Genomic DNA, 115,343 nt, shown 5'->3' on the forward strand with positions numbered 1-115,343 from the left:
TAAGTCACTAATTCTGCCCCATAAGATTCGGCTAAGCGCATGTAGCTGGTATTCGGTTCACCAGCAGCTTTTTTGCCATCCAAATCTTCTAAAGAAGCAATCCCTGAGTCATCACTTTTACGCACGATCATACTATCGAACGAGTATTTGATAGGCGTTGAGAGACTGAATTTTTCCGCCCGTTCATCCGTCAAACCAAAATCGTTGGCAGCAAAATCGGCTTCTCCACGTGTTAAAGAAGAAACTTGTCCATCGACATTGTACTCTTTAAATGTGATCTCTACGCCTAATCGTTTGGCGACTTCTTTTGCCACATCGACATCATAGCCCACTAATTCATTTTCATCGTTATAGTAAGACGATGGATACAAGGTTCCCGAAGTAGCAACAACCAATGTTTTGGCTTCTTCCACCTTGCTTAGACTGGTGTCTTCTTCCGTTGGTTTGCTGCAGGCACTTAACAAGACTCCCGTAAATAAACCTAAAAAGCCAACCATTGCAACGATTTTCCCTTTTCTAACTTGTTTCATAATATCCTCCTCTTAGTTTCCTTGTTTTGGCAACAGAAATCGTTGCTGTGTTTCAAATAAATAGCCGACTTGGAAAAGCAGATCTTCTCTGCCTTTAGACGCCATAAATTGGATCCCTAGCGGCAACCCTTCCTCGCTAAGAGCAGTTGGCAAGCTGATGGCTGGCTGCCCCGTTAAATTGGCTAATTGAGTGTAAGGTGTCAGAGTATAGCTCTTGGCAAACATTTCTTCGATCAACTCACCCGCAGCACTTTTTCCAAGCGATTCGATCTCATGCAGTCTTTGGCGAATGCTATCGCTTTGTAAGTCTTCCTCGATCAAAGGGGCTGGAAAAGCCGTCGTCGGTGTTAAAAAGAGATCATAGGTCGAAAAGACTTCTTCCATTTTTTCTGCCAGCTGATCCCACCACTGCAAGGCAAGAACGTAATCGGCGGCCGGCAGTTTTTTGCCATATTGGTAAAGTGCCCAGGTCATCAATTCCATCTCTTCCCGTCTGACCGGTTCTTGACGAGCAGCATCGATCTCAGCAAACATCGCAGCTGTTTCACCACCATTCATGGCGTAATAAGTGGTCATCATTTGCTGGCCATCCACTGGATAGCCCACTTCAACGACTTCATGCCCCTGCTCTTCTAAAAATACGGCTGCACTTCGGACTGCTTGGATGGCAGTTTCAGACACTTGGCCACCGGTCGGCGATGCGGTAGTAAAAGCAACCTTCAACCGCGGTTTTTGACTCGCTTGCTGATGATGCCATTCTACTTGCGGTGCCTGATAAGGGGCTGCCGGCTGTGACGTCCGCAACGCATAAAACAACTGTTCCGTATCACGCATAGAAAGCGTCAACGCAAAGTTGATGGAAGCGCCTTGCCAGCTGCGCCATTCACTAGGACCCACTGGCATCGTGCCACGGGTTGGCTTCAAACCGATCAATCCGCTAAAGGAAGCTGGAATGCGGATCGATCCGCCGCCATCACTGGCACCTGCAATCGGAAACATCCCCGAAGCCACTGCCGCTGCCGCACCACCACTGGAACCACCAGCTGAATAGGCAGGATTCCACGGATTACGTGTAGGTCCATACAATGTTGGATCAGTGATATTTTTGAATCCAAATTCTGGTGCATTGGTTTGCCCTAACGGCACAAAGCCCGCCTCTTCTAAACGAGAGACAAAATGAGCCGTGCGGCTGGCTCGTGCTTTTGCAAACAGTTTGGCTCCTGACGTTGCTGGCCACCCTGCTTTGGTTTGGCCGAGTATTTTTAACGGCATGGGTTGTCCACCAAAAACCGTTTTTTGAAGATGCTGCTCGTAATGCTGGATCGCTGCTTGCGGATCAAATGTTACAAGCGCATTCAAAAGCGAATTTTGTTGATTGACTTTTTCTTCGATCATCGCCACCCGCTCGGCAAAGCTGATTTGTCCTTGCCGCAATTGTTCCGCCCAATAGGTCGCATCTTGCATGCTTGTCCCTCCTTTTTCTCAATAACCTCAAACAATTATCTAAACTGTAACACATGGGAAATTCTTCTTTATATAGACTACAATATACCAAACACTAGGAAATCTTTCAACAAAAATAGAACAGTTTTTAAACCTGTATCACATTGTTATCAAACGTTCCAATCTTTTTACTACTGGCTGTCCACCAACGCTTTCTCTTAGCTGCCCGAATCATAACCTAACAAAAACGGCACATCGCCAAACGATGTGCCGTTTTGATTTACTTGTATTTTTCTTCCAGCTTGCTCATCCAAAGACCTAACCAAGCCCCCAAGACAAACAAGATAATTCCGATGACGGCCGTTACCCAAGTAAAGCCGCTATAGTTTGCCACCGGAGGAATCACGATCAAACCCGTTGAGGCAATAACGATCCCTAAAATGAAGTGATAGACTTTTGAATGATAATGCGTCAATAGCCACTCCATCAGTTTCGAAAACAACAGCATCACTGCCAAGCCGCCAATGGCGATCGGTAGAAAAACACCCATGATGTCAAAGCTCTTAAAGCCTTTCAACATCGGATCATAAAGTCCCAGAACGAGCAAAAGGTTTGAAGGACTCAAGCCGGGAACCAAAACACCTAACGCGATCAGACCGCCGGCGATCACAAAACCTATGAAATTAGCAGGGATGGTTCCTAAGATATCGCCCATAAAATAGAGGAACAAGAAGCCGATGACCATACTGCCGAAGAACCAAATCAAATCACCGGTTGTTCGTTTGCTTTTTAAAGTCGATTCTTTGGCAAGTGCCGGTAATGTCCCAATAATTGCCCCCGCAAAGCCCCACAAAACGATGATTTGATAATTTTGCAGCAACCACTCTAATGGCTTCGATAAAAGACCGATCCCTACGATTCCCCCGATCCCTACTGGTAGGAAAAAGAGGAAATTCTCTTTAAAATTCTTCGTCAGATGTGCCATAAAGCGCAGCATCCGCTCATAAATGCCTAAGATGGCTGCCAATACGCCACCTGAAACACCAGGCAAGATAAAGCCCAAGGCAATCACCACGCCTTTAAGAAAACGTGACAAAATACTTTCGTTTCTCTGTTTTTCCATTTACAATTGCTCTCCTTAGCGATGGTTTTCACCAATCGTTCTTTTTTCATCAATCCCTTTAACTATACTTGATTGCCAAAAAAATGGAAAGTAATTTCTAATTCCTCATACAAGGCGGCACTCAAAGCTCTTTCAGCATCAAGAAATCCGTCTGCTCATCATCCCCCATAAAAAAGGAATGACTGCCAACTCTTTCAAAGCCCATCGTATGATAAAAAGCCAACGCATTGTCGTTAAATTCCCAAACGCCTAACCAGATCGACTTTTTCTGCAGCTCTTTGGCGGTCTCTTGGGCAAACAGCAGCAGTGTTTTGCCATAGCCCATCCGCTTATGTTCTTTTTTGATATAGATCCGTTCAATTTCCAACCCCTCTGGGGCGATTGCTTCCGTCTGTGCCTCCCCCCAGTTAAGTTTGATATACCCTACGGTTTGATCATTTTCTTGCAAAAAATAAAACGCCGATTGCGGATTTTCTAACTCTCGGGTCAGTTTCGGCAGATTGTAGGCTTCTTCTAGATAGATACGAGTATTTTCCTCCGTATTGAAAGGAGCAAATGTATCGTAATAGGTGGATACGCTGATTTCTCCCAATTCTTCTAAATCTGCCAAAGTACATCGTTTGATAGCCATCAAAACGCCTCCTTTTTTATCAAGCTATTCTATCACATCTCCATTATCCCTTGCAAAAGCAAAAAGGGCGGACAGCTTTCCCCACTGTCCGTCCTTTCATAGACTTACTCTTTTATAACCAAGAGCCAGAAAACTGATGGATCACCATCGTACTCGGATCTTCCTCGACCTCACCCGTGATATAGCTTTTTGGTGAAAACGTCATTTGCGGGAAGATCTCTACGCCCTTAACGGTTTGTCGTTGATTATTCAATTCTAATCCGTGGTTTTGCAGCAGTTCCGTCACTCGGATCACATTGGTGACGACATCTTCCGTTTTTTCTGCCCGGACAAATTTTCGGTCATCGTAATCGTGGTACCATTCTTCCATAAAGGGATGGTGCGGAACCGCTCCAATGATCCCAGTAGAAATCTTGGTTTCGATCTCAAAGCCCATAAATGCCTCCAGTGTCAAGAGCTCATCTAAAGGTTTGACCACCTCGATATCAGTATCCATATAAATACCGCCTTCTGTCACTAACGCATACAAACGAACCACATCTGACACAAATGCCCATTCTTCTTGGTCATAGGCCTCTTTTAGATAAGGACCGAATTTTGAAAGGTCGATCGTTGATTCATCCCAACGTTTGATCTCATAATCCGGACAATATTTTTTCCAGGTATCCATGTATTTCTTTTCTTGTTCACCTAATGGATTGCCGCCAAACCAGCAATAATGAATAATTTTTGGAATCATCAATCTCTCTCCTTTAGTTTATTGGTCTCTTTTAAGTGTAGCGGATTTTGCAATTGTTTCAAAATCATATACACTTTTTACGGCGAAAAGAACTGTTGGCTCTGCTCTTCAGGATCAGAAAGGATCATTGAAAAAAGCACCTGAGTCAACGACTCGAGTGCTTTTTGAGGGATTGCTTATAAATAATGATTGTCCCGTAAGACGGCTTTTTTGATATCTGCCACCGTTTGCGTCCCCGCAAGCTGCATGACCATCTCCAATTCTTTTTTGAAGAAATCAAAGACTTGTTGAACACCAGTGGCACCACCTAGAGCCAACCCATAGATCACTGGTCGACCGATCGCCACTAGATCTGCTCCGCAAGCAATCGCTTTAAAGACATGCTGTCCTCGCCGTACCCCGCTATCGAAGACGATCGGCGCCCGACCTGCCACTGCTTCAGCCACGATCTGCAAGGAATCAAAGGAAGCTGGACCACCATCCAATTGGCGTCCCCCGTGATTTGAGACCCAAATCCCTTGTGCACCTGCCCCTAAAGCTCGTTCCACATCTTCTTCTGATTGCACCCCTTTGACATAAACTGGCAAGTCAGATTCTTTGGCGATAAAAGCGACGTCCTGGGGACTTAATTTTTGTTTTGAGGAGGCGTAAACGGCATCCATCGTTTGTCCGATCCCTGATTGATAAGCCTGAACGATCGGCATTGCCAACGGAAAGGTGAAGCCATTGCGGCGATCCGTTTCTCGATTGCCCCCCACGGTTGCATCTGCGGTCAAAACGATCGCTTTGGCGCCATTGCGTTTTGCCATCGCCAAGATGTCTTTGTTAATACCATCGTCTTTACTCATATAAAACTGGAACCACTGCGGCGCTTCTTGACCTCCAGCCGCTCGGATTTCTTCCAACGTACAAGAGGCATACGAACTCGCCGTATAGATCGTGCCAAAACGTGACACACCTTTGGCTGACGCTTGTTCTGCCGCAACATTTGCTAAGCCGTGGGCAGCCACAGGTGCCATAATGATTGGCGCTGACAACGTGTCACCGCCAAAGGACAACGTTGTGTCCGGTAATTCAATGTCCTTTAAGACATGAGGAATGATCAATTTGTGATTGAAGGCGCGTTCATTTTCTTGATAGGTAAAAATATCCCCCGCACCACTGCTGATATAGCCATACCCACCTTTAGGAATCACTTCCTCTGCCGCGATCTCCAAATCGCGCATATTGATAAAATCGATTGCTCCTTCTGCGGTACTTGCTTGATAAATTTTTTCCATGCCTTTCCCTACTCTCCAATAAGATAACGTTTACATTTTCATCCTACCCCTGATTGCAGGATCACGCAACTCATTCGCTCACTCCTGTCAAATAGGCTTACTTTACTTTTCCACTCAAGACAGCCCTCCATTTGAACTAGCTGAATTATTGTTTTGTTCGTTTAACATATTCTGCCAATAACAACGGCTGAATCGTTGGATATGTCCAACTGACAGGCGGCTTTACCCTTACATAGATTGCTTCGATCTCTGAGGTCAACTCATCCTCCAACTCCGTGATCTGGGCTTCGAACACCAAGCCGTAATCGGTCTCCCCGTCTTTTTCTACCCCATAGATAAATAACGGCTCTAGAGTAAAGTGCTTGGCGCCTGTTTCTTCTTTTCATTCACGGGCGGCACACGCTGTGATGCTTTCTCCTGATTCTCGCTTACCTCCGGGTATTTCTAATGCGTCTCGTTCTTTGTGTTTGACATAGACGAGCTTTTCTTGATACTTGCTGATGATCACCGCAAAAACTAGCTGCTCTTCTGCGATCTTTTCAAGATCGAATATCGTTACGTTACTCATTTTTCTCATTCCTTTCAAAAAAGCAGACATGTTTCTAAAATAAACAGTCGTTAAATCAAAAAAAGTGCTGATCCCTTATGGAAAGGGTCAGCACTTGCAACTTATTACTCTTCTTCTTCCGCCATGAATGTGTTGAAGACTTCTTCAATCATATCCCATTCTGCTTCTGTTTCGATCTGTTCTAATTCACCTTCAGAACCGTCTTCGTTTTCAATATAAGCGTATGCTTGTAATTCAACGTCTTCTTCTTCTGGTACGCCTGCTGGATAAAGCAAGACGTAGTTGCGGCCGAATTCTTCCGTACCGTCAACCGTTAATAGAATTTCGTATAATGTTTCATTTCCTTGATCATCGATTAAAGTAATGTGTTCATGTCCTTCATGATCGTGATCGTGGTTATGATCGTGTGTATGTTCTGACATTTATTTTCCTCTTTTCTGTAAATTAAAACAGCTGTTTCCCAGCACCATCTAAATAATTCTGCAAAATCATGACTGCTGCTAATTTATCAATCACTTTTTTTCGTTTGGCACGCGATGTATTCGCCTGTTCTACCAGCATTCGTTCTGCTTGAACGGTCGTCAGACGTTCGTCTTGGTAAACGACCGGCAAACCGAATTGCTGTTCGATCGCTGCGCCGTAAGCCATAGAAGCTTCCGCTCTAGGTCCGATCGTATTATTCATATTTTTAGGTAGTCCTACCACAAAACGTGAGACTTCATATTCTTTCAACAATTCAGCAAGTCGATCATAACCGAAATTGCCTTCATCTTCATTGATGCGAATGATCTCGATCCCTTGTGCTGTCCAGCCCATTGGGTCACTGACCGCCACGCCGACTGTCCGCGAACCAACATCCAATCCCATGATTCTCATTATAGGTTGATCCCGTGATTGCCTAAATAATAACGGATCAGAACTTCCATGATCTCATCCCGTTCGTGACGACGAATCAAATTCCGGGCATCCCGATAACGAGGAATGTAAGCCGGGTCGCCAGAAAGGAGATAACCGACGATTTGATTGATCGGATTGTATCCTTTTTCCTCTAATGCTCGGTAGACGATAGCTAATGTTTCGCTGACTTCTTTTTTACGGCTATCATCAAAATCAAAGCGAACTGTTTCATCTGTAAAACCCATTTCACGACACCTCTCTTTTGTATAGATTTTAGCATATGTTCCTACTATATTGTACTAAACGTTTGATAAAACTACAAACATATGCTTAGATTTTCTCCATTATAACAAAGGTTTATGATGTTTTTATGAACTTTCTTAAAAAAAGCTAGAAAGCGCGATAGACATACTGGTTTTCTGGTGCTTCAATCGTCTTCTCTTGGTCTGCTACCACCATCGGCAAGTCCCGTTTGAAGGGTTGATAGTACTTCGATTGGATCGTCCCTTCCACGTGGAGCCACTGGTTATTTTCTGCCGTTGTTTGTTGTGGTAATTCCACTCGCAAGCCAAAAACGCCTGAATCAGCCACACAATGGATAATGCCAAAACGAAACAAAAAGATTTCATTGGCATCATCTTGATCTGCATGGTACACAAATCCATCATAGGTGATTTTCTTGCCAATAAATTCGCTCGGGTACGTATAGATCAACTCCATGACTTCCAAGTAATTTTCTTCCGTTATCGCAATCGTCTCATCTTTGGCGTAACGTGCCAATGCTGCATCCATCTGAGTGTCATAATCTTCTTTGTTAAAATAAAGACTTGTATCGGGTTTCAGATATTGGGTCGTCATTTCTGGATCCCCCACAGATTCTTCACTTAGGGGGAAATTAAACCCTTTTGCTTCAACGATCGTCGTATCCAAGCTAACGGTGGGGAAAAAGAGACCCACGATGATCGGTAAGGCTAATAGAAAATACGCAATCACTCGTTGGTGTTTTTTCTCTAATCCATGCTGGTGCTCATCGTCATGATGATGCTCGGGCTCTTGTTTGACCCAAAAATACAGCTGGACCAAAGCCAATAATAAAGAAATGATCATGGATAAAATAGCGAGATAGCGATAATGAATGTTGATAAACTGATTGAGTTTACCCGTCACTTGCAAATACATCATCAATTCAAAATAGCCTGATAAGATCAAAAAACGAACCATTCTTTACACCACCCATGCATAAATTGAAACGACGATTGCGACTAAACCAACTAAAGAAGCGATAAAACGCCCCGAAAAGTACCGCTTCATCATCAACAGGTTTTTAATATCTACCATTGGACCAAAAACCAGGAAACCGACGACTGGTCCAGTGCCGAATAAACTCAACAACGAAGAGCCGATAAAGGCATCTGCTTCGGAACATAGGGATAACGTTAATGCTAACAGCAGCATGACGAAGACCGCTAACAGCTTCGTGGAGCCTAATGTCAGCATCAAACCAGTTGGCAGATAGGTCTGCATCGCTGAGGCGATCAACGCACCAATGATCAAATAACGCCCAGTATCGAAAAACTCATCCAAACTATGCTGCAGTAAATGACGAATCTGCCGAAGGAACGGATGACTGGTCTTTTCTGTTTGATGGTGGGCGTGATCATGCCCATGATGGTGTGGGTGGGCTGCCTGCTCATTCCCGCCACTTAATTGATTGGCAAGCCGTGTTTTTAAGACCTCTTGTTTGTTAAAATACGCCAGCCAGATCCCCACGACCATTGCGACCAATAAGCTGCCCAGTACACGCAAAAAGGCGAACTTCGCGGAATTTCCAAAGGCAATGAATGTCGAAAAAATCACGATAGGATTGATGATCGGTGCAGTCAGCATAAAGGCAAACGCCGTATACACTGGCACCTCTTTTTTTACGAACTGATTAACGATCGGTACGATCCCACATTCGCAGGAAGGAAAAAAGACCCCCAGACCACAACCAACTGTGATCGATGCCAATTTGTTTTTTGGTAAGAGTCTCGTGACTCTTTCTGGCGTCAAGAAGACTTGTAAGGCACCTGAGATCAAGCAGCCCAATAGGACAAACGGCAAGGCTTCAATGACGATAGATAAAAAAATAACACTCATTTGCAGGACAGAATTCGGTAATGCCTGAAACATAACTTTAACCTTCTTTATCAATAAATTCGAAACGCTGGAATTACTATACGTTTTTTCCTTTTTTTATACAACGTTTTTTTTAAAGCAGCCTATTTTTTTAATCGTTGCTTTAGATTTCCCTTATCTTTGAATCCTTCTTACTCACCTAAGCGATCAGCTGCTAGCAGATATTTTGACTTTTCCTCAAGAACAGCGTACATTTTCCATGGAGGAATGACTTATGCAAAAAAATCAACCGATCCAAGAGCAGCTCGCCCAACAACCGTTGGCACTACTCTATCTCTCTCAACCGAATTGCAGTATTTGTGTTGCAGACAAACCACGCATCCAAAAACTGGCACAAACCCAGCAACTCCCCCTAATTACCATCAACACGCTGGCAGAGCCAGAAGCAGCCAGTTTATTTTCGGTCTTGACGGTTCCCGTCGTCCTCTTGTTCGCGAATGGGAAAGAAGTGCATCGTGAAGCCCGCATCATCGATTTCACACGTTTGACTCAACAAATCTTGCGGTATCAAGAAGCGCTCACAAGCGTTGAAGAGCAAGATTCCTACGAATCACTTTTTGACCAGTTAGACGAGTAAGATCAATGGCGAAAAGCAAAAAACAGCTGTCAGATCGTTGTATATACTACGATCTGGCAGCTGTTTTGTTGGTTCCTATTTATGTGATGCGATTATTCGCTTAGTGATGGTTCTTCTACTGGTTCTTCATGTGACAAGACGTTGCCTGAATGCAAGAAATAAATCAATGTTTGCAATTCATTGGTTAAGTCAACGTTTTGAATCAGCACGCCTTTTGGTGCAGTGATCCGTGCAGGTGTAAAGTTCAAGATTCCTTTAATGCCAGCTTTCACAAGCTCATTCACTAAATCTTGTGAATGTTGTGCGGGAACCGTCAAAATAGCCACATCGATCTGCTGGATCTTCACTTGTTCCTTCATGTCATCCATTGGATAGACCGGCACACCATCTACGATTCGACCAACTAGATCTTCGTTGACATCAAATGCAGCACTGATCCGAATGCTGTTGCTTTGGTGAAATTTGTATTTCAACAAGGCGCTCCCCAAGTTTCCGACACCGACTAAAGCTACATTCGTCATGTGGTCTTCGTTCAATGTCTTCGCAAAGAACTGCATCAAGCTTTCAACGTCATAGCCATAGCCGCGTTTTCCTAATTCACCAAAGTAGGAAAAGTCGCGGCGGATCGTCGCACTATCAACTTGAACAGCTTCACTTAGTTCGGTCGAAGAAACTTTTAATTTGCCAGCTTGGTGCAAAATACGCAAGTAACGATAATATAAAGGCAATCGCTTCGCTGTTGCCTTTGGAATTTGATGATCTTTCAAAGAATACTCCCCCATTGTGAAAAATTCACTTGTGATGAAGCTATCATAACAAATACATTGTTCAAAAATCAATTTGAATGCTCATAATTTGAAATATAAATTTTATAATGGTAAAATCAAACTTTTTCCCAATCGCCGTTTCCCCTAAAATATGATAGACTTGTAGTATTGTAACCTTGATACAGACAAGTTTCTTAACGATAGGAATGACATACACATGATTTTATTACAAGCCAACCAAATCGCCCGTCTTTTCGGAGCCGAGGTTTTATTTGAAAATATCCAATTAGAGATTGCCAGCAATTCCCGAATCGCGCTTGTTGGGCGCAACGGTGCTGGTAAATCAACGCTGCTGAAAATTATTGCTGGACTCGAAAGTCCTGATAAAGGAACGATCGCTAAAAACAAGACCGCTACGATGGGCTACTTAGCTCAAGATACCGGACTTGCTAGTCAGGCCACCGTTTGGGAAGAAATGCTAGGAGCTTTTGCAACGGTTCGACAGATGGAGCAGCGCATGCGTACCTTAGAGATCGCCATCTCCGAAGCAGATCCTGCTGCTGACTCTGGCAATCTTCTGAAAGAATACGATCAATTGCAACATGAATTTGCAGAAAAAAACGGCTATGGCTATGAAAATGAAATTCGCTCCGTCTTGCACGGTTTTCAGTTTGATCCTTCTTTTTACACACAGCCGATCGATACCCTTTCCGGTGGTCAAAAAACCCGCTTGGCATTAGCAAAAATGCTGCTGCAAAAACCTGATATCTTGATCCTCGATGAGCCGACCAACCATTTAGACATCGAAACGTTATCTTGGTTGGAAAACTATCTACAAGGATATGCCGGTGCGTTGCTGATCGTTTCCCATGACCGTTACTTCTTAGACAAAGTTGTCAACGAAGTCTACGAACTGAGTCGGCAAAAAATGCGCCACTACAAAGGCAATTACAGCCGCTATTTGACCTTGAAAGCTGAACAGCTGCAAAGCGAATGGAAAGCCTTTGAAAAGCAGCAAGAAGAAATCAATAAACTGGAAGACTTTGTTGCCCGCAACCTTGTCCGTGCCTCTACCACCAAACGCGCGCAAAGTCGCCGTAAGCAATTAGAGAAAATGGACCGGTTGGATCGCCCGCAAGGAGATGAAAAATCCGCCCACTTCCTTTTTTCCATTGAAAAACCTTCAGGAAATGTTGTGATGCAAGTAGAAAATGCCGCTATCGGTTATTCTGAAGAAGAAGTTTTATCGGCGCCCATCGACTTAGATGTTCGTCGCAAAGATGCGATCGCTTTAGTGGGGCCGAATGGGATCGGCAAGTCAACCTTACTGAAATCGCTGATTCATAAAATCCCCTTTATTCAAGGAAAGGTGCATTTTGGCGCCAATGTTTCAATCGGGTACTATGACCAAACTCAATCCGATCTGCACTCAACAAAAACGATCCTCCATGAGCTTTGGGATGACCACAGTACCACACCTGAAGTCGAGATTCGCAATATATTAGGCAGCTTCTTATTTTCGGGAGAAGATGTTGAAAAGCCGATCACGCTGTTAAGCGGTGGCGAAAAAGCCCGTGTCGCTTTGGCAAAATTAGCCATGGACCATGACAATTTCTTGATTTTGGATGAGCCAACCAACCATTTAGACATCGACAGCAAAGAAGTCTTAGAAAATGCCCTGATCGATTATGAAGGCACGTTGTTCTTCGTATCTCATGACCGCTACTTTATCAATCGAATCGCCACCAAGGTCGTGGAACTGTCTGAAAACGGCAGCAAGCTCTATCTAGGCGATTACGATTATTATTTAGAAAAGAAACAAGAAGAAGCTGAGATCGCAGCAATGTTGGAAGCAAAAACAACCGAAACCACCATCTCAGCGGGCAAGCAAAACTTTGTCCAAAGCAAAGAACAGCAAAAAGCCGTTAGAACCTTACAGCGAAAAGTCGCCCAAATCGAAGAAGAGCTTGCCACGATAGAAGAAACGATCCAGCAACTGGAACAAGACATGACCGCACCAGAAGCGTTGAATGATCATGTAAAATTGACCGCGTTGAATCAAGCGTTAGAACAAGCCCGCACTGAACAAGAAGCCCTATTAGAAGCATGGGAAAATACTAGCTTAGAACTAGAGGCATTTGAAAGTTGATCGTGGAATCGGTCTGTAGGCCGATGACAAGCTCCCCCTCCTTTGTTTTACTTAAAAGAACAGGATGAATACGTACGATTCGTAAAACAAGGAGGGAAAAATGCAAAAACAGACAGATGTTTATCGAAAGCGTCGGCCAATGATTGTTTTAGCAGGATTGGTGTTGATTTGGATAGGGTTCAATCGAATCTCTCATCACGTGTTGTACGGAGAGTTGTCCGAACACGTGCACACCGTCGTTGCCTATGATGAGAGTTATGACGACGAATATATTTACTCTCAAGCTATTTTTAGTGAAGATATCAATGCTTACTTAGGGGAAATGGACATCACAACACCGATTTTCCTGCAGACGAACGAAGAATGGGCCGATAGATCCTATGGCAATGACGGCAGCCAAACCTTAGCAGAAAACGGCTGTGCGATCGCTTCTCTTGCGATGGTTCAATCCTATCTTGAAGGCTATTACATTACGCCACCGGAAGTCCTTGATTGGGCAGGAGATCATTATTACGTTGACGGCCAAGGAACGGACTGGCGGATTTTTTCTGACTTTGCCGATGCAAACGGCTACAACTATTATGATCTTAGTACTGACCTAGCTAGCGTTGAAGCCTACTTGCAACAAAATCATCCCGTCATCGTTTCTATGACCCCAGGGGAATTTACAGATGGCGGCCATATCATGGTCTTAGGTGGAATGATGGGCGATCAAGTGTTTGTCTTAGATCCCAATGATGATCCGGAAAAATCCCACTACGCTACTTACTACACACTAGATGAAATCGCTGATCAAAGCTTACGCTTTTGGACCTTCAGCTGATTGTTCGAAAAAAGTCCCATTGTGGGGCTTTTTTCTTTGTCGTCCCGAAAGCAGCAACTGGATCTTATTTTTTAATAAAAAAACCCTTTTTTCTCCCTTTGGGAATCCGCTTTCTATTATAATGGAAGAAAGAAAGGTGTGAAATCTATGAAAATCGGTATCCCCAAAGAAATTAAGAACAATGAAAATCGTGTGGCATTGCCGCCCTCCGGAGTCTATGAGTTAGTCCAAGACGGACACGAAGTCTTCGTTGAACAAGGCGCTGGTGCAGGATCAACCTTTTCTGATCAAGCGTATCAGGAAGTCGGCGCTACGATTGCTACCGTTGAAGAGGTTTGGGCCTCTGAATTGGTTATGAAAGTCAAAGAACCTTTACCAGAAGAATACCCCTTTTTGCATGAGGGACTGGTTTTATTCACCTATTTCCACGTAGCCGCCAATCAACAGCTTGCTCAAGCGTTGATCGACAGCAAAGTGATCGCTGTTGCTTATGAGAACGTCCAGCTGGCGAACGGCACCCTGCCTTTACTGTCTCCCATGAGTGAGATCGCTGGAAGAATGTCTGTTCAAATTGGCGCGCAATTTCTCGAAAAAATTTATGGCGGAAAAGGGATCCTGCTCTCGGGTGTTCCCGGCGTCCGTCAAGGTCGGGTAACGATCATTGGTGGTGGCGTTGCCGGCGAGAATGCCGCGAGAGTCGCCGTAGGTCTAGGCGCACAAGTGACAATTTTAGACGTTTCAATCCCACGCTTACAAGAGCTGGATCGACAATTTTCTGGTCAAGTCCAAACTTTGTATTCCAATCGTTTGAATATCGAGCGAACGATCCAATCCGCAGACTTGGTGGTAGGAGCAGTTTTATTGCCAGGACAAAAAGCCCCGTGCTTAGTGACCCGCGACATGGTGAAACAGATGCCTGAAAAATCCGTGATCGTCGATATTGCCATTGACCAAGGCGGAATTTTCGAGACTGAAGACAAAGTCACCACCCACGACGAGCCAACCTATATCCGGGAAGAAGTTATTCACTATGCAGTGGCGAATATGCCGGGAGCTGTGCCGCAAACGGCAACCATCGCATTGAGCATTGCCACATTACCGTATGCCCAGCAGCTAGCGAAAAACCCTTTAGCAGCGTTGCGAGAAAACGAGGCCCTTGCCAAAGGGGTCATCGCCTATGAGGGCGCATTTACTTCAAAAGAAGCCGCGCACGATCTGTCATTGCCTTTTACCGATCTATCGGAATTGATTTGAGCCACTCTCCCACAATAAAACCAGCAGCCGCACAAGTAATTCGCGGTTGCTGTTTTGCTTTCTATGAGAATTTCCTTTTTTGGGTAGCATGGGCTTTGGAAGTATGCTATATTCATACTTAAAAAAATTCGACCTAGACAGGAGGAACACTGTGCTTACTCAACAACAAATCCAAGCATTTCCCAAAGTAGAACTTCACTGCCATCTCGACGGTTCCATTCGTCCAGAAACATTGATCGCCATCGCCAATCAGCAAGAACTACCGATCGAGCAAGACATCGAAGCTGTGAAAGCACAGATGCAAGCCCCCAAAGATTGTCATGACCTGAGGGATTATCTTAGCTGCTTTGATTTCGTTCGGCCGTATTTGCAAACACAAGAAGCGTTAGCAGCTGCTGCCTATGACGTGATGGAACAAGCCGCTCAAGATGGGGTCGCTTATATTGAGATCCGCTTTGCCCCCAGCTTATCGATGGACAAAGGACTCACTTGCAGCCAGACCATCCAAGCCGTGATCGAAGGCAGCGCACGAGCAGAAAAACGCTACCCAATAAAAGGCAATGTTTTGGTCATTGGGATGCGTCAAGAAGACCTACCAGCTATTACGGCGATTTTTGATGAAGCGATCGCTCTTACCGATGAAAAAGTAGTCGGTATTGATCTAGCAGGTCCAGAAGAAGACGGGTACGTCCCTGATTTAGCTGCTAGCTATCAAGTGTTCCTCAAGAACCAAAGTGTCCAGCTGACCTTACATGCAGGCGAATGCGGCTGTGTGCAAAACATTTATCAAGCTATCGAAAGCGGTGCTCAGCGGATTGGCCACGGCATCGCCTTAAAAGGAGATCACACTGCCCAAGCGTTTGTTCGAGAACAAAATCGCTGTATCGAAGGCTGTCCTACCAGCAATGTTCATACGCGTGCGATTCCCACATACTCGGCATACCCATTCAGAGAATGGCTGGAAGCCAAGGTCCCTTTTTGTTTGAACACCGATAACCGAACGGTCTCAAATACGACATTGACCAATGAATACCTGCAAATGGCTCATCATTGCGACATGACCGAATCAGAGATGCGCTTCTTAAACGTAACTGCCGCTCAGCATTCCTTTGCGAAAGCTTCCGACAAAGCGGTACTCTTGAAAAAAATTCAAGAATGGCAATTCTAATAAACATGGACGCTAGTGATCCCCACTGGCGTCCATGTTTATTTCCAAAACAATCAACTTTCTTTCCTTCACGCAAAGAAGAGCCGATCGATCCTTGTTAATCCTAAGGCATCGATTTCTAAAAGAGCTCTTTCGTAAATTTCTGTATTTGTGAAAGCCGCACTCTCGTGGGCATCGATCCCAATAATACAAGAGCAGCCGACTTCCTTAGCGATCTTCCAAAATTCAGGATGCGGATAGCCACCATTCGTATAGCCCGCCAAATTATACTCCAATGGCAGCTGATACTCTTTGGCTTTTTCGCATAAACGGTAAGCAACTTCTTCGCAATGGGAATCGAAGGTTTTATAGCCCCGCATAAACACATCTGGGTGTGCCATATAAGCAAAAATTTCTGATTCGATCCCTTGTAAAGAAACACGGAGATAATCTTTGATCGCTTTTACCGAATCCCCGGGTGTATGGTCGTAATAGTGATTGCTTTCGATTTCAGGAAAGTGATTGCCAAAAATCAAATAGTCGATCGACAGCCTTTCTTTCTCTGCAACTAGCCAAGGAATCATTGTTTCAAAATATTCACACTCTAATCCTAATTTCACATCGATTTGTCCTTGATATTTTTCCCGTAAGCTTTTCACCGATGAAACGTAATCTTCCAATTGCGCAACATCCATCCGCATGGGCGAGACATACCCATCCTCAAAGGGCCAGGGACAATGATCAGCGAAGCCGATTTCCTTAAAGCCAGCTTGGATGGCTTTGATCACATAGTCTTCATCAGAATCCCGTGCATGTTTGCATCGAGTTGTGTGGGTATGATAGTTTGCTTTCCACATGGTTATTCACTCCTTCTTATTACATTTAGGTTAATTTGTTTTTGTGATCGCATTTTAGGTACACTCTTCTTGAGGCGTTATCCTTCAAACCGTTCGCTATTTTACAGAATCTTTTGTAAACGGAACCATTTTTTCGAAAAAATAGTACTAGCTATCAACACCTATCACTTAGCAACTTCATCAGTCTGGATTTATTCCAGTCCATTTCATTATAGAATTGCGGCTATCCCAAGACAATCAAAAGAAAGCTGCAAGCGGTTGCTTCTTTTCCCATCACTTCCATTGAGTCGTTTCTCTTGGGACAAATGAATTTTTCAAGAGGACGTGTCTTGGTGCGGTTTTGTCTCCTTGTACCTCTTGAAAAAGTAGCTGGGTCGTCCAATCCACCATCTCCTCTAAAGGTCGTGCGATGGACGAAAGCAAAGGGTTAGTACAAAGACAAACATTGGTGTTTTCATAACCAATCACTTGAATCGCTTCACCAACCTTTTTATCCAGTGAATGAAGGGAACGTAAAGCGCAGGCTGCCAAAAAATCGCTTGCCGCAAAAATGCCATCGATAGAAGGCCATTGACGAAAAAGTTGATCAAAGGAAGTTTGCGTGACATTTACAAAATCGAGTATGACCTCGTGAACATGGATCTCTGGGTATTGGTCCATCACTTGATAAAAACCAGCTGATTTTTCTTGAACGGAATGTAATGTCTTTGGTCCATTAACGAAGAGGATCTCGCGACAACGATTTTGGATTAAGATCTGTGCTGCCAACTGTCCACCTGAGGTATTATCCGCAGAAACGGAGGATACTTCATCGCTAAGGACTCTACCCACACTCACTAGAGGTAATTTGAGAACCTTTTGCAACAATGGACCTTGCGTACAAAGGTTGGTACATAAAATTACCCCATCAATATTATTTGCGAGAAACAAGTTCAAAAAATAGGTTTCTCTTTCAGGATTCCCTTGTGTGGTACCAATCATCAAACTATAGCCTTTCTCAATCAGTTGCGACTCGATTCGGGTGATAAATTGATTATAAAAATCATTTTTCAAATCATAGATCAGCAAGCCGATCATCTTTGAGGAATTGTAATAAAAGGACCGTGCTAATTCATTTGGTACATAATCAAGTGCTTGAATTGCTTCTAGCACAATCTGCTTTGTTTCTTCATTCACGTATTTTTTATTGTTGATCACTCGTGAGACGGTAGTCACGGATACATTGGCAAGTTTTGCTACGTCTTGCATGTTTGCCATTGGTCCCTCCTTTCTCTCTTTTACATGTCTCGTAATTGTTAAATCCTTTTCCATTTGATCTATTATCCGAATGCAACACTCCAAAACGCTTTCTTTTTATTCTATAATAGCAAACCTTACCTTACATTTTCTATTTTTATGAAAATAAAAAAGCTGTTTAGATGAAATCTCACCATAAACAACTTTTCTATGCTAGATAAAAGTTTGCATTAATGTCAGCGTCTTTGAAGAAAACAAGAAAATCACTCCCGTGTTCTCTTAAACAATCATTTACACAAGCACCCAGCTAATTTTTTAAATCTAAGCCTTCAATCAACGCCACCGCACGATCGATCCCAGCGTCTTTTGTTTCTTCTAACACCACGTAACAGTATGGCTTGTGTTTGATCAGAAGCTGTAAAATTTCTGGATACCGTATTTGTCCTTCACCTAACGGGACAGGGATCACTTCTTCTCTCGAGAGTTGAAAATCCTTTAGGTGCAAGCAGACGATTTTCTCGCCAAAAAGAGTAAACGCTTCTTCTACCAATGCAACTTGATCAGCAGCCGTTTTTGCGGTGATCAAATTCGTTGGATCGTAAATGATCCCTAGATAATCAGAAGGAACACGTTCAATCAGCTCGGCGATGCGCTGATTCGAATACAACGGATGATTCATTCCTGCTTCGATCCCTACCATGGTTTTATGTTTTTCTCCTACTCGAACGAGTCGCTGGATCACATGGATCAAGTCTTCAAAAACCTCATCCGAAAAATTCTCTTCGCTATATCCCAGCGCGGCAATGACTGAGCCTGTTTCTGAAGCCACCATGCTGGCACCAAAATAACGGGCATGGAATAAGTAGCGCTCAAATTTCTGTAAGATTTTCTCTCGTTCCTCTGGTTCGGGATGAATCAAGTTACTATAACAACTTAACAAAGCGATTTGAACGCCTTGTTCTTGGAATTCATTCTTGAAGAAGGTCCCCATACCTGGACTCATTTTTTCAGGAGCACTTAGGTCTGGAAAAGACGCATTCAAGGCAAACTGAACGTTTCTTATTTTCTTTGCTCCTACCGCTTGTGCTAGCTGCTTGGGTGTATATTCTCCTGAGAGGTCATGCCCTCGGATGGCTAAATGAATCATCTGACTCCTCGCTTTCTACTGTTTTTTCCCATTCAATAATCAAATTTTCATAAGGTTCTAGCCTATGGTTACCCCGCGCCAGCGCTTCACCTGATAAGCGTTCGAAACCGGGGAGATGTAAGGTAAAGTCAGCTGTCGTCATCCCTAAGTTACTGATCCAGAGTTGGACATGGGTCGCTGACTCTCGGCGATACTTCATCACACCTTCCGAACATTTGATCAACAGGCGCTCTGATTCATAAGGGAAAAGTTCTTTGTGACAAAACGACTGCCATATCAAACTGTCTGGTAAATTGCTAGGTAGCGCACCTAAATAGATGATCTCTCCTTGAGCCAGTTGTTTCTTAGCTAGTAGCGTTTGGTCATTCCCTCGTCCGATCGTTTCCCAATCTTCTGGGCAATGAAAAACTGTGACCAAATGATCCAAAGGTTCTTTTAGGCCGTCATAGGTTAGCTGATAAGTCAGTCCGTTCACCGTAAACTGCTGGATTTGGTCAAACCCGAGCCATTCTCCTAAACGATCTAAGCCATTCGTCGCTGGCCACGCTAGCTCTTTTGTCCGATCCCCCGTCATCGGGCCTAAAATCAGCTTGCCTCCTGCTTCAGTAAAGGCGGCAAATTTTTTCAGCAAGGTAGGACTGATCCAACGAACAAATGGGGCAAGAACAACATCATACTCTTCTAACGGACTATTTTCTTGAATGATTTCTACACGAATCCCTTGGCGAATCAGACTGCCGTAAAATTCGGTAAACAGGCTGCGATAATCATAAATACCCCCATGATCGATCGTGTAAAAGCGTTTCGAGTAGTCCGAGTAGATGATGGCTATTTTTGCAGATACATACTTCGTTTCCGCTAAAAGTGGTGCGATCTGTTGTCTTAGTTCGCCAATCCGAACTACCTCTTCATACCCACGATCTGGCTCTCCCCAAGCAGTTAACACGGCGCTATGGGGTTGCTCCACACCATAGCGATGTCCACGAAAATGCCAAAAACAGAAGGATTTCAAATGACCAGCATAGCCAATGAACGCTTCACTTGTGACAAACCCATGAGGACGAGGTGCCGCATAGTTTTCAATATGACCGGCATTGGCGGTACAAGTTTCTAACAATAACATTTCCTTGTTGCGCGGTTTGACATTCCGCCAACGATCCAAGTTCATCGTATACGCTGGATAGTTGTCTGCCGGTGCATACGTATCAAAACCGGCAATATCTAAATCAGCAAATAGCTCATCATTTTGCAAGTTAAACCCAAAAGCGGAGTTATGGGTAATGGGTAACGCGGTCTCCATTCGGATAAAATGACAAAGATCATGCGCAAACTCATTCAACGTATCGGTGGTAAAGCGGCGAAAGGCATTCATCAGGGAAGAATTATGCAAAAACGGGGTCGTTAGTGGCAAGACGACATCCTCAAATGCGTCATACCACTCACTCCACACCTTCGTGCCCCAACACTCGTTGAGGTTGGTCACGGATTGATAGTTGTCTTTTAAATACGTATGCCAACGCGTTTGGCACGTCGTACAGTAACATAGATCGACATGACATTTAAACTCATTGTCCAATTGCAACATAACGACATTTTCATGTTTTTCGGCAATCTCAGCGATTTTTCTCGTCAAACGATAGGCATAGCGGCGAAAGTCCTCGTTGTTGGTACAGACATGCTGTCTTGAGCCATGATGCATCTTCGTCCCATCTTGATTAGTGATTAAAGCTTCTGGGTACTGTTTTGTAAACCAGCGGGGCGGAGTTGGCGTTGGAATACATAAGCAAACATCGATGCCATTTGCTTGGTACTGTTCTAGCGCACGTTCCAACAACGCAAAATCATATTCTCCAGGTTGAGGCTCCAAGTCACGCCACATGAATTCCCCAATTCTAGCAAAATTCATGCCCAACGTTTTCATCGTTTGACTATCACTTTGCATGATTTCTTCCGACCAGACTTCTGGATACATGCAGGCGCCGTAATAAATATCAGGAAACAGTGGTTGCTCATGGAAAAACGCCTGTAAACGAATCGCTACATAGCGAGCGATCATATGCGCCCCGACCTTTGAAAAGTGGGTATCATCTGCGAGACCTGCAGGATAATTGGGGTGCTCATCCGGTGCTAACCAAACAAAGAGCGCTTTGGAAGCTTCTAGTCCTAATGTGTCATAATAATGATAGGTATAGCGATTTAAATCAAACAAATCCACTTCTTCCGTTCGACTAAGTTCTCTTAAGACAGGTAAAAATGCTGACAACGTATGCGCCAGTCGTCCCTCTTCCCCTACACGTCGTTCAACAGGTGTACACAGGATAGGAATTCCTGCTTTTTCTTTGATTTGACGGATCATGTCTGTCAAATGAGCAATGTACGCCTCCATCGTGACATGATTTTTCTCTTTTTGGTCATTATGTCCAAATTGCAGTAGGACGACTGTATTCGGTTCGACTTCTTGCAGGAGTTGCTTAAACAACCCTTCTTCGATAAACGAACGAGTCGTACTGCCGTTTTTCGCAAAATTGTGTACGTCTACTTCTGGGGACAGATAGCTTGGTAAAGCTTGTCCCCAGCCCATCATTGGCTGTTGATCAAGGGGATAATCCGCCACGGTTGAATCTCCGCCTAGAACGATTTTCATTTCTTTTCTTCCTCCATCTATTTACTATCAGATTTCCAACAACTTCGACAAGTCCACTGGTTTTCTTGCTGAACATAAGCTGCATTAGAAATCGCTTTCTTTTCTATTATACAAAACATTTGCTGACGAAAACATGGAAAAATCAGAGCAAAAGCTGCGAAAATACGAGCTTTTCCGCAGCAACCAACAGTGATCAGCTCTGACCTTTTCGATATTGTCCTGGGGTCATTCCCGTGCACTTTTTAAATAAACGATTGAAGTAACTGGGATTATACCCAAGGTTTTCTGCAATTTCATTGATTTGGTGATCAGTTTCGAGCAACTGCCGTTTTGCTTCTACGATGCGAACATTGGTTAAATAATCAATAAAGTTGACCTGCTTGGCACGCTTGAACTCCTTACTCAAAAAGATTGGGTCTACTTCGAAACGATCCGCAACGTATTCTAACGAAATTTGTTCATTGCGAAAATCAGATTGGATGTACTCCGCTACTTTTTGGATCATTTCACTATAAGAATTAGCGACATTTTCTTGCCAGAGGATGGAGACGGGTTTTAAGAAATGATGGTACAAAAAGGCTTGGATCTGATTGATGTCCAAAAGTCGTTCGATTCGCTCTAACACAACCGTTTTCGATACATAATCCGTTCGTGAGACCCCATTTTCATTTAAAAGGTAATCGACTTGATCGTACAGTCGATTGACCACATAGATCACCGCAGCCTGTTGATTGTTTTCTGCCACGACCTGTTCTAAAAACCGCTGGACACTTCGTTGCAATTCTTCATGATAGCCACTTTTCAGCGCTGTTAAAATCAAATTTTCTTGCGAAAGAGAATACTTCGGCAGCGGGCGCATTTTCTCTCCTTGAAGCACTTGATTTTCGGGAATCAACCGTTGCAGATGGATTTGCTTTTTGAGACGTTGGGCAACTTCAGGCAACTTGCGAATCTCTGTTTCTTGTTGCGAACTAACGATGGTGACATAACGGCAGACGATCAAATTGATTTGCTTGGTGATCATCGTGAAGTAATCTGTCAGTAGCTGCTCTTGATTGACCACAAAAACCAAAATCCGTCCTTCATTTGAAGAAACAATGGTTGATTCAGGGAAAAACATGGCTGTGACATCCGCTATAATGTTTTCTAAGGCAAACAAAATGTGGGTTTCATCTTGTGAATTTGCTTGATTGCTTAATAGATCATTGAGTTGGAAATAAAACAGGCGATACCCTTGGTCACTTAAGCACCAGTTTTTTTGCTGCAGTAATTGTTGCGATTCTTCCTCCGATAAATAGCCATAATACCCTTCCATCAAATGTTGGATCACTTGTCGCTTCAGCGAATCTTGAAAGCGTTCCGCCTGATTTTGCAACAATCCTTTTTCCCGACTTAATTGTTGCCAACGGTCCACCAAAAACTCCAGATCGTTTTCTTTTTTCCATTGGGTATTACCAAAGAGCTGATCCATCGTTTTTTCAAAAGGTTGGTATTGTTTTTTTGCCAAAAAGAGACTCATGACTGCCACACAAGCAATAAAAAGAATGCTTACGACGATCAGCACTCTAGCCAAATGAGTGACTGGCTCGGTAATCAATGCTAAGGGAACGACGGTATAAAACGTCCATATTTGGTTGAGTCGCGTACTGTTTACGGCGATCATGCTATAATCATTGCCATTGATCGATTCTACCCAGGTTCCTTGATGCTCCTCACTCAGCGGTTGGATAACATTCGCTAAGTTCTGATCGCCAATAAAACGAAAACTCTCATGATTAAAGGAAATCGCTGCGAGTCCATTTTCAATTTGAGTATCATAAAAATACTTTAACAATGATTGCTCGTCGATCGTTGCAACTAAAAAAATTTTAGGCTGATCTTCGCCTTGGCTATCAATGTTTTGTACAAAAATCAATTCATCCTCTTCTTCAATGATCTTCCACTGATACTGCCTACCATTATCGATCCGATAGCGTTCAAATGCTGTTTTGGTTTGCTCGAGCGTTAATTCATACGTGCCGCCACTTTCAATCCCAAAGGGCGCCTCTCCGAGCGAATAAATACCGATTCGATTGACATAATTGGAGCTATTGGTTAAGTAAAACAATTCTTCCGACAGCTGGATCAACGTCTGATAATTCGTCGTTTCCAATAAATCTTCTTGGTAGCGCCTTTGAAACGATTGCCCCCAAACGCTTAAAGTCACTTCCAGCTGCGAGAACTGTTGGTTGATGTTACTAACGATTCCTTCGACTTGGCGATTGTTTAGTTCTTGATACGATCGTTGTAATGGTCCGATCAAATAGGCATGCAAAAAGATTGCAACGGCTAATAGCGGCACGACGATCCATAGACTGGCTAGCTGCAGTTTTCGATGAAAACCGCCTGTTTTAAAGTACTTCATTCCCAAACACCCTTGTAATAGATTTTATGTAACAAATTGTCATGCGAAAAAACGCATGACAACCTATCCACAACTATTGAAGTGTATCATCCTTTGACGGATCCAATCAGCATTCCTTTGGCAAAATGTTTTTGCAAAAACGGATAGAAGATCAAAATTGGTAAAGTCGCCACAATGATGACTGCAAATTTGATTCCTTGTTCAGGCGGCACATAGTTTGGGTCCATACTTGCTAACGCATTGGCACCACTGGAGGCCATCGTGATCTGTCTTAACAATAACTGAATCGGCCATTTTGCTGAATCGTTGATATAGAGCAATCCACTCATGAAGTCGTTCCAGATACCAACGGCGTAAAAAAGGGTGAAGGTCGCGATCACTGGTTTTGATAAAGGCAAAATGATTTTCCATAAGATCCCTAGTTCCGTACAGCCGTCCATCTTGGCGGATTCTTCCAACTCGATCGGCATTTCTTGGAAAAAGTTTTTGATGATCATTAAGTTGAAGGGATTGATCGCGATTGGCAAAATCAATGCCCAATAAGAATTGATCAGTCCTAAATTTTTCACCACGATAAACGTTGGGATCATCCCACCTGAAAAGAGCATTGCAAAAATCACGAGATTCAACAAGGTGTTCCGTCCTTTTAGGTGCTTGCGTGATAAAGGATAGGCAAAGGTGAAGGTACAGAAAAGCTGCACCAGCGTGCCAACGATGGTAACGCCGACCGTTACAAGCAAACTACGGATAAAGGTGTTGGTTGAAAAAATAAAGCGATAGGAGTCGAGACTGATCTCATTTGGCCATAAGAAAAACGAACGTGTGGTCAATTCTAACTCCGTAGCAAATGAACCTGCGATCACATAAATAAAAGGAATCACCATGAATAACCCAATCAATGCCAAAAATAGTGCATTAAAAATGTCAAATATTTTCCCTGCCTTCGTATTGTGTAAAGTATCCATCTTTTTCCTCCTTAGTATAAGCCGCTTTCGCCAAAGCGTTTCGCTAATTTATTGGTACAAAGTACGAGGATGATCCCAACGATCGATTTAAATAATCCGACGGCTGTTGAGTAACTGTAAGCGCCATTGGTGATCCCCATCATATACACATACGTATCAAAAACATCTGCTACTGTTCGGTTCAACTGATTGGTCATCAAGAAAATCTGATCAAACCCAGTAGACAAAATCGACCCGATCCGCATGATCAGCATAATGATGATCGTCGAACGAATCGCAGGCAAAGTGATATGCCACACACGACGAAAACGTCCTGCACCATCCATGATCGCGGCTTCGTATTGTTCCTGATCCACACCTGATAAGGCAGCTAAATAAATAATGGTCCCCCAACCGATCTCTTTCCAAATCGATTGCATCACGATCATGGGGCGGAACCATTGCGGGTCTGAGAGAAAATCGATTTCCACGCCTGTCAACGAAGCGATAAATTGAGTGATCGCTCCATGATCGATGTTGAATAAAATATGCCAAAGACTAACGACGATCGTCCATGAAAGAAAATGCGGTACATAGACGAAGGTTTGAATGGTCCGCTGAAACAGCTTGTTGCGTAATTCATTCAGTAACAGTGCCAAAAAGATTGGTGCTGGAAACGAAAAGAAAATGTTTAAAAAGGCAATCATCAACGTGTTCCACAAGATTCGAAAGAAATCAGGATTATTGAAGAAATCCATAAAATTTTGTGTTCCTACCCATGGGCTATCTGCGATTCCTAAAAAGGGCACATAATCTTTGAAAGCAATGATCAACCCATACATCGGCGCATAACGAAATACTGCAAAATAGATGATCCCGGGAATCGTCAAAATATAGAGCCATTTATTTTGTTTAAAATGGTTGAGAAAACTCCCCCATTGCTCTTTCGTTTTCGGCACTTTTTTTATTGTTGTTTCCATTCATTCTCCTCCTCTAATTCCGCTCCAATCAGTGCTAAACAACAAATCGTATTTAGCCCCCACTGTGACAACACATTGGTCGATACCCACGGCATTTCTTTTATTTTTTTCCACGTTGTCGCTGCTTCAATGGTCGCTTCGATCGGCAATGGAACACCCGATTTGTCATTATCAAGCAATAACTGCCAAGCCCTTTGACTGATTGCTCGATCGTTACGCACTCGCCCAGCAAAGGCCATCATCGTCGACGCAAACATTGGCCAGGCAAAATGAGGTTCCGTCAGTACCTCGTTTGACTCTTCTGCTTTTATTTCAGGACTCAAGCTATAAAACCAGCCAAACTCCCCTAACATCTCTGTCCACTCTGGGTCTTCCAGCACTTGAGCAAGTTCTAACCAAACTTGCGGCGCCCCAAAGGAGATGACCATGTGATAGCCGCCAAAATTCCCTGTTCCCATATAAGATAAGGTTTTGTCTTGTGGATCAAATAACACTGTGGGACCAGACAATAGGCGCTGGGGCATGGCTTTGATGCAGGTGATGCCGGTGCGAATTCTTTCAAGGTACACAGGATCATTCGTCCGTTCCCACTGGGTAAACCAGTTCGAGACTAGCGCAGCCCAATCTGGTCCGATGCGAATCGGTATCCGCTTCGTTTCTCGTTCATAAAACTCGCGCATCGGTGGTAACGCATCAAAAGCATAGGTTTCATTGTCTTTGACTTGTTCCATAATCTCTCCAATGCGTTCATCCGCTGTCAAATAGTAGTAGTAGCGATGGAGACCCGCCATTGAAATTCGAACTTCTTTGGCTTGGCAACCCCAATGAACGACATTATGCCGTGACCCTAATCCTTTGTATTCCCCAGCATGATACTGATCGACTTCTGAAGTATGTCTCGTCATGCTTTCAGCCAGATAGTAGACGCTTGGATCACCAGTCCGTAAGAAATCTAGCCAAAGCCACATGTTAGGGACCAATTCAGTGTTTTGCCAAGCGTACCCACCAAGATCGTAGCGCCATTGGTGTCGAAACTGATCATAGGTATGCATGACATCACCATAGTTCCAATAGCCATACCAACTTCTTTGTTGGACTTCTGCTAAATAGAATTGACGCATCTCAGCCAATTGTTGCTCCAGCAACTGTTTCGTTTTCGTTGATTCGTCTGGTAAACTGATCTTGCCAAAAACCCTCGTCTCTTGATAACGCTCTGGCAATGAAACGATCTGGGCAGGTTCTTGGTTTTCTTGAGCTAAGTCCAGCAACACTTCTTCTGACGGGGCTTCCTCATAAAGATCCAACCAACAACGCGTCGTATTTGCTACGCCAACTGCCGTCGAACGAATCTCTTCCATTCCTTCGTATCCGCTAAGCACATGATCCCGTTTGGAATAGTGCTGAAAATCCATTGGCTTGGCATTCGGTGACCACTGCCACATCGTGATTCGGGTTGCTTTTTGGGTGATGCCTGCCACCTCGATCGCAGATGGTGCTTTTTCCCAAAATTTCTCCATACTGCAAGCAACGCCGCCGGTTTCTCCCCCAGCGTAAAAGGTACCTGAATAACGCTCACCATCCCCAATGGGCAACCAACAGTACCCAGGTTCTGTCTGTTTTTCTAATTCAAATGACCGATGATTGATTTGATTGACCCGAAAATTGTCCCAAATAGCATTTTCCACCGCATGAGACAGCATCGGCTCGTCCGCTGGGGTCAATGAAACGAGCTGTCCACTGGCTTGTTCTTGATAGGGAATGTTTTGTTGATAGTGTCGCCGTGAAAGTAACAATTGCGCCGCTTCATGATACACAGCATCTGCAATAAATTTGACTTGTCGATTCCAATTTTCACCTGTCAACGCATAATCAAATGCTACCCCCATGCCTTCATAAGCAAGTGGTTTGATGATAATGACCGTATGAATGATTTCCAATTTGCTGATTTCGCGAAAGATACGGAACCGTAAAATAAACTCTTGCACCACTTCTTGATTGATCTCAATGACGCCCGATACTTTGATAACGGCTTTTTCTGAACCATTTTCTTCCAACATCAAGTCCGTTACTTTGGACTGCACCTTTTTGTTTTGGTATTGCAGGATTGCGTGAAGATCTTGCAATTTTTTCTGCCCATTGACCGCTACCCAGTCCAATACATTTTTCCCTTCCCCATGTTTCGGGAAGAAGCCTTTGATCGTACCGTTGTCAAAATAAATACCGTTGTATGCTTCCCTAGCAATCGCCTGTTTCTTCTGGACACGCTGTTTTCTTTGAAAAAGTAACTGCGTCGTTTCTGCCACCAGACCACTGTGTCCTGTCCATTTCACACTGCCATCTGGCCAGTAAGCCAGTACTTTCGTTTGCAGCGGCTCCTCCCCCAGCAAAAACAGTTCCTCACTTAGAACCTCAGGTTGTAAAGCTCCTTTTTCCCATGGATACCCAAAACTCAGCCCACGTTTTCCCTTAGGTTTATTTTTGAGCCATTTCAATGCCATGCTCGATTTCCTCCTCTTCCCTCTCTGCAGGTTGAACTGCATCGTTTTGTTGCTTTAGCTTTTGTTCATTTTCATCAAATAATTTCAAGTAAATCCCCATTGTGCCAATGATCCACATCCCAATACTTAAAAATGGCAGGAGACCGGGGAGAAAAAAGCTGATCGTACTACAAATCCCAAACCAAAGGACGCCTAAAAAGGTGCCAATAGGTTGAAAGAAAAGAAAGCGTAGTGAAGCGCCTAGGTACTTCTTCGTTGGGAGCACATAATATTCGTACATGCTAAGCAATGTATTAATCACAGCGATCGCGACGCATTGGCTAACGATCAATAGGATCAAGCCTGTTTGAGTCAATGCCGCTAAAAATCCTTGCTGGATCACTACCATGGGGCACAAATAAAAGAGAATGATCGGTAAGCCCAAGCGATTCGATCGCCAAAAGTTCCTGCGGTAATACCGAAAGAACGTTTGAAAAAAAGGCGGCGATTCCTGTTTAAGGGTTTTCTTTGCTACGTGGAATCCTGCTTGTATGCTAGGCGCCAGTCCAAAGATGATCCCACCTACTAGCGCACCTATAATAACGGTTACATTTATCAGCAAACAATAAAAGACAAAATCTGCTGCTTGATATACTTTCTGCCAATTCATCACCGTTCCTCCTCTAAGGAATATACCTTTAAGTCTTTATAGCGGGCCTTCATTGGCGCCATTTGCCGAAATCCGATCGCTCCTTTGGTTAATATGGGACCAAACTGTTCCTCATCAAGGTACCTTAACACCAATAAGTCGTTGATCCAAAAGGAGATCGTTGCACCTACCTTATCGATTCTTAGGTGATAAAACCCTCGGGCATCTGCTACACTCGGAAGTGGATCTGCGCCTTGGGCGACCAGATGAAACCCATGGCTTTTGCGCAAATTACACGTTTCAAACGCCCGTTCCTCCTCATACTTTCTTCGAAAATAAGAAAGGTGGTAAGCATCGATCCCTCCAGAATGATACTCGGGATATGCCCCGGTTCGTTTGGGTACTCCAGAATCGAAGATCGAGCCACCCTTGCGATTGGCTGCTGCAAAAAAGAGCATACATAAGCCTGGTTCAGCCAGTGGTTGAAACTGCCAGGTGATTCGTAGGTCCGCTGGAAATTGTTGAGGCAGCCATAAAACAAAATGTGGTTGTTTGTTTGATTCTTCAGAATACGTATTCGCCAGAATCATCCCGTCTTGGAAAGTAATCTTGGGCTCTCCTTCAGCAATAAAGTGTTGAATATCTGCTGCTTGATTCAGCGGATTTTCATAGATCAATTTCGCTAACATTTCTTCTCCTTTTATGCGTATATGAGCTGCTTTTCTCTTTTCATAGTAAACTTGACCTACATTTCTAACAATTGACTTTTTTTGAATTCTTTGATATCAAGCGTTAGATTAGGGTTTTCATTTGCTTGTTTCCATTTTTTCTTTTCTGATTTCTCACTACCTGTCTCGTCTCACTTGACTATTACTCCATTTTATTAGCTGAAAAAAATTATTGAAAAAGAAAAAGGTTGAGAGCAAGATCCACTCAACCTTCTTCGACTGTCGTTATTGTGCTTGATGAAGGGCATTCGTTTCTTCCATCAGCTGCGTGCCTCCTTGATTCTTCCAAAGTTCGATCGCAGCTTCCCAACCCGCTTCATCGATTTGTCCTGCGATAAATTGAACCCGCGCATCACTAATGATCTGATCAAGCTGTGCCCCTTTTGTTACATACGTATCTGTATTATAGGAGGCTGCTGGGTTAAAGACAGCGTGCTCTAAATCAGCTTCCATCAATGACAATCGTTTTTCATAGCTTTCAGTAGCCGCTTCTGTATCAGGCTTAGCAATATAGTACAGGGTATCTTCCGTTACATTCATCCCAATTTGTGAGTACCCTTTGACCGCATTGGCTAACGCTTCAGCTTCTGATCCTTCTAGTGCGACGGACATTCCATCCACTACTTCAAAATTGATTCCTTCGATTCCGTTGTTCAGCAATACCTGTGCTTCTTTATCATTTAATTTATCAAGGAACGTCAACACCTCTTTTAGATGTTCCTCTGTCTGGACACTCGACTTAGGAATCGCCAAGAAACCAGAATAGCCATCTGTCGGTAACGCATTCATCGTACCGCTATTATCTTTTAAATTCCCTGTAAAGACGACGAGGTCTTCTTCTCCAGCTTGCAATAATTTATTACTGATTTGTGCTGCTCGTGAATACGTATCAATAATGATCCCACCACGTCCATTGATAAACGGCTCATCCCATTTATCTGCTGCCATGGTTGCAAAATCACGATTGACATAGCCTTGTTCCACCATATCTTTAACAAATTGCATTGATTCTAGGTATTCTGGTTGCATAAAGGATGGCTCTAAAGTGCCGTCTATTTCTTTCCAAGCATTTCCTGCCCCAAACCAAGTAGCTAACACATCGTAAGGACTATTTGAATTGATCGAGCCAGGCCATTGGGGAATAATCAAACCAAACGTATCATTTTCACCATTCCCATCGGGATCGTTCTCAGTAAATGCTTTGGCAATCTCATAAAGATCATCGATCGTTTCTGGTACCTCTAAGTTTAAGTTTTCTAACCAATCTTTTCGGATGATCACCGCCGTCCGCATCGCATCACGTTTCCGATAAATTCCGTACACTTTGCCATTCACAGAAGAATTACGCAAAACATCCTCGTTAGACTGAGAGAGATTAGGATAATCAGCTAAATAGTCGGTCAAATCCCAAAAAGCCCCATTTTCTGCTGACTTGATAAATCCTCCTGATTTTCCTTGAATGACCATCACTTCTGGAATATCATCTGAAGCTAACGTAATATTCATTTTATCCTCATAGGATGTATTGGGTGCCCAGGTAATATCAATGTTTTTGCCAGTGTAAGCTTCTAATTGTTTCAAAATCTCGTTGTCACTTGCAGGTGGTTCAGTTTCAATGTACGGCGATAAAATCGAAATCGTATCATAATCTGTTGTGGAACCTGCTTCCTCCTTCCCACATGCCGACAAAAAGGCGACTGATAGTAACCCCAAACCAAGAATCGTACTTAATTTTTTCACTACTTTTCCTCCTTAGATTTTGTTGTTGAGCTCGATTAAATAAACCGCTTTCAATACCAAAAGCATAACGAAAAGCAGGATTTCCAGCAATTGACATTTTTTGTTAATCGTTGATATATGGCTGGGTAGGGAGTTTTGCTCTACATTTGCAGGTATCGTAAATTATAGGAAAAAAGAATAAATAGTTCTTCGTGTTCTTAGTTCGCTCAATTAATTTAATTATCGCAGTTTTTCTGATTCCTATCATTCTTAAATTCTCGTTGTAGAAAAAGTAGCCTAAGTACTGATGTTCTTATTCGTGAGAGATTTGGAAACATCTTATCATGAAAAAAAGACCAACTCATTGGTCTTTTTTGATAATTCATCAGTTTTGTAGTACTAAGCGGATCACCACTCATTCATATCCGACAGAAAGAGTACTACCGCTCATACACATCATTTTGATCCAAGGTTGGCGCTAACGCAGTGACGATCGTTTCCACCATCTTTAAGTTTTCGACCCCTGCAATCTTGCCGAACTCGTCGGCATGGATGGAAAGATTTTTCATTGTTAGATTGCGGATCGGTTCTGCTGGGCTGGCCTCGATGAAGAAAGCACGCACGCTTTGTTGTCCTATTTTGGTAGCTTGCACGTTTTCAATATTAATGTCGCAGACCTTTGCTGGACCTACTGGAATAGCAGGTTGTGCCATCAATTTGTGCCAATAGTCGGGAATCTCTTCCGCATAATCAGCTGGCAGTTCTGGATAACTATAATCTGGGTACCAATTTGTTTGTAAGAGAAAAGGAAAGCCAACATCCTTCATCATTAAATCCGAAGCAGTGACCTTGCGTATAAATCCACCTCGATTGTTAGCGGATTTGATCCGAAACCCTGCGCCAGTTTGCTCAAAGACGACTTTTTGGATTTTGATCTCTTCGATCCCACCTGAAGTTTCACTGCCAATGGCAATTCCTGAACCGTACCCTAACTGACAGTCTTTGATCGTGATTTTCCGACAGCTTCTTTGCTGGGCTAAGGCTTCTGCCCCACGTCCCGCCTTGATCGAGATATTGTCATCGTTGCAGGAAATGTAGGCATTTTGAATGGTGACTTCTTCACAGGAATCAATATCGATGCCATCAGTACTAGGCCCTTTTCCATTGTCTATCGTGATGCCGTCGATCAATATGTGGTGAGAATACGTGATTTGTGTATTCCAAAAACCCGACTGTACCGACGAAATATCTTTGATGGTTACTTGCTGACTTTCATAAACAAGGATATTTCGTGGACGCTTGCAATCATAATCTGCTGCCCAGCGTAAGCCTTTCTTTGCATAATCCGCCATCATCCCGCTGGCTTCATCTGTTCCCCAAAACGTTTGCCACCATGTTTCTCCACGACCATCAAGTTTCCCTTTTCCCGAGATCATGACATTTTCTGCGTGAAAAACATTGATCATCGCTGCAGGCCACTTCATATTGATCCCTGCGACCCGATTATCTACTTCGGGATAATCGGCCAGTTCTTGACTACCATACAGAATCGTATCCTCTGAGACAATCAAGTGCACATTGCTTTTTAAAAACAACGCGCCGATTTGATAGGCGCCGGGTGGTGTAATCACTGTTCCCTGCACAGTTGATGCTTGGTCAATTTCTCGTTGCAATAATTGCGTGATGTCTTCCATTCTTGCTTACCTCCTACGCTTTTGTTTTACGCTACAAATAGGTTTATCGATATCCATGACTTTTAAAAATTTGCGCATCGCCAACCTTTTTTCATCTATCATTTATTTGGATAGAACTAAGTGCTTCTTACTGGCGCTGTCCATCAAGTAAAGCGTTCCTCTTGGCACATCTCGTTGTCTTTTCCCATGTGCTTTCTGGCGTCCTTTTTTCCTACATTCTTTACTATAGTCCCCTTAGTGGCAAAAGAAAGTCCTTTTTGATTTCTGAGGATCGTCTTTTTTTGTAACGTCCTTTCTTGTTAGAAAAATGCGCCTTTTTGTCTACAAAAGCAAAAAGGCGCAACCTGTCAAGGAAGGAAATAAGGTGCTTAACTAACTGTTTCTCATTGGGAAAACCAACGCAGATCATTTCCAAAAGCTTGTTCTACGTGCGTTTCTTTTGCCCCACCATGGATAGTTCGACTGTTTCTTGGCAACTTATTGCGTCACTTATGGCCGCTCGATCAATGATCGCTGCCTCTTTAAAGCTGACCTCCTGACACTGTTCAAAAATCATTTTCTTTTGCCCTTTAGCTGATTCAAAGGCAACTGACTCAAAAGTAACGCGTTGGATCGGTGAAACCTGCTGTGTTTGTTCATCGACAAACCCTTTTAGCTCGACCAAAGGGTTCTGCCCTACGATACGGGTATTCTTGACCAAAATATCCGAAATGATCGGTAACTGTTGTGCTGCCTGACCATCGGCATTGTAAGCAACAGGATGAGCCATGAAACGATCCAACAGGCAATCGGTGATCGTCACTTGACGAATATAGCCACCACGATCATTCTGCGCTTTCAATTCTAGTCCATAAAGCGTATTGGTCAGTTGACAATCTCGAAAAGCGATATTTTCAACACCACCAGATTGCTCACTACCAATCGCGATGCCATGTCCCCCTCGAATAGCCAAATCAAACAGCCGAATATTTTTCGCTGGTCTATTGATCTGATTTCCTTCTGGATTTTTGCCAGATTTGATTGCGATACAATCATCGCCCGTATCAAAAACGGTGTCAAAAATCAGCAAATTTTGCGAAGAATCTGGGTCCCAACCATCGCCATTGTCGATGCCTTTGGACTGAATAGTCACCCCATGGGTCACAACGGTGTCACAGTAAATCATATGAACAGTCCAGCATGGTGGATCACTCAACGTCAGCTCTGTCAAATGGATGTTTTTGGCCTGCATCATACAGATCAAACGTCCCCTTACTCGTCTTCCAGGTTTTCCATCAGAAACATATTCTGGATACTGTTCACGGTCTGCATAAGGGTTTCGCATCGCTAGTCCTAATGGATTCCCGCCACCAATGATCGTTCCTTTGCCACAAAGACGGACATTTTCACAAACGATACGCCCTCGATCGCCCCGATCGATATACCCAATGTTGATCAATGAACGAAAACAAAACAATTCCCAGCCTTCATAACGGCTTAATGGCAACCCCTCTTGATTCACGCTTCCTAAATAATCGTGAGGGGCAACCCGATACGTTTCTATGTCGAGGCTTGCTTGCAATGTGCCATCTACCTGAAAAATCATATTGCTTTTTAGCTCCAACGCACCGGAAAGGATCACCGCCCCTGTTGGGATCCAGACTGTGCCGTTGCTAGGACAATCGTTGATCGCTTGCTGGAGAATGGCGGTACTATCTTCTTTGCCTTCGCTATCAGCATGGTATGGTGCTTGCGTAACATCTAACACAACACTTTTTTTCTTTGTACGAAAGGTCGTCGTGACTGCGGTATTTGTAAGCAGACATCCCTGAAGATCGAGGCAGATGATCGTTACTTGATACGTTTGATCGGCAGATAAGTTTGTCAACGTCCAATGCGTCTTGTTTGTTGGTCTGGTTTGGATCAAATCGTTGTCTAAAAACAATTGATAACCAAAAATAGCTTGAGCGTGCAGCGGCTTCTCCCAAATAAGGGTCGCTTGATGAGCGCCGATCGTGCTTGGTACGACATGAAAATCAATTACTTGAAATGGTTCCATCGGTTTGTCCTTTCTTCAACGAATTCATTCAATAGAAAAAAGATATTCCAAAACAGCGAATATCTTTTTCCATACTTATTTAAGACCAGTCGTGCTGATGCCTTCAACAATGTATTTTTGGAAAATAAAGAAAATGATCAACACAGGCAGCAAGGAGACCACAGACATCGCGAACATGGCTCCCCAATTGGAGGTGCTGCTAGCATCCAGGAACTGCTTCAAGGCAATCGATACCGTGTAGTTTTGCGGACGTGTGAGGTACAGCATCGGTCCGATCAGTTCTTCCCATTTCCAATAGAAAGAGAAGATCGCAGCGTTTGCCAAGGAAGGCTTCATCAACGGTAGAATCACGCGGAAGAAAATACCGACCCGTCCACAGCCGTCCATTTTTGCTGCTTCATCTAAATCTGTCGGGATCGCAGAGACGAATTGGACCATCATGAAAATAAAGAAGGCTTGTCCGAAGTATGAAGGAACGGTCACTGGACGAATCGAGTTAAGCCAGCCTAATTGATTAAACCAAAGATACTGAGGCACCATGATGATCTCTTGCGGTAGCATCATCGTGACCAAGATACAAGCAAACCAAAAGCCTTTTCCTTTGAAAGGAATCCGACCAAATCCATAAGAAATGACAGCCGAAGAACAGACCGCCCCTACCATTGAAATCAACGCGATTTGCAATGAGTTGAAAATATAGCGAATGAAGGGAATCCCTGCGATCCCTTCAAACCCCTTGGTAAAGTTTTCTAACGTCCAGCTGCGGGGGATCAACTCCGTTGCCGTTCGAAAAATGTCACTACTAGGTTTAAAGGCACTAAACAGCAGCCAGAAAATCGGATAAAGCATCAGTAATGCAGCAACTAAGATCACGGCATCAAAGAAATAATTTTGTTTTTGTTCACGCATCAATCAAACCTCCTCGTTTTCTTTAAACACCCAAAATTTCGATGTTGCGAACAACAGAATCGTAATCAACCCAACGATGACCAGTAAAATCCACGCTAAGGCTGAAGCATAGCCCATTTTGAAATCGGTAAAGGCTCGTTGATACATGTACAAGGAATAGACTAACGTGCCGTTACGGGGTGAACCCGTCCCATTCGAAATGATAAACGCAGGTGTAAAGGTCAAAAAGGCCATGATCGTTTGATAGATCAGATTGAAAAAGATGATTGGCGTCAGGACTGGGACCGTGATATTGAAAAACTGTCTGATTTTTCCTGCCCCATCAATTTCCGCCGCTTCGTAATAATCTTTCGGAATATTTTTCAAACCGGATAAGAAAATCAACATCGACGAGCCAAATTGCCACGCTGCTAATAAAATCAAGGTCATCAACGCTAAGCCAGGACTTTTAAAGAAGTAGATCGGGTCTAAGCCGATCGCCGCTAGCACGCCATTGATCAACCCTGAATCGCCAAAAAGATTCCGCCACATGATCGATACCGCCACGCTCCCACCTAAAATCGAAGGGATATAAAATAATACCCGATAAGCGCCGCTTAATTTCGATGGGCGGTTGATCAGCATCGCCACTGCTAATGCGACGATCAGCCGTAAAGGGACTGCCAACACAACATATTTCAGCGTAACAGTCAGTGACTGAACAAACTTGGGATCATTCGTAAAAATCGTTATAAAGTTATTCCAGCCAACAAATTGCGCCTCTGTCAATAGATCATAGTCATGAAAAGACATAAAAAGAGAAATCCCCATCGGGACGATTATAAAAGCAAAAAAGCCAATGATGAAGGGTGAGATAAATAAGTAGCCTGTAACCATATTCTGTTTTGATTCTGGTAATCGATTAAACCAGCTTTTGAGTTTCCCAGGTTCTTTGGCCGTGGGTGATTTTGATTGTAGTTCCATAATTTTCACTTCCTACCTCCTATAGTTGATTACGCTTACAAGTTGATTTTAACGAAGTACTTCTTAAGAATGAATAGAAAAAAAAGCACAGAAATGTGAAAAACTAGAGGACCTATATTTTTTTCCTCCAGTGCTTCTCCTAAAAAAACGCCTTTACTGAAAAAGTCAGTAAAGGCGCCGCATCTATGCTTATTGATAGTTTTCTGCAAAAATTTCTTCGCAGCGTTGCGTAAAGGCATCATAAGTTTCTTCTGGTGTCATCGTGCCATAAGTGATCTCTGCGTACAGCTCTTTAAAGTACGTGTTGATTTCAGCAAACCCAATTGGTGGGATTGGGGATGGATCACCGACGATGTCTGCAATATCATCTAAGAAATCAGAGGACTCTTGTTCTTCTGGTGTCATGTCGGCATAAAGCAATTCTTTGATGGCATCATTGGAAGGAATTCCCCGCTCAGTACCGATGATCTTATTGGCTTCTTCACTATTCACTAAAAAGTCAACAAACTTCGCAGCTGCTTCTTTTGATTCAGAAGCATTCGCGATCGAATAAAAGAACCCTGGTCGATACTCCATCGCCCCGTTTTCTGAGTCAAAAGGACGAGCCAAATTGATTTCGACATCTTCTGCGGCGGAGGCTTTATAGGTCAAGTATTGATTGGACCAAGTCATCATATAAGCTGCTTTTCCTTGTGAAAACGGATATTGATCCATACTGTTGGCATTGCTAGTCACTTCTGCGGTTGGCATTGCTTTGGCTTCCGTAAGATCTGCGATAGCCCCCATAAATTCAACCCAGTTTTCTTTGGTAAAACCGATCTCTGGTTTGCCGTCTGCATCGTATTGGTATAGATCTTCGCCTTTAGTACGTAAAAAGTATTGCAAAATCGTACTGTTGTCATTGTTATCGTTCCAACCGTAATCACCTGTTGCTTCAGCGATCGCTGCCGTACTTTCTACAAGGTCATCGAAGGTATAATTGCTAAAGTCAATCCCAGTGCCCCCTTGTTCTACCAATGATGGATTGTAGAGCATCGCCATAGTATTGACAGAAGTTGGTATGCCGAAAACGTTTCCATCTAACTCGCCTGTTGCTAAAATCGATTCTTTGATATCATCGGTTTGAATCTCATTGCCGATAAATTCCGACATATCTGCTAATTGATTTTTCGTTCCATATTGCGCAATGTACTGCACATCCATCTGGATCACATCAGGTAATTCTCCAGAAGCCGCTTTTGTCGCTAGTTTTTTCCAATGGTCATCCCAAGAACCATATTCATATTCAACTTTGATGTCAGGATTTTGTTTCTCAAATTCTTTGATCGATTCGATATACTTCTCGTGTCTGACTTCTGAGCCCCACCAGGTAAAGGAAATCGTCGTTTTCCCATCTGCATCAGCTTCTGAGCTTCCGCTACTATTGCCGTTATTGCCACAAGCTGCTAAGGTCGCACCAAGAAACAACAAGCTCGCTGCTTTTAAAAAAGTTTTCTTCATTCTTCTACACTCCTTTTTGTTTACGCTTACAAGGTGATTGTAATGGAAATCCTCGTTAATAAAAATGAAAAAACAAGAGCAAATATGTGAAAAACTAGACTGTCGTTTTTGCTGAAGGCTAAGCCTTCACGGGCAATAGCTAGAAAAAAATAGAAAAACAGATGAAAAATGTAAAAAAACAGACATGCTCTATTTTTTCCAATATACTATGCTATACTAGCGTTGAAAAGGCTTACTTTTCAAAAAACAAGGTAGGTGGAAACAATGAAAAAAATACAAACCGGACTGTTTCGTCTTTTTACGGTAACAGCTTATTTTGCTAAATTAAACCTTTTATGGCTTTTCTTTACCCTTTTAGGGTTGGGGATTTTTGGCTTCGGTCCTGCCACCGCTGTCACGATCAAATGTTTACATGATTTTCGTAAAACTGGTCATGACTATTCAGCTGTTGCCTTCTGGCAAGCCTACAAGCAAGCCTTTCGCACCTTTTCCCTTTTTGGCATTGGACTATTAAGTACAGTACTCCTGTTGTTGTTTAACTTACGGATTACTCATTTTTTCCCGACTGAAATGGCTTGGCTGCGTCCTGTCTATTTACTTTTAACGATTCTCCTCCTTTACACTGCATTCATCAGCTTTATGACCTATGCCAAAGCCGAACAACACGCTTGGAAACAGACCTTGTACGTCAGTATCTTTCTAGTCTTTCGCTACCCACTGCAAGGCCTTGCCTTGTTGTTTACCTGGTATTTATTGTTTCTCTTATTGACTGCCAAAACCTCTTTGTTACTCGTCTTTGGACTGGTGATTTTCTTGTTCTTCGCTGAATTTTTTCATGGTCAGATGATTGAAAAAACCAAACAATTGCAAGCAAAGCGAGGCAGTGTCCATGAAGTCCCAGAAGCTGATCAATCACTTTAAAAAGCAGCCTTTTGAGCGACAGTTACATTTTGTCTTTTTTGCGACGGTGGCAATTATCGTCTCATTGGCTGTTCTCCTGACCTTAGTTTGGCGACAAGTCTACATGGCGCAGCTGAAAGAAGCCGCGTATAAAGATGTCTCGATCATTTCAACAAATATCGCCAAGCGTTTAACTGCCGTCGAAACCCTCTCTTTTCGCATTATCGATAGTGCACCGATCCAAAATGGCCTACAAAGGATCTTGGCACAAGATTCCTTGCAATCCTTAGAGGCGATCGACCAAAAGAATGCCTTAAGTGCAGAAATCAACGCCCTCGTACGCAATGAATCAACGATTCAAAACGTCTATCTCTTTACCCCAACGAACGAAAACATGATCAACTTTCTAGCCGAGACCGACCATATCTTTAATGGCCAAACCATCAAAGATATGATCGAGACTTTGCCCGATAAGCCTGCCAAAGGGAGTTGGTTTTTTGCAAAGGACCTTTCTCAAGGTGTCTACCTGCGAAAAATCTATTCAACAGCCGATCTTTCTTTAACCTATATTGGTACGGTGATATTTCTAGTGAATACGTCCTTCTTTCGTAACGAGATCGAAAGTCTTCCCATTGTCTCCGAACAAAACCAATTTTTCATGGCGTATCAGAACCAATTTTATAGTACCGCAAATGACGAGCAAACCCTCGCTGCGGATCAAAATACCTTGCAGCAAAAAATGGAAACCTTCCAGCGATCGATCGGCTCCATGACGTTTGATAATCGCCAGTACTACTACGCAATGGATCGGAAGACGATGCCGAATATGACCTTCATTTATTTACTGCCTGAAAATCAAGTCTTAGCTGATCTTTATAAACTACAAGGCCTTTCCATCGCTGTGAGTTTGCCTTTTTTATGTTTGATTATTGTTGTGATTCGGAAAATAAGCAATCAGCTGACCCGCCCTTTAGCTGACTTGGCTTCGCAAATGGCCGTTCTGCGGAAAACGAAAAAACTGGCCTCTTTAAAGACCCTCGCTGTCCCAGAAAATAGTCAAGAAGAGATCATGGTCCTTTATGAAAGCTACAATACGATGATCGATGAATTAAATGCCTTGATCAAGGACAATTATGAAATGCGTATATTGTCCCAAGAAATCGAATTTAAAGGATTGCAAGCGCAATTAGATCCACATTTTCTATACAATACGTTAGACTCGATCAACTGGATCGCCATTGAAAATCAGCAGTGGCAGATCTCAGAGATGGTCACCTCCCTTGCCTATTTGTTTCGAAAAAAAATCGATACCAAGTCTGACTTCACAACGCTACAAGATGAATTAGATATCGTGCACGCCTATATCAATATTCAAAACGTTCGCTTCGGGAAACGGATCGAGTATATCGAAGTAATTTTGGTGAATGACTTGTCCTTTAAGATTCCTAAGTTACTGATTCAACCATTGATTGAAAATGTCTTTAAATACGCCGTCAATGATATGAAGGAGACGTGTCGCCTCGTCCTTACGATTGAACAACAAGCAACCTTTCTCCAAGTCAGTGTCTCTGACAATGGCCCTGGTTTTAAAGCCAACTTCTCGATTGAAAAAGAAGGCGGCATCGGATTGACCAATATTCAAAAACGATTGCAACTGCATTATGGTGATCAAGCGTCCTTAGCCATCGTCTCCTCGATTCCCTTCAAAAAGACGACGGTGCGCTTTGTGATCCCCTTAAAAGGAGTGAGTGAAACATGAAAAATATCCTCGTTGTTGACGATGAACCCTTGATAGCAAATGGTGTGGCTAACCTCGTTGCTTCTTTTGATTTCCCATTAGTGGTCAAAGGAATTTACACAGACAGTGAAGAAGCCTTGGCATTTTGTCAGCAAAACACCATCGACATCGTGATTACCGACATCAATATGCCTAAAGTCAATGGACTTGCCTTGATCAAAAAATTAAAAGCCATCAATCCTGCGATTCAAATCATTATTTTAACAGGCTTTGGCAGCTTCTCCTTTGCCAAAGAAGCGATGGCTTTAGGGGTCAAATTTTTCCTTGAAAAACCTGTTTTTCCGAGCAAGCTTTCAGAAGCGTTGGCTGAGACGATCGAACGTTCTGAACGTCGTCAAATGGAATCTACCCTCTATTTAAAACAACAAATTGAACAATACATCAATAGCTGCGGAGAAGAACCGCTGCCTGAATCGTTCGTTTTTCCATTTTGTATGTACTTATTTGATTCGAAATTCTATCACGCCATCGCCAAGCGGATCGAAAGCTATGAGAACCATCACGAGTTGGTGATCGGTCATCAAAACAAAGTTGGCTATATCCTGAACTTCAGTACGGAAAATACCTTTAATCTCTTTTTTAAAACGAAGGTACAGGCTGCGCATCTAGGAAAAGGGATCGCCATCAATTGCTGGGTCGAAACCCCCGAAAAATTTTTACTCAGTTATCATTTAGGCAAGCGGAACTTGGATAAGGAGTTTTATTTTGATACCTTTGAAGTCATCCAAGAAGCCCAAATCTCACAAGAAAATGTCTATGAAAATAGTCTCTATATGGAATACCGTGAAAAACTTTTGGCATTGATCGACAAAGGCGAACTGACTTTAGCCCAAGTTCTTACGGAAAACTTTTTTTCTACCTGTCGCATGGAGCTTTACCCTGTCCAACTATTGCGGCTGCAGGTCAACGATTTGTTATCGGCAATTTTTGAAAACCATCGCATCAAAAAAGACATCTACTTTGATGACTATTCCCCAAAGATCATGCTCTTGAATAATTGGCACGAACTCCAGTTTATGCTGCTTCACTGTATCGATTTGATGCGGGGCAGCTTAGACGATAGCGAGAACATGCAGCTGTCCCAAAAAGTCAACCTGATCATCGAAGAATATTATGACCATGAAGCATTGTCATTGAAATGGATCGCCGCCCATCTTTTGTACTTAAATCCTGAATACTTAGGAAAAACCTATTACAAAGAAACCGGGATTCGCTTCAATCAAAAATTAGCCGAATACCGCATCCAAAAAGCACAAGAACTGCTGAAGAAAAACTACAAAGTCTACGAAGTGGCAGCGATGACGGGCTTTAGTAATGCCCCCGAATATTTTGTTCAAACGTTTAAAAAGATTACCGGTATGACACCAAAGAAATTTTTGAAGCAGCAAGAAAAAGCACTTCTCTCTTAACGTTTCTTCTATCCGAAATGACTGTGTTGCTATTTCAACAAAAGAGGTAGTCCGCTCACATTCGTGAGCGAACTACCTCTTTGACTAACCAGTAATTGATGTCAAACAATTGATGCGACCGTGTTCGTTTTAAGAAATAAACATTTTTGTCTAGCTTACAGCGTAAAGACTTCCTTTAACTCCTGTGTCACTGGCGAATCATCCGGATTTGTTTCCATAAGTTCTGCCATGTACTGCCACCATTTTTGGTTGATCTCGGTTGCCGCTAACTGCTGCCAGCGGGTTTCATCTTCAATCTTAAGGTAGCCAAACAACGCAAGGCTTTCTGGATCTAAGAAAATCTGGTAGCTTTTCGCCCCGTGTGCTATGAGCTGCTCTTTTAGTTCTGGCCATAGTTCGCGATGCCGTTTTTCATATTCTGCTTCATAACCAGGATGTAGCTTCATCCGAATCGCTTTTTTGATCATCTTTGTCTGCTCCTCTCTTTATTACGTAAGGTGTTTAACTTAACAAAATGAAACCAATAGTTCAGTAAATGCTAAAACTGTCAGTGATTGCCCGTAAGGCATTGCTGTAATCGCGATGTTTTTGTAGTACTCCAAGTCTTCTCCCATTCCAGTACCGATGGAAACATTTTGGACTTCTCCATCTTCTGCGACTTGTTCGATCAAACAGACTAACGCTTTATAGGCAACATCTTCCCAAGCTTTGTCAATGTAACGCTTATGAACGGCTTTTAAAATCCCATAGGCAAAACCAGCCGTCGCAGAAGCCTCCACATACGAGCTAGGATCATCTAACAAGGTGTGCCACAAACCACTTTCATCTTGCATTTCTTGCAAGGCAGCTAGTTGGTCTAAGAGGGTATTGATCAAGAAGCCTCGTAACGCATCTCCTTCTTGCAAGTCGAGAATGTCAATGATCTCAGGAATCGCAATGGTGATCCAGCAGTTGCCTCTTGCCCAAAGCGCTTGCGCATAATTGTGGCGTTCTTCAAAGGTCCAGCCGTGGAACCAAAGACCAGTTTTTTTATCAACTAAGTATTTGATATGGATCATAAATTGTTGTTTTGCTTCTTCGATATAGGCCGGACGATTCAGCAACATGCCAATTTTCGCCAAAGGCAAAGCGGTCATCATCAAGGTATCGTCCCAAAGCTGGTTGCGATTTTCTGGTCCATAGGTCGCATGCTGCAGACCATTTTCATCGGTTCGCGGCATATCATGCATGACCCATTCCGCCCATTGTTCAAGGTACGGCAAGTAACGAGAATCTTTGGTGTCTTCATAAAGATACGCCATTGCCAAAAGCGGCGCCATCGTGTTGACATTTTTAGGCGGCGCGCCTTCTAACATCCGCTGCTCAAACCATTCTTCCACAACTTGGAGCGCTTTGGGATTTTTGGTGATTTGGTAGTTTTTATAAATGCCGTATAGTCCCACCCCTTGCGGCCAGTTCCAAATCCCCCAGCTTTTATCATCAACGATCAAGCCGTCAAAGTCTAATAGAAATTCGCCATTATCATCCTTGATCGTCGTTAAATTTTCGATCATGCGATCAATTTTTTCTTCTACAACACGTTTTTCCACAAATAACTGTTCTAAAATCACCATTGGGTTCATCCTCTCATTTCTCTTTGATAGATTGATCGTAACACGCTTACATTTACACAAAAATAGCAGTTATTGACACTTTACTATCTATTCTTGTATGATAAAAACAAACGAGTACGAAAGGAGCCAATCATGGAGAAGCAAAGTGCGGATACGATGATCAACGATCGTTTTGAGGCCTTTCATATCAAAGACATCGTAGAAGAAAACAATACCCTTTATCATTACCATAGTTTTTATGAGATTCACTGTACCTTAAAAGGATCAGCGGTCTTCTTTATCGATGGCGGAGAATTCCCTCTAGAACCTGGTACGATCATCTTGATTCCTCCAAACGTCTTGCATCGAATCGTTCATCAAACTTCTGATTTTTTCGAGCGAACCTACCTGTATATCAATCCTAGTTATCTCGCTGCCCTCTCCACTACCCAAACAGATCTCACTGCCTGTTTTCGTAGCAACGGCGGCATCAACAGTCGTATTTTATCGATCGATGCCGACCAACTAGACCAGCTATTGCGTCCTTTACGCAAAAAAACGGATAGCAATTATGGCACCGACTTACTTTATCAAAATCATTTGATTGCGTTTTTGATTTCCATCAATACGATTGCCTATCAGGAAAAAGAACCGCTATTTTTATCCGACTCACTCTATAAAAATAAAGACATTTTGGCTGCTATTACCTATATCAATCAGCATTTGACCGCTGATCTCTCCTTAGAGACCGTCGCCAAAGCCCTTTTCATGAGCCCATACTCGCTTTCAAGGACCTTCAAAAAAGAAACTGGCGTCGCCTTTCATGCCTATGTGGTAAAGAAACGACTCTTAAAGAGCAAAGAAATTTTACGTAAAACCAGAAGCGCCACCGCCACGTTCGAAGCTTGCGGCTTCAACTCCTATACCCATTTTTTACGCTGCTTTAAACAAGAATTTCAGCTGACACCAAAAGAATTTTTACAAGAAGAAGCCCAAAATCAGTTTGTCCGTTTTACGCATTTTGCAGGGAAAAAATAGCAAGCCGTTGCAAAGCGCCAATCATTGGCTCGTGAAAAAAGAGTTGCTGCTTCCCTTTCCTGATGTTAGATGACACAATACAAAAAGAATGACACGAGGAAATGTGTCATTCTTTTTGTATGCTATAAAACTTCCCCATTTGAAGCGATCACTTTTTTATACCACTCAAAGGATTTTTTCTTGGTTCGTTTCAAGGTGCCGTTGCCTTGATCATCTCGATCCACATAGATAAAGCCATAGCGTTTACTCATTTGACCGGTACTGGCTGCTACAAGATCAATACAACCCCAAGTAGTATAACCAAGTAGTTCCACGCCATCGATCATCACCGCATCTTTGAAGGCTTGAATATGTTTTTTTAAATAGTTGATCCGATAATCGTCTGCGACAAACCCGTTCTCATCAGGGGTATCGATCGCCCCTAACCCATTTTCTACGATAAACAACGGTTTTTGATAGCGATCATACAATTGATTCAATGAATTTCTCAGTCCTAACGGATCAATCTGCCACCCCCACTCAGTCGATGGTAGATGTTCATTTTTAATTGATGGAAAGAGATTCCCGGTCGCTTGCGCATAGTCTTCTGGATGGGCACTGACCGTTCGCGAACAGTAATAAGAAAAACTGACAAAATCAACAGGAGAAGCCGCTAAAATCGCCTCGTCTTCAGGTGTCATTTTGATCGTTAAGCCTTCTCGCTCAAATTTTTTCAAGGCATAATTGGGGTATTTGCCTCGGGCTTGCACATCGATAAAGAAATAGCCTTCGCGATCACGATTGATTGCTTCTTGGTAATCTTCAGGTCGGCAAGTATAAGGATAATGACTGCCGCCAGCCAGCATACAGCCGACTTGATTGGTCGGATCGATCTCATGAGCTTTTTTGGTTGCTAAGGCACTGGCGACTAACTGATGATGCGCTGCTTGGTATTTGATTTCTTGACGATTGTCCCCTTCTTTAAAGACGATCCCGCCACCTACAAAAGGCTGATGCAGCAAAATATTGATTTCATTGATCGTCAGCCAATATTTGACCAACCCGCGATAGCGCTGGAAGACGGTTTCCGCATAGGTCACATAGAAATCAATGAGCCGACGATTTTTCCAGCCCCCAAATTCCTTGATCAAATGCAGCGGAACATCGAAGTGGGCAATCGTGACCAATGGCTCGATTTGATGTTTTCTCAATTCTTTGAAGATTTTCTCATAAAAAAGCAGTCCTTCTTCGTTGGGCTCTTCGTCATTGCCATTTGGAAAAATCCTTGACCAAGAAAGTGACATCCGATACACTTTGAAACCCATTTCGGCAAAAAGGGCAATATCTTCCATATAATGGTGATACATATCAATGGCCGTTTGGGCTGGATAAAAAGAATCTTCCTGCCATTCTAACATCTCCAACTTACCAGCAACGACTCTTGCGCGATCAGGACCAGTTGGTAAGAGGTCGACATTTGATAAGCCACGTCCTCCTGCTAATACACCACCTTCTGCTTGATTGGCAGCCGTTGCACCGCCCCATAAAAAATCATCTGATAATCCCATGTTATTTCCTCCTAAACTTTGACCACAAGTACTTCCTCTTCTTTAGCTACCAAACCTTCTTTCACACGTTCGACTGCGGTATATTGTGGTGTATTGGTAACGATGATCGGTACTTGTGTGACATATCCTGCAGCTTTTATCTGCGGTACATCAAACGTCAGCAATCGCTGCCCTTTTGTAACTTTTTGCTCTGATTCTACTAAAGCATCAAAATACTGACCATTTAGTTCCACTGTGTCTAAACCGACATGGATCAACAATTCGATTCCGGTGTCTGAAACCAAGCCAATCGCGTGTTTGGTAGGAAAAACAGCAGCGACTTTTCCATCAAAAGGCGCAATGACTTCACCGATGGGTTCATCGACGGCAAATCCTTTTCCGAGTGCTTCAGAAGCAAATGCGTCATCTTTGACTTGATTCAACGGAATCACGATTCCCGGTACAGGATTGATCAAGCCGGTATCTTCTAGTACTACTGCTTTCATCTCCGGAACATCAATTGTCACTTTTGTTTCATATTTGAAACTTAAGACATAGGTAACGGCCCCACTCACCACAGCTGCAATCACCAATGCGATAATGATGTTCCAAAAATAGCGCATCGTATCATCACCGATATATAGTAAGACTGCTGGGAGACCAGACGAACCGGTCGCAAAGCGATGCGTATTGGTCAAGCCAGCATACAAACCACCAGAAGCCCCACCAATCATTGCCGCAACCAACGGATATTTTTTGGGCAAATTGATGCCATATAAAGCGGGTTCGGTAATCCCCATGTAGGCAGTGATTGCCCCTGATACCGCCAACTGCTTAGTTTTTTTCTCTTTCGTACGCAATGCGACAACTGCTACTGCGGTTGCTTGAGCAATGTTTGAGACCAATGCCCCTGGACCAAAAATACTGTCATACCCAAGTTCTGCCATTTGCATCACCCCTAAAGGAGCAATCCCATTGTGCAATCCAAACATCACCATGATTGGCAAAAAGCCCCCAATCAAAACCGCTGGAACCCAGCTAGCATGGACACTTAAGAAGGTAAAGAATGTTGCCAAATAACCACCCAAGATACTACCGATCGGTCCAAATAGCGAGAAGGCTAATGTACCCATTATCAAGAATGTTAGCATCGGAACAAAAACCAGCTCCACTGATTTTGGAATCACTTTGTTCAAAAACTTTTCGACATACGATTGGAAAAAAATCACGATCAGGATCGGAATGACTGATCCCGTATAATTTGCTAATGTAAAAGGAATAACCCCAAAAAAGTGAACGGGTTCGCCTGCTGTGACCAAGGCACCCCAATTAGGATGCATCATCATAGCAGCCACTGAAGCCGCTAAAATCGGATTGCATCGCAATTTTTGTGCCACAGTGAAGGCCAGGATCATTGGTAAGAAGAAGAAAACACCATCTGCAAAAAGATTCAGCATGTAATAGGTTTGCGAATCAGCCGTGATCACATCAAAAACGATCAATAAAGCCAAAACTGCCTTAACCATTCCGGCACCGGACAGTGCGGGAATAATTGGTTGAAACGTTCCTGCCACAAAATCGATCACTGCAGCTGCTGGTCCTTTTTTCTCCCCAGGTTCCGACGCCCCTGATGATTGAAGCGAAACCAATTTTGTGACTTCTTCATAGACATCTTTGACATGTGTTCCGATCACGACTTGATGTACCCCTGCGTTATTGATGTATTTGGCAACCCCATCGAGCGCCTCTAGTTCTCCTTGATCTATACGCTTTTCTTCATTGACTTTAAAGCGCAATCGGGTTTGACAGTGATAGGCATCCGTGATATTTTCTTGTCCCCCCAGATACTGGACGATTTTTTTTGCTAATGATTGATAATTTTCACTCATACATTCCACCCCTAAATAAATTTCAAAGAAAATCTATGTTGTATGTGCTTACCGGTATAACATACTGTTCTTTCTGCCAGCAATGTACCATTTATAGAGAGCGTTTCCAATATATTTTCCTAAAGACGAAATGGATTTCATCTTTTCATTAAAAACCGCTCTTTTTTCGAAATCCATTCCATTAAAAGACCAAACATCGCCTTGACGAAGCCACTAGAAACAATGATATAATTTACTAGATGATTGTGTTACTTTTGATTTATCGCGATCATAATAGGCTTTTTCAACGTAATGGACCCACCAACCGAAAAAGAGCGCCCCGATGATCCCGCAACAACGGATCAAACCACTGCTTCTTCCCCCAACCATTGAAGCAATCCTTACTGAATCAACGATTTGGTCTAGCCTGTTATGAACGGCTATTCTAGGTTGGATTTATAAAAAACAGGCGAAGGGAACGAAGAAACATGACAAACGCGAAACAAGCAATACCCCCAAAAACGATTTTCTTTCATGAAGAAGCTTTTCAAAAAACAGATCAAACGATCATTCGCTGGTTAGGAAACTCCGGTATTCTTCTAAACAGCCGTGGTACATGTATCATGGTCGATCCGGTCTTAGAAGGATTTGACCTGCCGTTACTGATCGATCTGCCAATCAAACCGGCGGCAGTCCCTCACTTAGATGCGGTATTGATCACCCATTCAGATAATGATCACTACGGCATTCCGACGATTGAAAAATTAGTCCCGGTTACCGATAGCTTCCATGGACCCAAATATGTTGCCGAACTTATGCAAGAGCACTTTCAAGTTGCTGCCCAAGGTCACGAAATCTATGATTCATTCACCGTTAAAAATTTGGAGATTTCTTTAACAAAGGCGTATCACCTTTGGCAAAATGAGACGACAAAATTTGACCGTGTCTTCCAAATTGAGGACTATTGCGGCTTTTGGATCGATACTCCGGATGGTTCCTTGTGGATTCCTGGCGATTCTCGTCTTTTACCAGAACAATTAGAGATGCCTCAACCAGATGCGATCTTATTTGACTTTAACGACAACGCTTGGCATATCGGCTTTGAGAACGCCGTGAAACTGGCAAATACCTATCCTCATGCTGAATTGATCCTCTCCCATTGGGGAACAGTGGATGCTCCGTATATCGATGCTTTTAATGGGGACCCTGAAGCTTTGTACGATCGGATCGTCAATCCGAAACGGATTCGTCTAGTTGCTGCCGGTGAGCCGATCGAATTGAAATCAACCACTTCCAACAATTTAGAATAGGGAAAAAGGACCACACCGTTTTTGGTGTGGTCCTTTTATTCTTCTGCCATCTCTTTAAACGTCGTTCTTCGACTCGTTTCTAAATAACGAGCGTTGCTGATTTTCATTTGGATATTCTCCTGATAATCGAGGGAAAAAATCTGAGCAAACAAAACCGTCAAAAGGAATTGAATCGATTCTTCTGTGGAAAAATTTCCGATTTTAGAATATAGTTTTTCTCGGCTAGCAATCGTCAAGACGATCGTCGAATAGTCCCGCAAATAGTTGTCCCCACCACTCGTAAGACTGATAATTGGCACACCATTTTTCAGCAATGTTTTCACATTTTTCATAGGATAGGTCTCTGAATTATTGCCAGAATAAGAGATAAGAATGGCACAATCCTGCGGGGTCAGCGTTTGGGAAATCAAGCCCGCTTCGTCCGTATCCGCAACAAAGGCTTTTTTATGAATCGTGTTTAAGTTGCGTTTAAACAGCTGCCCGAAATACGAATTTGGACTACGCCCATAGATGACAACGTTTTGAGCGCCATTGATGAGTCGAGCGGCTTGATTCAGGTCTTTTACCGTCATAAGTGCCGCTGTTTCTTTAATCGTCTGCATGCGCAAGTTCGCCAAGTTTTCAATGATTTCTAATGTGTCTGCCGCCTCACCAAAAGGGATATTCACATCGATCGTTGCTGAGCCATCATCAAAGTGTGCCAGTTCATGCACGAAGGCATACACAAATTCTTTCCAACCGGAAAAGCCAAAATATTTTGCAAAACGGACTAACGTCGGCTTTGAGGTATGGGTCAGTTTTGCGATTTCTTCCATAGTATACTCACTGACTTTTTCCCGATTGCCTAGTAAAAAATCACCGATCGTCCTTCTTGCATCATTTTGTTTAAACGCTGCTTCTTCAATTTTTTGAAAAAGATACATCTGGTTCTCCCTTCTGATTGCTGCTGTTAGTTTTACACGTCCCATTCATTCACGTTTCTTTCTATCTAAAAGCACTGAAAGTGATGAATTGAAGACAGAAAAGCGTGGAGCACGCCAGCGTATGCCTACCCTCGTTCAAAATACAAAAAGAATTTATTTCCCAAAAGGGCGATCATACCAATCAGACATAGCATGCCCCCTGATAAGATCATCTGCATCCCTGCTGTTTCATTGCCGCTGACTAGTATCAGCAAGCGTGATGCATAGGGTGCGAGCGTGACCCCTAAATTGTAAGCAACGATCGAGACGATCGTGCCAAACTTAGCTTCTGCTTCACCACCAGTCGTCAGCAAGTGGGTGAAAAAAGGCATGATGCTGCGAAAGGCAAAGCCTAATAATAAAGAACAACCCAAGAGTAGCCCCACTGTCTGCAATGCATAAGTCAAATAGATGCTGCTTCCTGCAAGCAATGCCGCAATGGGCAGCAACCAGCGATGTAGGCGACTGTATATCAAGCCAAAGGCATTGCCGGCGATAAATGCTCCCGTCGCAATGGCGGCAATCATGTTACTGCCTTCAGTGGCGTCCCCGATTCCTTTTTCCAATAACAATGGTGTGATCCGTAAATTGTAATTAATAAATAAGACAACGATTAGAAACAAGAGCACACCCAGAACGAATGATCGCTGTTTCCGTTCTTTTGAAACCGTGACGTTCGCCAATAACGTCTCATTAGTCACAGCCTGTGTTTCGTTTGGAATAAACAGCTGGACAAAGAAGAGACTGATCAGGGCAAAGCCATAAACCAAGAAGGACATTTCCCAACTGATTTTCACTAGCTGCCCAACCAGCAAAGTCATAAAGATACCACCTAAACCACCGACGGCACTTTCTAATCCAAGAGCTTTGGCTTTCTTTTGCGGCTCATTTTGAAACAGCAAACTAATCATTTGAATCGCCAAACGATTGAATAAGCCGATCCCGAAGCCAAGAATCCCTCGAGAAAGAAACAAGACGGGAAAGCTCCCCTGATACCATGCCGGCAGCGTGCCAAAAACCGCCACAATGACCAAGCCGGTGACCATTGTGTATTTTTTGCCGATCCTTTTTTCGATCATGCTGGTAGTAAAAATTCCCAGTAAAAGAAACAATGATGGAATCGTGGTCAGTAACCCAATGTAGACCGCATCAACTTCTGGGAAGCTTGCCGCAATCGCTGGGACATTGGCAGAAATCGCCGGTGCCGAATAGACAACCATTGCCACCGACAGCAGTGCCAACAACTTCATAGAAAAAAATTTCATAATTACCCCTTTCCTTAAAAACACCTTTTCTTCCTTGTCTCTGAAGCCAATAGCCCAAGATGACAAAGTGATCCTTTCACTACCTTATTATTCGCTAGATTGTCCTCGTTGACCAATGCTTAACGCGCTTGGGCTTTATGCTTGAAAAGCATTGGTCTTCTGTATTTTGCTAGGTTTCTATGGCGATTGCTGGAACTCATTTATGTTTGTCTAAAAAAAAGAAACCTTGCAGTATGTTTTCTGCAAGGTTTTCTGCTTTTCATAAATCGACTGTAACTACTCAGAATGCTTTAGTGAATTGATTGCTGTAACTGTTCCATAATGTCTTTCGTAATTGTCTCAACGGTGATACCAAGTTCAGATAAAACGTCCGCTGCCCGGTAATTATCATAAAATTTCTTTTCTAAGCCATAGTTTTTGACGACAATCTCACGATCACCCAGGTAGCTGGCAATCATTTGTCCATAGCCACCCTCTCGTATGCCATCTTCCAACGTGACAACGAGTTTGTGCGATCGTGCCACAGCATCCAACAACTCTTTGTCGACCCCTGAAATAAACTTAGGATTGATCACCGTTGGCGTAATTCCATGTTGCATTTTCAATTGTTCTGCGATCTCTTCCGCTAGCGCATAAAAGTTCCCAACACCGACGATGGCTACCTGCGTGCCAGCTTGAGTCACTTCATTTTTTTGATCACTGTAGTCAGTAGAGACTGTCACTGCCATTTCGTTGACAGGTCCAACCGGTACCCGGATCGCAACTGGTGCGTTGGTTTGTTCCAGCGACCAATCCAACATTGCCAGATATTCTTCTTTAGAGGTTGGCGCAAGATAAATAAGGTTGGGAATATGTGCCAAAAATGGAATATCAAAAATTCCCAAATGGCTCTCGTCATTCATGCCGTGAATCGATGCACCATATACCAGAATCGTTCCAGGCAGATGATTTAAGGCCAAATCATGGGAAATTTGATCAAAACTACGTTGCATAAAGGTAGAAAAAACGGCCCAGACAGGTTTTGCTCCATTTTTTGCTAACCCAGCAACCATCGATACCGCATGTTCTTCTGCAATACCTACATCTACAAATTGTTTGCCTGCTTTTTCTCTTTGTTCCGGAGAAAAAAGCAGCATCGGTGTACCAGCGTTTACTGCCACGACTTTAGGATCTGTCGCCATTTTTTCTAATAAATAATCCGTCGTTAAGCTGTTGTATGTTACTTGATTGCCCCCAGCAGAAATATATTCGCCGGTTTCTAAATGAAAGGGACCGCCTGCATGAAACTTTTCACGATTTTCTTCCGCAAACTTGAAGCCTTTGCCTTTGATCGTATGAATGTGTAATAAAACAGGATGATCAATGTCTTTCACTTTTTCAAATAAAGCGATCATGGCAGCGAGATCATTTCCTTCATCCAAATAGTGGTACTCAAAACCAATCGCTTTGAACAGATTGTCTGCTGCTTGCCCCTTGGTTTCCCGCAATGTCCGCAAATTCTGATACATCCCCCCATGATTTTCTGCAATCGATTGGTCATTGTCGTTGAGGATCACGATGGTATTGGTGCCTAATTCCACGATATTGTTCAAGCCTTCAAACGCTAAACCGCCTGATAGAGAACCATCGCCAATCACAGCAACGACGTTATACGTTTCATTTTTTAGGTCACGGGCTTTCGCCACACCATTTGCCAACGAAACTGAGGTGGAGGTATGACCGACCGTAAAGAGATCGTGCTCGCTTTCTTTCGGATTTGTGTAACCAGAAACCGCATCATACTGCGAAGCATCAAGAAAGGCAGGGGCGCGTCCTGTCAGCATTTTATGGATATAAGTCTGATGAGACACATCAAAAATCAGCTTATCTGTGGGAGAATCAAAGACTTTATGCAACGCGATCGTCATCTCAACCATCCCCAGATTGGGGCCATTATGCCCCCCATGGTGACTGATTTTTTCCAATAAAGCAGTTCGTGCTTCTACTACCAGTTCTTGAAGTTGCCCACTGGTCAATTCTTTTAACTCTTTAGGGCTTTTGATTTTTTCTAATAACATGTACGTACCTCCTGTAGTAATGTTTGAATGATTCGTGTGTTTACTCACAAGGAAAAAGACACGAAGTCGAAATGAGTAGATCGTTCTCTGGAATAAAAAAATGCGGCAATCGGAGCTAGACGCTCTTTTTAGAATTCCTGTTAAACCGAGAAATAGCAAGTTATCCTAAAGGGGAATCGTGATTTTTCTGAGTTTCAACAATCGCTGCTCATTTCTTCTATCTAAAAAGATACCACCTAGAGTTGACTTTAGGTCAAGCACTTTTTGTGAATTTATTCTATTTTGATCCTAACATTACGGCACGCCGCCATAATGATATAAAAAAAGATAAGAAGCGCTTGCTTCTTATCTCGGGTTTTACTTGTTCAATGGTCATTCTTAAGAAACCTAAATTTTTTCATTGACCACTTATTCTTCTTTCTCTAAGCCAACAAGCACTCGCTGTTTACGATTCGATTCTTCTGCAACAAAGTTTAAAACTGTTTTCAGTTCGCTAGGCGTTGCCTTTTTCTGTAAGATCGAGAAGTTTCGATGATATTTTATCATGATTGTTTCTACTTTTTCTTTCTCAGTCATTGAGCTTCTCCTCCAATTCTTCCTTTGTGTATGTTAATGGCAAAGCGAACGATACATTGTCAACTGCCATCAACGTATGAGAATGGCGATTTTGAAAATCTTTTATAAAAATATTAACGGTCACATTTTCTTTATACAATTCCTTCATTTTAATCAAGTTATATCTTGATTGAAAAAAAGCATTTATAAAATGTTCTTTAGGAACAAAGCGTCCTTCTATTTTTTCACGTTGCTTCGTATAATTCCAAGCAATAAAAGGATCTTGATAGATATAATAGATAAGCACATCATAATTCTTTTTTAAGCATCGCGCAATATTTTGATCAGCTTTTTTAGTGGGTGAAACAAGAATCATTTATTGCGAGAAGTAAGATGGCAAAAATTTCTGTTAATGAACTATACGCAAAAAAACAGACTACATTTGTCATGCAGTCTGCTTTTCCAACTTTATCTTAATTTAGTGTTTGTCCCACTGTTTTCCGAAAGATTGTTGTTGTGATTCGACATGTCCTCGATGGCCATATACAGGTATTTGATTCAATTGGTTTTCAATTACTTGAAACTCGGTATCTGTAAGCTGTACATCCCAAGCAGCTAGATTTTCCAAAATCCTGCCTCGATTTTTTGATCCAGGAATCGGCACTGCATTCGGGTACTTGTGAAGCATCCACGCCAATGAAATTTGGGCATTTGTCGCCTGCTTTGCTTGAGCGACTTCTGCTAGCATATTTAAAATCGGTTGATTGGCTACGAGGTTTTCTTTAGCCAGCTGAGGGACGAATTTGCGAACATCATCCCCTTCAAAGGATGTATCTGGTGTGACTTTTCCAGATAAAAACCCACTAGCGATTGGTGAAAAAGGAACGACGGCGATCTCGTTCTCAAGACAATAGGGGAAAATCTCTCGCTCACAATCACGCTCAACCATTGAATAGAGATTTTGCACAGCACCAACGGGGGTAATCCCATGTGCTTTAGCAAGTGTCTCCACGGAAACTTGTGAGAGTCCCCATTCTCTGATCATACCTTCTTTGATCAATCGTCCCATCACCTCAGCTATTTCTTCTATAGAAATCTGTTCATTGATTCGATGAAGATAATAGAGATCAATATAATCGGTGCGCAGTTTTTCCATTGAAGCAACCAAATGGTTACGGATGGCTGTGTAAAGAGTTGTGCTTTCATTCACTTCTTTTTCGTCGAGATGATACTTGGTGGCAAGAACAACTTTGTTTCGAAAAGGCGACAGTGCTTTACCCACCAACTCCTCATTATGTCCAGAATAAAACATTTCTTTTCCATAAGCTTCTGCTGTATCAAAAAATGTACAGCCAAATTCGTAAGCTTTGCGAATAGATGCAATACTCTCTTTTTCTTCTGGCACCTTTCCATATCCGTGAGAAAACCCCATACACCCCATTCCGATTGGCGAAACTGCTAAACTTCTGATTTTTCTATTCTTCATATTATAATTCCCTCCTCCATCGATACTTTGTGTGCTCGCTAAGCTAGCTAAACTTTAGCATCTTCGAGTCACTCGAAGTCAAGGAGTTTCTAACAATCATTTTTCTTCCACCTTTTTTCTTTTTGAGGCTCTCAAATAGGAAGCTACTTTTCTCCACAAAATTATCTGTGCTATAATACGCGATATAAAAAGAAAATGATCTACAACAGTTTTTACTAATACGTTCAAACGACTTGCTTGACTTCAGCAAATTATGAAAGGCGTGACCAACATTTACTCTATCAAAGAAGCAGCCACGATCACTGAATTGTCTGAACACACGATTCGCTATTATACCGATATGGGTTTGGTTCCTAGTTTGATCAGGGACAAAAACAACAGACGGGTTTTTAATCAGACTTCCATCAATTGGTTAACTGGTATCAAGAATTTGCGCGAAACAGGCATGTCTTTAGAAGCCATTAAGCATTATATTTCGCTTTGCCTCCTTGGCGATTCGACGATCAAAGAAAGAGCCGACATCATTCAATCGCAAAAAGAAAAAGCGCTCGTTAAACTTACAGAAGCGCAAAAACGAGTCGCTTATTTAGAAAAGAAAAGCAATACCTATCAAGAGCTCATCAACCAGAAAACAGCTTCTAACGATCCATTGAATCCGGCAACTTGGGAGGAGGAAGCAGTATTGCGGAATAGAACTTGAATGAAGATATTTTACCAATGATTTGGATCAATAGACACTTAATTTTTTGATGATTATATTCGTATAGTGCTGAAATAGACTATTCATTACTAAAAAACTGCCATTAAACAGGATTCATTCCCTGCTTAATGGCAGTTTGCTTATTTCCGATACATCTTCAATTCCAAGAACAAATCATTATAGATGCCAAGATACTCAGCACCTAAGTTTTCATAGACTTCGAGGTGTTCCATCAATTCATCGGATGGATAGAACTGTTCGTCTTCGGTGATCTCGTCAGGCAGTAAGGCCATGGCTTCTTGGTTAGGTGTGGAATAGCCGATGTACTCTGCGTTTTGTGCAGCATTCTCGGGTTCCAGCATAAAGTTCAAGAAGGCGTAAGCACCGGCTTCGTTTTGTGAGGTCTTAGGAATGACCATATTATCAAACCACAAGTTGGAGCCTTCCGAAGGGATCACATAATGAATGTGTTCATTTTCGTACATCATGTCGGCTGCTTCCCCAGAAAATGTGACCGCAACCGATGCTTCTTCATTGGCCATGTACATCTTGATTTCATCTGCGACGATGGCTTTGATGTTTGGGGTCATGGTCCGAAGCTTATTGAATGCCTCTTGCAACTGATCATCGTCTTTGCTGTTTAGAGAATAGCCTAAGCTGTCCAAACCTAATCCCATTACTTCACGCGCGCCATCGATCAGCATGATGCTGTTTGCTAATTCGGGTTTCCAAAGATCGTCCCATTGGGTGATCTCACCTTCATCAAAGAATTTATCGTTATAGACGATCCCTAGTGTTCCCCAGAAATAAGGGATCGAATATTGATTGCCCGGATCAAAACTCAGGTCTAAAAAGCGAGGGTCGATATTGTCTAGCCCTTTGATTTTGCTGTGATCCAATGGTTTTAAAAGATTTTGTTCCATCATTTTCTCAATCATGTATTCACTCGGTATGGCGATGTCATAGGACGTACCGCCTTGTTGGATCTTCGTGAACATCGCTTCATTTGAGTCAAAGGTTTCATAATTGACTTTGTAGCCAGTCTCTTCTTCAAACTTACTGATCAAATCAGGGTCGATGTAGTCGCCCCAGTTGTAGATGTTGACGACCTCAGCACCTGCCATACCAGAGGTGCGTTCCAATTCACGGACACCAAAGAGCAAGATCAGGACGATCGCAACAATACCGATAATCAGAGATTGTAGTCGTTTCATCGCAGATTTGCCACCTCCACACGGCGGTTTTTACGTAATTTCTTCGCGCCGTTTTCTTTACTGATAAAGTAATAGCCTACCACCAGAATCATGGAGAATAAGAAGACAAGTGTGCTTAATGCATTGATTTCTAAACTGATTCCTTGACGTGCTCTAGAATAGATCTCTACTGATAAGGTACTAAAGCCATTGCCCGTCACAAAGAATGTCACGGCAAAATCATCAAGTGAATAAGTAAAGGCCATGAAATAGCCGGCGATGATGCCCGGTGTCAAGAAAGGCAAAATGATATTTTTGATGACTTGAAAATTATTCGCGCCTAAATCACGGGCAGCATCGATCATTGAATCGTTCATCTCTTGCAATTTCGGCAAGACCATCAATACCACGATCGGGATACTAAAGGCGATATGCGAAAGCAACACGCTGAAAAAGCCTAAGCTAAACCCACGGAACAAGTTGCCGATCATCGTAAAGAAAATCAAGAAACTGGCGCCAATGATGACATCTGGTGAAACCAGCAAAATATTATTCAAACTCAACAAGGCCGTTCTCGTTCGGCGCTTGCGGGTATAGTAGATGCCCATCGCACCAAATGTGCCAATGATCGTTGCCAGTAATGCTGATAAAAATGCCAGCATAAAGGTGTTCAACACGATGATCATCAAGCGGGTATCTTGAAAGACGGATTGGTAATGTTCAAAAGTGAAACCCGTAAAAGCATTCATGGTGCCTCCTTCATTGAAGGAATAGAAAATCAAATAAAAGATCGGCACGTACAAAAGAATAAAGACGACGATCAGATAAAGATTCGACCAGCGAAATTTTTTCATTTACGTTGCCCTCCTTTTTTCTTTTCTCCCGTAAACAACATCACGAGGAACATGGCGATGATCAAAATGACGCCGATGGTCGAACCCATGCCCCAATTTTGGGTAACGAGAAAGTGCTGCTCGATCGCCGTACCAAGCGTGATCACGCGATTGCCCCCAATCAAACGGGTCAACATGAAGAGGGAGAGCGATGGAATGAAGACGGCTTGGACGCCGCTTTTTACCCCGTTTAACGAAAGAGGGAAAATCACTCGTCGGAAAGTATCATAGCTGTTTGCCCCTAGATCGCGACTGGCACTGATCAAAGAGGGATTCATTTCTTCTAAGGCATTAAAAATCGGCATGATCATAAAGGGCAGTTCGATATAGACGGCAACCGTCAAAAAGCTGAAGTCAGTAAACAAAATCTGCTTTGGTCCAACCCCCATGATTTCTAGGAAGTTGTTGACACTGCCATGAATGCCGAAAATCCCAATAAACGCATAGGCTTTTAACAATAAGTTGACCCACGTTGGTAAGATGATCAACAGCAGCCACAAATCTTTGTGGCGCAGCTTAGTTAAGAAATACGCTGTCGGGTAGCTGATCACTAAGGTAATCAAGGTGATCAAAAAGGCATACCAAACCGAGTTTAAGGTCATGATCAAATATTTGCCAGAACCTAAGTAGCTTTGATAATTGACCAGCGAAAAGTTGCCGTTCATATCAAAAAAAGATTGGTAGATGATCAATAAGACTGGTGCAATAACAAATAGCAATAACCAAAAGACATAGGGTATCGCATAAAAACGACGCATTTTCGTCATTAGCTTTCCCTCCTAATCTTCGTAGCTCTCTAAACGAGCATCAAAATCTTCTTCGGACTCATTGAAACGCATGACGTGGATGTCTTCTGGTTCAAAGGAAAGACCGATCTTGCTTCCTTCAGTGGCTTTTCTTGTAGAGTGAACCATCCATTCGTTGCCTTGTTCGTCGTAACAAATGATTTCGTAATGCACGCCTCGGAACAATTGCGTATCCACTTCAACGACCAGCTTGCCTTTTTCCGCCGTCGTCAAATTCAAATCTTCCGGACGGATCACGATCTCAACGGCTTCATTCGGCCGCATCCCGCCATCGACACATTCAAATTGCTTGCCGACAAACTCCACTAAGTTGTCTTCGATCATCGTGCCTGTGACGATGTTGCTTTCACCGACAAAATCCGCCACGAAATGGTTGATTGGTTCATCGTAGATATCCACTGGTGTTCCGCTTTGGACGATCTTCCCTTTGTTCATGACGAAAATCTCATCACTCATGGCCAACGCTTCTTCTTGGTCATGGGTGACAAAAATAAAGGTGATGCCTAGTCGCTGCTGCAATTCCCGCAGCTCGTATTGCATGTCGGTTCGCAATTTCAAGTCCAATGCGGACAATGGTTCATCAAGAAGCAATACTTTGGGTTCATTGACGATCGCTCGTGCGATTGCGACCCGTTGGCGTTGACCTCCTGACATTTCGCTGATTTCACGATTCTCATAACCAGGAAGTTGTACTAACCGTAACGCTTCTAAGACTTTTTTATTCACTTCATCTTTTGGTAATTTTTTGATTCGCAGACCAAATGCCACATTTTCAAAAACGTTCATATGTGGGAATAAGGCATAATCTTGAAAGACAGTATTCACTTGCCGTTGATTGGCAGGAACGTCATTAATTCTTTGTCCATCAAAATAAACGTCGCCTTCTGTTGCGTCCGAAAAACCCGCAATGATGCGTAAAATAGTTGTTTTTCCACAACCTGAAGGACCTAACAATGTATAAAAGCGACCTTCTTCAATATCAAAACTCACTTTTTTCAAAACTGTTTCATCATCATCAAATCGCTTCACCACATTGTTGAATGAAATTATTGTTTTTCCCACACTCTTTCCTCCTGTACTATAAATAAGAATCTGTCACGACTACAAGCACACGGCTTTTTTTGCCCGCAATATTTTTTAATTGATGCGGCTCAGTCGCCTGATAATAAATCGATTGGCCTTTACGAGCCTTGTACTGCGTTTCTCCTAGTGTCAACGCCACACTGCCCTCTAAGACATAGATAAATGTTTCTGCTAACGATGGTTCAAAGGTCTTGTATTCGCCCGCTTTATCAAAAGTCAGCAAGACTGGCTCCATTTCTTTTTCATTGGAATCGGGAATCAGCCACTTCAATTCATAGCCATTTTCTTCATCATAATAAAGCGTGCTGTCTTCTTCGCGATAAACCACTTGATGCTGCGCATTTTCTTCTCGGAAAAATTCCTCTGGTGTCACGCCTAAAACTTCTAAGATCGTAAAAAAAGTTTCCATAGAAGGCGAACTCAAATCACGTTCCAACTGTGAGATATAGCCTTTCGTCAAATCGGTCCGCTCGCCTAATTCTTCTTGGGTCAAATTCTTTTGAACGCGCAAATTGCGCAGCTTCTCGCCAATCTCCATGTTCATTCCCCCTTTGATTGACACAACTTCAAATAAAAAAGTTTGCTATAAGTAAACTTCATGTTTAATTTCACTTTTTCTAGTATACAAATAATTGCAAAAAACACAAGCCTTTTTTCTTCATTTCTTTGAATTCTTTTCTCCCTAATCAAAAAAGGAGTGATGCTAAATGCTTGTGCTATAAAGGAAACGATTGGCGGTCCCGTCATTTTCGCTTTTCACAGGTTTAAAAGAACATCTTCTATTTTAACGAAGAAAAGGTAGATTTAATAATGATCTGTTTTTACTGATTTTTTGATAAGAAGCCCTGCCTTTTCTTGCTTCACTGGTTAAAAAAATAAAACTTATGGTATTATGAGTACAAACCATCAAAGGAGTGTCTGAAATGACGAATTTCTCTACCTTTCGTGTCATGAATGAACCAAATTTTACTGCTTCACTCACAACTGCAACCCTTGACGAGCTGCCAGCAGGCGATGTGCTTGTCCGTGTTGATTACTCAGATGTTAATTACAAAGATGCCTTGGCAGCAAATGAAAATGGCGGCGTGATTCGCACGTATCCGATGACGCCGGGAATCGATTTAGCAGGGGAAGTCGTGGACAGTCAGTCTGCTGATTTTGCCCCAGGCGATCAAGTTTTAGTGACTGGCTATGGCTTAGGGGTTTCTCACCCAGGCGGTTACAGTCAATTTCAACAGGTCCCAGCCGAGTGGCTCGTGAAACGTTCTGCTGGTTTTTCAGCGAAAGACAGTATGACCTATGGCACGGCTGGGTTCACAGCAGCTTTAGCGGTGCAAGAATTAGAGCAGCTGCACTTAGCAAAAGACGCTGCGATTTTGGTGACAGGTGCGAGCGGTGGCGTCGGCAGTGTCAGCATTGCCTTTTTGAAAAAACTGGGCTATACAAATATAGTGGCGCTATCTCGTAAAACCGATGCGCAATGGTTGTTAGACCTAGGCGCAGCAAAAATCATCCGTCCGGATGAAGTGGTACCCGAAAAGGTCAAACCATTAGCAAAACAATCGTTTGCAGCGGTCATCGATACGGTTGGTGGTCCATTGCTTGCGGCAGTGCTTCCGCAAATCGCTTATGGGGGCGGTGCCTTCTTATGCGGCAATGCTGGTGGGATCAAAATCGAAACGACTGTCTTACCCTTTATTTTGCGTGGGATTCGCGTAATTGGGATCGATTCAGTCAATGTTTCCCATGAGATCCGCACGGCATTATGGGAGAAATTAGCGGGTGAGTGGAATGTGATCGATCAGCTTTACACGAAAGCCATCACTTTGGAAGACTTACCAGAAACGTTGGCAGCTTTATTAGCTGGCACGCACCAAGGACGGACGATCGTTGAGGTGTCACAAGGGCAATGAGAATTTTGATTACGGCTGGCGGTACTTCCGAAAAAATCGATGATGTCCGTGCAATCACGAATCATTCCACGGGTTCACTTGGTCAAGCGATTGCCAATGAATGGCTGCGGTACCCTGAGGTGACCATCGATTACGTTACGACGAAAACTGCCAAGCAACCGCCTACCGATCCACGAGTTACCTGTCATTTCATTGAAGGGACCACGGACTTGTTGGGGCAATTGACCGATTTATTGACGACCCATTCGTATGCTGCCGTGATCCACAGTATGGCAGTTAGTGATTTTACCCCTGCTGCTCATTTTTCAGAAGCAGCCTTTTATGAAGCAATCAACGATGCCCTACCGACTTATGACAACCAGGTCACTCCGGCATTGATGGCACACGTGCTCGAACAATCTGAAGCAACGGCAGGCAAAGTTTCTTCCAATACGGATCATTTGTTTTTAGTGTTGAAGAAAACCCCGAAAGTGATCCAAACCATCAAAGCATTACAGCCGACAACCTTATTAGTCGGATTCAAATTATTAGTCGCCGTCGCGGAAGCCGAGTTGTTTGCGGTCGCACGAAAAAGTCTGCTGGCTAGCCAAGCGGATTATGTGTTGGCCAACGACTTGACGCAAATTTCTGGAAACCAGCATGTCGGACACCTTTTGACACAAGAAGGACAAATCGGGACTGGCCGCACAAAAGCTGAGATCGCAACCTTGATCGTTGACACATTACGCAATGACCTGCGTGCTTAGCTAGATGTTTTTTAGAAAAGGAGAAAGAAACATGAAACAAAAACACGTTCTGCTTGGCGTCAGCGGCAGTATCTCTGCATACAAAGCAGCCGACCTAACCAATGAATTAACCAAAAAGGGCTATGCAGTGGATGTCTTAATGACTCAAAATAGCACACAATTTATTACGCCTTTGACTCTACAGTCATTATCCAAACGCCCGATCCATGTGGATGTTATGCAAGAACGTCAACCAGATCGGATCAATCATATTGAACTAGCCAAACAAGCCGATCTTTTCTTGCTCGCCCCAGCCAGTGCCAACAGTATTGGCAAGCTGGCGCATGGGATAGCCGATGATTTGATCTCAACAGTTGCCTTAGCGTTGCCGTTATCCGTGCCCCGCTTGATTGCGCCAGCCATGAATACCGTCATGTACGAAAACCCGATTGTTCAAAGAAATTTGGGGATTTTGAAAGAAGTCGGCTTCCAAGAGATTGAACCCCGTGAAGCGTTACTGGCTTGCGGTGATTTCGGCAGAGGCGCATTAGCAGCAACAGAAACGATTCTCGAAAAAGCATTGACTGCTTTGGAAGTACGGAGTGTCTAATAATGAAAAAAATATCAACTTTTGAACTTGTCTTAACAGCTTTCTTTTTAGGAATCTTGATTCTTTTAGCATCGGTACCCTTTCTTGGGTTTATTCCCATAGGACCAATCAATGCGACAACGATGCACATTCCTGTGATCATCGCTTCCATTGTATTGGGCCCTCGGATCGGCGGCTTTTTAGGCGGCGCCTTTGGGATCATCAGTATGGTGCGTTCGACATGGATCATCACCCCGCTTTCTTTTGTCTTCTCTCCTTTCGTACCGATTTATGGGAGTGATCAAGGAAGTTGGAAAGCGATCCTCGTAGCGCTGATTCCCCGTATTTTGATTGGTGTCGTTCCTTACTTTGTTTATAAAGGCTGTCAAAAAATCTGGAAAAACAAACAGCAAAGTCTTTCGCTACTGATTGCTGGTGTTGCCGGAGGTTTGACGAATACGATTCTGGTAATGAACTTGATCTACTTCTTGTTCCAGCAAGAATATGCGGAGGTTGTGGGAAAAGCCGGCAATGCTGTTTACGCAGCGATTTTGGGTGTGATCTTCGCCCAAGGCGTGCCTGAAGCCATTGTAGCGGGAATCGCCACGATGGCAGTTGGAACCGTTCTTTTGCGCTTAGTCATGAACCGCAAAAAAAATCGAATCTAAAAAATAGCGACCGCCTAAAGTTAGCTTTTTGGCTAACTTAGGCGGTCGCTTCCCTTTTGAGTGACTCATAAACTTTGTGTCATCTGGAGTGCTTCGACAAGCTCTTGATACTGCTCTTGGGTCAAATACTCTTCATAAAATGTCAGATAATCATCGATATCTGCTTGGGTCAAATAAGGCAGCTCTTGCTTGATTTGCAGTAGCAGTTCCTCGAACTCCTCATCCGTCAGCATATAAGAAGACCAATCATCGGCTTCATCATAGCTATCCCAGTACTCATCATCATAATCATTCTCATACCCATCGTCATAGCTGTCATCCCAGCCATAATCATAGGGAGAAAACAATTCTTCTGGGTCAATCAATTCTTCCGCTGTGGGGATCGCAACGGCAGTATCACTTTTCTTTCCTGTAAAAGTCACCGTAGCTCCGATAGTCGTTTGCAGCTCATCCGCTTGCACGAAGTGAAAAGCCATTTTCTGCTGATTTGTTTTCGTATTGACGGTCATAGCTAAGTCAAACTGCTCGACTTCTTCCAGCATCGTTTCTAATTCGGCGACTTGCTTTTGATCGGCACCGTGTTCTTGGGCATAGGTTGCATAATCTGCCAATTCTTCTTTGGTAAACGTATGGCTGATCGTATCTCCATCTCTTTTGAAAGCATCCGGTTCGAAGGTTTTCAAATAGTCTGCAAACGTCTCATTATGAAAAAGACTGTTCATGGTAAAGAAGTTTTCAGGCGCTTTTTCTGCTTCGGTTGTCTCCTCGTCGTCCTCTGCAAAAGTTCCTTCGCCAAAGTAAGAATCTAAGGTTTCTTGATCGATGCGCAGGTACTTGCCCTCATATTCCCCAGCGTCTGGTGTTGTTCCATAACTGTCATCACCAAATGCGCTGATATACCCTTGCAGTGTTTCATAGATTTCAGCTGACACATACGCTTCTTGTTTTTCAGGATCGACGATCAGCTTGATCGGCAGCTCCTGCCCCCCATAAGCGACTGCCAGATTGAGTAAAATCGCTTTGGTTTCCTTGTCTTGGACGAAGTCCCCTTTAAATGACGAGCCTACTAACTGTGACATCAACATAGAGGCATACCTATCGGCTTCTTGACCGTATTCGCTGCTGTTGCCTATCTCAAAGGTATCGATCGTCGCTTGGAATTCACCAGCATTCGTTGCTTGCTGATTCGTCAACTGTTCGGCAAACTGTTCTTGCGGTAATTTCGTACAGCCACCGAAAAGAAAGGCGAACCCAACAAACAAAATGATGCGTCCCCACTTTTTCATCCTGCTCACTCCTTTTCGTTTATTGTACCGAAGACTGCGAAAGCTTACAATCCTAAGCTCTTTTTATTAGCTCTCATGAAAAAAAGATTGCCCCGGGGGACAATCTTTTCGCTAATCTATTCTTCACCGATGATTCGGACTTCTGTTTCTAAGGTGACATCAAAAGTTTCTTTGATGACTTGTTGGATATGGGCAATCAGTTCAACGTAATCCGTGGCTGTTGCTTGATCGACATTCACGATAAAGCCCGCATGTTTTTCTGAAATTTGGGCACCGCCCCATTTCAGTCCTTGTAAGCCTGCATCTTGGATCAGCTTGCCGGTAAAATGACCGACTGGACGTTTGAAGACACTCCCACAAGAGGGGTATTCTAGCGGTTGCTTCAATTGCCGCAATTCTGTCAGTTCATCCATTCGCTTTTTGATTTGTTCTTGATCACCTTTTGTTAGATCAAAGCGACTGCTCAAAATGATCATCTTTTGCTCTTGCAACTTGCTATGACGATAAGCAAATTCCATTTCTTCCTTGGTATATGTCACGATTTGACCATCAGCCAGCAAAACGTCGCAGGACGCAAAGACATCTTGGATCTCGCCATCATAGGCGCCTGCATTCATAAAGACGGCACCGCCGACACTGCCGGGAATCCCGCAGGCAAATTCAAAACCAGTCAAGGATTCATGCAAAGCGACATAGGTCGTATCGATCAACTTTGCTCCAGCATCGACGATCAAAGAAGTGCCGTCTACCACGATTTGGTTCATTTCCGACAGCATGATCACCACGCCACGAATACCACCATCACGGACGATCAAGTTGCTGGCGTTTCCTAAGACGATCCAAGGAATCGCTTGTTCTCGGCAATAATCAAGCAGCTGTTTAGCCTCTTCTGCTGTTTTGGGAAAAGCCAAAATGTCTGCCGGTCCACCAGTTTTTGTATACGTATAGTTCAATAAGGGTTCATCTTTTAATAAGGCAATTTCAGGGAATTGCGCAATCATCAAGTCTTTATTCACGAGAAGGTTTCCTTTCACAATAAACATCTCACTTATTTTAGCATGTTCAAGGAAAAGTTGCTACCTCTGGTGAATCAAAGAAAAGCTTAATAATCGAATGACCTGATTAATAAAGAGTAAGCTTCAAAAAAAGTGTTTTGTTATTTCAGATAATCGTTCTTTCATCTCCGTAGTGACTTTATCGACTACTTCTAAGTTGCTGCGATGCAAGAGGTCCACACTGCGAATATGCTGACAAAGAATCGTCCCTTGAACTTTACTCTTTTGTGTTTCGGTAACTGTTTGAAACGCATTCGATCGAGCGAATTTTTCTTCTACATATTTTTTTGAGCTACTGATTGGCATCACTAAGACGGTATTGAAACTCTTGTTATAATAATCATTACTAACCACCACACACGGTCTTTTTTTTGCCATTTCATTTCCTTTGGTGGGATTTAAGTCAATAAAAAGAATATCTCCTTGTCTTACCATTCAATATTCTCCTCACCTAAATCTTCTCCAAAAAACATCTCACCTGTATCAAATTTCCCCGTTTCTTCTACGATCGCTAATTCTTGTTTCCAAAAATCTTCAAAGGAAGGTGCTGCTTTTTCGCCTGTTATCTTGATCTCGCCTTCTGGAGTAAATTCAAAAATTACCCGCTGATTCTCTTTTAAGCCTAACTTTTGCCGCACACTTTTTGGAATAGTTATTTGATTTTTCGAAGTCATTTTCGCTGAAACTTGCGCTTTGATCGTCATGTGAACTGCCCCCTTTTCAAAACGATTGTAACATAAAACGTAAGGAAAAGTAAGGATTTATTAATCCTTTTTCGTACCACAAACGAATTTTCTCTAGCATCCAAATTTAATCCTCATTCTTCCTCCTTGTTTTCCTTATTCCGCTCACTTGCTTTGCGCTTCTGGCTTTTTTAGGTAAAATGGGAGGCGTAGTGGAAAATAAGGAGGAGTCTTAATGAAATTTATTTCTTGGAATGTGAATGGTTTACGGGCCATCGTTAAAAAAAATTTTTCTGAAGTGTTTGAAGCCCTCGATGCTGATTTCTTTTGTTTACAAGAAACAAAGCTGCAAGAAGGTCAGATCGAATTGGATTTACCAGGCTATCATCAATACTGGAATTATGCGGAGAAGAAAGGCTATTCTGGCACGGCGATTTTCGCAAAAGAACCTGCGCTATCCGTCCGTTATGGATTAGGAATCGAAGAACATGATACGGAAGGTCGCGTCATCACGCTGGAGTATCCTGAATTTTTCTTGATTACTTGCTACACACCGAATTCCCAAAATGAATTGCGCCGCTTGGATTATCGCATGACTTGGGAAGATGCCTTTTTGGCTTACTTGACTGAATTGAAACAACAAAAGCCAGTGATTCTCTGTGGTGATTTGAATGTTGCCCATAAAAATATCGATATCAAAAACTGGAAAACCAATCAAAAAAGTGCTGGGTTTACACCTGAAGAACGGGAAAAGTTTTCAACTCTTTTGGCTGCTGGCTTTACCGATACGTTCCGTTATTTCTATCCAGATGCAGAAGGCATTTATTCTTGGTGGAGCTACCGTTTCAACGCTCGCAAAAACAATGCCGGCTGGCGCATCGATTACTTTGTCGTTTCGGATGACTTAAATGAGCGCTTGCTAGACGCCAAGATCCATACAGATATCATCGGCAGTGACCATTGTCCGGTGGAACTGGATCTCAACTAACCGTAGGAAAACTTCAGTTTTTCTTAACGTTTGTTCGCTTTTCATTCTTTGATTTTGTGCTAGAATGGCAATGAGGTGAGTCTGATGAATTTTATCGCAATGGACTTTGAAACAGCAAATTATCAAAAGCATAGTGCCTGTTCCCTTGCACTAGTCATGGTACAAGACAGCAAAATCGTGGGCGAATATTACACATTGATCCAACCGGAAACGGAATTTTTTTGGAAAAACATTCAAATTCATGGCATCCGTCCAGAAGATGTGCAAGAAGCGCCTAAGTTTCCTGACGTATGGAAACAAATCCAACAATATTATCAATTAAACAGTCTGATCGTTGCGCATAATGCTGGTTTTGATACCGGCGTTTTGGCGGGGTGTCTTGACTATTATGGGTTGTCACAACCAAACTATCTTTCCTTGTGCACGGTACGAACAAGCCGCAAACTGTATCCAGAATTTACGAACCACAAATTAAATACGGTTTGTGAGCAATTGCAGATTCCTTTACTAAACCACCATGATGCCTTGGAAGATAGCCGGGCATGTGCCCAAATCTTATTGCGTCAAGAAGAAGAATTTGGCATCGATCCATTAAAAAAATTGGTTTTAGTCAAATAAATAAGAACGTGCGTCCTAAAGTCTAGCGCAATGCTGACTTTAGGACGCACGTTTTCATTTAAGGAAGGATTCATTTTAAGTTAGATCGATCCAATAATGACAGATTACAGCGCCATCTTCAGGATCAATGGCTTTTTCGGTTAGTTTACCGCCGTTATTTTCAATGACTTTGGCGGAGGCACGATTGGCTTCTTCACAGGTTACTAACACGTTTTTCAAGCCAAATTGTTTGGCCTTTACCAATGACTGTGCCAGCATTGCCGAGCCGATGCCTTGCTTTCGATGATCTGGGTGCACCGAATACCCGATGTGTCCGCCAATTTGGCGTAAGTATTCATTAAGCGTCAGACGCAGATTCAAGAGACCGACCACTTTTTGATCTTGGATAGCCAGATAGGTACGGGCGGGAACGAATCCTTCTGGTACCGTTTCTGCTGTTTTAAAATCCGCCAATCCCTTTAGCCAGTCTTTAGCTGTCGGACTTTCTACAAGTCCTGCCCCACCATGGATGACTTCTTGATTCTTCTCGAAGGCTTGCCGATACGCTTCGATTTGATCGCAGTCTGCGATCGTCGGTTCCCGAAACTCCATTTCCTTCACTCCTTTTTTATGATTCAAAAAGACGTGCCATCATCAAGACGTCAACTTTTTGCCCCTCGCGGGTTTGCACTGCTTCTTTCATGCAGCCTTCTGTTAAAAAACCAAATTTTTGATAAAGATGGATCGCTCGTAGATTTCTCGCTTGGACGGTCAACTCGATGCGGGTCAATTCGCCAACTTCTACTACCCAGTCCAGTAATTCTTCAATCAGGAGCGAACCTAAGCCCAAGCCCCAATAGTCTTTTAAAATCGAGATACCGATCTCCCCGACATGGGCTAATTGCCACTCTTCGTTGCCTTTGACTGATGCCATGGCGATCAACTGTTCTTGATCAAATGCCAGCAACAGCAAATAGTCCTCCCGTTCATAGATAGCGTCCAGCTGTTCTGCCAATAGGGCTTCTGGCAACGCCAAGCCGCTTTCGTCCATCAAGAGATAATCCGTTTCTTCTCCTAGCTGTTGACTGACTGCTAACACAGCTTTGGCATCAGCACCCGTGGCTTCTTTGATCTGTATCTGGATCTCACTCATGGGCTGCCTGCCATTTGGTTGTGATCCGTTGCAAAAAGGCGGTTGCTTTGGTGCCATATGCATGACATTTCACAAGACGTTTTTGTTCATCTGTATCATCTTTTTCCAAAATCAGTTCTAAATAATCCTCTGGCAGGGAGGCTTCTAAGAGATTGCCCCACTCGATCACACACAAGCCATCCCCTTCGAAATAATCATCCAGTCCTAAATCTTCTGCACCGTATTCCACCCGATAGACATCCATATGGTACAGGGGCATCCGCCCATTGGTATATTCACGAATGATCGTATAGGTCGGACTTTTGATCAGTTGCTCGATCCCTAACCCCAAGGCGATGCCTTTCGTCAATGTTGTTTTGCCAGCACCCAAGTCGCCCGTCAATACCAGATTATCCCCTGGCTCGGCTACTTCTCCAATGATTTTTGCAAATGCTGCGGTTGCTTCTAAGTCGTTAATGGTAAACATAGTCCCCATCCTTTGATCAATCTAATTTACTAGTTGCTAGTATAGCTTGTTTTTCAAGGAATTGTAAAGAAGGAGCTTAAGGAAAATTTCCCGACGACCACTGGATCGTTGATTCATATGGACGCCCCCTGCTTTGTTGCCCTCAACTTTCCAAAAGCAAAACAAAAAACTGACCCTCAAGGGATCAGTTTTTCATAAGTGCAGCGATTGGCTGCTTATTTTTCCATTAATGTTTGTGCCGCAGTAATGATTGATAATTTGTAGACATCTTCTTCATTTGAACCACGGGACAAATCAGAGATTGGTTTGTTCAACCCTTGTAAGATTGGTCCAATCGCTTCAAAGTTACCGAAACGTTGGGCGATCTTGTAGCCAATGTTTCCTGATTGTAAATCGGGGAAAACAAAGACGGTTGCTTTACCTGCTACTTCAGATTCAGGAGCTTTCAATTGCGCAACTGCTGAGATATACGCAGCATCGAATTGCAATTCTCCATCGATTTGATATTCTGGTGCCAATTCTTTGGCGATTTTTGTTGCTTCAACGACTTTATCTACTTCCGGTGCTTTCGCAGAACCTTTCGTTGAGAAGCTTAACATAGCAACTTTTGGATCGATTTCAAATAATTCAGCGGTTTTCGCTGAGTCAACAGCGATTTCTGCTAGTTCTTGTGCATTTGGGTTTACATTGATGGCACAGTCTGAGAACAAGTATTTTTCTTGGTCACGACCACGAACCATTAAGAAAGCACCACTTGTACGGCTCACACCTGGTTTTGTTTTGATGATTTGTAAAGCGGGTCTTACTGTATCACCCGTAGAATGGATCGCTCCGGAAACCATTCCTTCAGTAATGCCCATGTAAGTCAACATTGTACCGAAATAGTTGACATCTTTTAAGATTTCTTCTGCTTGTTCTTTCGTTGCTTTGCCGTTGCGGCGTTCCACAAAAGCTTCAACCATTTCATCCCAACGATCATAATTTTCAGGATCTAAAATTTCAAAGTTTGATACGTTGATTCCGCGAGCTTCTGCTGCTTTTTCGATTTCAACCGGGTTACCGATCAAAACGGGTTCAATCAATTCTTCTGAACGTAGACGGCTAGCAGCACCTAAGATACGAGGATCTGTTGCTTCTGGAAAAACGATTTTGATATGACGACGCACGATTTTAAATTTTAAACTTTCGAATAATTCCACGGGTAAAGACCTCCAGTTTTTTTATACCCTTCCATTGTACAATAACTGCGAAAAAAAGAACAGATAAAAATCCTGTATTAGTCGATTATTTTAAATATCGTTACCTTTTTCACAAAATCATCAGTTCTAAATAACACAGTTTTACAACTGTGTTATTTTTTCTGGTAACGCCCAAGAAATCGGTTCTTCCCCTAATGCCAGCAACGCTTGATTGATCTTAGAAAAAGGCTTTGAACCAAAGAATCCTCGATGTGCCGACAACGGACTTGGATGAGGCGCTGTTATAATAATATGTTTGCTGGTATCTAGTAAAGCGGCTTTCTTTTGAGCGGGTTTGCCCCAAAGCACAAAAATGACCGGTTCTTCTAGTTGATTCAATTTTTCGATAATCGTATCTGTCAGCTGCTCCCAGCCATGCCCGTGATGTGAATAGGCTTGTCCCTCACGTACCGTCAATACGGTATTCAACAATAAGACCCCTTGCTGCGCCCATGGCACAAGATAGCCATGGGACACAGGTGCAATCCCTAAGTCATCGGCTAATTCCTTGTAAATATTGCGTAAGGAAGGCGGTATTTTGACCCCCGGCTGCACGGAAAACGACAGTCCGTGGGCTTGGTGAGGGCCATGATAAGGATCTTGACCTAAGATGACAACTTTTACGTCATGGTATGGTGTCAGTTTAAGTGCTTCATAAATATGGTCCATCGCTGGATGGATCTTTTGCTGGGCATATTCTTGTTTCAAGAAAGCCCGTAGTTGTTGGTAATAGGGTTGCTCAAATGATTCTTGCAATTGCTCTTGCCAATCATTGTCCAATAGTCGTTTCATGGCGAATCTCCTTTGTTTTCTTCTAGGATAACAAATCCCGCCCATTAGAAACAAGAATTACTCTTCGAAAGAAAAAAAATCCGTGATTTATGGTACACTATTTGTAGAAACGATTAAGAAAGGACGCTGACAATGATCAAATTAATTGCTTCTGATATGGATGGTACGCTTTTAAATGCCAGTATGCAGATTTCAGAAGAAAATATCCAAGCAATCAAATATGCCCAATCCAAAGGAATCGAATTTATGGTCGCAACTGGCCGTAACCGTAAAGAGGCATTGCCACCGCTGCAAGAAGCCGGAATCGACTGTGCAATGATCACTTTGAATGGGGCCCAAGTCTATGACGAAACGGGTAATTCATTATTTACTGTGCCGATCAGCCATGAACAAACTCGTTCGTTGATCGACCTACTAAAAGAAAACGACATCTATTTTGAGATCTCAACGAGCAATGGGATCTATTCGGAAAGTCAGACACGTCGGATCGAAAATTTTGCGATCCATACGGCAGAAGCAATGCCCCATTTAACCCATAAGATGGCGATTGCTATGACAGCAGCCCGTTTAGAATTTTTACCGATCAATTATGTCGATGATTTCAGTGAGTTGTTTTCGATCGAAGAATTAGAATTTTTGAAAGTGATCTGCTTCCACCAAGACGGTGCCCGGGTATTGGGTCCTATCACGAAAATCATCGATGGGTACGGCGATCTAGTGGTGACTTCTTCTGGACAAAACAATATTGAGATCAACCACCGAAACGCGCAAAAAGGAATCGCAGTGGCACATGTCGCCAAAGATCGGATGATCTCACTGGCGGAAGTGATGACGATCGGTGACAACTTAAATGATGTAAGTATGCTGCAACTGGCAGGCGTTAGTTTTGCAATGGGAAATGGCGAGTTAGAGGTAAAAGAAGTCGCGAAGTATTTGACGGACACCAATATTGAGGCTGGTGTCGGCAAAGCAATCGTTCGGGCAATTGATGAAAATCTTTAAACCACGCAGCTTTTTGGGGATACATGAGGAGGCGTAAGTATGTCAGAATTTTTCATCCAAGATAGGCAACTTAGCAGAGTCACACGAACCATTGTCAAAGATGAAACAGGCAAATCACTATTTTTGATGGTGGGACGTTGGGGAACCAAGGGCGATGCCCTCTCCCTTTACCGTTTAAATGGGCAAATGGTCGCTAGTATCAAACAAATCAGCTTTACTTTTGGTACACGCTTTGAGATCTACAAAGACTTTGAGAAAGTCGGTACACTGCAAAAAATCTTTAACTGGCCAGGTGATTTCTACTATATCCAGCAGCTTCACTGGGCGGTCCACGGCGATATCTATAATCATCGCTATGGGATCCATCATTTCAATAAAAAGATTATGGAGATGGACAAAGCGACCTTGTTGACGGGGGATTATTATGTACTGGATGTTGTCGATGACCGGGATGCGCCGGTCTGCATCTGTATTGCGGCCGTCATGGATTACTGGCTGTACAATCGGCACCGCAAAAAAGACCATCCTCTTGAGCTTCGACTAACAAATGGAACCAGCTGAAAAATCAGCTGGTTCTTTTTTGCATATGGTCGTAAAGATGGCCACTGATCTCTCTTTGGGCCACGACTTCAAATCCGTGCTTTTCATAGAGCCGCTTCGCATGGGGATTTGCTCGGTCAACACTCAAGCCGATCACCTCATAACCATCTCTAGAAGCAATTTTCGGCAATGCTTCTAACAAGGCTGAGCCGACGCCTTTGCCCCGAAATTTCTCAGCCACACAGATGGTATCTAAGTACCATTCATTTGGTAAAGTCTCTTCATCGATAAACAGCTTCATGTCTTTACTCAAACCGTACTGTTCCAGCACTTTATCTAGAGGCTGATCGATCGTCGCCTCTTCTTTGTCTGGATATCCAAAGGCGACGCCAGCAACTTCTCCGTCGATCTCATTGACTAGCGCACGGCGAAAGCCGTAACGATAATCGGGTTCTAGCATGGCATCTGCCAAGATCTCTAAGGTCTTGGCTTCTCCGATCTCTTTGACAAACGGCAATTCCATGTCCTTTAAAATGACTAAAACGAGTTCAGCCATGACAAAACGATCTTCTTCTTTTGCAAATCTTATCACGTTTTTTCCTCCTTGCTTCTATACATAGAATAACAATTCTCTCAAGAAAAACCAAGTTGAATCGACAAAGGATCAACACAAAGTCTTCCTTGTTTATTCATGTAATTCCAACGGCAAGCCGTCTGGATCTTGGAAAAAGGTCATCTTCTTATTGGTGAAGGTATCAAAACGAATCGGTTCGCACACAATCCCTTTAGTGGCTAACTCCGCTACGACTGCTTCAATATTTTCCACCGCAAAGGCCAAATGTCGCAAGCCGGCTGCTTCGGGAAAACTTGGTCTTGCTGGTGGGTTTTCCACCACAAACAGTTCTATTTCTGATTCCCCAAAGCGCAAGTCGATTTTTACATCTTTCTTTTCTGGGCGCGCATGTTCACGAATCACTTCAAAGCCTAATTTTTCTACATAAAACTCTTTGGTCTGTTGGTAATTACTAGCGATGATCGCCACATGATGCATTTTTGAAAACATTATTGCCACTCCTTTGTATTGGACTCCTCTCTCAGTTTAAAGCCTTTGGCTGCATTTTACTAGAAAAGACTGCCGAAGTTCTCCTCTTTTCATAAATGGTTTCTGTTATACTAGAAAGCGGAAGGTGATAAAAAAATGAAACTACTTTATATTTCAATCTCTGGAAATACCCGTGCATTCGTCAACCGCTTGTTGGCCTATGCAGATCAGCAAGACACACCGAGCACTTGGGAAGCCAAAGAAATTCATGACAATAGTGTCTTTGAACAAGAAGACGAACCTTATGTGGTTTTTGTCCCTACCTATTTAGAAGGTGGAAATGGCGTCGATAACGGCGATCAGGAGATCCTCACAGAAACCATGCGGGAATACATTGACTATGAAAATAACGCCGCTCTTTGCTTAGGCGTGATCGGCAGCGGCAACAAAAACTTTAATTATCAATATTGCTTGACCGCAAAGCAATATGCGGAACAATTTTCGATTCCGTTCTTAGCGGATTTCGAGCTGCGAGGCACGACCCAAGATATTGAACGGATCTATGCTTGTTTAAAAGAAATCGATCCTGCCCACAGCAACACTTAGCTTTAGCCAGCATTCATTAGCCATTAGGAGGACTTTTGCATATGGAACCACAAACGATGGTCATTTTGATCATACTCGCCAGCATTCTCATCTTGACCGCACTAGATATCTGGAATCGATACAAAGTACGCCGTTACGTTCGGCTTGCTTGGGGAAAACTTCCCCGTCAGCCCCGCTTTGATAAAGAAGCGAGTTTGAAAAAAGCTTGGCTGACTGAGAAGAAGTTTCACGATTTTGATAGCGAGGTCGATGACATCACTTGGTATGACTTGGATGGCTTTTCGTTGTTTGAGTCCATTAATCTGACGTTTTCCAGTGTTGGTTCAGAAGCGTTGTACCAGCAATTACGCAATTTCCACTTCAAGCCGGACAAACAGCTGACCAAATTGATCGACTTTTTTGCTGCTGACAGTGCCGCACGCGAACAATCCCAATATACGTTTGCTCGTTTAGGAAAACAAGATGATAATTTTTCGAAAGCCTACTTGGCCAATGAAGCGGCGCAATCGATCGGTTCTCTGCCGTTCTTTGTCTTTTTAGGTGTGCTGCCATTAGTCGGCATCTTGCTGCTCCTGCTGGGGATTGTCCAAGGCCTCCTGTTGACGTTGATTAGTGTCGTTTTCAATACGATCTATTACTCTATCAAAAAAGCCAAGCTGGAAACAGAACTGAACAGCATGCGCTATTTGGTTCAAACGATTGCCTGTGGCAGTCAGATCGCTAAAATCAACACGCCCCTCCAAGATGAGATCAAACAATCCTTGGCACCATTAAAGAAGATCACTCGTTTCGCTTTCTCGTTTCGTGCCAAAAACGGCAGCGAAGGAGACATGTTGTTTGAATACATCAATATCATTTTTATGCTGCCGTTTATTTCCTATCAAACGGTCACCACTACTCTGGCCAAACACCAACAAGCAGCCATCGATCTGTGGAATTTGCTGGGAAAATTGGAAGTCGCAGCCGCCATTTTAAATTTTCGCACGTATATGCCCATCACTTGCCTACCGACCTTCCAAACAAGCGGAGGTGTAGAAGCAACGGGTACGTATCATCCCCTTCTGAGTGAAGCAGTCATGAATGATGTCACTTGGAACCACAATACCCTTGTAACTGGCTCCAATGCCTCAGGCAAATCGACATATGTCAAAAGTGTCGCCATCAACTGTATTTTGGCACAAACGATCCAGACAGCAGTAGCTGAAACCTTTACGATGGTTCCTGGTCACGTCATTACCTCGATGGCTGTCGAAGATGATCTATTTGAAGGCGACAGCTATTTCGTGGCGGAGATCAAATCCATCAAACGCCTGCTAGATACCGTTGCCACGAAACAGCGCTGCTACTGTTTTGTTGATGAGATTTTAAAAGGAACCAATACGGTGGAACGAATCGCTTCTTCTGCCAGCATCATCCATTGGTTGCGAGCCTACCCATCATTGGCCTTTGTCGCTACCCATGATATTGAGCTGACTGAAATTTTGAAAAATGATTGCCGCAACATTCATTTTTCTGAACAAGTCACGGAAGATGACGGCATCTCCTTTGATTACAAGGTCAAATCCGGTCCTGCCTTGAGCCGCAACGCGATCGCCCTCTTAAAAGTCATGGGCTACCCTGAAACGATCGTTCAAGACGCCTATGCCGCCGCCAATAATTTTGATCAAAACCGCAAATGGCAGGAATTATAACTTCACACACAAAAAAGCGCCTTATCCCAGTGTCAGTCACAGGATAGGGCGCTATTTTATGTTTTATTTAGTCAAACAAACCAGTCGTTAAACTGTATTGCTCTCCTTGTAGCACATCGTATTGGATCAAACTATAGGCATCATAGATTTCTTGGGCTTCTTGATCCAACGCAAGAGTCGTCTGCCATTGTCCCTCTTGATAATATTGACCCAGTTCAAAAGCCGGCAACTCATCTTGCAAGGCCAACAACAACTGGTAAAATCCGCTGGTTGGTTGATCACTGGCTTCTAATAGGTTCGGTGCAAAATAAAAAGGACTTGTTATTGGTACATCTTCTGGTGCAAAATTCCCTTGCGAATCAACCATCAAAAACTCGGTTTCATGCAGGGCAGCCGTTTCATTTTGATCCTTGATTTCATCGGCATAAATGCCTGGTAAATGATCGCCCCAAAAGACGACCAACGTTCGCCGATCCAGCTGCTCTAATTCAGCCACAAAGTTTTTCAACGCTGTACTGCTATAAGAGATATCCTGTAGGTAGTTTTCCAAGGAAGCCATATTGCCCGGACCGCTCGCTTGGTAATTCAGCGTATCGTATTTGCCAGCATAGGGCATATGGGTCTGCATCGTCACTAAATGGACAAATTGCGGTTGCTGATCGTTTTCCAACAATGCCAGCACTTCTTTGTAGGCCGCCTCATCAGAGATGTAAGGATTATTTTCGATTTTGTCGGTATAGGTCATCGTATCTTGATCGATAAACTGTTCAAACCCCATCACCCCATAGACATCCTTGCGTTTGTACATTGATGTATCGTAAGGATGGATCGCCGTTGCCGTATACCCTGATTGTTCCAAGAAAGAAACCAAGGATGGCAGTTGCGTCAATTTCGGCACTAGCATCGTGTAAGGCGTTGTCATTTGCGGATTCAATAGGCCCATGGCAAAACCAGTCAACGCTTCAAATTCGATGTTTGCCGTACCGCCCCCATAATTTTGCGAAAGCATTTTTCCACTGATGGTTTGATCGGCGACGTGGTAATAGTCTTTCAACGGATCGCCGGTGATCGACAAGCCATTTAAATGGCTCGGGTCGGAAAAGCTCTCACTCATCACATAAACGATATTTGGTGCTTCACTTTCACGGTCTTGGTTTTTCTCCGCCGCCTGTGCATTGTAGGTATCCGCAATCGCTTGGATCGCTTCTTTTGAATACCCCTCAGGCTTCGTCATGGCATCTACCCGCAAGTTGTACAAAAACCCACCGATAAATCCCGTATTGTAATAGTTCATTTTTTGTGAATACGGAATCCAGAGCGCCGTCTGATTGTAGGCTTTGCGTAGAAGGTTGTTGCTGTCGTTGAAGTGTGAAACATAGACTAAGCCAAGCGAGCATACGACCAGCACTGCCCCTCGCATTACTTGTAAACGCCGGTTTAATTTGCGGCTGCGATAGATACTCCAGCCGATCGCCCCGATCGCCGCCAGAGCAAAGAGGATGGCTAAGAAAAACGCGCCATTGCCGATCATGGTTCGTAGAAGGTCGAATTGAGTGACCATCTTTAAATCATCAGGATAGATTGGTTCTTGGCGATAGACCATCTTCGTATGGTTGGCGTACCCTAAGATTCCGATGACGACACTATAAAAGATGCCCCCGATCAGTACTGAACCTGCCAAACTGGCAAACACCCCATACACCAGCAGTAGCACCCCACAAGCCAAGAAAAACTTTGCTGTATGCCACGAAAAGGCAAATTTCAAGGCTAATTCAACGGAAAGATTGTTTTGACACCATTGCAAATATAAATTACTGAAAATGATCAACAGGACGATGGCGATGCCTTTTAATGCGATCTTCAGATAAGGATGGCTATTTATTTTCACGAAGGAACATTCCTCCTTTTCTACACGTTCTAGGTACCCTCGTATTTTATGCTTTCAAGACAAGAAAGTAAAGCCAGGGCAAGAAGCTTTTGTTATTTTTAAAGAAAGCAACCCTCATAAAAAAAGAGTCTAAGGTTTCTTGCCCCCTAGACTCTTCTTTCTATCTGAATGGAACGGAATCACTGGTTTCGTTTATTTCCAAAAATCATCAAAAATCGTGACTGGCAAGTGGCGTTTGTGTTGCGTTTTGTTCCACCAGTTTTCAATGGTTTGTTGGGCTTCAGCCGCAATTTCCTTGCCTTCTAAATAGTCATCGATGTCGTTGTAGGTCACTCCTAAAGCTGCTTCATCTGCCACTAAAGGTTTGCCATCTTCCAAGTCCGCAGTTGGGACTTTTGTATACAACGCTTCTGGCGCGCCTAAGTATTGCAAGAGTTGACGACCTTGGCGTTTGTTCAAACGAAACAGTGGTAAGATATCGGCACCGCCATCGCCGTATTTCGTAAAGAAGCCGGTGATATTTTCCGCAGCATGATCTGTTCCCAGAACAGCCCCTGCTTTTTCACCCGCAATGGCATATTGTGTGATCATCCGTTGACGGGCTTTGATATTGCCTTTATTAAAGTCAGAAACCGCTAAGCCTGCTTCTTCCACCGCTTGCACTTGGGCATCGACGGCGGCTTTGATGTTTACCCGCAGCTCAATATCTGGTTTGATAAATTCAATGGCTTTTTTGGCATCTTCTTCATCTGCTTGTTCCCCATAAGGTAAGCGTACCCCTATGAACTGATAGTTGGGATTCCCGGTTTCGCTACGCATTTCCTCCATCGTCAATTGCGCGATCCGGCCAGCTAACGTCGAATCTTGTCCACCACTGATCCCCAAGACAAACGTATGCAAGAACGGATTCTTTTGCAGATACGCCTTTAAAAAATCAATACTCTTACGAACTTCTTCTTTCGGGTCGATGGTCGGTAAGACTCCTAATTCTTTGATAATTTCTTGTTGCATGGTCATAGAAACGCCTCCTCTTATTTTTTGAAGCAGCTGACTGATCTTAGGACCAGCGCAGTTGCGGATTACAAAATCGCGCCATTGGTCTGTTTGCGTACTTTTTCAATCGTGCGCATTTTATGATCCCAGCATTCTTGCGAGAGATCGACTGGGTATTTCTGTGGATTCAAGTCACGTTTGTACTCATCCCAAAGGGAATCCAAGCAATTCGTCGCATAGGCTTTGACGTGTTCTAAGTCAGGTACTTGATACACTTGCTGGCCATCTACAAAGATATCTTGCAACAATGGTCGCGCATCAAAGTTCGTCACTGTTTTGTTGATAAAAGTGTGAACAGGATGGAACATGAACAGTTCGTCTGCTGCTTGCGGATTTTCTTCCCATAGCGTGACATAATCGCCTTCTGACTTGCCGTCCGATTTACGGGTGATCCGCCAGACTTGTTTTTTCCCAGGGGTCGAAACCTTTTCGGCATTGCTGGATAATTTGATGGTGTCGATCATTTCTCCCTGCTCATTTTCGATGGCAACCAGTTTATAAACCGCACCTAATGCCGGTTGATCGTAAGCGGTGATCAGCTTGGTGCCGACACCCCATACATCGATTTTCGCCTTTTGCATTTTCAAGCTTAGAATCGTATTTTCGTCTAGATCATTGGAAGCATAGACTTTGGCTTCCGTGAATCCCGCTTCATCCAACTGTTCACGGACTTTTTTCGAGATATAGGCCATATCGCCGCTGTCGATCCGCACACCTAAGAAATTGATCTTATCCCCCATCTCTTTGGCCACACGAATCGCATTTGGCACACCTAAACGCAAGGTATCATAGGTATCGACTAAGAATACGCAATCTTTGTGGGTTTGGGCATACGCCATAAATGCATCATAGTCATTGCCGTAGGATTGCACGAGGGAATGGGCGTGGGTTCCGCTGGCTGGGATGCCAAAAATCTTCCCTGCCCGCACATTACTCGTCGCATCCGCTCCGCCAATATAAGCCGCTCGGGTCCCCCAAATGGCTGCATCCAATTCTTGTGCCCGACGTGAACCAAATTCCAACAAGGGATCCGTGCCGATCACAGATTTGATGCGGGCAGCTTTCGTGGCGATCAAGGTTTGGAAATTGACCATATTCAGTAACGCCGTTTCGATCAACTGTGCTTGTGCCAACGGCCCTTCTACTTGAATGATCGGTTCATTGTTGAAGACTAAATCGCCTTCTAACGCTGAACGAACGGTACAAGCAAACTTGAACTCCTTTAGATACTCTAAAAAGGCTTCTGGGTAGCCGCCGATTTCTCGCAAGTAGGCAATATCCGTTTCTGAAAAGGATAAATCGTTCAAATAATCGATCAAACGTTCCAGACCGGCAAAGATCGCATAGCCATTTTCAAAAGGCATGTCACGGAAATAGCATTCAAACACCGCATTACGATCGGCTCTGCCTAACTCCCAATAGGTTTGCATCATGTTGATTTGGTAGAGATCGGTGTGCAGCGTCAAGCTGTCATCTTTAAATAATTTCTGCATGTTCTTACTCCCTCTAGCTTACTTCTTCTCATTATAGCAAAAAAAACACAAAAGACAGAAAAACTTGTTTTTTCAAAAAAAGTTGGGCTTTTGCCAGTACAAGGCAATCCATCTGAGAACAAATTGCTCCAAAGCATGGGTCAGCCTCCTACTTATTGCGCATTATTTGCGCGCTCGTATAAGGTCGCCCCTTTGTTCAACGTTTGATTGCTCTTGCAACGTGCATGTCCCAACTTCTTTCAACTAGTGTTCTTTCACAGGCAATTGAACAAGAATGACATCTTTTCTCGGTTTAGAAAAGGTGATGCCTCTTGCTTCCATTTCTTTACGAATATTGATATTGACGGTCACGTCTTTGCGATCGACCTTCAGCAAACGATGAATCGCTGTATCGACTTCTTCCCGACTGATTTTCTTTTTATTGTTGATCAATACTAAAGAAATCGTATCAAAACTATCCACATAGAGAATCTGCGTCCGATCAAGCGAATACAATTTATAGTATTTGATCGCTATTTTGTCGAATAGATACTTGGAGATGTTCGGGTAAAAAGTTTCCATATTTAGATTTTGGTTTACTGGGGTTTCAATCAACTTCATGCACAACATCCTCTCTCGAAACTAATTCTGTTAAAATAAAGCGGCCAACACCGCCGTCTTCCGCGCGCTCAATGGTTCGATCACAAACTGCTTTGATCGCTGGGCTGGCATTTGCTACAGCCAAAGAAACATCCACCGCTTCAAACATCGCAAGGTCATTTTCACCATCACCGATCCCGTAGCTTTTGGCAGCGGGAAAAGCTTCTAAAAAGCTACGGATCGCCGCACCTTTGGTCGCCAATGGATCAACGATTTCCAGTGTTTGGACAAAGGATTGAAAAATCGCTGCCGTTTCTGACTGGATCATCGCCCGCAGCCGTTCTCTTTTTTCGTCTGACGCTTCCATCAGTTCGATTTTGATGACCTTTATCTCTGGATGTTCCTTCATAAACTGCAACACGTCGTCTTTATGAAGGCATTCGTTGTAGAAGAACTCGTATTTGTAGTCAGCGATGATTTGCCCACGCTCCCCTAACTCCGCGAGTAACTGCTTACGGCTTTCTTGAAATTGCGCTTCATACAAATGCGCTTGTGGGGAAATGATGCCATGGTCAGTATGTAAGAAATAAAAAACCGCTTCTGTCTCTAAGATACCAATCACTTGTGCCAATGTCTTATAGGGTAAGGTATGCGTCAAAACAGGCGCTTCTCCTTTTATCATCAGACCGGCGCCGTTTCCGAAAATCACATCGCAGGAAAGGCCTTCTTCCGCCATCATATCTTGAACAAGCTCAAATCCTCGCCCTGTGACAAACACAAAGTGATCCCCTTGGGCTTGCAAACAACGGATGGCTTCTTTATTGATCTCATGAATCGGGTGCCCCATTTCTTGAAACGTCCCATCAATATCAGAAAAAACTATTTGCATCTTATCTTCCTTTCTTTGTTATAATTATAGCACATTTTAAAAAACGCAAAAAAATTTTCTTGACTTTGTCGTTACGTCAACCTTTAGGATACAGGTGTAAGGAGGGAAAAGCCGATGGAATATACGATCAGTGCCTTAGCCAAACTGTCAGGAGTCAGCAGCCGTACCCTGCGGTATTATGATCAGATCAAGTTGTTACAACCGCAACGCACCAACTCAGCTGGTTACCGTATCTACGGGAGACAGGAAGTCGATCGCCTACAGCAGATTTTGTATTTTAAGTCTTTTGGGCTGTCATTAGAAACGATCCGCGGGATCTTGGATGAGCCGCAAGCATCGATCCAAACGGTCTTGTTGCAGCATTACCAACAGCTTTTACAAGAGCGAACAGCCCTGGACAGTCTTTTGACCACCTTAGCGCAAACAATCGATTATTATGAAGGAGAAAAGACGATGACCGATCAAGAGAAATTCAGTTATTTTAAGGAACAAAAAATTCGTGAAAACGAAGCAAACTACGGTGCCGAGTTACGGGAAGCCTACGGTGAGGAGATCATCGAAAAAAGCAACCAAAAGTGGCAGCAGATGACCCAAGTCGATTATCAAGCACTGACCGACAACGAAAACCGCTTGTTGCAGCTGTTAAAAGAGCTATTGATTGAAAAGGAAGGGAAACGAATACCTTCTGACAAAGCCCAAATGGCTTTTGCTGCACATCAAGCATGGCTCAAACAAGCAGCACCCTTTTACTCAGCAAAATATCACCGATCTTTAGGGGAAATGTACGTTCAAGACGAGCGTTTTACCGCCTATTACGATCAAAAAGCGGGCGTCGGCAGCGCCCAGCTGTTGAAACAGATCATTGACCATTACACCGAATCCCATTAAAAAAACGATGCGCAAGCACTGCCCGTTCAGGGGCTTTGTTTGCGCATCGTTTCGTCTATGCTATCGTTTGATGAACTCATAGGGCATGCGATAGTTGCCGCTTTTTTCCATTATCGCCAATTGGACGGCAGTCTCCCCGCAAGCTTGCAAGTGATGATCGATCGTTGAAAGCTGTAGCAGCTCGCTGATGTATAAATTGTCCCGTCCAATCACGAGCCATTCTCCCGGCGCCTGCGACTGGATCCCAGCAGCAACATGATCCCCATTGGTGAAAATCGCTTCGACCCCTTTATCTGCAAAATAAGCAGCTGCTTCTTTGCCATCTTCTTCCGTCAAACAATCCCAAAAGATCAAGTCTTCGGAAAAAGTCGAAAAATAGTCATGAGCCAAGCGGACCGTGATTTTTGAATTGCTGCTGAGCTTGCGGCTACGTCCCAATGTCACGCCGATTTTCTGGATACCTTGTTCCTTAAAATACGTAAAGACTTCTTTGATCGATTCCTCTCGATCAATATAGGTGCAACCGTCAGTCAAATACGAGATATTCTCACAAAAGACGATGCGACCGTAAGAACGATAAGGCAATAAGGTTTCGATCGGATTCGCCCGCGAGGCAATGATCAAGGCATCAAAGCTTTTCGCCGCAAATTCTTGCAAATACGCTTCCTCTACTTGCGGATCATAGTTCGTGGCTAAAAGCGTCACCTTATAACCCCGAGCAAACGCTGCTGTCGTGATGCCGCTCAACAAGCGATCGAAGTACGGATGATTGACAAATGGCAGAATCACACCAATATTTTGGGTTTTGCCAACACTCAATGCCCGCGCGGTGTAATTTGGAATATAGTTGACCTCTTTCATGACAGCCAGGATCTTGCGACGCTTTTCTTCACTGACATACGGATTGTTATTAATGACTCGTGAAACCGTTGAGACCGAATAGCCGGTCAAGCGTGCAATATCCCGAATGTTTGCCATGACTCACTGCTCCTTAAACGAATAATTGTTCTTTCATATAGTCTATCACACTTAGCCCACATGTATAAAATTCATAGTAATCGTTGTGATGAATAAATCCGATCCGCTGAGACCCGAAGTGTTCATCACACGTCAAGTGACTGATCTCATCCACAGGAATTTCTACTAATCGTTCTTGAAAGAACCCTTTTGGCTTCGTCAATACCAGTTGTTGTCCATCAAAAGCCAACGTTACATAACAACATTCCGCACCATTTTTCTTCATGTATGTATTCATTTTTTCATCCCGCCTTCCTTTTTATAAATCAAGCATACTGTATGAAACGCGTCTCAGAGCAAGTCATTTGTTTCACTTTTTAACAAAAACCGTTCGACCTTCATGTGAATTACTTCGCATATTTTGCTTTTGTTGGTACAATAAAAAGAGAACAGTGCGAAAGGAAGCGCAATTTTTTAAGGAGGACCGCAAAGTGACATTAGAAGAAGCTTTTTTATTAGACACCTTGCGTTGCCGCTTCAAGTTTTTAAGAGAAGAACGCGGATTGAGCCCAAAAGAAGTATGCCAGCATCTCGATGTGTCTTACCCCGATTACACCTTATACGAAGCAGGCGATCGCTTACCCGATGTATTGACGCTGCTACACGCAGCTTCCCTCTATAATGTTTCTGTCGATTACTTATTAGGACAGACAGAACGACCAGAACGGTATTTATGCTAACAATCGACTTTATCGAAAAAACGATCAAATGGTCGTTTTTTCTTTTGCCTCTTTCCCACTTTTCATCGATTAGCAACAATTGTTATCTAATCAAATGAAAAAAATCAAATCATGCGGTTCTTCTTGAAAAAAAATGATAGAATAAACCATCATACATAGAAGGAGTTCAAACAAACATGACCAATGCACTAGAACTAACTGATTTACGCAAAGTCTATGCCACCGGCGTTGAAGCGTTGCGGGGCATAAATTTGACGGTGGAAGAAGGCGACTTTTATGCCTTGTTAGGCCCTAACGGCGCTGGAAAGTCCACCACCATCGGCATTATCACCTCTCTTGTCAATAAATCTTCCGGAAGCGTCAAAGTCTTCGGCTACGATTTAGACAAAGAATTGGTCCAAGTCAAACAACAGATTGGTTTGGTTCCCCAAGAATTCAATTTCAATCCCTTTGAAACGGTCCAGCAGATCGTGGTCAATCAAGCTGGGTATTATGGTGTCCCCCGCAACGAAGCCATCAAGCGCAGCGAAAAATACTTGAAGCAGTCGAATTTGTGGGAAAAACGCAATGTTCGTGCGCGGATGCTGTCGGGCGGGATGAAACGCCGTTTGATGATTGCTCGTGCCCTGATGCATGAACCACGGCTATTGATTTTGGATGAACCGACGGCAGGTGTCGATATCGAATTGCGTCGGGAAATGTGGAGCTTTTTGCGGGAGCTGAACCAAAACGGCACAACGATCATTTTGACGACCCATTATTTAGAAGAGGCCGAAATGCTTTGTCGCAACATCGGGATCATCCAATCTGGTGAACTGATCGAAAACACCAGCATGAAGTCCTTGTTGGCAAAACTGCAATTTGAAACCTTTCTTTTTGATATCGCACCGATCAAACAAGCACCAACGATCAATGGGTATCCGATCCAAATGGAAGATGAACAGACCATTGCCGTTGAAGTCGCTCGGGACCAAGGCGTCAACGATCTTTTTGCTCAATTCAGCCAGCAAGGGATCAATGTCCTCTCCATGCGCAACAAATCCAATCGCTTGGAAGAACTATTTTTGAAAATCACCGAAGAAGCACACGAAGCGGAGGAAAACCATGTTTAGTCTTTATTTTACAGCCTTAAAAAGTTTAGCGGTCAAAGAGACCAACCGCTATCTACGGATTTGGGTGCAGACCCTCGTCCCACCCGTCATCACTACTTCCTTATACTTCATTATCTTTGGGAAAATGATTGGCAGCCGCATCGGCGAAATGGGCGGCTTTTCTTATATGGAATTTATTGTTCCTGGGCTGATCATGATGTCGACTATCACCAGCTCTTACTCCAATGTGTCTTCTTCCTTCTTTTCACAGAAGTTTCAAAAAAACATTGAGGAACTCTTAGTGGCGCCGGTTCCTACTCACGTCATCATTTGGGGCTTTGTCTTTGGCGGACTTGGCCGTAGTATCTTGGTGGGCACATTGGTGACCATCATTTCCCTTTTCTTCGTGCCATTACATGTGTATTCTTGGGTCATCGTTGTCTTAACCCTAGTCATGACCGCCATCTTATTTTCATTAGCAGGGTTGCTAAATGGGATCTTCGCCCAATCCTTTGACGATGTTTCCATCGTGCCAACCTTTGTTTTACAACCATTGACCTATCTTGGAGGCGTCTTTTACTCCATCAGCATGCTGCCGCCGATTTGGCAAACGATCTCCAAAGTCAACCCGATCGTGTATATGATCTCTGGTTTCCGCTACGGCTTTTTAGGCACCATCGATGTCCCAATTTTCCTATCCCTCGGTATTTTGGTCTTGTTCATTGTTGTCTTATACAGCGTATGCTGGTACTTGATCCAAAAAGGCCGCGGGCTGCGTAGTTAATTGCAATAAAAAAAAGATGAACTTCGTTAACGAAGCTCATCTTTTTTCTTTTATTAGGCATTCAAAACGACTTTTTCCAGCAATGCACCGGCTTGGTGTCTGCCTTCTAAATCAGTACTTCCAGAAAATTGCTGCACGCGATCCATGTTGGTGATCAAAACGATCACCATGGTTTCTTTGCCTTGCTGCTTGATATAAGGTAGATCCATTTGTGCCAGTTTGGTTTGCGGAGTGACTTGCTCCCCAGCTTTGACAAAGACATCAAAGCCTTGTCCGCCAAGTGAGACTGTATCGATCCCCATATGCACAAGAACTTCAACGCCGTTTTGGGTTTTGATCCCGACGGCATGTTTTGAAGGGAACACAGTGGTGACTTCGCCACTGACCGGTGCAAAGATTTGCCCATCTTGTGACTCGATGGCATAGCCTTCTCCCATCATTTTCGTTGAAAAAACTTCATCTGGTACATCTTCTAATGGGACATATTCTCCATGGGTCACGGCATGCAGATCCACTTCGTTGGTGTAACGATCGCCTTCGGCTGCTTGATTTGGTACCAAGAACCAGCTCATTGCAAAGGATAAGCCGATTGCCAAGATGATCCCCAAAACAGCATAGATAAAGTATTCCCCAATATAGGCTGGCAAACTAAAGATACTTGAAAGAATGTACCCATAAATCCGAACACCGAAGAAACTGATGAAGGCAGACGCCACAGAACTACCAACTGTTGCTGCGATGAAGGCTTTTTTATACTTCGACAAAATCCCGAATAACGCAGGTTCTGTGATCCCTAACAAGCCCGAAACAGCCGAAGATAGAATGATCGATTTTTCTTCTTTGGTTTTGACTTTGAAATAAATAGCTGCTGTTGCGCCGGTGATTGCCATATTTGCCATAAACATCATTGGCATCAACATGTCATACCCTTGATTGGCGAAGTTTTGCAAAGCGATCGGGGTCATGGCATGATGCAATCCCGTGAAGATTGCAATTGGTCGAATCGCCCCTACCACAATTCCTGCTAAGACAGGCGAGATAGTGAATAAACCAGCCACGCCAGCAGCCAGTAAGTTTCCTAGATGGATACTGATTGGGCCAATGACCGTTAATGTCAAGATACCAGCGACAAACAACGAAATCGTCGGTGTAAACACGGTACGCAGCACTTGTGGTAAGAGTTTATCGACCCAACGGTAAATATAACTGAGCGCCAGCACGGCAAAGATAATGGGAATCACTGTTCCTGCATAGTTAAAGACGGGTACTGGCAGTATGCCGAACAAGCGAAAGGCGGAAATACTTCCTTCGGCTACCGCATTGGTCATCGTTGGAAATTGCAGCGTTGCCGCGATTGCGATCGCTAAATATTGATTGGTTTTAAAAATCCGAGCGGCTGAGGCAGCAACAAAAAATGGCAAGAATGTAAATACGCCGCTCGCGATCATGTCGATCACTAAATAGGTGTCTGTTTGATTAGAGATGACATTCAAAGCCACCAATCCAGCCATTAATCCTTTGATCATTCCTGCGCCAGCGATAGCTGGAACGATCGGACCAAAAACGCCAGAAACGGTATCCATAAATAAGGAAACGGCCCCTTTTTTCTCTGATGTTCCCCCTTGGTTCGCTTCATCAAGACCTAATTCTTTGGCTAAAGGTGCATAATAATCAGCAACATCCGTTCCTATCACTACTTGCAGCTGATTGCTTTGATATTTTGTTCCTACGACTTTGGGTGTTTTTTCTAACGCCGCATAGTCGACTTTCTTCTCATCCTTTAAATCAAAACGCAAGCGAGTCATACAGTGCCATGCATTGTTGATATTTTCTGATCCGCCAACATCTTTAATAATCTGTTTTACGATGTCTTCTTTGGTCATCTTTTTTTCCCCCTGTTGTTTGCTAACGGTCCTGATCCTTTTGACGGGCGCCCTTTCAGGTGTTTCCGTTTTCACACACATAGTAGCATGCTCACACATACTTGTAAAACCAGTCCTTTTTTGATAAAAACAGAATAAAAACGCTATATATCAACGTTTCATTATAAAAAAGTGAAAAATTGGACTGGTTTTATGGTGTATATCTAGTTTTTATTAGACCAAATTGACAGCGGTTGCCAAGCATGTTTCAATGGCTATAGCAACTAGAGACAAAAATTGGAGTGAATGAAATGACACCAACGATCATCACCGACGTCAAAGCCTTTGCGATCAAACCTGATCGTCATAACCTTGTTGTCGTTAAAGTAGAAACGAACAAAGGCGTATCTGGGTTAGGTTGCGCAACCTTCCAGTTTCGCCCACTAGCCGTAAAAACCGTCGTTGACGAGTATTTACGCCCCCTCTTACTTGGCCGCGATGCCAATCAAATCGAAGATCTTTGGCAAGTGATGAATGTCAATTCTTACTGGCGGAATGGTCCGATCACCAACAATGCCATCTCAGGAGTCGACATGGCTTTATGGGACATCAAGGGACAATTAGCCGATATGCCATTGTATCAACTGTTAGGTGGAAAAGCGCGTACGGCGATTCCCGCCTATACCCATGCCGTGGCAGATAATCTCGAAGACCTTTATCAAGAAATCGATCGCTTCTTGGCTGAGGGGTATCGCTATATCCGTTGCCAATTAGGCTTTTATGGTGGAAATCCTAGCCAACTGCAAACACCCGATCAGCCCATCGCTGGTTCCTATTTTGATCAAACAGACTACATGGACACAACACTGAAAATGTTTGCTGCGATCCAAGAACGATACGGCAATCAATTTCAAATGCTGCATGACGTGCATGAACGGCTGCATCCAAACCAAGCGATTCAATTTGCAAAAGCCGCTGAGCCTTTCAATCTCTTTTTCCTAGAAGATATTTTGCCGCCGGATCAAAACAAGTGGTTGCAGCAACTCCGCAGCCAGTCGGCGACCCCGATCGCGACCGGCGAATTGTTCAATAATCCGATGGAATGGCAAGAGCTAGTCAAAAATCAACAGATTGACTTTATGCGTGCCCATGTCTCACAAATCGGTGGGATCACGCCAGCATTGAAATTGGCTCACTTCTGCGATGCGATGGGCATTCGGATCGCTTGGCACACGCCGTCTGATATCAGCCCTGTCGGCTTAGCCGTCAACACCCATCTAAATATCCATCTGCACAATGCCGCGATCCAAGAAACGATTGCGATCCCAGCAAATACCCAGTCGGTCTTTGGTGGCAGTCCGCAACCTGAAAACGGCTATTTTTATCCCATCGAGAAAAGTGGGATCGGGATCACGTTTGATGAAGCAGCTGCTGCGGAATTTCCCGTGGTTTACCGTCCTCACGAATGGACCCAGAGCCGTACACCAGACGGCACTTTGATCACTCCTTAAACACAACAAAAGACATCCCCTGTCCAATCGACAGGGGATGTCTTTGTTCTCTCTGGGTAAAGACGACGCAACTGGCACATTTGCTTTCCTAAAAATCAATCGATGCGTGAGCGATGGATCTCACGGTCAAAGGGACGGATGTAGGTCACGGCATAATCAATGGCAACGATATTGCTGAACTCATACACGCGGCCGTCTTCTAAAATCGCCCGATTGCTGATCTGCATTGCCGGTGTTCCCCGCTTGCACAATAAAATACCCGATTGCGCGGTCGATGTGGTAATGGGGGTATAGCTTGTGATGTAGTGGGAAATGCGGTATCCGCAGCTTTCGACATAGCGTTGGATCGAGTGCTCCACGATTTCTTGTGTCAATTCAGGAAATAGGCTGACGGGCAATTTAGAGGTTTCCAGCTGTTCGATTTTATAATTGACGATCCGCACTCGTTCAAAGGTCCAGACTTCCTCGTCTGGGCCTATTTGGAAAATCTGCTGTTCATCCAACGTTGCTGCCGCCTTATTCAAGGAAATCATTTTGGAATGGATGCGGTCATAAGGGGTGCGGGTCAAGGAATTAAAGATCATTGGGTTTTTGACCCATTTTTCATGGATAAAAATCCCTGAACCTTGTACTACTTTGACGATCCCGATCTCTTCAAGGTTTTTGATTGCTTGCTGGATCGTAAACCGCGAAACGCCATAGGTTTGCGCAAGGGTTCTTTGGTTGGGTAATTTGCCGGCAGAAAATTCTTCCTGATAGATTTTACTCAACAGATCTTGCACGATAAATTCACGTTTTTTCATAATGGCTCCTTCATTTGAGCGGGAGCGATCTCGCTCATGGACCAACTGCAAGCCTTCATATCGATACGACCACTGGCTTTGAAGACCACCCCTTCATCGACGAGTGCTGCTTTTCGCACATTGGCGGTGGGACCAACTAAGACGCCATCTGCCCGCACGACTCGATGGGCAGGGACATCCTGAGGGCTCAAGCGCATCGCTCGACCGACTGCTCGCGCGCCGTTGATTTGTCCCAATTTCCACGCAATCTGACTATAGGAGACGACTTTACCAAAAGGGATCTGCCGCGCCAGCGCATAGACTTCTTCATAGAATGGATTCATACTACTCGCTCCTTCTTTGATTCTTTCTATCATAGTACTGGATTCCCTGCCAATAGTAAATGAACAGACGCAACTTTAGCAATAGCCATACAAACACTCGATTCCTTCTCTAGCAAGCCAAGAACGAATCGAGTAGTCATTAGTTTGGAAAATCAAAGTAGGTTTTCGCATTGTGATAAGAGATATCTGCGACGATCTGCCCTAAATATATTTCATCTGCTGGTAGTTGTCCGTTTTCTACCCATTCACTGATCACCTGACACAAAATCCGCCGGAAATACTCGTGGCGTGGATAAGACAAAAAGCTGCGAGAATCCGTCAGCATGCCGACGAAGTTTCCAAGAATCCCGCCTTCTGCTAGGGTCGTCAACTGATATCGCATACCAGAATACGTATCATTGAACCACCAAGCAGAGCCTAATTGCAGCTTGCCTTTGCTCTCTTCTTGGAACGCCCCCATCAGCGCAGTCAACACTGGATAATCTTTGGGGTTCAGTGAATACAAAATCGTCTTCGGCAATCAGCTTTCCGCCTGAAGCTGCGCCAATGTCCGACTCAAGCCGCTCGCTAGACGATCGTCCCCCATCGCATCACCGCCGCTATCAGGTCCTAGTTGTTGGAAAAGTTTTTGATTGTTGTTGCGAGTCGCCATCAGATGCAATTGCGCGGTCCAGCCTTGCTTTGCGTATTGGCGCATCAAGTCAATCAGCAAGCCGGTTTGAAACTGTCTGATTTCTTCATTAGTCAGTGTTCCAGTGGTCAAACGCTTCTGAAAAATCGCTTCAAGTGCAGCGGTATCGTAGGCTTCCTCTCCAAGACGTGATAGACTGTGATCTGCTAAACGACAGCCCCGTTGCTGGAAGTAGGAAATACGCACGGTCAATGCTTCAACCAGCGTTTGATAGCTAGTGATTTCTTTGCTCGCAGCTGCAGCCAATTGCTTAAGGTATGCTGGAAATTCTGAATTCTGCAGATTGATTGCTTTGTCAGGACGAAAGGTAGGATACACAGCAAAGGATTCTTCTGCCAGCTTTTGATGATACGTCAACGAATCAATGGGATCATCCGTCGTACAGATCACCTCAACGGCCATCTTTTTGATCAGCCCTCGTGGTGAAAATTCCTTCGTCTGCAACTGTTGATTGGCTTTTTCCCAAATGCTTGCTGCATTGGCTAGTGTCAACCGCTCATCAATACCAAAGATTCGCTTCAATTCCAAATTGGTCCAGACATATAAGGGATTGCCAATGCAAGCCTCCAAGGTCTGCGCCCAAGCACAGAATTTTTCGTAGTCATCAGCATCGCCAGTGATCAAAGATTCTGCAACACCATTGGCTCGCATTAAGCGCCATTTGTAATGGTCCCCCGCCAGCCACGCTTGGGTCAGATTGGTGAAGTTTTGGTCTTCGAAAATCTCTTTCGGATCTAAATGACAATGGTAATCAATGATCGGCTGCTTTTTTGCATACTCATGGTATAACTGTTTGGCAAAGCTGTTTTTCAAAATAAAATCGTCAGTTAAAAACATTTCTTCGCTTCTTTTCTTAACGCCCCACGCTCTTGTCGATGGCTTCCCACAACCCTAATAAGTAGGAAGCGCCGATCGCCCGATCATATAAGCCATAGCCTGGACGTCCCTTCTCTCCCCAGATCATTCGCCCATGATCTGGTCGAATATAGCCGTCAAAGCCATTTTTGTACATCGCTTCTAGGATCTGATACATGTCTAACGAGCCTTCAGAGGAGAGATGCGGTGCTTCATAAAAGTCTTTGTCATTGCCCAAGTATTGAATGTTACGAACATGAGCAAAAGGAATCCGGTCCCGGCGACAAAACTCAGCCAAAATCTCATAGACATTATTGGCTGGGTCTTCGGCGATACTGCCAGTACAAAGTGTGATACCATTTGACGGACTGTCGACCACGTTGCAGACCCAATCCAAATCATCGCGGTTTTTAACGATACGAGGCAGACCAAAAATCGAATAGGGAGGATCATCTGGATGAACAGCCATCTTGATGCCGACCTCTTCACAGGTGGGAATAATGGCTTTTAGGAAGTAAGCAAAGTTTTCTCTTAATTTGTCATCATCGACATCCTTATACGCAGCAAACAATTCTTTGACATGTGCCAAACGTTCTGGTTCCCAGCCTGGCAAGGTATAGCCAGAGCTTGACTCCTCAACTTCTTTGACGATCTCTTCTGGGTCTTTGTCAATCCCTGCTTTTTCAAATGCCATCGTAGAAGAACCGTCGGCTAAGCGATAATCGAGATCCGTTTTGATCCAATCGAAAATCGGCATAAAATTATAGCAGATCACTTCGATCCCATATGCTGCCAAATTACGAATCGTTTTTTTGTAGTTTTCGATATACAGGTCTCTCGAAGGCAAGCCAATCTTGATGTCATCATGAATATTGACGCTTTCGATCACCTTCAGGGAAAGTCCAGCTGCTTCGACTTCTTCCACGAGCGCCTTGATCCGTTCTTTCGGCCAAACTGCCCCAGCAGGCAAATCAAAGAGTGTGCCGACGATGCCTTTCATTCCAGGAATTTGACGGATATCTGCTAACTTGATTTTATCGTAGTCTTTTCCATACCAACGAAATGTCATTTCCATTTTTTATTCGATCCCTTCTACTGTTTCATGTAATGTTTTACGGACTGCGCCGGTTCCTGCCAGCATCTTAGCGAACAAGTGACCCACCTTTTCAGTGATTCCTGCTTGATAGAGATCCAAACCAAAAATCTGCGGATTTGCTAGGATTGGTCGAATGATCCCTTGAACATCGGCGGCTGTCCCTAACTGACACTCACGTAAAATCTCTTGTAATTCTGCTAAGAGGGGATCAGGACTTGGACCAAATGGATGGCCTTCATCATCGATCGCTAATAGATAACGCAACCAGCCTGCAATCGCTAAGGGAATGAAAGTCAGCTCAGAAGCCGAGCCTTCTTTCTCCACATACTTTTTGATGGTTTCGCCAAAACGGATGGCGATTTTCTGTGAGGTATCTGCGGCGATCCGCTGTGGAGTGTCAGGAATCAGCGGATTGGGTAAACGAAGGCCCACCACCTCATCGATAAATTTCTTTGGCTGAATGATCTCAGGATCTTCCACTACCGGCAAGCCTTCACGATAGCCGATTCCTTTGATCAAAGCAACAATATCTGGATCGGTCATTTCCGCAGCAATGGATGTATAACCGAGTAAACAGCCGAACAAACTCATTGCGGTATGCAGTGGATTCAAACAAGTTGTGACTTTCATACTATCGGTTTTGTCGACGATCTCTCGACTCGTCAAGATCACCCCCGCTTTATCCAAATTCGGGCGACCATTTGGAAAATCATCTTCAATCACCAGGTAATGAGTCGTCTCTGTGTTAGCAAACGGAGCGATATTCGTTCCTTTATCGGTACGGATGACTGGCAACTGCTCGATCCCAGCTGCTGCTAATTCTTCTGCAACTGCTGTTGAAGGATTTGGCGTGATCCGATCGATCATTGACCACGGAAACGTCACCTGCGCGTTGTTTTCTAAGTATCGGACAAACGCTTCTGAAACATGCCCCAGCTTTTGCCATTCTTTTGCAATGGTGACAATCGCCGTTTGGAAACGGAGCCCATTTTGCGAAAAATTATCGGTGGAAACCATAGCGATCGGAAGTGCCCCTGATTGAAAACGATCCCATAAAAAGCTAGCCAAAATGCTCATTGTATGGTTGACCTGATGGGGACCCGCAGCGAGATCCGCTTGTACGACAGGTAAAAATTTCCCCTGACTGTCTTTTAAGCCATAGCCTTTTTCTGTGATCGTTACGGTAACCAACTGTAGTGACGGCTCCTGAAATACTTTGCGTATTTGCTCATAACTCGCAATGCGGGAAGGATGGCAATAATAACTAGCCGCCGTTGACTGGAGCAATTTTTTCTCCAACCGTCCCCCTTCATGCATGACCACTTCTAAAATATCATTCTCGTAAGGGGCATATACTTGATCAATCACCTGTTCATCAAAGGTTTCACAAACTACGATTCCTTTTGTCAGCGCTTGTTGATCGATCAACGTTTGGGCTACTTCTGCGTGAAATGCCCGATACAAATTTCCCCCACCAAAGTGTAACCATTGAAACTGAGTATCTGATTGATCCGTCACTTCTTTGGGAACGATCGGCATCGTAACTCCTGCCTGTTTCAAGGCAGCAAAATCAAACATCCTACTTCCTCCTTTTTCTTAAAACTGATATATTAGTATTCTAGTTCATTCTATACTGAATTGCAAGCCTTTACAAAAGGTTATTCAACTTATATACTAGTTTTATTACTCAAAACTATCCCTAGGCACCTTCCTTCAGAGTTTTTCTTTAGAAGGTAATTGAATGCCTGATACAGAAAGAAGCGTTTATGTTGAACCCTACAAATTTTCAATCACAAGCTTATGAATCAATCAAAGAGTTGATTTTAACCGCCAAACTGATTCCCGGTCAAAAAATATCTGAAAAGGAATTGGAGCAGCGGCTAACCATTGGCAGGACGCCGATCCGTGAAGCAATTATTCGTCTGCGCCGTGAAGCACTGATCCATGTCGTTCCCCAAAGCGGCACCTATATTTCTAAAATCAGTATCAAACAAATTGAAGAAGCTCGTTTTGTCAGAGAGACGCTTGAAAAAGAAGTATTCGTAGCGGCCTGCCAAGCCATTACAGAAGAGCAGCTGAAAGAACTAGAAAAACTCGTTATTTTGCAGCGGACCTATGCCCAATTGAAGGATGAAATCGAGTTTTTCCAACTCGACGAGGCCTTCCATCAGTTGATTTATAAAATCGCCGACAAAGAAAATGTCTGGAATTGGCTACAAACGATCAATCTGCCATTAAATCGCTTCCGCTTCTTACGTTTAGAGGTGGAGGAATTGTCTTGGGAAATTATTTTGCGAGATCATGAAGAAATCTTAGCCACTTTAAAAGAAAAAGACCAAACGAAGATAGCTCCTTTAGTCGGACAACACATTGATGTCATTGATAACGATCTGATTTTTGTGGAAAAAGCCTTTCCCGATTACTTTACGGAGTAAAGCTATTTGAAAATCATGGACCTTAAAAACCACCCTCGTCGAGTAGATAGCCTACTTGACGAGGGTGGTTTCATACGCTGAACAAGCGAGAATACGCTCATTCGATTGGGTGATAACTAAAGCCTTGGCCCAGTACTTCTGAGACATTATTGACGATCACAAACGCTTTTGGGTCAATGGTCTCAATGATTTGTCTGATCTGCATAAACTCTTGGTCGCTGGCCACGATCAGCAACACTTGCTTGTCGGCTTGCTGGTAACCGCCTTGGGCAGCCAATAGAGTGGCACCACGAGCTGTTTTATCAAAGACCGCTTCTCGAATCTCGTTCACGTGGTTCTCACTTAAGATCATGATGGATTTCTTCCGGTTAAAGCCCGTTTCAATGTAGGTCATCACACCAGAGGTGATCACGATCGATAATATCGCAAACAAGAACTCTTCAAACCCGAAAACGAACAAGTTCATGGAAACAACGATCGCATCGGTCGCCAGCAAGCCAATCGCTGGATTCAAATTAAAGTATTTCTTGAAAATCAGCGGTGGAATCGTTGTGCCGCCGCTGGAAGATTGATTTTTGTACAAAATCGCTACACCTAAAGCAAAAATCGCACTGCCAAATATCACGGAAAGCAGCCGGTCTTCAGCAACCATATATTCTGGTACTAAGGCAATTGCTACTGGAAAAGCAAAACTACCATAGAGGACTTTCAAAAAAGGCCCCTTCCCTAAAAAGGCATAGGCAAGAATAAGCATGAGAATATTCAAGACCATGATCACAGCCGCTCGATCCCAACCGAGGGCTGACTCTAATAAAATACCGATTCCGCTGACACCGCCAGCTGCCACATGATGCGGGCCTAAAAATAAATTGATGCTTGCCGCTAACAAGAAAAGTGCTGCGGTGATTTTTCCATAGGTTTTCAGAATTGTCATTTGTTTCCTCTTTTCTCTGTCATTTTCACGGTTTATTCAAGCCGCTTTGCAGCCATTCTTACTCCTCACTATACGCCCATTTGATGTCACCGACAAAATTTATGTTTAGCCAGAGGGAATAACCGGAAATCTGTTGGCTGATTGCTTGATTCAATCGTTCTCGCAAGGGATCTTGCCGCCCAACTGTATCGAGAGGTGTTGCAGGTAAAATCACCACATCTAATTCCACAATGACTTGATTGCCGACTTTGGCGGTACGTAACACAAAGTCCACCAATTCTTCTGCGCGCAGTTCTTTTTCAACGATCGTCATGATGGACTCTCGTAGTTCTTCTTTCGGAGTTGAAGAAGTCAATTCCAGAATGGCCGCTTTCAACTCTTTAATCGAAAGCTGAATAAAGAACAAGGTGATCCCGATGGAGATGATTGGGTCGACATACATCGCGAAATTTCCATAGGGACTGGCTTGAATCAGCCATGACACAAGAAATGAACCGACGACACCCAGACTAAAGAAAAAGCCGAAACGCCATTGTTCTAGTTCTACCCAGTAAAAGGGATGAGTCAGTGGTTTCTTTTTTAAGTACAAGTAAAAAGAGAAACAGTAGATCGTACCAATCAGCGAGAAATACAAACCGATTGGATCAATCATGCCATCCCTGACGTGTAATAAACTAAAAGCAGATTCAATGACTCCATAAATTGAGATCAGCAAGATGATACTATATTGAATAAAAACAACCAACGGCATCAACGCTTCTTTGCCGAATGGGAAACGTTCAAAGTCTTGGGCTTGGATATATTTTGCCACATACAAAGCAATCAGTGACATCACTGCACCAATCAATGTATAAACACCATCTAACAAGAGGACGTTATAACTGACCAGTAACCCAAAAAGCAAGGCACCGCCGCCATAGATACTCCCAGCGACAATCGATGCCAGCAAAAGCTTGCGTATTTTTTTCTTTTCACTCATGATACTCCTCTTTCTTTTTTTCAAAGAAACTATCAATTTGATTGCATTCTTCTATCTATAAGCCTATCTTCCCATATAAATAACATAAAAAACAGTCAATTTTTTCATACAAAGCGGAAAAAAATAGTATTGCTGTCAATCATTCACTCTATTCTCAAGTGATGCATATTCGATCTTTCTATTCCACTCTTTTTACATTCTGGTGTAAATCCCCTTGACTACGCGGATTGATTCCCTTATCATCAAGGGTAACCATATTCAATCAGAATTTTCAGAATATTCCGTTATATTTTTCATAACGGCGATTCATTGGAAGACAGGGAGGATGAAGAGAGTGAATGAAGCAAAACAAGTCCCATGGACAGGAGAACCAAACCAACGAGCGATCAACTATTTGAATGAAGAAGGCAAAGTGATCGTCTGCCCAACCAAAGTCGGCTATATCATTGCCGTCTCTGATAAAAAAGGGCTGGAACGCAAGTTTTCAGCAAAGAATCGCAAGCGTAACAAACCAGGTGTCGTTCTTTGCAGCTCATTGGAGCAGCTACATGAATTAGCCGAATTAAATGCGGAAACCGCCGCCGTTTATGAAACGTGTTGGAACAATGACGTGTTATTCGGTGCGATTTTGCCTTGGAAAGAATCAGGAAAAGCCTATATCCCAAAAGATGGTTCAGAAGAATTGATGACGGACGTTCGGGGAACCAGCTGTTTCGTGATCAAATTCGGTGTCCCTGGTGAGCAGATCTCAAAAGAACTTTGGGATCAAAAAAAGAAATTGCTTTTCGCCAGCTCAGCGAACCCTTCAGGCAAAGGAAACCGCGGACTTGTTGAAGGGATCGGCGAACAAATCGCGCAAGAAGCCGATCTAATCATTGAAGGCAACGACTATGTTGCATCGATCCAACCAGACAAAACGCTGGAAACCCGCTACGAACAAGGAGTCATGGTTTCTTTCGTTGATAAAGACGGTAACTTGATTCCAGAGCAAGGAGACCAACGCTCCATCACTCCCGCACCTGTCTTGATCCGTAAAGGACTCGATGTTGAAAAAATCCAAATGTACCTTTCTGATCACTTCAACTCATGGGACTATCGCCACGGGGAGTATTATTAATCTTTCATCGTCAACAAAGAACCGAAGAACCAGCTAACGGCCCTCCTATTCAAGGAAAAACGCTCAGCTCGTTCTTCGGTTTTTCAATAGAAAAAAATACTTTTCTTCTATCGTGTTTCTTTCAAAAGCTGAATGATCTGTGCCTGTTGTTTGATGATCGTATCTTGTTGCTTGATTTTAATCCAGTTTTGGTCGATTTGGATAGCTGCTCCGAGATTTTTGTAACTAAGGTTGGGGATCTCCATGAAATGTATTCGGTGTGCAGATAAGTCATTAAAGATCTGAACAGACAGTTCCTCACTCAATTCATGAACCTCTTTTTCTACAATATACTGGTTGATCAGGTCTTCTACAGTCAAACGCTTTTTTCGTTTCTTGCCTTGTGTGCCATTCGAATTTTCAGATTTCTTGTTCGTACCAAACATTTTTGTTCTCCTTTCGTTAGGTCATCCTTCCTCCATTTTGTGATTCCGTGTCTCTTCTTCAGTGACCAAAATAAAATTGAGCGAAACCTACATACGAACATTTTGTCATAAAATAGCATTATAATCTACATTTTGTTGTTTTTAAAGATAAAAAAGGAGATAAATTACGATCAGGTTTTCTCTGTCATAGAATTCCAACTCTATTTCTGCTATAATCCCCTCATAAACACATAGGAGGGACTCTATGAAAAAGCATTCCTCAATTGCTTTCTAGGGGACGACGCCAATGACAGTGACTTTGGACTACACTTACTGCTGGGTTGTGGGCTGCCGCAACACAGTGCTTAGCACAAAACGAAAAAACTAAGCGTGGTACGGATTGCGAAATCGCATGAAGCTGGAAGCAGAAGTAATCGTTACGGACGGTGAATGTGTCCCTAGCCAAAGAAGCCTGATGAAGAACGAACGGAACCCTTTTCTCTCAAAAGAAATCATTCTTTTGGAGGAAAGCAAAATGAGAAAAGGTGAAAATACGACCTTTGTTTGTAAAAACTGCAGTACGCCTGTGGCACCCTTGACCAATGGTTCTTACCGCAACCATTGTCCCCAGTGTCTCTACTCGTTACACGTGGATATTCGCCCAGGTGATCGTCAAAATACTTGCCATGGCCTGATGCGACCCATCGATTATCGCCAACATTCCAAAAAAGGCTATCAGCTGCTGCATCAATGCACTCGCTGCAAAAACCAGCAGTGGAATATCGTGGCACAGGATACGCAACAGCCTGACCATTTTATTGAGTGGTTAGCTCAAACCGCTGCGTATCACTAAACAGCCAAAGAAGACCATGCTTCAGGCTGGTCTTTTTTGGTAATCAGAACAACGGCCCCCTTATACCACTAACTGCTCATAGACATTGTCGTCATAAGAAGTGCTTACTTTAACCTAAAAAAAACAGCTCGCTGTCTCGTCGATTGGTTGACGAAATCAGCGGGCTGTCCTGCTAGTGTCTTCTTGATGATTTTGCGTTGGTTTGCGCTTATTCAAAAACGAATTGATTGTGATACAGTTCCGCATAAAAGCCGTCAGCCGCCACCAATTGATGGTGATTGCCTTCTTCAATGACTTCGCCGTCCTTTAAGACAACGATGCGATCGGCATTCAAAATCGTCTTCAAGCGATGGGCGATCACAAAACTGGTTCGTCCTTTGATTGCTTCATCCATTGCTCGTTGAATTTTCGCTTCGGTCACGGTATCAACATTACTGGTGGCTTCATCCAAAATCAACAATTCTGGATTGGTCAAAATCGTTCGGGCAATACTCATCAATTGTTTTTGACCAGTACTGAAAAGATTGTTCTCTTCGGTGATCTCCGTGTCATAGCCTTTTTCCAACGTCATAACAAACTCATGGATATTGGCTTGTTTCGCTGCTGCAATGACTTCTGCTTCGGTCGCTTCTGGTTTCCCAAAAGCAATGTTTTCACGAATCGTCCCTGAGAACAGCACGGATTCTTGCAAAACGATTCCCACTTGAGAACGCAGCAGATCCAAGTCTAGCTCCCGGATGTCGATGCCGTCAAAGGTCACAGAACCACCATTCACATCATAGAAGCGATTCAACAAGTTCATGATGGTCGTTTTTCCTGAACCAGTCGGTCCGACCAATGCGACCATTTCGCCTTTGTTGACCGTGATCGACACATCTTTTAGGACCAATTTTTGACTGTCATACCCAAAGTCCACATGATTCAAAGCAACCGCCTCTTTGATGCCCTTCACTTTGATCCCGTCTTTTGGTTTGACCTCATCAGGTTCATCAAACATTTCATTGATTCTGCGCGCACCGGTGATCGCCAACTGAATCATGCTGTAACCAGAAGAGATCTGCATCAATGGTTGGTAATACTGCTGCGAATACTGGACAAAGGTCACAACTAATCCTAAAGCAACGGAACGTTCTAAGTCACCGTTCAATGCTAACCAGCCACCAAAGAAAATCACGATTGCCGTGTTCAACAAGGACATCCCTTGCATCAAGGGGAAAAGCAGCCCAGAGTAGACTTGCCCTTTGTAGGTAGCTTCCCGGACTTGTTGGTTGTGGACCAGAAAACCATCGATGGTTTCTTCTTGCAGTCCATTGGTGATGATGATTCGTTGACCACTGATTTTTTCATCGATATAGCCGTTTAATTTTCCGACTTCATCTTGCTGCTGATCGACATATTTGCGGGCTTTTTGGATCACGATCACCGCGATCAACACCGCAATCGGGGTAGAAGCAATCGTTGCCCATGCCAATTCAACGTTTTGACGGAACATCATGATCAAGATCCCCACCATTAAGACTACATTGGTCAGCACTTGCAACAATGCTTGGTTCAGACTGTTTTGGATGTTATCCAAGTCACTGGTGAAACGGCTCAAAATATCACCGTCTTGATGAGAATCAAAGAATTTGATCGTCAATTTTTCCAGTTTATTAAATAAACCGATCCGCATTCTGTTGGTTGATTTCCCCACCACTTGCGTGAACAAGATACTATAGACAAAATTGGCTGCACTGGCTAAGACATAAAAAATCAACAGTTTCCAAATGATCGATAGAAAAGCCGATTTATCATCGACCCCTTGCATCAAACCGCCAACATAATTCGCCAATTCCTGGAACGCTTCTCCGATAAAGACTGGCGCTTGTACTTGCAGATACGTTGCCAGAATCACCGTCACAAAAATGAATAGAAACGACCACTTGTATTGTTTTAAGTAATGGTAGAAAAATTTACTCGCTTTGAACAAATCTGTCATGGTTACTCCTCTCCTTTCTGTGTTGCGAAGATTTCTTGATAGATGGCATTGTTATTGGCTAAAAATTCATGGCTTCCTTCACCAACCAAACGTCCATTATCTAAAACGAAGATGCGGTCGGCTTTCACAACAGAGGCAATCTTTTGCGCGATAATGATTGTTGTCGTGTCTTTTAATTGTTTTTCAAACGCTTCGCGAACCAATTTTTCCGAACGCGCATCTAATGCACTCGTACTATCATCCAAAATCAAAATTTTCGGTTCACCGATCACGCCTCGAGAAATCGATAAGCGTTGCTTTTGTCCTCCAGAAAAATTGCTGCTGCGCTCGGAGACCGGCGCTTCAAAACCCGCTGTCAATTTTTGAATAAATTCGCTGGCTTGAGCGATTTCTGTTGCGCGAGACATCTCAGACTCTGAGGCATCTTTTTTCCCTTGCCGCAAGTTTTGGGCAATCGTTCCTGAAAAGAGGATCGCTTTTTGCAAGACAAAAGCGACCGTTTTACGCAAGCTTTGTTCATTGACTTCTTTCAAGTCAACGCCGCCAACCCGCACGACACCTTCCGTTGGGTCAAACAAACGGGGAATCAGTTGCGCCAGTGTTGATTTGCCGGCACCAGTCGCCCCTACGATCCCAATCATTTCGCCAGGTTTGATGGTAAAACTGATAGCCGTTAGGGCATTTTTTTCATCCCCAGGGTAACGGAAGCTGACGTTTTCAAAAGCGACACTTCCAGACAATTCTTGTTCTGGGACATCTTGGTATTGCAGATCCGGTTCGGTATCTAGAATCTCTTTGATCCGTTTTAGCGAAACTGCAGCCCGTGAAGTCATCATCATCATCATGCCGCCGATAATGATCGCCATCATAATTTGCATCAAATAATTCATGAATGAGGCAATTCCCCCAATCAAGGTTGGGTCATCTTTCGCTAGATCACTGACAAAGAAAATCGCGCCGACCACTGCTAAGTTGGCCGCCAGCATAAAGGAGGGGATCATTACAGAGAACAGGGTTCCTACAATAATGTTATGCTTCGTTAACGTTTCACTGACTTTTGAAAAGCCTTGCAGTTGGTTGTCTTCTTGAACAAAAGATTTCACCACACGAATCCCCATCAAATTTTCTTTGGCAATCCCATTGATTTTGTCGATCAAGTTCTGGATGATCATAAAGTGTTTGCCCATCCGTGTAAAGGATAGTGCCGTAATCACTAGGACAGCGATAATCAGTAAGACGATGATCCACCACAGTTGCGGCATGGTTGTCATCGCCAAAATGAAGGCACCGATAAATAAGAACGGGATGCGAAACAACGATTGTAGCGAGATCATCACTAAGTTTTGAATTTGCGTGATGTCATTGGTCAAGCGCACCACAAGATTTCCCGCTGAGAAGGTTTCGATATTTCCAAATGAGAATGTCTGGATTTTCCGAAACATCTCTTCTCGAATATCGGCACTAACGCCTTGCGCCACTTTCGCAGAAAAAACCGTGTTGATGATCCCTGCAACAAGGCCTAGCAATGCTAGCCCAATCAACTGCACACCAATTTTTTTCATTTCATCATTGTTTTCAGTAATAATTGATTCTAGCACTTGCTGCAAGAGCTTTGGCTGCCATAATGCAGCAACGACCATTAAAATGACCGATAATAAGGCAATGCCAGTTGCCGCTTTGTACTTTTTGACATGGCGTAAGACCAGATCCATATACGTACCACTCCTTTGTGTTTAGCAGAAAAGACTGCCAAAAAATTTCGGTTGCACAACAATTTACCATGGATCACGACTAGAAACAAGCGAACAAATAAAACAAAAAGAGCTTTCATGAAAGCTCTTTGAAAATATTGCATAAATGTTGGCGAAAATAACGAATAATAAAGGGATTATGATGATCCTCAAGAGGGTCTTCCTTATTTTCTGTCGCTAAATCTTTGACTTACGATTCGCTGTTTTCCAGCTCACTTTTTTGTTTTTTTGTCAGTTTTTGTTTGACTAGATCGTAGGAAACCAAAATCATTTGTTCGATGTTTTCTTCCATCAAGGCATCAGATGCCAACTTGATGGTATTCCAATGGGTCTTATTGGCATAATACCCCGGAATGATGACGTCAGGAAATTGCTCTCGCAGCGTTTCGTTGACCTCGGGCAGATTTTTCAAAGTCAAAAATGCTGTTTCTTTTGCTTGCGGACTCATGATCCCAAACTGTTTTCCTACTAAATCAAAGTAGATTGCATCCCAATCTTCGCGGTAATAGACTTTGGCTCCCGGCAAGCCTTCCCCAAATGCTTGAAATCGCTGCATTTTTTGTGCAATTTTTTCTTCAATCGATGTACTCATTGTGTTTCCCTCACTTTCTACTATCAAAACCGTCATTTTCTGTCTCAATTTTGACAGATTGAATCGCTTTCTGCTCTATTTCCTACTATTATACATGGTTGCCGTGTAAAAAGGGATTTTTTATCAATGGCATGTCGCCTGAAAATGACTCTTGAGAGCTGCATGCGGCGTTACATTCATTCATCTGTCTCAGAAGATACAAAAAAACCCCTTATCAGCGAGTAAGATGTACTCGCCAATAAGGGCAATTGATTACTAGATGTCATGGACAAGATTCATTTTAGAATCTTAGTACCAACCATTTGCTTCCCAGAATGCTTTGGCAGCAGACCAAGAACCATAACGTGATGCAACATATTCATCGGCAACCTTTTCTTGGTTAGCAGCTGAATAGTCACCATTTAAGTAAGAGTTGGTTAATTGGTAACGGCCGTAGTATTGTCCGTTTGTCGCTGTGTAAGAACCACCAGATTCTTTGTTTGCGATCCATTCTTTTGCTGAAGCTTCTGAGCCGCTAGCTGAAGAGCTGTAGCTTGAGCTGCTTTGTGTGCTTGCAGCAGCAGATTGTGTGTTGCTTGATTGTGAAGCTGCTGGTTCACTTGGTTGTTGTACACTTGCTGCAGCAGTCGTGTTTGCAGATTCTGTATAAGTGGCAGTGCCATCTGTAGGGATGATCAATGCTTCCCCAACAAAAATCAAGTTTTTATCAGCAATCTCGTTTGCTTCAACGATCGCATTGATCGTATCATCAGAGCTATAACCGTAAAAGTTAGTAGCGATTGTTGATAATGTATCACCAGATTGAACAGTGTATTGTTCGTCTGCAAAGGCGTCTTTCCCACCTAAGAAAAGGCCGAAACCGGCAAGGACAGCTGTACTAAGTAAAACAGTTTTTAAAGACTTCATATAATTAAATCTCCTTCTTTGAAACTCATTTTGCGTCATTTGAGATGACTCAAGCGCATAAACAAGTCTAACACCGAAGAATATTTCATAGGTAAAGAAATCATTACAGATGATTACGAAAACGACAGTTGCCTTACGTTTCGTAAGAATTGAAAAAGACTATCATATCAAGCTTTTCCCTGCTGTAATTTTTAACATTACAGTTATTTTGTTTCTAGGTAAACCAGTTAACCTTAGAAAACCTTTCCTATATTACAAAAAACCCTCTTTTTACACAGATTTGTAACAAAAGAAGGAATGAGACCTTGTCTCGTTCCTCATTTACTTCCTATTTTTTCTTCACTGGGATCAATTTATTCATGACGATCGCCGCAATAGCGCTTAAAGCAATCGGTGAATCTAATAAATATTGTAAGAATTGAGGCGCAGATTCTTTGATTTCTGCTGGCAAAAACAACAAGCCGATGGCAATAATCAATGGTACCCCGATAATATACAACTCACGCTCGGAAAACTCTTCATTCTTAATGACCCGAAAGCCGCTCAACAAAATAATGACACAGACGACCGCGAACACGCCGCCGATGACAGCAGAAGGTACTGCGTGAATCAAGGCTGAAAGTTTTCCCATGAAGGACAATAGGATAAACCAGACGGACGCCATCACAAAGACTTTTTTACTAGCAACCCCTGTGATCGAAATGATCCCTGCATTGGTAGAATAACCAGTTACAGGTGTCGTTCCAACTAAGGCGGCAACCAAGCAGCCTAACCCTTCACCGATCACGCCTTTATTGATCTGTTCATCCGTAACAGGTTCTTCTGTCACAGAACTGACCGCGTACCAAGTTCCTGTTGTTTCTGCTAGGAGAACCATATAGATCACTAGCATCGTTAAGATCGCTGAAACATCAAAATGCAGGCCATAGTTTAGAAATACCAGTTTTGGCAGGCTAAAGAAAGAAGCATCCGCCACCGACTGAAAATCAACGCCTCCCATAAAGGAAGCAATCACGGTACCGATAACCAAAGCAATAATGACCGAACTGATTCGGAAGTATTTTCCCATTCCTGGAAAATAATCGCCTAACATGGAAAACAAAATCAAAATCGCCGCAGTAATCGCAGCCAACAACATGTTTTGATTGGCACTTAGTGTTTCAGTGGCAGGATAGATATTGCTGGTAAAGGCCGTTGGCAGCAATGTCAACCCAACGATCATAATGATCGTTCCACTGACGATCGTAGGAATAAAATGACGAACGATATACTTATAGATGCCAGTAAAGCCTAATAAAATGACTGCTGCGGCACCAACAATGCTGGCACCTAACACCGTGTCCATGCCGTTGGCACCAAAATAAATACCGATGATCGCTCCAACGGGTACAAAGGATGGTCCTTGACATACGGGTAATTTCAAGAAAAAGAGGACCTGGATCAAAGAAGCGATCCCTGCTCCTAAAAAGGTCGATTGGATCAAACCTGATGCGTCTGAAGAGGACATCGCCACCGCCGTTGCGATAATAAATGGCGGCACATACACGTCCATTGCCAACACATGCTGCAACCCTAAAAGTACTGCTTGACCAAAGGGAATGTCTTCATTCATTCCGATCGTTAAATGTTTATTTTTCGTTGATTCCACTGTCTCATTCTCCTCGTTTTTCGTGTACTTTTTTTCCTTGGACCCAGACTTGGCGAATATTTTGCATCGTTGCTAAGTACAGGATTTTTTGTAATCTTGCTTCGGGTGAGGTGAACACACCGAAGTCAGGCAAAGGATTTTCTTTTTGTCGCGTATCGATCACTTGCACATCAAACGCATAACCTTCTTTGATGACACCTACTGGTAATCTCAGTGCCTCACCGCCGCCTTTTGTCGCCAATGAGAACGCATCGATCACGGATATACGAGAATCGGCTACTCCTCGTGTGTTTTGAGGAAGCGTGACATCCACGCCATCTTCTAACATTCTCGAAGACATCACAGCTTGTTTGATGTTGTCATACAAACTCGGTGAAAAACCGCCGGAGATATCCGTTCCTAAACCAATCGTGACCCCTTGCTCTTTCAAGCGCTTGATTGGGATCACACCATTGGCAAAGTAGGCATTTGAGATGGGACAGTGCGCAACTGCGGCGCCGCTTTCGACAAAACGGGCGCCGTCAGCTGGGCTGATGAAATTGCCATGAGCCATCACTGCTTTTTCTCGCAACAAGCCGAAATCTTGCAGCACTTCGGTATCCGTTTTGCCAAATCGCTCTTGAACAAAGTCATGTTCCCATTGCCCTTCACTGCAGTGGGTCTGAACATGGACATCATATTTTTGAGCCAATGCGCCTAACCCTGCCAAGCCTTCATCGGTACAGCTCGGGACAAATCGCGGAGTAACCACAGGATAAACGCCTTGAGGTGCGGTCTTTGCGATTGCTTGTACTTCTTGAATAAAACGTTCTGTATCCGCTAATGCCTCTTCTGTTGATGCGTCCCTATAAAAAGCAGGATTGGCTTGAGGATCGTCCATAACGACTTTTCCGACTAATCCCCGTTGACCAAGAGCGGCACAAATCTTCGCCAATTGAAGGCTCGCTTCTAGATGGATCGTTGCAAAATAAAGAACCGTTGTCGTTCCTCTTGCCAATAGCTGTGCCACCAAATCTTGATAGACAGCTTTGGCAAATGCTGGATCGGCATATTTTGCCTCCAGCGGAAACGTGCATTCATCTAACCAGACATTTAACGGTTCATCTAACGCGATCCCTGCTTGCGGCCATTGCGGTGCATGGACATGCAGATCGACAAACCCTGGTAAAAAGCACTGGCCTTCAGATAAAGCCTGAAGATTCTCTGATGCTTTTGCCAGCTCTGCCTCATACCCTTGATCTGTTTTGGCAGTGACTTTCGTGATGATCCCTGCATCATCGACTTGAATCAATGCATCTTCTATATATTCTAGTTTTCCATCAGTTGGCGTATGGAAAACATCTCCTTTAAAATAGCGAATGGTTGCCATTTGTTTGATTTCCCCCGTTCTCTAAGACATTGTCAGGAAAAAGCCGTTCATTTAATGTTCCTTTTTCACTAACACGATGTTCTTATTTTAACGCTATTCGAAAATAGTGCAATAAAATTCACTATCATAAAGGAAGATAAAACGCTGAACGTTCGGTTTTTATGCGGTTTCAAAAAAAGCAGCCACTGTCTTGAATCAAGATAGTGACTGCTAAAGACGCTTATTCTTTTGTTTTCTTTGATTGTCGGCGAAATACCACCAATCCACCTACTAGCAAACACAGTAATCCTGCAATCGAGCCCCATTTTGCTGGCTCTAAAAAGCTTTGGATCCTTGAGGTCTGATTCGTTGCCGTCGTTCCTGATAGCTGAAACAAGAAAGCCAACGGCTGATGTTCAAAACGAAGAATGACAAACAGGAGTGTCATCAAAAGAAATTGATGTACCAGACTCCCTTTGCTTTGTGTGGCATACTTGGCTAAACTCTGCTGTTCAATTGCTTCCGGTTTTGCCGCCAAATACTGTTTCGTGAGCCATTGATTCAATCCCGCATTAAAGAAGCTAATGACAAATAAACTTATTGGAATCAGTGTGTCGCTGCTGAACAGAAGAACACCTGCCATCAGCCCAAGTAAATATGTTGGTACCAGCTGTTTTTCTAAACGATGAGCGAGTTTTCCTCCGAGAAACATGGCACCAAAAAGGCCCAGTGCATATGGTAAGTAAACGTGCGTGCTTAGCGCTTGTGCCCCAAATCGACCGGTAACATAGACCGAGCCGAAAAGAAAAAGAAAGTTACCGATCACTCCCCGAATAAAGGTGAGGATGTTCAAGTGAAGCGGCTGTCTCCACGACTTACTGCGTTTCGTTAAAGTGATCAGTAGCAAAGCAAAGAGAAACAAGAAACCAGTGATCGCCCACTCAAAGAGGGCATTCGACTTGATCAGCCTGGCGGCTCGCAAGCCAAACAGTAAGAGAAAGAAAAAGAAATACAACAAAAATTGCTTATTGAATAACTGGTTGCGCTGCATCAGCGGTCTTTTTGGGAGGTTTTTGAAGGTTTGACTACTCTTAGCCGCCAGCATAAAGAGTGCAAGATAACTGCCAAATAGACCAATGCCTTGAAGGTCATCAGGCAACCGTAAGGCAAACAATAAAACGAAAAGAAAGAACAGCGCCTCCTTCCAATCATTTTTCAGCGGCTGTTCAGTGAGCTTGGCTTTTTGGCGTACCATCAGGTCAGCTGGCGGCAACCAAGAAGCACTGATCCCCAACAAACCAGCAGCTGGCAAGAGTGCAGCGCTCCACCAAGTGCTCAAGATACCTACCAATGCGCCGGCGCCGCCGATCAAGACACTGGCTGCTAACAATGATGGTGCAAAAAGCGCCGTAAGCGTCTGTAAGAAAAAGACCCCTGTCATGCGAAAGGTATAAAAGAGCGCAAAGGCTAATGCTGCACTTAGCGACTGCTCTTTGCTCAAAGATAAGAAATAAAGATACGGGATGATCGTGATCGTATTGCTGATGATCAAAAGTGCAGTATGGGATTTTAAAACTTTCATCGTCCGACTCCTTGCCTTGATTTAAAGTTCCATCTTTCTTCTATCCTACACTTTCAAGCAATCCTGTCAACTTGCGTGCCAAATTTAAGCAAAAAGAAACCAAGTGTATTGTCAAAAGACTGACACTTCGTTTCTTTTTCTTATTGCGATTTTCGGCTAGGAGCCAGTAGACTGAATCGTTTGCTTAATTGCCTGAATTTCTTCATACAACCCTTGAAACTCTTTTGCAAGCTCACTCATGATGTCTGCGCTCATCAAAAGATCTTCCGCATGACTTAATAGTAAGGACATCCAAACTTTGTCCCCTTGAGCTTCTTGTTGAACTAACTTCCAATGTGCCAAATGGGCTTCATGATAGTGTTCTTTTCCTTTTTCGATTGCTTGCAGTGCAGCCAGATTCTGGGCTTCTCTTCCTTTTTGAATACTTTCAAAAAAGCAACTTCTTGCCATACCCGCTTGCGAGATAATCTGAAAACAAATTTGTTCTTTTTCTTCCATTCTACTCTCCTATTAGTTCAAGTGCTTGTTCCAATGCTTTTTTTCCATCCATCATGCCATAGGTGCGCATGTCGATACTGGCTGCTGGACAAGCAACTAAGCCTTGGACTTCATTTAATCGGTAAGAAACTTGCGGTCCTAACAGTACGCAATCAGCATCTTTTGCTGCAGTCGTGACCGATTCAATGGAGAACGCATCGATCGCCACCGCTTCTCCTTTTTCTTGCGCTGCTTTCTTCATATTATTTACTAAGACGCCAGTAGACATGCCGCCAGCGCAAACTAACACTATTTTTTTCATCATTTTTCCTCCATTTTCTCGTTATTTGTTACTCAACGACTGCCGCTTGGGTTTGCAGATTCTTTTCTTCAGCTAGTGCTGCTTTGTCTTGCAGACGCATAAAAGGGATGTAGATGATGACACATAAGACAAATTGAATCAATTGTGCAATGATCCCTTGCCAGCCATTCACTAAGAAGCCACCGAAAATAATCGGAAAGCCAGTCGGGATATTGACTCCATTGTGATAAGGCAAAAAGCCGACAATTGTTAAGAGATATGCTGACAACACGGAAACAGCCGGTGTTACCATCAAGGGAAGCAGCATTCTGATATTCATCACCTGAGGAATCCCAAATTTGATTGGCTCAGAAATACCAAACATGGAAGGGATCAATCCAATTTTACCAACAGCTTTTAGTTGCTCTGATTTGCAGCCAAAAATAGCCAGTAAAGCGACTGCAAATGAACGAGCCCCGCGATTGTTCAAAATAAACCCAATCGTAAACAGATGTGGTAATGCTTGGCCGGCACTGTACGCCGCCAGATTATCAAGCCCTGGTTGGTAAAAGACCAACATCAAGATCGGATAAACAGCCAACACTCCGTGAATGCCAAAGAACCAAAGAAATTCGATAAACGCCACAATGATCATACAAGCAAAAATATTCGCTCCTAATAAGGTCAATGGAGCTTGTACCCAAGTATAGATCATATCTGTCAGTGTGCCGTAAGGAGTTGCCGCCATACCCACGTAAATGATGCCCATAATGGCTGAAACAATAATTGCTGGCACGATCGCTGCAAAGGATTTGTTGACGATCGGCGGTACCGAATCCGGCATTTTGATCATCAAATTCTTCTGTACACATAAAATGTAAATTCTGGCACCCAACAATCCGCCAAACATGGCGACAAACATCCCACCGGAGCCAAGGGTCGACAACTCCATCGTACGGGTTTCTTCTAAAGTCGAAATCGGACTCAAGATCAAAAATGATACCAAACTCATGATACCGGCATTTAGTTGATCCGCATTTAAATGCTCGGCTAATTTATAGCCAACTAGAAAGGCGACATAAACGGAAACGACATCGATCGTCATCGCGTTGACTTGGGTTAATAATGCTTTCACACCAATTTGTTCCATTATCTGTTGCGTTGCCCCAATGTCGATCGCATTGATCAAGGAAGCAATGGAACTGATCATCATGACGGGCATTAAGCCCATCATTGCATTGGCAATGGCTTTCATATAAATATTGTTTTGTACTTGAACGGCTGCAGCTAGTATTTTATCTTTCAGTGTATTCATAAGGTCCTCCTTCACTTAATCCCGCAAGTATTTATCTTTAAGTAGCTGGATTTTCTGCTGTGAAAAACCCAGTTCTTCTTTTACATATGTTTCAATCCCCCCATGAGCCTCAATCAAATCCAAAGCGGTTTGTAAAAAACACCGATCAGCTTCTTTGAAGTATCGCATTGCTGCCACAAAATCGGGGTTGTTCGTTTCTTCTTGTATCTGCTTGAGACTCTTGGTATTTTTCTCCCTTTTGTACTCGTTGGTCAGCAGGTAATCTTCCATGACCTCTTCATAACTGACACCCAACAGTAACTGAATCAGGGCAACGCCATACCCGGTGCGGTCTTTGCCACCACGGCAGTGCTGAACCACTGCACCTTCAGCTTCCAAATGAATGGCCAATACTTCTTTGAAAACGGTCTTGCATTGACTGTTTTCAACAAATTCATAATTTTGCCGAATCATCAATTCTTTTGCAACTTCGGCGGTGATTTTTTCTGCAGAAAGCGCCATTGGCTCCCCTTCTTCTGAAGAAGCTAAAGCAGCAATATCAGCAATTGGCGTCAAATAAAGTATCTGAGCATTCCCAATGGGTTTGTCTTCATTGTCTGCTCTTTCTTGGGCATTGCGGTAGTCAATAATTTTCTCAATTCCCAGAGCTGCTAATTTTTTCTGATCAGCTTCTGTCAATTTGCTCAATTCGTCTGAGCGGTATAGTTTTCCAGTCACTACGTATTTGCCCTCTTTGGTCCGATAGCCGCC

Annotated in this window: 110 protein-coding genes and 2 pseudogenes (2 of these 112 running past the window's edge); 29 read left to right on the forward strand and 83 right to left on the reverse strand. The window is 43.4% G+C overall.

The features are described 5' to 3' along the window. The 12 genes and pseudogenes from A5882_RS00670 to A5882_RS00725 all read right to left on the reverse strand — a co-directional run. A protein-coding gene (locus tag A5882_RS00670; protein ID WP_086372313.1) for a transporter substrate-binding domain-containing protein crosses the window boundary here: on the reverse strand, positions 1-530 show its 5' portion. It extends 322 nt beyond the left edge of the window; 530 of the gene's 852 nt are visible here — the first part of the coding sequence; it begins with the start codon at positions 528-530; its stop codon lies beyond the left edge, outside the window. A 12-nt stretch (positions 531-542) separates the two neighbouring features. Then, entirely contained in the window at positions 543-1,994 is a 1,452-nt protein-coding gene (locus tag A5882_RS00675) for an amidase (protein ID WP_086372314.1), read from the reverse strand. Positions 1,995-2,253: 259 nt separating this feature from the next. Beyond that, positions 2,254-3,096, reverse strand: coding sequence for a DUF368 domain-containing protein (locus A5882_RS00680; protein WP_005234267.1), 843 nt, complete (start codon positions 3,094-3,096; stop codon positions 2,254-2,256). A 121-nt stretch (positions 3,097-3,217) separates the two neighbouring features. Further along, on the reverse strand, positions 3,218-3,727 hold the full coding sequence (locus A5882_RS00685) for a GNAT family N-acetyltransferase (RefSeq protein WP_086297857.1): 510 nt from the start codon (positions 3,725-3,727) through the stop codon (positions 3,218-3,220). Positions 3,728-3,839: 112 nt separating this feature from the next. Beyond that, positions 3,840-4,466 carry a glycosyltransferase family 32 protein gene (locus A5882_RS00690; protein ID WP_010749841.1) on the reverse strand — a complete coding sequence of 209 codons (627 nt, stop codon included), beginning with the start codon at positions 4,464-4,466 and terminating at the stop codon, positions 3,840-3,842. Positions 4,467-4,642: 176 nt separating this feature from the next. Beyond that, positions 4,643-5,746 carry an alpha-hydroxy-acid oxidizing protein gene (locus A5882_RS00695; RefSeq protein ID WP_086372315.1) on the reverse strand — a complete coding sequence of 368 codons (1,104 nt, stop codon included), beginning with the start codon at positions 5,744-5,746 and terminating at the stop codon, positions 4,643-4,645. A 145-nt stretch (positions 5,747-5,891) separates the two neighbouring features. Next, positions 5,892-6,314 (reverse strand): annotated as a pseudogene (locus A5882_RS20245) (NUDIX domain-containing protein). 104 nt (positions 6,315-6,418) lie between these two features. Further along, positions 6,419-6,736, reverse strand: coding sequence for a DUF1292 domain-containing protein (locus A5882_RS00705; protein WP_005228559.1), 318 nt, complete (start codon positions 6,734-6,736; stop codon positions 6,419-6,421). Between the two features lie 22 nt (positions 6,737-6,758). Further along, positions 6,759-7,190: a Holliday junction resolvase RuvX gene (gene ruvX / locus A5882_RS00710; protein ID WP_086372316.1), complete on the reverse strand. Its 432-nt coding sequence runs from the start codon at positions 7,188-7,190 to the stop codon at positions 6,759-6,761. Next, positions 7,190-7,456: an IreB family regulatory phosphoprotein gene (locus A5882_RS00715; protein WP_005228556.1), complete on the reverse strand. Its 267-nt coding sequence runs from the start codon at positions 7,454-7,456 to the stop codon at positions 7,190-7,192. Before A5882_RS00715 ends, ruvX begins: the two co-directional genes overlap by 1 nt. A 145-nt stretch (positions 7,457-7,601) precedes the next feature. Then, positions 7,602-8,432, reverse strand: coding sequence for a TIGR03943 family protein (locus tag A5882_RS00720; RefSeq protein WP_086297853.1), 831 nt, complete (start codon positions 8,430-8,432; stop codon positions 7,602-7,604). 3 nt (positions 8,433-8,435) lie between these two features. Further along, entirely contained in the window at positions 8,436-9,383 is a 948-nt protein-coding gene (locus A5882_RS00725) for a permease (RefSeq protein ID WP_086297855.1), read from the reverse strand. Between the two features lie 220 nt (positions 9,384-9,603). Between A5882_RS00725 and A5882_RS00735 the strand changes: the two genes are divergently transcribed. Then, positions 9,604-9,966, forward strand: coding sequence for a thioredoxin family protein (locus A5882_RS00735; protein ID WP_086372317.1), 363 nt, complete (start codon positions 9,604-9,606; stop codon positions 9,964-9,966). Between the two features lie 92 nt (positions 9,967-10,058). On the opposite strand, the gene A5882_RS00740 is transcribed toward A5882_RS00735, so the two are convergent. Next, complete coding sequence (locus A5882_RS00740) at positions 10,059-10,733, reverse strand: redox-sensing transcriptional repressor Rex (protein WP_005228549.1); 675 nt, start codon at positions 10,731-10,733, stop codon at positions 10,059-10,061. Positions 10,734-10,950: 217 nt separating this feature from the next. Here A5882_RS00740 and A5882_RS00745 point away from each other — a divergent pair, with 217 nt between their 5' ends. The 4 genes from A5882_RS00745 to add all read left to right on the forward strand — a co-directional run bounded on the left by A5882_RS00745 (position 10,951) and on the right by add (position 16,127). Further along, positions 10,951-12,882 (forward strand): ABC-F family ATP-binding cassette domain-containing protein, encoded by a 1,932-nt coding sequence (locus A5882_RS00745; RefSeq protein ID WP_086372318.1) that lies wholly within the window; start codon positions 10,951-10,953, stop codon positions 12,880-12,882. A gap of 100 nt (positions 12,883-12,982) precedes the next feature. Continuing rightward, positions 12,983-13,705: a C39 family peptidase gene (locus tag A5882_RS00750; protein WP_008380783.1), complete on the forward strand. Its 723-nt coding sequence runs from the start codon at positions 12,983-12,985 to the stop codon at positions 13,703-13,705. A 147-nt stretch (positions 13,706-13,852) separates the two neighbouring features. Next, positions 13,853-14,959, forward strand: coding sequence for an alanine dehydrogenase (gene ald, locus A5882_RS00755; protein ID WP_008380781.1), 1,107 nt, complete (start codon positions 13,853-13,855; stop codon positions 14,957-14,959). A 151-nt stretch (positions 14,960-15,110) separates the two neighbouring features. Next, positions 15,111-16,127 carry an adenosine deaminase gene (gene add / locus A5882_RS00760; protein WP_086372319.1) on the forward strand — a complete coding sequence of 339 codons (1,017 nt, stop codon included), beginning with the start codon at positions 15,111-15,113 and terminating at the stop codon, positions 16,125-16,127. Positions 16,128-16,195: 68 nt separating this feature from the next. Here add and A5882_RS00765 read toward each other — a convergent pair whose 3' ends face one another. From A5882_RS00765 to A5882_RS00850, 16 genes are all read right to left on the reverse strand, one after another. Further along, complete coding sequence (locus tag A5882_RS00765; RefSeq protein ID WP_086316497.1) at positions 16,196-16,963, reverse strand: histidinol-phosphatase; 768 nt, start codon at positions 16,961-16,963, stop codon at positions 16,196-16,198. A 273-nt stretch (positions 16,964-17,236) separates the two neighbouring features. Continuing rightward, positions 17,237-18,220 (reverse strand): LacI family DNA-binding transcriptional regulator, encoded by a 984-nt coding sequence (locus A5882_RS00770; protein ID WP_074933365.1) that lies wholly within the window; start codon positions 18,218-18,220, stop codon positions 17,237-17,239. A gap of 286 nt (positions 18,221-18,506) precedes the next feature. Further along, a complete protein-coding gene (locus A5882_RS00775) occupies positions 18,507-19,346 on the reverse strand; it encodes a sugar phosphate isomerase/epimerase (protein WP_008380772.1) in 840 nt (279 codons plus the stop codon). Beyond that, on the reverse strand, positions 19,318-21,990 hold the full coding sequence (locus A5882_RS00780; protein WP_086372320.1) for a beta-galactosidase: 2,673 nt from the start codon (positions 21,988-21,990) through the stop codon (positions 19,318-19,320). The genes A5882_RS00775 and A5882_RS00780 overlap by 29 nt, the downstream gene beginning before the upstream one ends. Positions 21,991-22,183: 193 nt before the next feature. Further along, positions 22,184-24,394: a helix-turn-helix transcriptional regulator gene (locus A5882_RS00785; protein WP_008380767.1), complete on the reverse strand. Its 2,211-nt coding sequence runs from the start codon at positions 24,392-24,394 to the stop codon at positions 22,184-22,186. An 86-nt stretch (positions 24,395-24,480) separates the two neighbouring features. Next, positions 24,481-25,359: a carbohydrate ABC transporter permease gene (locus A5882_RS00790; protein ID WP_005234200.1), complete on the reverse strand. Its 879-nt coding sequence runs from the start codon at positions 25,357-25,359 to the stop codon at positions 24,481-24,483. A gap of 11 nt (positions 25,360-25,370) precedes the next feature. Further along, positions 25,371-26,318, reverse strand: coding sequence for a sugar ABC transporter permease (locus tag A5882_RS00795; protein ID WP_005234199.1), 948 nt, complete (start codon positions 26,316-26,318; stop codon positions 25,371-25,373). Further along, on the reverse strand, positions 26,303-28,816 hold the full coding sequence (locus A5882_RS00800) for a hypothetical protein (protein ID WP_005234198.1): 2,514 nt from the start codon (positions 28,814-28,816) through the stop codon (positions 26,303-26,305). The genes A5882_RS00795 and A5882_RS00800 overlap by 16 nt, the downstream gene beginning before the upstream one ends. Beyond that, positions 28,791-29,465, reverse strand: a complete 675-nt coding sequence (locus tag A5882_RS00805) for a YesL family protein (protein WP_008380762.1) — start codon at positions 29,463-29,465, stop codon at positions 28,791-28,793. Before A5882_RS00805 ends, A5882_RS00800 begins: the two co-directional genes overlap by 26 nt. Then, positions 29,465-30,133: a DUF1961 family protein gene (locus A5882_RS00810; RefSeq protein ID WP_008380760.1), complete on the reverse strand. Its 669-nt coding sequence runs from the start codon at positions 30,131-30,133 to the stop codon at positions 29,465-29,467. Before A5882_RS00810 ends, A5882_RS00805 begins: the two co-directional genes overlap by 1 nt. Before the next feature lie 264 nt (positions 30,134-30,397). Next, complete coding sequence (locus A5882_RS00815) at positions 30,398-31,912, reverse strand: extracellular solute-binding protein (RefSeq protein ID WP_005234195.1); 1,515 nt, start codon at positions 31,910-31,912, stop codon at positions 30,398-30,400. Positions 31,913-32,331: 419 nt separating this feature from the next. Continuing rightward, positions 32,332-33,585 (reverse strand): glycoside hydrolase family 28 protein, encoded by a 1,254-nt coding sequence (locus A5882_RS00820; RefSeq protein WP_086372321.1) that lies wholly within the window; start codon positions 33,583-33,585, stop codon positions 32,332-32,334. A gap of 424 nt (positions 33,586-34,009) precedes the next feature. Next, positions 34,010-35,623, reverse strand: a complete 1,614-nt coding sequence (locus tag A5882_RS00830) for a glycosyl hydrolase family 28 protein (protein ID WP_016621591.1) — start codon at positions 35,621-35,623, stop codon at positions 34,010-34,012. Positions 35,624-35,698: 75 nt separating this feature from the next. Next, entirely contained in the window at positions 35,699-36,532 is an 834-nt protein-coding gene (locus tag A5882_RS00835; RefSeq protein ID WP_005234188.1) for a carbohydrate ABC transporter permease, read from the reverse strand. A gap of 3 nt (positions 36,533-36,535) precedes the next feature. Next, a complete protein-coding gene (locus tag A5882_RS00840) occupies positions 36,536-37,495 on the reverse strand; it encodes a carbohydrate ABC transporter permease (RefSeq protein WP_016621592.1) in 960 nt (319 codons plus the stop codon). A gap of 189 nt (positions 37,496-37,684) precedes the next feature. Next, complete coding sequence (locus tag A5882_RS00850; protein WP_086372322.1) at positions 37,685-38,995, reverse strand: ABC transporter substrate-binding protein; 1,311 nt, start codon at positions 38,993-38,995, stop codon at positions 37,685-37,687. 264 nt (positions 38,996-39,259) lie between these two features. On the opposite strand from A5882_RS00850, the gene A5882_RS00855 reads away from it, so the two are divergent. Genes A5882_RS00855 through A5882_RS00865 form a run of 3 tightly spaced genes read left to right on the forward strand, consistent with a single transcriptional unit; the run spans position 39,260 to position 43,102 of the window. Continuing rightward, a complete protein-coding gene (locus tag A5882_RS00855) occupies positions 39,260-39,916 on the forward strand; it encodes a DUF624 domain-containing protein (RefSeq protein WP_010749870.1) in 657 nt (218 codons plus the stop codon). Beyond that, the gene (locus A5882_RS00860) at positions 39,885-41,654 is read left to right on the forward strand and encodes a sensor histidine kinase (protein WP_008380747.1); all 1,770 of its coding nucleotides are present in this window, start codon (positions 39,885-39,887) and stop codon (positions 41,652-41,654) included. Before A5882_RS00855 ends, A5882_RS00860 begins: the two co-directional genes overlap by 32 nt. Continuing rightward, positions 41,651-43,102: a response regulator gene (locus A5882_RS00865; protein WP_005234181.1), complete on the forward strand. Its 1,452-nt coding sequence runs from the start codon at positions 41,651-41,653 to the stop codon at positions 43,100-43,102. Before A5882_RS00860 ends, A5882_RS00865 begins: the two co-directional genes overlap by 4 nt. A 155-nt stretch (positions 43,103-43,257) precedes the next feature. Here the strand turns inward: A5882_RS00865 and rhaM are convergent, their stop codons facing one another. Together rhaM and A5882_RS00875 are read right to left on the reverse strand one after the other, a co-directional pair. Then, a complete protein-coding gene (gene rhaM / locus A5882_RS00870; RefSeq protein WP_086372323.1) occupies positions 43,258-43,569 on the reverse strand; it encodes an L-rhamnose mutarotase in 312 nt (103 codons plus the stop codon). Between the two features lie 39 nt (positions 43,570-43,608). Beyond that, positions 43,609-44,715, reverse strand: coding sequence for a glycoside hydrolase family 105 protein (locus A5882_RS00875; protein WP_086372324.1), 1,107 nt, complete (start codon positions 44,713-44,715; stop codon positions 43,609-43,611). Positions 44,716-44,847: 132 nt separating this feature from the next. Here A5882_RS00875 and A5882_RS00880 point away from each other — a divergent pair, with 132 nt between their 5' ends. Further along, entirely contained in the window at positions 44,848-45,732 is an 885-nt protein-coding gene (locus tag A5882_RS00880) for an AraC family transcriptional regulator (RefSeq protein ID WP_008380738.1), read from the forward strand. Between the two features lie 122 nt (positions 45,733-45,854). On the opposite strand, the gene A5882_RS00885 is transcribed toward A5882_RS00880, so the two are convergent. From A5882_RS00885 to A5882_RS19685, 3 genes are all read right to left on the reverse strand, one after another. After that, entirely contained in the window at positions 45,855-47,279 is a 1,425-nt protein-coding gene (locus tag A5882_RS00885) for a 6-phospho-beta-glucosidase (RefSeq protein WP_086372325.1), read from the reverse strand. An 11-nt stretch (positions 47,280-47,290) separates the two neighbouring features. Then, positions 47,291-49,147 carry a beta-glucoside-specific PTS transporter subunit IIABC gene (locus A5882_RS00890; protein ID WP_086372326.1) on the reverse strand — a complete coding sequence of 619 codons (1,857 nt, stop codon included), beginning with the start codon at positions 49,145-49,147 and terminating at the stop codon, positions 47,291-47,293. A 213-nt stretch (positions 49,148-49,360) separates the two neighbouring features. Further along, positions 49,361-49,516, reverse strand: coding sequence for a hypothetical protein (locus A5882_RS19685; RefSeq protein WP_008380736.1), 156 nt, complete (start codon positions 49,514-49,516; stop codon positions 49,361-49,363). Positions 49,517-49,614: 98 nt separating this feature from the next. Between A5882_RS19685 and A5882_RS00895 the strand changes: the two genes are divergently transcribed. Next, on the forward strand, positions 49,615-50,436 hold the full coding sequence (locus A5882_RS00895; protein WP_086372327.1) for an MBL fold metallo-hydrolase: 822 nt from the start codon (positions 49,615-49,617) through the stop codon (positions 50,434-50,436). A 35-nt stretch (positions 50,437-50,471) separates the two neighbouring features. Here A5882_RS00895 and A5882_RS00900 read toward each other — a convergent pair whose 3' ends face one another. The 6 genes from A5882_RS00900 to A5882_RS00925 form a co-directional block, all read right to left on the reverse strand. Continuing rightward, positions 50,472-51,404, reverse strand: a complete 933-nt coding sequence (locus A5882_RS00900; protein WP_081487937.1) for a MurR/RpiR family transcriptional regulator — start codon at positions 51,402-51,404, stop codon at positions 50,472-50,474. Positions 51,405-51,484: 80 nt separating this feature from the next. Next, positions 51,485-52,663, reverse strand: a complete 1,179-nt coding sequence (locus A5882_RS00905; protein WP_086372328.1) for an MFS transporter — start codon at positions 52,661-52,663, stop codon at positions 51,485-51,487. Between the two features lie 290 nt (positions 52,664-52,953). Then, positions 52,954-54,720 (reverse strand): 1-deoxy-D-xylulose-5-phosphate synthase, encoded by a 1,767-nt coding sequence (locus tag A5882_RS00910; RefSeq protein ID WP_086372329.1) that lies wholly within the window; start codon positions 54,718-54,720, stop codon positions 52,954-52,956. Positions 54,721-55,128: 408 nt separating this feature from the next. Continuing rightward, positions 55,129-55,296: a hypothetical protein gene (locus A5882_RS19690; protein WP_005234163.1), complete on the reverse strand. Its 168-nt coding sequence runs from the start codon at positions 55,294-55,296 to the stop codon at positions 55,129-55,131. Then, entirely contained in the window at positions 55,289-55,651 is a 363-nt protein-coding gene (locus A5882_RS00920) for a zeta toxin family protein (RefSeq protein ID WP_016621603.1), read from the reverse strand. Before A5882_RS00920 ends, A5882_RS19690 begins: the two co-directional genes overlap by 8 nt. 102 nt (positions 55,652-55,753) lie before the next feature. Continuing rightward, positions 55,754-56,761, reverse strand: a complete 1,008-nt coding sequence (locus tag A5882_RS00925) for an aldo/keto reductase (protein ID WP_008380731.1) — start codon at positions 56,759-56,761, stop codon at positions 55,754-55,756. A 253-nt stretch (positions 56,762-57,014) separates the two neighbouring features. Between A5882_RS00925 and A5882_RS00930 the strand changes: the two genes are divergently transcribed. Beyond that, positions 57,015-57,461: a MerR family transcriptional regulator gene (locus A5882_RS00930; RefSeq protein WP_016612709.1), complete on the forward strand. Its 447-nt coding sequence runs from the start codon at positions 57,015-57,017 to the stop codon at positions 57,459-57,461. 140 nt (positions 57,462-57,601) lie between these two features. Here A5882_RS00930 and A5882_RS00935 read toward each other — a convergent pair whose 3' ends face one another. From A5882_RS00935 to A5882_RS00955, 5 genes are read right to left on the reverse strand one after another with little or no spacing between them, the layout of a single operon-like run. After that, entirely contained in the window at positions 57,602-58,675 is a 1,074-nt protein-coding gene (locus A5882_RS00935; RefSeq protein WP_005234158.1) for a PotD/PotF family extracellular solute-binding protein, read from the reverse strand. Then, a complete protein-coding gene (locus A5882_RS00940) occupies positions 58,672-59,508 on the reverse strand; it encodes an ABC transporter permease (RefSeq protein ID WP_005228535.1) in 837 nt (278 codons plus the stop codon). The genes A5882_RS00935 and A5882_RS00940 overlap by 4 nt, the downstream gene beginning before the upstream one ends. Next, positions 59,505-60,314: an ABC transporter permease gene (locus A5882_RS00945; protein ID WP_005234157.1), complete on the reverse strand. Its 810-nt coding sequence runs from the start codon at positions 60,312-60,314 to the stop codon at positions 59,505-59,507. Before A5882_RS00945 ends, A5882_RS00940 begins: the two co-directional genes overlap by 4 nt. 12 nt (positions 60,315-60,326) lie before the next feature. Beyond that, complete coding sequence (locus A5882_RS00950; RefSeq protein WP_005228533.1) at positions 60,327-61,415, reverse strand: ABC transporter ATP-binding protein; 1,089 nt, start codon at positions 61,413-61,415, stop codon at positions 60,327-60,329. A gap of 16 nt (positions 61,416-61,431) precedes the next feature. After that, positions 61,432-61,974, reverse strand: a complete 543-nt coding sequence (locus A5882_RS00955; RefSeq protein ID WP_015510239.1) for a helix-turn-helix domain-containing protein — start codon at positions 61,972-61,974, stop codon at positions 61,432-61,434. Positions 61,975-62,359: 385 nt separating this feature from the next. Between A5882_RS00955 and A5882_RS00965 the strand changes: the two genes are divergently transcribed. Genes A5882_RS00965 through A5882_RS00980 form a run of 4 tightly spaced genes read left to right on the forward strand, consistent with a single transcriptional unit; the run spans position 62,360 to position 65,331 of the window. Next, complete coding sequence (locus tag A5882_RS00965; RefSeq protein WP_061053175.1) at positions 62,360-63,349, forward strand: acryloyl-CoA reductase; 990 nt, start codon at positions 62,360-62,362, stop codon at positions 63,347-63,349. Beyond that, a complete protein-coding gene (gene coaB, locus A5882_RS00970) occupies positions 63,346-64,095 on the forward strand; it encodes a phosphopantothenate--cysteine ligase (RefSeq protein ID WP_061053176.1) in 750 nt (249 codons plus the stop codon). Before A5882_RS00965 ends, coaB begins: the two co-directional genes overlap by 4 nt. 31 nt (positions 64,096-64,126) lie before the next feature. Next, the gene (gene coaC / locus A5882_RS00975; RefSeq protein ID WP_005228528.1) at positions 64,127-64,684 is read left to right on the forward strand and encodes a phosphopantothenoylcysteine decarboxylase; all 558 of its coding nucleotides are present in this window, start codon (positions 64,127-64,129) and stop codon (positions 64,682-64,684) included. A gap of 2 nt (positions 64,685-64,686) precedes the next feature. Then, a complete protein-coding gene (locus A5882_RS00980; protein WP_061053177.1) occupies positions 64,687-65,331 on the forward strand; it encodes an ECF transporter S component in 645 nt (214 codons plus the stop codon). A 65-nt stretch (positions 65,332-65,396) separates the two neighbouring features. Here the strand turns inward: A5882_RS00980 and A5882_RS00985 are convergent, their stop codons facing one another. The 4 genes from A5882_RS00985 to A5882_RS01000 form a co-directional block, all read right to left on the reverse strand. Continuing rightward, on the reverse strand, positions 65,397-66,617 hold the full coding sequence (locus A5882_RS00985; protein WP_061053178.1) for a hypothetical protein: 1,221 nt from the start codon (positions 66,615-66,617) through the stop codon (positions 65,397-65,399). A 116-nt stretch (positions 66,618-66,733) separates the two neighbouring features. Then, the gene (murB, locus tag A5882_RS00990) at positions 66,734-67,633 is read right to left on the reverse strand and encodes a UDP-N-acetylmuramate dehydrogenase (RefSeq protein WP_061053179.1); all 900 of its coding nucleotides are present in this window, start codon (positions 67,631-67,633) and stop codon (positions 66,734-66,736) included. 123 nt (positions 67,634-67,756) lie between these two features. Next, positions 67,757-68,107: a type II toxin-antitoxin system PemK/MazF family toxin gene (locus A5882_RS00995; protein WP_016621609.1), complete on the reverse strand. Its 351-nt coding sequence runs from the start codon at positions 68,105-68,107 to the stop codon at positions 67,757-67,759. Continuing rightward, complete coding sequence (locus A5882_RS01000; RefSeq protein ID WP_086372330.1) at positions 68,101-68,376, reverse strand: AbrB/MazE/SpoVT family DNA-binding domain-containing protein; 276 nt, start codon at positions 68,374-68,376, stop codon at positions 68,101-68,103. The genes A5882_RS00995 and A5882_RS01000 overlap by 7 nt, the downstream gene beginning before the upstream one ends. A gap of 214 nt (positions 68,377-68,590) precedes the next feature. Here A5882_RS01000 and A5882_RS01005 point away from each other — a divergent pair, with 214 nt between their 5' ends. Both A5882_RS01005 and A5882_RS01010 read left to right on the forward strand, forming a co-directional pair. Continuing rightward, a complete protein-coding gene (locus A5882_RS01005; RefSeq protein ID WP_005234144.1) occupies positions 68,591-69,343 on the forward strand; it encodes an exodeoxyribonuclease III in 753 nt (250 codons plus the stop codon). An 84-nt stretch (positions 69,344-69,427) separates the two neighbouring features. Further along, complete coding sequence (locus tag A5882_RS01010) at positions 69,428-69,961, forward strand: 3'-5' exonuclease (RefSeq protein ID WP_010749886.1); 534 nt, start codon at positions 69,428-69,430, stop codon at positions 69,959-69,961. A gap of 75 nt (positions 69,962-70,036) precedes the next feature. Here the strand turns inward: A5882_RS01010 and A5882_RS01015 are convergent, their stop codons facing one another. From A5882_RS01015 to A5882_RS01035, 5 genes are all read right to left on the reverse strand, one after another. Further along, on the reverse strand, positions 70,037-70,552 hold the full coding sequence (locus A5882_RS01015) for a GNAT family N-acetyltransferase (RefSeq protein WP_061053180.1): 516 nt from the start codon (positions 70,550-70,552) through the stop codon (positions 70,037-70,039). Positions 70,553-70,568: 16 nt separating this feature from the next. Then, complete coding sequence (locus tag A5882_RS01020; RefSeq protein ID WP_005234141.1) at positions 70,569-71,093, reverse strand: GNAT family N-acetyltransferase; 525 nt, start codon at positions 71,091-71,093, stop codon at positions 70,569-70,571. Then, positions 71,086-71,559 carry a tRNA (adenosine(37)-N6)-threonylcarbamoyltransferase complex ATPase subunit type 1 TsaE gene (tsaE, locus tag A5882_RS01025; RefSeq protein WP_034878371.1) on the reverse strand — a complete coding sequence of 158 codons (474 nt, stop codon included), beginning with the start codon at positions 71,557-71,559 and terminating at the stop codon, positions 71,086-71,088. The genes A5882_RS01020 and tsaE overlap by 8 nt, the downstream gene beginning before the upstream one ends. A gap of 215 nt (positions 71,560-71,774) precedes the next feature. Continuing rightward, positions 71,775-72,758 (reverse strand): phosphate acetyltransferase, encoded by a 984-nt coding sequence (pta, locus tag A5882_RS01030; RefSeq protein ID WP_008380699.1) that lies wholly within the window; start codon positions 72,756-72,758, stop codon positions 71,775-71,777. Between the two features lie 141 nt (positions 72,759-72,899). After that, positions 72,900-73,589, reverse strand: a complete 690-nt coding sequence (locus tag A5882_RS01035; RefSeq protein WP_086372331.1) for a uracil-DNA glycosylase — start codon at positions 73,587-73,589, stop codon at positions 72,900-72,902. A gap of 132 nt (positions 73,590-73,721) precedes the next feature. Between A5882_RS01035 and A5882_RS01040 the strand changes: the two genes are divergently transcribed. Both A5882_RS01040 and A5882_RS01045 read left to right on the forward strand, forming a co-directional pair. Further along, positions 73,722-74,591 carry a Cof-type HAD-IIB family hydrolase gene (locus A5882_RS01040; RefSeq protein WP_005234136.1) on the forward strand — a complete coding sequence of 290 codons (870 nt, stop codon included), beginning with the start codon at positions 73,722-73,724 and terminating at the stop codon, positions 74,589-74,591. Between the two features lie 39 nt (positions 74,592-74,630). Continuing rightward, the gene (locus tag A5882_RS01045) at positions 74,631-75,152 is read left to right on the forward strand and encodes an LURP-one-related/scramblase family protein (protein ID WP_005228514.1); all 522 of its coding nucleotides are present in this window, start codon (positions 74,631-74,633) and stop codon (positions 75,150-75,152) included. Between the two features lie 4 nt (positions 75,153-75,156). Here A5882_RS01045 and A5882_RS01050 read toward each other — a convergent pair whose 3' ends face one another. Further along, a complete protein-coding gene (locus A5882_RS01050) occupies positions 75,157-75,723 on the reverse strand; it encodes a GNAT family N-acetyltransferase (RefSeq protein ID WP_005234129.1) in 567 nt (188 codons plus the stop codon). Positions 75,724-75,816: 93 nt separating this feature from the next. Further along, complete coding sequence (locus A5882_RS01055) at positions 75,817-76,194, reverse strand: VOC family protein (RefSeq protein ID WP_005234127.1); 378 nt, start codon at positions 76,192-76,194, stop codon at positions 75,817-75,819. 135 nt (positions 76,195-76,329) lie between these two features. Here A5882_RS01055 and nrdI point away from each other — a divergent pair, with 135 nt between their 5' ends. Next, positions 76,330-76,779, forward strand: a complete 450-nt coding sequence (gene nrdI, locus A5882_RS01060; RefSeq protein WP_005228511.1) for a class Ib ribonucleoside-diphosphate reductase assembly flavoprotein NrdI — start codon at positions 76,330-76,332, stop codon at positions 76,777-76,779. A 41-nt stretch (positions 76,780-76,820) separates the two neighbouring features. Next, positions 76,821-78,470 carry a DNA mismatch repair protein MutS gene (locus A5882_RS01065; protein WP_086297932.1) on the forward strand — a complete coding sequence of 550 codons (1,650 nt, stop codon included), beginning with the start codon at positions 76,821-76,823 and terminating at the stop codon, positions 78,468-78,470. Between the two features lie 67 nt (positions 78,471-78,537). Here A5882_RS01065 and A5882_RS01070 read toward each other — a convergent pair whose 3' ends face one another. The 5 genes from A5882_RS01070 to A5882_RS01090 form a co-directional block, all read right to left on the reverse strand. Then, on the reverse strand, positions 78,538-80,358 hold the full coding sequence (locus A5882_RS01070) for an LTA synthase family protein (RefSeq protein ID WP_086297935.1): 1,821 nt from the start codon (positions 80,356-80,358) through the stop codon (positions 78,538-78,540). Between the two features lie 192 nt (positions 80,359-80,550). Beyond that, entirely contained in the window at positions 80,551-81,375 is an 825-nt protein-coding gene (nadE, locus tag A5882_RS01075; RefSeq protein ID WP_077451952.1) for an ammonia-dependent NAD(+) synthetase, read from the reverse strand. Positions 81,376-81,437: 62 nt separating this feature from the next. After that, a complete protein-coding gene (locus A5882_RS01080) occupies positions 81,438-82,904 on the reverse strand; it encodes a nicotinate phosphoribosyltransferase (protein WP_005234120.1) in 1,467 nt (488 codons plus the stop codon). Positions 82,905-83,147: 243 nt separating this feature from the next. Continuing rightward, positions 83,148-83,504, reverse strand: a complete 357-nt coding sequence (locus tag A5882_RS01085) for a DUF1827 family protein (protein WP_008380681.1) — start codon at positions 83,502-83,504, stop codon at positions 83,148-83,150. Continuing rightward, positions 83,491-84,372 carry an HAD-IIB family hydrolase gene (locus A5882_RS01090; protein ID WP_005234118.1) on the reverse strand — a complete coding sequence of 294 codons (882 nt, stop codon included), beginning with the start codon at positions 84,370-84,372 and terminating at the stop codon, positions 83,491-83,493. The genes A5882_RS01085 and A5882_RS01090 overlap by 14 nt, the downstream gene beginning before the upstream one ends. Before the next feature lie 114 nt (positions 84,373-84,486). Here A5882_RS01090 and A5882_RS01095 point away from each other — a divergent pair, with 114 nt between their 5' ends. After that, on the forward strand, positions 84,487-85,260 hold the full coding sequence (locus A5882_RS01095) for a MerR family transcriptional regulator (RefSeq protein ID WP_086297937.1): 774 nt from the start codon (positions 84,487-84,489) through the stop codon (positions 85,258-85,260). A gap of 60 nt (positions 85,261-85,320) precedes the next feature. Here the strand turns inward: A5882_RS01095 and A5882_RS01100 are convergent, their stop codons facing one another. Both A5882_RS01100 and A5882_RS01105 read right to left on the reverse strand, forming a co-directional pair. Next, a complete protein-coding gene (locus A5882_RS01100; RefSeq protein ID WP_086297939.1) occupies positions 85,321-86,238 on the reverse strand; it encodes a LacI family DNA-binding transcriptional regulator in 918 nt (305 codons plus the stop codon). A 13-nt stretch (positions 86,239-86,251) separates the two neighbouring features. Next, positions 86,252-86,515 (reverse strand): hypothetical protein, encoded by a 264-nt coding sequence (locus tag A5882_RS01105; RefSeq protein ID WP_005228502.1) that lies wholly within the window; start codon positions 86,513-86,515, stop codon positions 86,252-86,254. A gap of 193 nt (positions 86,516-86,708) precedes the next feature. Here A5882_RS01105 and A5882_RS01110 point away from each other — a divergent pair, with 193 nt between their 5' ends. The 3 genes from A5882_RS01110 to A5882_RS01120 all read left to right on the forward strand — a co-directional run bounded on the left by A5882_RS01110 (position 86,709) and on the right by A5882_RS01120 (position 88,832). Next, positions 86,709-86,957, forward strand: coding sequence for a helix-turn-helix domain-containing protein (locus tag A5882_RS01110; RefSeq protein ID WP_005234115.1), 249 nt, complete (start codon positions 86,709-86,711; stop codon positions 86,955-86,957). Positions 86,958-87,133: 176 nt separating this feature from the next. Further along, entirely contained in the window at positions 87,134-88,069 is a 936-nt protein-coding gene (locus A5882_RS01115) for an ABC transporter ATP-binding protein (RefSeq protein ID WP_086297942.1), read from the forward strand. Next, on the forward strand, positions 88,062-88,832 hold the full coding sequence (locus A5882_RS01120; protein WP_086297945.1) for an ABC transporter permease: 771 nt from the start codon (positions 88,062-88,064) through the stop codon (positions 88,830-88,832). Before A5882_RS01115 ends, A5882_RS01120 begins: the two co-directional genes overlap by 8 nt. Before the next feature lie 53 nt (positions 88,833-88,885). Here the strand turns inward: A5882_RS01120 and A5882_RS01125 are convergent, their stop codons facing one another. Further along, positions 88,886-90,715, reverse strand: coding sequence for a glucose PTS transporter subunit IIA (locus A5882_RS01125; RefSeq protein ID WP_008380669.1), 1,830 nt, complete (start codon positions 90,713-90,715; stop codon positions 88,886-88,888). A gap of 290 nt (positions 90,716-91,005) precedes the next feature. Between A5882_RS01125 and A5882_RS01130 the strand changes: the two genes are divergently transcribed. Then, a complete protein-coding gene (locus A5882_RS01130) occupies positions 91,006-92,205 on the forward strand; it encodes an enolase C-terminal domain-like protein (protein WP_005234111.1) in 1,200 nt (399 codons plus the stop codon). 95 nt (positions 92,206-92,300) lie between these two features. Here A5882_RS01130 and A5882_RS01135 read toward each other — a convergent pair whose 3' ends face one another. The 5 genes and pseudogenes from A5882_RS01135 to A5882_RS01155 all read right to left on the reverse strand — a co-directional run bounded on the left by A5882_RS01135 (position 92,301) and on the right by A5882_RS01155 (position 97,551). Beyond that, positions 92,301-93,008 carry a GntR family transcriptional regulator gene (locus A5882_RS01135; protein WP_005234110.1) on the reverse strand — a complete coding sequence of 236 codons (708 nt, stop codon included), beginning with the start codon at positions 93,006-93,008 and terminating at the stop codon, positions 92,301-92,303. Continuing rightward, positions 93,005-93,331, reverse strand: coding sequence for an MGMT family protein (locus tag A5882_RS01140; protein ID WP_008380664.1), 327 nt, complete (start codon positions 93,329-93,331; stop codon positions 93,005-93,007). Before A5882_RS01140 ends, A5882_RS01135 begins: the two co-directional genes overlap by 4 nt. A gap of 139 nt (positions 93,332-93,470) precedes the next feature. After that, positions 93,471-94,859: pseudogene (gene uxaC, locus A5882_RS01145) on the reverse strand (glucuronate isomerase). Between the two features lie 16 nt (positions 94,860-94,875). After that, positions 94,876-95,952: a mannonate dehydratase gene (gene uxuA, locus A5882_RS01150; RefSeq protein WP_086372332.1), complete on the reverse strand. Its 1,077-nt coding sequence runs from the start codon at positions 95,950-95,952 to the stop codon at positions 94,876-94,878. 3 nt (positions 95,953-95,955) lie between these two features. Then, positions 95,956-97,551 carry a mannitol dehydrogenase family protein gene (locus tag A5882_RS01155; protein WP_086372333.1) on the reverse strand — a complete coding sequence of 532 codons (1,596 nt, stop codon included), beginning with the start codon at positions 97,549-97,551 and terminating at the stop codon, positions 95,956-95,958. 188 nt (positions 97,552-97,739) lie between these two features. Between A5882_RS01155 and A5882_RS01160 the strand changes: the two genes are divergently transcribed. Then, positions 97,740-98,408 (forward strand): GntR family transcriptional regulator, encoded by a 669-nt coding sequence (locus A5882_RS01160; protein WP_086372334.1) that lies wholly within the window; start codon positions 97,740-97,742, stop codon positions 98,406-98,408. 97 nt (positions 98,409-98,505) lie between these two features. Here A5882_RS01160 and A5882_RS01165 read toward each other — a convergent pair whose 3' ends face one another. Beyond that, positions 98,506-99,342: a YitT family protein gene (locus tag A5882_RS01165; protein WP_005234105.1), complete on the reverse strand. Its 837-nt coding sequence runs from the start codon at positions 99,340-99,342 to the stop codon at positions 98,506-98,508. A 58-nt stretch (positions 99,343-99,400) separates the two neighbouring features. Further along, complete coding sequence (locus A5882_RS01170; RefSeq protein ID WP_086372335.1) at positions 99,401-100,321, reverse strand: cation transporter; 921 nt, start codon at positions 100,319-100,321, stop codon at positions 99,401-99,403. 325 nt (positions 100,322-100,646) lie between these two features. On the opposite strand from A5882_RS01170, the gene A5882_RS01175 reads away from it, so the two are divergent. Continuing rightward, positions 100,647-101,438, forward strand: a complete 792-nt coding sequence (locus A5882_RS01175) for an L-threonylcarbamoyladenylate synthase (RefSeq protein ID WP_005234103.1) — start codon at positions 100,647-100,649, stop codon at positions 101,436-101,438. Between the two features lie 107 nt (positions 101,439-101,545). Here A5882_RS01175 and A5882_RS01180 read toward each other — a convergent pair whose 3' ends face one another. After that, positions 101,546-101,863, reverse strand: coding sequence for a hypothetical protein (locus tag A5882_RS01180; protein ID WP_008380648.1), 318 nt, complete (start codon positions 101,861-101,863; stop codon positions 101,546-101,548). A 514-nt stretch (positions 101,864-102,377) separates the two neighbouring features. Here A5882_RS01180 and A5882_RS01185 point away from each other — a divergent pair. Then, on the forward strand, positions 102,378-102,695 hold the full coding sequence (locus tag A5882_RS01185; protein ID WP_008380645.1) for an RNHCP domain-containing protein: 318 nt from the start codon (positions 102,378-102,380) through the stop codon (positions 102,693-102,695). 208 nt (positions 102,696-102,903) lie between these two features. On the opposite strand, the gene A5882_RS01190 is transcribed toward A5882_RS01185, so the two are convergent. The 11 genes from A5882_RS01190 to A5882_RS01240 form a co-directional block, all read right to left on the reverse strand. Beyond that, on the reverse strand, positions 102,904-104,673 hold the full coding sequence (locus A5882_RS01190; protein WP_086372336.1) for an ABC transporter ATP-binding protein: 1,770 nt from the start codon (positions 104,671-104,673) through the stop codon (positions 102,904-102,906). Positions 104,674-104,675: 2 nt separating this feature from the next. Continuing rightward, positions 104,676-106,385 carry an ABC transporter ATP-binding protein gene (locus tag A5882_RS01195; RefSeq protein WP_077451992.1) on the reverse strand — a complete coding sequence of 570 codons (1,710 nt, stop codon included), beginning with the start codon at positions 106,383-106,385 and terminating at the stop codon, positions 104,676-104,678. A 229-nt stretch (positions 106,386-106,614) separates the two neighbouring features. Next, on the reverse strand, positions 106,615-107,016 hold the full coding sequence (locus A5882_RS01200) for an MmcQ/YjbR family DNA-binding protein (protein WP_086372337.1): 402 nt from the start codon (positions 107,014-107,016) through the stop codon (positions 106,615-106,617). 288 nt (positions 107,017-107,304) lie between these two features. Next, a complete protein-coding gene (locus A5882_RS01205) occupies positions 107,305-107,922 on the reverse strand; it encodes a LysM peptidoglycan-binding domain-containing protein (protein ID WP_008380639.1) in 618 nt (205 codons plus the stop codon). A gap of 328 nt (positions 107,923-108,250) precedes the next feature. Further along, a complete protein-coding gene (locus A5882_RS01210; protein ID WP_077452248.1) occupies positions 108,251-109,534 on the reverse strand; it encodes a uracil-xanthine permease family protein in 1,284 nt (427 codons plus the stop codon). A 40-nt stretch (positions 109,535-109,574) separates the two neighbouring features. Beyond that, on the reverse strand, positions 109,575-110,939 hold the full coding sequence (gene guaD / locus A5882_RS01215; RefSeq protein WP_086372338.1) for a guanine deaminase: 1,365 nt from the start codon (positions 110,937-110,939) through the stop codon (positions 109,575-109,577). Between the two features lie 220 nt (positions 110,940-111,159). Then, positions 111,160-112,500, reverse strand: coding sequence for a hypothetical protein (locus A5882_RS01220; RefSeq protein WP_086297968.1), 1,341 nt, complete (start codon positions 112,498-112,500; stop codon positions 111,160-111,162). Between the two features lie 156 nt (positions 112,501-112,656). After that, a complete protein-coding gene (locus tag A5882_RS01225; RefSeq protein WP_086372339.1) occupies positions 112,657-112,998 on the reverse strand; it encodes a PTS lactose/cellobiose transporter subunit IIA in 342 nt (113 codons plus the stop codon). Position 112,999: 1 nt separating this feature from the next. After that, the gene (locus A5882_RS01230; protein WP_034872120.1) at positions 113,000-113,299 is read right to left on the reverse strand and encodes a PTS sugar transporter subunit IIB; all 300 of its coding nucleotides are present in this window, start codon (positions 113,297-113,299) and stop codon (positions 113,000-113,002) included. Between the two features lie 28 nt (positions 113,300-113,327). Next, complete coding sequence (locus A5882_RS01235; RefSeq protein WP_086372340.1) at positions 113,328-114,593, reverse strand: PTS sugar transporter subunit IIC; 1,266 nt, start codon at positions 114,591-114,593, stop codon at positions 113,328-113,330. A gap of 15 nt (positions 114,594-114,608) precedes the next feature. Further along, on the reverse strand, positions 114,609-115,343 hold the 3' portion of the coding sequence (locus A5882_RS01240; RefSeq protein WP_008380628.1) for a tyrosine-protein phosphatase. It continues 51 nt past the right edge of the window; only the last 735 of its 786 coding nucleotides appear in the window; the start codon falls outside the window, past its right edge; its stop codon occupies positions 114,609-114,611.

Source organism: Enterococcus sp. 4E1_DIV0656, from assembly GCF_002140695.1.
GTDB lineage: Bacteria > Bacillota > Bacilli > Lactobacillales > Enterococcaceae > Enterococcus_D > Enterococcus_D entomosocium.

Excerpts from the sequence above, each read along its gene's own strand:
- A5882_RS00675 (WP_086372314.1), bottom strand. The coding sequence starts at position 1,994 with ATGCAAGATGCGACCTATTGGGCGGAACAATTGCGGCAAGGACAAATC.
- A5882_RS00680 (WP_005234267.1), bottom strand. The coding sequence starts at position 3,096 with ATGGAAAAACAGAGAAACGAAAGTATTTTGTCACGTTTTCTTAAAGGC.
- A5882_RS00685 (WP_086297857.1), bottom strand. The coding sequence starts at position 3,727 with ATGGCTATCAAACGATGTACTTTGGCAGATTTAGAAGAATTGGGAGAA.
- A5882_RS00690 (WP_010749841.1), bottom strand. The coding sequence starts at position 4,466 with ATGATTCCAAAAATTATTCATTATTGCTGGTTTGGCGGCAATCCATTA.
- A5882_RS00695 (WP_086372315.1), bottom strand. The coding sequence starts at position 5,746 with ATGGAAAAAATTTATCAAGCAAGTACCGCAGAAGGAGCAATCGATTTT.
- A5882_RS00705 (WP_005228559.1), bottom strand. The coding sequence starts at position 6,736 with ATGTCAGAACATACACACGATCATAACCACGATCACGATCATGAAGGA.
- ruvX (WP_086372316.1), bottom strand. The coding sequence starts at position 7,190 with ATGAGAATCATGGGATTGGATGTTGGTTCGCGGACAGTCGGCGTGGCG.
- A5882_RS00715 (WP_005228556.1), bottom strand. The coding sequence starts at position 7,456 with ATGGGTTTTACAGATGAAACAGTTCGCTTTGATTTTGATGATAGCCGT.
- A5882_RS00720 (WP_086297853.1), bottom strand. The coding sequence starts at position 8,432 with ATGGTTCGTTTTTTGATCTTATCAGGCTATTTTGAATTGATGATGTAT.
- A5882_RS00725 (WP_086297855.1), bottom strand. The coding sequence starts at position 9,383 with ATGTTTCAGGCATTACCGAATTCTGTCCTGCAAATGAGTGTTATTTTT.
- A5882_RS00735 (WP_086372317.1), top strand. The coding sequence starts at position 9,604 with ATGCAAAAAAATCAACCGATCCAAGAGCAGCTCGCCCAACAACCGTTG.
- A5882_RS00745 (WP_086372318.1), top strand. The coding sequence starts at position 10,951 with ATGATTTTATTACAAGCCAACCAAATCGCCCGTCTTTTCGGAGCCGAG.
- A5882_RS00750 (WP_008380783.1), top strand. The coding sequence starts at position 12,983 with ATGCAAAAACAGACAGATGTTTATCGAAAGCGTCGGCCAATGATTGTT.
- ald (WP_008380781.1), top strand. The coding sequence starts at position 13,853 with ATGAAAATCGGTATCCCCAAAGAAATTAAGAACAATGAAAATCGTGTG.
- A5882_RS00765 (WP_086316497.1), bottom strand. The coding sequence starts at position 16,963 with ATGTGGAAAGCAAACTATCATACCCACACAACTCGATGCAAACATGCA.
- A5882_RS00770 (WP_074933365.1), bottom strand. The coding sequence starts at position 18,220 with ATGGCAAACATGCAAGACGTAGCAAAACTTGCCAATGTATCCGTGACT.
- A5882_RS00775 (WP_008380772.1), bottom strand. The coding sequence starts at position 19,346 with ATGATTCATTTAGCCATCCGAGGGCATGACCTCTCAGGAGAATATACA.
- A5882_RS00780 (WP_086372320.1), bottom strand. The coding sequence starts at position 21,990 with ATGAAAATCGTTCTAGGCGGAGATTCAACCGTGGCGGATTATCCCCTT.
- A5882_RS00785 (WP_008380767.1), bottom strand. The coding sequence starts at position 24,394 with ATGAAGTACTTTAAAACAGGCGGTTTTCATCGAAAACTGCAGCTAGCC.
- A5882_RS00790 (WP_005234200.1), bottom strand. The coding sequence starts at position 25,359 with ATGGATACTTTACACAATACGAAGGCAGGGAAAATATTTGACATTTTT.
- A5882_RS00795 (WP_005234199.1), bottom strand. The coding sequence starts at position 26,318 with ATGGAAACAACAATAAAAAAAGTGCCGAAAACGAAAGAGCAATGGGGG.
- A5882_RS00800 (WP_005234198.1), bottom strand. The coding sequence starts at position 28,816 with ATGGCATTGAAATGGCTCAAAAATAAACCTAAGGGAAAACGTGGGCTG.
- A5882_RS00805 (WP_008380762.1), bottom strand. The coding sequence starts at position 29,465 with ATGAATTGGCAGAAAGTATATCAAGCAGCAGATTTTGTCTTTTATTGT.
- A5882_RS00810 (WP_008380760.1), bottom strand. The coding sequence starts at position 30,133 with ATGTTAGCGAAATTGATCTATGAAAATCCGCTGAATCAAGCAGCAGAT.
- A5882_RS00820 (WP_086372321.1), bottom strand. The coding sequence starts at position 33,585 with ATGGAAGACATCACGCAATTATTGCAACGAGAAATTGACCAAGCATCA.
- A5882_RS00830 (WP_016621591.1), bottom strand. The coding sequence starts at position 35,623 with ATGGAACCATTTCAAGTAATTGATTTTCATGTCGTACCAAGCACGATC.
- A5882_RS00835 (WP_005234188.1), bottom strand. The coding sequence starts at position 36,532 with ATGCGTGAACAAAAACAAAATTATTTCTTTGATGCCGTGATCTTAGTT.
- A5882_RS00840 (WP_016621592.1), bottom strand. The coding sequence starts at position 37,495 with ATGGAACTACAATCAAAATCACCCACGGCCAAAGAACCTGGGAAACTC.
- A5882_RS00850 (WP_086372322.1), bottom strand. The coding sequence starts at position 38,995 with ATGAAGAAAACTTTTTTAAAAGCAGCGAGCTTGTTGTTTCTTGGTGCG.
- A5882_RS00855 (WP_010749870.1), top strand. The coding sequence starts at position 39,260 with ATGAAAAAAATACAAACCGGACTGTTTCGTCTTTTTACGGTAACAGCT.
- A5882_RS00860 (WP_008380747.1), top strand. The coding sequence starts at position 39,885 with ATGAAGTCCCAGAAGCTGATCAATCACTTTAAAAAGCAGCCTTTTGAG.
- A5882_RS00865 (WP_005234181.1), top strand. The coding sequence starts at position 41,651 with ATGAAAAATATCCTCGTTGTTGACGATGAACCCTTGATAGCAAATGGT.
- rhaM (WP_086372323.1), bottom strand. The coding sequence starts at position 43,569 with ATGATCAAAAAAGCGATTCGGATGAAGCTACATCCTGGTTATGAAGCA.
- A5882_RS00875 (WP_086372324.1), bottom strand. The coding sequence starts at position 44,715 with ATGGTGATTTTAGAACAGTTATTTGTGGAAAAACGTGTTGTAGAAGAA.
- A5882_RS00880 (WP_008380738.1), top strand. The coding sequence starts at position 44,848 with ATGGAGAAGCAAAGTGCGGATACGATGATCAACGATCGTTTTGAGGCC.
- A5882_RS00885 (WP_086372325.1), bottom strand. The coding sequence starts at position 47,279 with ATGGGATTATCAGATGATTTTTTATGGGGCGGTGCAACGGCTGCCAAT.
- A5882_RS00890 (WP_086372326.1), bottom strand. The coding sequence starts at position 49,147 with ATGAGTGAAAATTATCAATCATTAGCAAAAAAAATCGTCCAGTATCTG.
- A5882_RS19685 (WP_008380736.1), bottom strand. The coding sequence starts at position 49,516 with ATGGTTGGGGGAAGAAGCAGTGGTTTGATCCGTTGTTGCGGGATCATC.
- A5882_RS00895 (WP_086372327.1), top strand. The coding sequence starts at position 49,615 with ATGACAAACGCGAAACAAGCAATACCCCCAAAAACGATTTTCTTTCAT.
- A5882_RS00900 (WP_081487937.1), bottom strand. The coding sequence starts at position 51,404 with ATGGGACGTGTAAAACTAACAGCAGCAATCAGAAGGGAGAACCAGATG.
- A5882_RS00905 (WP_086372328.1), bottom strand. The coding sequence starts at position 52,663 with ATGAAATTTTTTTCTATGAAGTTGTTGGCACTGCTGTCGGTGGCAATG.
- A5882_RS00910 (WP_086372329.1), bottom strand. The coding sequence starts at position 54,720 with ATGTTATTAGAAAAAATCAAAAGCCCTAAAGAGTTAAAAGAATTGACC.
- A5882_RS19690 (WP_005234163.1), bottom strand. The coding sequence starts at position 55,296 with ATGACTGAGAAAGAAAAAGTAGAAACAATCATGATAAAATATCATCGA.
- A5882_RS00920 (WP_016621603.1), bottom strand. The coding sequence starts at position 55,651 with ATGATTCTTGTTTCACCCACTAAAAAAGCTGATCAAAATATTGCGCGA.
- A5882_RS00925 (WP_008380731.1), bottom strand. The coding sequence starts at position 56,761 with ATGAAGAATAGAAAAATCAGAAGTTTAGCAGTTTCGCCAATCGGAATG.
- A5882_RS00930 (WP_016612709.1), top strand. The coding sequence starts at position 57,015 with ATGAAAGGCGTGACCAACATTTACTCTATCAAAGAAGCAGCCACGATC.
- A5882_RS00935 (WP_005234158.1), bottom strand. The coding sequence starts at position 58,675 with ATGAAACGACTACAATCTCTGATTATCGGTATTGTTGCGATCGTCCTG.
- A5882_RS00940 (WP_005228535.1), bottom strand. The coding sequence starts at position 59,508 with ATGAAAAAATTTCGCTGGTCGAATCTTTATCTGATCGTCGTCTTTATT.
- A5882_RS00945 (WP_005234157.1), bottom strand. The coding sequence starts at position 60,314 with ATGACGAAAATGCGTCGTTTTTATGCGATACCCTATGTCTTTTGGTTA.
- A5882_RS00955 (WP_015510239.1), bottom strand. The coding sequence starts at position 61,974 with ATGGAGATTGGCGAGAAGCTGCGCAATTTGCGCGTTCAAAAGAATTTG.
- A5882_RS00965 (WP_061053175.1), top strand. The coding sequence starts at position 62,360 with ATGACGAATTTCTCTACCTTTCGTGTCATGAATGAACCAAATTTTACT.
- coaB (WP_061053176.1), top strand. The coding sequence starts at position 63,346 with ATGAGAATTTTGATTACGGCTGGCGGTACTTCCGAAAAAATCGATGAT.
- coaC (WP_005228528.1), top strand. The coding sequence starts at position 64,127 with ATGAAACAAAAACACGTTCTGCTTGGCGTCAGCGGCAGTATCTCTGCA.
- A5882_RS00980 (WP_061053177.1), top strand. The coding sequence starts at position 64,687 with ATGAAAAAAATATCAACTTTTGAACTTGTCTTAACAGCTTTCTTTTTA.
- A5882_RS00985 (WP_061053178.1), bottom strand. The coding sequence starts at position 66,617 with ATGAAAAAGTGGGGACGCATCATTTTGTTTGTTGGGTTCGCCTTTCTT.
- A5882_RS00995 (WP_016621609.1), bottom strand. The coding sequence starts at position 68,107 with ATGGTAAGACAAGGAGATATTCTTTTTATTGACTTAAATCCCACCAAA.
- A5882_RS01000 (WP_086372330.1), bottom strand. The coding sequence starts at position 68,376 with ATGACGATCAAAGCGCAAGTTTCAGCGAAAATGACTTCGAAAAATCAA.
- A5882_RS01005 (WP_005234144.1), top strand. The coding sequence starts at position 68,591 with ATGAAATTTATTTCTTGGAATGTGAATGGTTTACGGGCCATCGTTAAA.
- A5882_RS01010 (WP_010749886.1), top strand. The coding sequence starts at position 69,428 with ATGAATTTTATCGCAATGGACTTTGAAACAGCAAATTATCAAAAGCAT.
- A5882_RS01015 (WP_061053180.1), bottom strand. The coding sequence starts at position 70,552 with ATGGAGTTTCGGGAACCGACGATCGCAGACTGCGATCAAATCGAAGCG.
- A5882_RS01020 (WP_005234141.1), bottom strand. The coding sequence starts at position 71,093 with ATGAGTGAGATCCAGATACAGATCAAAGAAGCCACGGGTGCTGATGCC.
- tsaE (WP_034878371.1), bottom strand. The coding sequence starts at position 71,559 with ATGTTTACCATTAACGACTTAGAAGCAACCGCAGCATTTGCAAAAATC.
- A5882_RS01035 (WP_086372331.1), bottom strand. The coding sequence starts at position 73,589 with ATGAAACGACTATTGGACAATGATTGGCAAGAGCAATTGCAAGAATCA.
- A5882_RS01040 (WP_005234136.1), top strand. The coding sequence starts at position 73,722 with ATGATCAAATTAATTGCTTCTGATATGGATGGTACGCTTTTAAATGCC.
- A5882_RS01045 (WP_005228514.1), top strand. The coding sequence starts at position 74,631 with ATGTCAGAATTTTTCATCCAAGATAGGCAACTTAGCAGAGTCACACGA.
- A5882_RS01055 (WP_005234127.1), bottom strand. The coding sequence starts at position 76,194 with ATGTTTTCAAAAATGCATCATGTGGCGATCATCGCTAGTAATTACCAA.
- nrdI (WP_005228511.1), top strand. The coding sequence starts at position 76,330 with ATGAAACTACTTTATATTTCAATCTCTGGAAATACCCGTGCATTCGTC.
- A5882_RS01065 (WP_086297932.1), top strand. The coding sequence starts at position 76,821 with ATGGAACCACAAACGATGGTCATTTTGATCATACTCGCCAGCATTCTC.
- nadE (WP_077451952.1), bottom strand. The coding sequence starts at position 81,375 with ATGACCATGCAACAAGAAATTATCAAAGAATTAGGAGTCTTACCGACC.
- A5882_RS01080 (WP_005234120.1), bottom strand. The coding sequence starts at position 82,904 with ATGCAGAAATTATTTAAAGATGACAGCTTGACGCTGCACACCGATCTC.
- A5882_RS01085 (WP_008380681.1), bottom strand. The coding sequence starts at position 83,504 with ATGAAGTTGATTGAAACCCCAGTAAACCAAAATCTAAATATGGAAACT.
- A5882_RS01090 (WP_005234118.1), bottom strand. The coding sequence starts at position 84,372 with ATGCAAATAGTTTTTTCTGATATTGATGGGACGTTTCAAGAAATGGGG.
- A5882_RS01095 (WP_086297937.1), top strand. The coding sequence starts at position 84,487 with ATGGAATATACGATCAGTGCCTTAGCCAAACTGTCAGGAGTCAGCAGC.
- A5882_RS01100 (WP_086297939.1), bottom strand. The coding sequence starts at position 86,238 with ATGGCAAACATTCGGGATATTGCACGCTTGACCGGCTATTCGGTCTCA.
- A5882_RS01105 (WP_005228502.1), bottom strand. The coding sequence starts at position 86,515 with ATGAATACATACATGAAGAAAAATGGTGCGGAATGTTGTTATGTAACG.
- A5882_RS01115 (WP_086297942.1), top strand. The coding sequence starts at position 87,134 with ATGACCAATGCACTAGAACTAACTGATTTACGCAAAGTCTATGCCACC.
- A5882_RS01120 (WP_086297945.1), top strand. The coding sequence starts at position 88,062 with ATGTTTAGTCTTTATTTTACAGCCTTAAAAAGTTTAGCGGTCAAAGAG.
- A5882_RS01125 (WP_008380669.1), bottom strand. The coding sequence starts at position 90,715 with ATGACCAAAGAAGACATCGTAAAACAGATTATTAAAGATGTTGGCGGA.
- A5882_RS01130 (WP_005234111.1), top strand. The coding sequence starts at position 91,006 with ATGACACCAACGATCATCACCGACGTCAAAGCCTTTGCGATCAAACCT.
- A5882_RS01135 (WP_005234110.1), bottom strand. The coding sequence starts at position 93,008 with ATGAAAAAACGTGAATTTATCGTGCAAGATCTGTTGAGTAAAATCTAT.
- A5882_RS01140 (WP_008380664.1), bottom strand. The coding sequence starts at position 93,331 with ATGAATCCATTCTATGAAGAAGTCTATGCGCTGGCGCGGCAGATCCCT.
- uxuA (WP_086372332.1), bottom strand. The coding sequence starts at position 95,952 with ATGGAAATGACATTTCGTTGGTATGGAAAAGACTACGATAAAATCAAG.
- A5882_RS01155 (WP_086372333.1), bottom strand. The coding sequence starts at position 97,551 with ATGTTTGATTTTGCTGCCTTGAAACAGGCAGGAGTTACGATGCCGATC.
- A5882_RS01160 (WP_086372334.1), top strand. The coding sequence starts at position 97,740 with ATGTTGAACCCTACAAATTTTCAATCACAAGCTTATGAATCAATCAAA.
- A5882_RS01165 (WP_005234105.1), bottom strand. The coding sequence starts at position 99,342 with ATGACAATTCTGAAAACCTATGGAAAAATCACCGCAGCACTTTTCTTG.
- A5882_RS01170 (WP_086372335.1), bottom strand. The coding sequence starts at position 100,321 with ATGAGTGAAAAGAAAAAAATACGCAAGCTTTTGCTGGCATCGATTGTC.
- A5882_RS01175 (WP_005234103.1), top strand. The coding sequence starts at position 100,647 with ATGAAGAGAGTGAATGAAGCAAAACAAGTCCCATGGACAGGAGAACCA.
- A5882_RS01180 (WP_008380648.1), bottom strand. The coding sequence starts at position 101,863 with ATGTTTGGTACGAACAAGAAATCTGAAAATTCGAATGGCACACAAGGC.
- A5882_RS01185 (WP_008380645.1), top strand. The coding sequence starts at position 102,378 with ATGAGAAAAGGTGAAAATACGACCTTTGTTTGTAAAAACTGCAGTACG.
- A5882_RS01190 (WP_086372336.1), bottom strand. The coding sequence starts at position 104,673 with ATGACAGATTTGTTCAAAGCGAGTAAATTTTTCTACCATTACTTAAAA.
- A5882_RS01195 (WP_077451992.1), bottom strand. The coding sequence starts at position 106,385 with ATGGATCTGGTCTTACGCCATGTCAAAAAGTACAAAGCGGCAACTGGC.
- A5882_RS01200 (WP_086372337.1), bottom strand. The coding sequence starts at position 107,016 with ATGAGTACATCGATTGAAGAAAAAATTGCACAAAAAATGCAGCGATTT.
- A5882_RS01205 (WP_008380639.1), bottom strand. The coding sequence starts at position 107,922 with ATGAAGTCTTTAAAAACTGTTTTACTTAGTACAGCTGTCCTTGCCGGT.
- A5882_RS01210 (WP_077452248.1), bottom strand. The coding sequence starts at position 109,534 with ATGAATGAAGACATTCCCTTTGGTCAAGCAGTACTTTTAGGGTTGCAG.
- guaD (WP_086372338.1), bottom strand. The coding sequence starts at position 110,939 with ATGGCAACCATTCGCTATTTTAAAGGAGATGTTTTCCATACGCCAACT.
- A5882_RS01220 (WP_086297968.1), bottom strand. The coding sequence starts at position 112,500 with ATGAAAGTTTTAAAATCCCATACTGCACTTTTGATCATCAGCAATACG.
- A5882_RS01225 (WP_086372339.1), bottom strand. The coding sequence starts at position 112,998 with ATGGAAGAAAAAGAACAAATTTGTTTTCAGATTATCTCGCAAGCGGGT.
- A5882_RS01230 (WP_034872120.1), bottom strand. The coding sequence starts at position 113,299 with ATGAAAAAAATAGTGTTAGTTTGCGCTGGCGGCATGTCTACTGGCGTC.
- A5882_RS01235 (WP_086372340.1), bottom strand. The coding sequence starts at position 114,593 with ATGAATACACTGAAAGATAAAATACTAGCTGCAGCCGTTCAAGTACAA.